Source organism: Paenibacillus jamilae, assembly GCF_050482105.1.
GTDB classification, from domain to species: Bacteria; Bacillota; Bacilli; order Paenibacillales; family Paenibacillaceae; genus Paenibacillus; species Paenibacillus jamilae_B.
On sequence record NZ_JBCNHI010000020.1, the window covers coordinates 288358 to 402922 of the forward strand.

Below are 114565 nucleotides of genomic sequence, written 5' to 3' on the forward strand. Positions count from 1 at the left end.
TTTATTTTTTCTAAATCAACGGTGCCAGCCACCTGGGATACAGCGATATTTCAGGCCACCTGCACCCGCCATGGCGCTTGTAAGTTGAAGCTGTCCCCTTATCGGGCGGAGTTGGGTCAACCGATCCCATTGAAAGATGTGGAGGCCAGCAAAATCTTGCAGAAAGTAGCAGCGCTGTCACCAAGTAATGTCTCGATAGGTGTGGATGGTACGGTAAGCGCTCAGTAGCAGTAAGCAAGAAATGGATAATATGAAAATAGACAAAACGATCGTATAAGATACTCCTTTGTGGATGGAGGTCATAGCGGGATGGATCATTTGTGCGTGGCTCACCGCGGTTTCTCGGGGATTGCTCCTGAGAACACGATGGCAGCCTTTAAGCTTGCGCTGGAGCAGTCTTTTGTACACTGGATTGAGCTGGATGTACAGCTGTCAAGGGACGGTGTTCCGGTGGTTATTCATGATTTTACCTTGGAGCGAACGACGAACGGCACAGGGCGAGTTAAGGATACAGACTGGAAAGACTTGCAACGACTCGATGCAGGCAGCTGGAAAAATGCACAATATCATGGGGAATCCATTCCTTCCCTCGCCCAAGTGCTTGATTTGTGCCAGGGACGTGTATCGCTCAATATTGAGCTCAAAACTGCTGGTGATATGTATCCGGGACTAGAGAAAGCCGTGCTTCGTGAAATTATGATGAGGGGGATGGAGGGTGAGGTGGTCTTGACCTCTTTTGAGCGTGCGGCGCTACGCCGAGCAAAAGAACTGGCACCTGAAATCCATACAGGACTGATTATCGATGCACGTCCAGATGATTTGGCGAAGCAATTAGAAAATCTGCAATGCTCTTTTTTATCCATGGGCTATCCACGGCTGGACCGAAAGCTCCTGAAAGATTTAACCTCACGTGGTATTACGGTCATGGCGTGGACGGTGGATGACCGTCGTATTATGCGGAGATTGTCCTCATTGCATCCTGAATTGATGATTTGTACCAACTGGCCGGATCGCTGGGAGCAGGTTTTTTTGCTTTCTAAGCCCCGGATGTGGCACTATATACGTAAACTTATTCGTTAATGAATTGGACTACATATGCGGAAGGGTGACGGATCGTAATGAACGTAGAAATTCGTAATGTTTATTGTGTCGGACGCAATTATAAGTTACATGCGGAGGAACTGGGTAATGATGTTCCCACAGAACCGATGATTTTCTTGAAGCCATCTCATGCGGTTGTGCCGCTGGATGGTGCTACGCTGGAGCTTCCTCAAGGTAAGGGAGATATTCATTTTGAAACTGAACTGGTTGTCGCTGTCGGACGTAATTACGAACCAGGCATGACTGCAGATGCGTGTCTGAACGCTTTTGCATTGGGTATTGATTTTACACTGCGTGATGTGCAAAGCACGCTTAAGAAAAAAGGGCATCCCTGGACTGCTGCCAAAGGATTTAAATCGTCAGCACCTGTGACGCCGTTTTTGCCTTTGGAGAGCTTGGACATGCTGGAGCAGCAGGATTTTTCCTTGTTCAAAAATGGACAAGAGGTGCAGCGTGGGCATGTCAAAGATATGATCTTCTCCATCCAGCACATCGTTGAGTATATAGCGACTCAATATGGACTGGGTGAGGGAGATATTATTTTTACAGGCACTCCGGCAGGGGTAGGCCCTACAACAAGCGGGGACCGCTTTGAGCTTTACTGGGGGAGTGAACGTCAGGGAAGCTTTACCATCGGCTAAATTTACAGACGGCATTAACGAAGAGGTTAAAAAAAGCATATTCTTGGTGGCTGGGGGGATATGAGCAAAGCCCGCAGGCAAGCTGTGTGAAGGCCGTGTCTTGTGCGAAAGCATGGGACACGGCTTTTATATAAGCGTACAGCATTGTACAATGTTATACAGAACGATAAGTGAAAAATAGAGATTTATCTCAAAAGCGGGGGTTTATCATGGACTGGATCATCGGCTTGCTTTCCGCTACTGTGGTGGCGGGGGCTGCATTTTATAAAAAATCCTTAACCTTATCCGGCTTTGCTGCGGCTGTACTGATGGGAACTGTGTATTATGGGGCAGGCAACCTGTTTTGGTTCGGCACATTGCTCTTATTCTTTATCACGTCCACTCTATTATCGAAGTTCAAAAAGGAACGCAAGGCTGAGCTCGAGAAGTCGTATGCCAAAACAGGCAATCGGGATGCAGGGCAAGTGTGGGCCAATGGGGGGCTAGGCATGCTGCTATGCCTGGGTTATGCGATATGGCCTCATGTTGCCTGGCAACTGGCATTTGTTGGTGTCATGGCTACGGTCACATCCGATACGTGGGCAACGGAATTCGGAAGCCTGAGTCGCAAGCCGCCCCGTTCGGTGCTTACCGGGAAGGTGCTGGCACCCGGAACCTCAGGAGGAGTATCTGTATTGGGAACGGCTGCGGCCTTGGCCGGAGGCATACTGATCGGAATAGGCGCATGGGGTTTTGGACACGCCGCAGGAATGCTGGAATTGCCGTTATGGCTGTGGGCACTGATTGGCGGGATATCGGGCAGTGCGGGAGCCTTTGCTGATTCCTATCTTGGTGCAACGGTGCAATTGATGCGTTATTGCTCAGTTTGCAAACGGGAAGTAGAAGTAGACTCGCATTGTGGACAAGCGACAGTTTATTTACGAGGCTGGCATTGGATGAGCAATGATCGAGTGAACAGCATTAGCTCTATTTTTGGAGGATTGGTCGCACTTGCAGGGATTTTCTTTATACTCTGAACATGGGGCAGGAGATCGTTCTAGAGAATAACTGCGTGCTTCGATCATGGTTTCAGGAGGTGCAAAGATGGGGGATATGCACGGAGATAAATATGAAGCTATTTTAGACGCCGCTTACACTGTCTTCGGCACCAAAGGCTTTTATGAAAGCAAAATTTCCGAAATCGCAGAACAAGCGGGTGTTGCTAAAGGCACGGTATACTTGTACTTTAAAAGTAAAGAGCAGCTTTTTACAGCAGTCACACGTAGAGATTGTGAACAATACTTGGCCGAAATGCAAGGTGCATTGGTCAATCATGCTTTGGGAGAAGGGCTGCTGCGGATGGCCAGTTTGCATCTCCACTATTATTACAAACGCAAGCAGCATACTAAATTATTTTTTATGACACCGAATAGTGACCCCAACCTCATGGAGTTTATGCGGGGATTTATTCAGGACTATACCGATCTGGTCAAAAATAAACTGGCGTCAGAGGGTGTGCGTCAGCCCGAATTTCATGCGAAGGCATTCATTGGTATGATGGAACGCTTAAAAATGGATATTTTGTTGAATCAAGATTTCCGTGATTGTGACGTGGATCAGACGGCTGCGTTGGCAGCTAACTTATTTATGCATGGCTGTAAAGCCGGAGTACAAAAATCCTGACATGTTGTTCCTGCAAACCGTACTGGCTTTGTTCAAGCTAACGGTTTTTTTAATCATTGGCTGTCTCTGTGTTAAAATAAACAGGATGCATCACAAAATTGGGGAAGAGTAGGGAATCTGTATGAATATTATGACCGTTGAACATATAACAAAAAGCTATGGCGAGAAAATGTTGTTCGAGGATGTTTCCTTTGGTATGGATGAGCGAGACAAAATAGGGGTCGTGGGTGTAAATGGCACTGGGAAATCAACGTTTTTACGTGTTATTTCTGGCTTGGAGCCGCCAGATGATGGTAACATTGCAGTGAACAACGATGTGCGGATTCAGTATCTGGCACAAAACCCGGAATTTGATCCTGAAATGAAGGTACTCCAGCATATTTTTCATGGCAATCAGCCTGAAATGAAAGCAGTGCGTGAATATACAGAAACCATGGAATTACTGGAATTGAATTCGGGTAGCGAGGAGATCCAAAACCGCCTGCTGCGGGCAAGTCAGCAAATGGATACGTTCCAAGCATGGCAGCTGGAGAGTGAAGCCAAAAATATACTTACCCGACTGGGGATCACCCAGTTTGAATCTCGTATGGGCGTTCTCTCCGGTGGTCAGCGTAAACGGGTTGCTTTGGCTGCGGCTTTGATCCAACCCTGTGAGCTGCTCATTCTTGACGAGCCTACCAACCATATTGATAATGAGTCCGTTGCATGGCTGGAGCAATATTTGCAAAAAAGACGCGGTGCGTTGTTAATGATCACGCATGATCGCTATTTTCTGGATCGAGTGGCTAATGTCATGTTAGAGCTGGATCATGGTCGCCTTTTCCGTTATGAGGCTAACTATACTCGGTTTTTGGAGCTGAAGGCAGAACGCGAGGAACGGGAAGCGTCTTCGGAACAAAAAAGAAAGAACCTGCTGCGTAATGAGCTGGCCTGGATTCGCCGAGGAGCAAAGGCTCGATCAACCAAGCAGAAAGCGCGTATTGACCGATATGAGCAGCTTAGGGATCAGCAACCGGAAGCTCGTTCTGGATCTGTAGATATGTCCGTCGCCTCTACACGTCTGGGTAAAAAGATTTTGGAGATTGAGCATTTGTCAAAAGCGGTAGACTCCCGTAAGCTGATTCAGGATTTGAGTTACATTGCGGTTCCTGGTGATCGTGTAGGCATCCTGGGACCTAACGGTAGTGGAAAATCCACTCTGCTCCAAATGATTGCCCAGCGTGTAGAACCAGATTCCGGCAGTGTTGTACTGGGACCGACTGTGAAGCTGGGTTATTTTACTCAGGAGCATCAGGAAATGGACGACTCTCTGCGTGTCATTGAATATATTAAGGAAGAAGCCGAAGTAATTCGTACGGCAGACGGTTCGACGATTACAGCTGCGCAGATGCTGGAGCGGTTTCTATTTGCACCAAGCGCGCAATGGACGGTTATTTCTCGGCTGTCCGGGGGGGAAAAACGTCGCTTGTACCTGCTACGTGTCCTTATGTCCGCACCGAATGTACTATTGCTGGATGAACCGACAAATGATCTCGATATTCAGACCCTTTCTGTTCTGGAAGACTATCTGGATGAATTCCCGGGCGTAGTTTTTATCGTTTCTCATGATCGTTATTTCCTGGATCGGACCATGGACAAAATACTGGCATTTGAAGGGGATGGACAGGTACGTGTGCATGTAGGCGACTATAGCGAGTATGCAGAATGGATCAGTAAAAATGCTCAATCCTCGGCCAATACGTCGGACTCGACGGGGACGGCTTCCTCGAATCGGTCTTCTGTACCTAAGTCTGTGGGTTCCTCCGAACCCGTCAAGGGGACAAGTAAACCCAAGCTTAAATTTACCTTTAAGGAACAGCGAGAATATGAGCAGATTGATGAGCTGATTGAACAAGCTGAACAGAAATTGGCCGACATTCAGCGGCAGATGGAGGAATCTTTCAGCGATTCGGCACGGTTACAGGAGCTTATGGCTGAGCAAGCAAAGGCAGAACAGCATCTGGAGCATCAAATGGAACGTTGGACCTACCTGAATGAGCTGGCTGAGCAGATTGAACAAAGTAAATCTTAAAATACAAAAGCAAGTCTCCATTTAGAATGGGGGCTTGCTTTTTTTGTAGAAGATGTATCCTGTTTTCCATGCAGATATAGTGGCTAGGCCGTTACATAAGCCGTGAGCAGGAGGGCAGTGTTCACTACGGCCTGCTTATGCGTGCGCTCCATCGCGTGAGAGGCATGTACGCCAGGTCCGATCAGTGCAGCACGAATGTTATTGCCTGCTTTAAGCGCAGCCGAAGCGTCTGAGCCATAGTGCGGATAAATATCTACCGCATGCGGAATATTTAGCTCCTTCGCCAGTTCAATCAGACGGGTCGTCATGTTGTAGTCGTAAGGACCTGAGGAGTCTTTGGCACAAATGGAAACGTCCGTTTCCTTGCAGCTCAGATCCTCACCTATGCAGCCCATGTCGACAGCAATCATTTCGCTGATACCTTCGGGTATGTAAGCCGCTCCATGTCCCACTTCCTCATAGTTGGAAATGAGTAATTTAACAGTATGTCGAGGCTTCCAGCCCCCGTGTACAGCCGATTCCAATAAACCAAACAGTGCTGCTACGCTAGCTTTATCATCCAAGTGCCGTGACTTGATAAATCCACTGGGTGTTACGACCGGGCGCGCATCGAATGAAATGAAATCGCCCACCCCAATACCGAGCCGAAGCACGTCTTCTTTCGATTTGACAAGCTCGTCAATTCGTACCTCCATATGGCTCTCCTTGCGTTCAAAGCCTCGTGCATCATCATAGACGTGCACGGATGGATGACTGGACAGAATCGTGCCTGTATACGTTTGTCCGCCTCGGGTATGAATAAGACAGTATTCGTTCTCAATGCTGTTCATCATGAAGCCGCCTACAGATGTCAGGCGTAGGGTACCTTGCGTTGTTATCGAACGTACCATCGCGCCCAAAGTATCCACATGCGCACTGAGCGCCACTGCACGGTCCGTATCTTGACCTTCCAGTGTCAAGATAGCACCGCCTTTTGCATTCCATTCAATGGATATTCCTAGATTTTCGGCTTCCTTACGAATCAGCTCCATCACATGATGTGTATACCCGCTGGGACTAGGCGTGCTCAGTAGCTGATTTAAAAAGCTCATGATATAGTTTTCATTTAATTGAATTGTCATTTGTTGCTCCTCCTCATTTGGACAACCGATCAGGGTTAGAGGACGGTTGCTCTATACCTGAGTCGGATGTAGACACAGTGCTGAAAGAACCAGTCGTGTCATTGGACACATTCGCATATGCTTCCACTGCGGTTGTGTGCTCTTCTTGTAGTGTATGAAGCTGATTAGTCAGACGTTTGATCTCTCTCTGAAGCCTATATTGACGGAAGATCCCGAAAGAACCGACAATAAGTCCACCTAAAAGAGTGCAACCAAGAATAAGCAGAATCAAAGGAATGCTGACTCTACTAAACAGAAGGTTCACTTGAACCGAATTGACATTAATAACAGCAAAAACAGCTGTTAACAAAGCTATAACAAGTGCTGCGATTAAAGACCATTGTGTTTTCAAATTGCCACCTCCCTCTGTTACATTATAAAATCCCTTGTCCGCCATGGACAAGGGATTTATCCGTGCATCTTCAATGCGGGATTCTAAGTGTGCACGGTGTTACTTTCCTTCAGTTAGCTTTTCCATTTCTGTAATGACTTCCTCAAATACGCTCATCGCTTCGCGAATCGGTTGTGGAGAGGACATGTCAACGCCAGCTTTCTTCAAAATATTAATTGAATAATCACTGCCACCGCTCTTTAGGAAGCCTAAGTAACGGTCAACGGCTGGCTGGCCTTCTTCCAGAATCTGTTTCGAGAAACTGGTTGCTGCCGAGAAGCCAGTAGCATATTTGTAGACATAGAAGCTGTTATAAAAATGAGGGATTCGTGCCCATTCCATTTCTATGTCTTTGTCTACCTTCATGCCAGGCCCGTGATATTTCACATTCAAATCATAATAAATCTCCGATAAAAGCTGCGGTGTAAGGGATTCACCTTGTTCAGCACGCTCATGTACAATCTTCTCGAATTCCGCAAACATCGTTTGACGGAATACCGTTGTGCGGAATTGGTCCGCATAGTAGGTGAGGAGGTACATTTTCTCTTTTGGATCGGTAGATTTGTTCAGCAAATAATCCATCAGCAAGGCTTCATTAGTAGTGGAGGCCACTTCAGCCAGGAAAATGGTGTATTGTGCATCCCGGTACTTTAATGCGTTGTCTGAATAATAGGAATGTAGCGCATGCCCCATTTCATGGGCAAGTGTGAACATGCTGTTCAGGTTATCTTTATGGTTCAGAAGCACATAAGGGTGGGTGCCATAAGCTCCCCAGCTATAGGCGCCTGTGCGCTTATTTTCATTTTCATATACGTCAATCCAGCGCTCATCATAGCCTTTTTGCAATGAAGCCAGGTAGTCCTCGCCCAGAGGCTTAAGGCCTTCCTTGGTTTGCTTTTTGGCATCCTCATACGTAATGTCCATCTTGTATTCGTCCACAAGTGGAGCGAACAAATCATACATATGAAGCTCATCCACACCTAGCAACTTTTTACGCAGCTTGATATACCGGTGAAGCAAGGGCAGGCTTTCATGGATGGTATCAATAAGATTCGTGTACACTTCCTTCGGAATGTTATCACCGTATAGTGACATCTCCAGCACGGAAGGGTATTTGCGAACACGAGAATAAAAAATATTTTTGTTCACATTGGCACTCAATGTAGAAGCAATCGTATTTTTATTTTTGGCATATGTGTCATACACCGCTTTAAAAGCACGTTCACGTACTTCGCGGTGTGGACTTTCGAGAAATTGAATGTAGCTACCATGGGTCAGCTCGACCTCTTTGCCATGCTCATCTTTGATTTTCGGAAACTTCAAATCCGCATTGTTGAGCATTCCGAAAATCGTTTGCGGGGCTTGAGCCAGATTGCCAACCTGAGCGAGTAACGCTTCTTCTGTTTTGCCCAGCACATGTGCTTTTTCCCGCTTCATTTCTTGAAGTGTAAACTTGTAATCCGAAAGTTTCGGATCTGCAATGAAGGCATCAAGCTGATGATCTGGCAGTGCCAAAATTTCGGGAGTCACGAATGAAAGAGACTCACTAACTTCAACGCCTAGCTTTTTCGCTTTTTGCGAAAGCCCCTGATATGTAGGTTCAGCTGTATCTTCATCATGATGAAGATGTGCATACACATATACACGCTCGGTTTTGAGCGACAACTCATCTTCGAGCTTGAAGCAGTTGCCAATCGCTTCGGCTGAATTGAGCTTGCCTTGAAATTGAGCAGCCTTTTTGGCCAATTGTTTGACTTCTTCGTATTCTTGATCCCATGCCTTGCGGTTAGGGAACAGGTCTTCCAGTTTCCATGTATTTTCCACTGGCGCATCAGCGCGTTTTACAATTTCACTCATGGAGAGCCTCCTCTGATCGAACGTAATGTGGGATGGGGCTGCGTTGGTAAGGGACGGATGCCAAAACGAAGAAACCGCCACGCTTACCGTAAGCAGCAGGGCAAGAGGTTTTACAGGATGCATGTAACGGCATATCCTCCTTATACCATGGCTTGTTATGCCATAGTATGACCTTTTGCCCCTGAAAGTATAATTTTCCTTACTGTGGGTTGGAACCTATATTTAATAAGCTGTATACAATAAGATAAAAGGCAAGGCAAATCATGATTACCGCAGTGAGGGCCATCCACTTTTTGAGAGGAGCCGGTATCGTTTCACGCTTCATGATCAGCACTCCGCCCAGCGTGAAGGCCAGAATAATGAAGATGAGATAGCTGTTGGACACCATGAATAGGCTACACCTGTTTGAAAGCGTTCATGATCCGCTGCCATTCTTCCTCATTATCTTGAAAGGATTGCTTGGGAAAACGATTTTCAGCCCAATGCATTAGCGCCGGACGGCTCAAAAATGTATGGGCTTCCTCGCCCCAGTCATCGGATATTTCCCGTAGAACGATGTAACGGCCCTGCACCTCGACAGTCATCATATTCCACTTGTCTTTTTTGTATATTTCGTGTTTTTTCATCATATGCATGTCTCCGATTTTATAGATGTTTTGGTTCATGATACCGCAGTTTCTGCCGCAAAAGCAAATCATTCCAGACCCTAAAACCCGGAAAAACACCAATTGCAATGTGAAAAAGCATGAAGTATAATATGGATATTCGCCATAGATGGCGGTATTTTTAGGAGGTTGTTCACTTGAAAGGTATAGTTAAATGGTTTAACGCAGAAAAAGGTTATGGCTTCATTCAAGTTGAGGGTGGCGAGGATGTATTTGTACACTTCTCCGCAATCCAAGGCGACGGTTTCAAAACTTTGGAAGAAGGTCAAGAGGTTGAATTCGAAATTACTGAAGGTAACCGTGGACCACAAGCAGCTAACGTAATTAAACTGTAAGTGTAACTGAATTGTAAGAAATGTTCCGTTATTACGGATGTCTTATATATTACGGTTAAACGATGAATTGAGAGCGCAGTTCCTTAGCATTTAAGGAACTGCGCTTTTTTGCGTAAAAACGTTTATGATATGAGAAGCTTGAACTGGAGAAAGGGACAAAATATCAGGGCCGGACGCTGGGATCGAGTCAGGACAACCCGGATTGGGATTGTGAATAATTTTGTAATGACTGGTGGAGCTGTGATATTTAATTACGTGTTTAACCACCAAGCCCTGCTGATGGTTCTTCCCTCAACGGGCTCTGTAATGACACCGCTTTTGATTACCATTATTTCATTATGGGGCATTCGTATACCTTTGACCTATGCATTTGTCGATAAGTATGATCTAGACGCTGTATGGGGAGCTTTCCTGTAGTTTTTCGATCTCCGCCGTATCCGCCGTAGCAGTGATTATCTATCACGCTTTTGGGAATTGGAAGCAGGCCAACATGGGAGAGGGCAACCAAGGGATGAAGCTGGCAGAGGACAAGGGCTAGGTAGGACATTTCTACTATTTGCAATTAAAGTCTTATAAGGGTGCAAGCTGGTCTGGCTCCTATTTTTGACTGATTTTATAGCAAAGGCCAAAGCGTTTTTGTAAGAAGAGCTCATTTTTCTTGAATATTAAAGAAAAAAGTGAGGTTGTTCATTTGTGCTAAAAGGTGGATCATATTATAATGAATATGGTTTGGATAGGTATAATTACGTAGACAACAATGTGGAGGCACCGTCATTTGAGTTATGTTGAGCAAGGACGTTATCAAGTACCGAGAGGCCCCATAGGTCTAATGAGCCGAATGTACAAGCACATTCTCCCTGAAACGAAACAAGAATTGAGTAACTGGAAGAGCAAGGCCGAACAAATTCCGGACCCTGAGCTGAGAAGCCAGGCACTTGCGAGCATAGCAGAGAAGACGTTTCACTGTGTGGGGGGAGCGGTTTATGCCGCAGCCAATATGTCTGACCGGCAGACGCTAATTCCGCTGATTGTGGCGTACCAGACCATTAGCGATTATCTGGACAACCTGTGTGATCGCAGTACGTCTATGGACCCGGATGATTTTAGGTTGTTGCATCAGTCTATGCTGGATGCGGTTAATCCGACGGCTAGGCCAGTGAATTATTATGAGTTGCGTCGTGAGCAGGAGGATGGCGGTTATTTGACCGGGCTGGTGACAACCTGTCAGTCTTGTGTAAGCAGGCTTCCGGGCTATGAGGCGGCAATGCCTTACGTTCAGGATTTGGCGCGATTATACACGGATTTGCAAGTATACAAGCATATTAAACCCGAGCTGCGGGAACAAGCGCTTTTGGACTGGTGGTCGATTCATAAGGACCGTACACCCGAGTTGCGCTGGAACGAGTTTGCTGCGGCTACTGGCTCAACCCTGGGGGTCTTTATGCTGTTTCTTGCTGCCAGCGACCAGCATCTCACAGATGCGGGGGCTGCCTCAATACATGCATCGTATTTTCCACATGTGTGCAGTCTTCATATTTTGCTGGATTATCTAATCGATCAAGACGAAGACCGGAAGGGCGGAGATCTTAACTTTTGCAATTATTATGAAGATACCGACATGATGCTGGACCGGATCGCCTACGTTGTGAATCGGGCGCGGGCTGATATTGCAGATGTCCCTGCCAGCTCCTTTCACCGGATGATTATCGAGGGATTGCTGGCTTTATATTTATCCGACCCCAAAGTTAGTGAGCAGCAGGATGTTCGCGCTGTTTCGAGACGTTTAATGAAAAATAGTCCGCTTATGCGTTTGTTTTTCTTATTAAACAGTCGATGGATAAGAAGGCTTATATGATTATTTTGAGGAGGTCATAAATCATGACAGCAGTTAAGAAAATTGCAGTATTAACAAGTGGTGGAGATTCACAAGGGATGAACGCAGCAGTTCGCGCCGTCGTACGTAGCGGATTGTATTTTGGACTGGAAGTATTCGGGATTCAACGCGGATATCAAGGCCTTTTGAACGATGATATTTTCCCAATGGATCTGAGAAGCGTCGGCGATATTATCCAACGTGGGGGTACTGTACTTCAATCTGCAAGATGCCTCGAATTTACAACTGAAGAAGGTCAGAAGCGTGGCGCTGAAATTTTGCGTAATCGTGGAATTGACGGCGTAGTCGTAATCGGTGGCGACGGTTCTTACCAAGGAGCTAACAAACTGACTAAGCAAGGCATCAAAACGATGTGTCTTCCAGGAACGATTGACAATGATATTTCCTTCACAGACTACACTATCGGTTTTGATACAGCAGTTAGTATTGTAGTGGACGCCATCAATAAGCTGCGTGATACGATGTCTTCCCATGAACGTTCTTCCATCGTGGAAGTTATGGGACGTCATTGTGGCGATATTGCTCTCCATGCGGGTCTGGCTTCGGGTGCAGAAACGATCTTGGTACCTGAGGTGGAATTTGACCTGAATGAAGTATCCGATCGGATGAAACAAAACTTCAAACATGGCAAACGCCACAGTATCATTATCGTTGCTGAGGGTGTAGGCAAAGGCGAAACCGTAGCAAAAGTAATCCAAGAAAACTGTCCAGATTATGAACCTCGTGTTACAGTGCTTGGACACATTCAACGTGGAGGTACACCAACTGCATTTGACCGCAACCTGGCAAGCCGTTTGGGTGACTTTGCAGTTCGTCAATTGATTGAGGGTGTATCTGACAAAGCTTGCGGAACGATCGATGGTAAGCTGGTAGCTACAGATATTGGCAAGGTTGTAAGTACCAAAAAAGATTTCAACATGGAGCTCTATGAGCTGGCCTTGCGTTTGTCCCAATAAGAAGAACTTATTACGTTTATATGTTTAATGATCGGTTCTGAAATGGGGAAAGATTGAAAATGATGCGGATGACCTGAGTCATCCGCTATTTTTTTAGCTTTGAATAGGATCAGGAGGTAACCATCATGTATTTATTCAAAATAGAAGTGGATAGCTCGGAAGGAGCTCTGACCGTCATTCTTGCTGCTGAAAATGAAGAACAGGCATTTGAGGAAGTTGAACAACATGTGGAGAGACACTTTTTATATCCCCCCGAGCTAAAAGAAGTGGCTATCGTAGAAAAAAAACGAATAACTACGGGTGCAGCATATGTAATCGAGACACGCAAAGACTAATGAGTCTTTGCGTGTTGTTTTTGTTCGGCAAAACGACGTTGTACTCTTACCAAACGCCAGAGAAGCAAAATAGCACCTACGGCCAGACCTGTAATCAAGCCAATCCAATAGCCATAAGGTCCCCATGTGGTCCAGCGTGCGAGTATATATCCTATAGGAAGCCCGATAACCCAATAGGACAGGAAGGTGAGCAGAAAAGCCGAATTGACATCTTTATACCCACGTAGCACTCCCTGCGTTGGTGTAGCGACAGCATCAGAGATCTGAAAGAAAATCGCATAGATTAAAAAATGTTGAGCTAATTGAATGACCTGCGAGTCGGTAGAATAAAGTCGAGCAACCTGTTCACCCCAGATGAGCAGTACAATAGCTGTAATCAAGGATAGGAAAACTGCGCTGCTAATGCCCATTACACCATAAATTTTGGCATCTCGTGGACGAGCAGCTCCTGTTTCATAGCCGACCAGAATCGTAAGTGCCATACAAATACTGAGTGGAATCATATACAGGGTAGAAGCAAAATTCATGGCAGCCTGATGAGCGGCTATGGTAGCCGTGTTATAGTTGCTCATCAAGAGAGTGACGGCTGAAAAAACGGCAGTCTCAAAAAATATAGCAAATCCAATGGGTACCCCGATCTTAATAAGCTCTTTCAAAGCACTGACCGCGAGCCCGTATATTTTGCTAAAGATTTGATATTCGGCAAATATCTTTCCCCGATGCGCAGTAATACCGGCAACCAGCATAATAATCCAGTAGGTAGTAGCTGTTGCTACCCCGGAGCCTACACCTCCCAAACGGGGAAAACCCCAGTTACCATAAATAAGCAGATAGTTTAATAAAACATTGATAGGCAACGATATGAGCGTGATTAACATCGTAAACCGGGTTTGTCCCAATGCATCCATAAAGCTGCGAAGCACGGTATAGGCAAATAGAGGAACGACACCAAAGGCCATCGCACAAAGATAGTACAGAGCCACATTATGAACTCTCAATTCCAGATTCATCCCGTTCAATATAGGCTTTACTAAAAAGGCTCCGGCAATCAAGACCACGATGGATAGAATAAGAGACAGCCAAAGTGCCTGAATGACATAGTAGGAGACCTTATCTTTGCGCTGCGCTCCTACCAATTGGGATACAATGGGGGTAATTGCTATAAGTATCCCGTTAAGGCCTGTTTGTACAGGGACCCACAGGCTTACTCCGATAGCTACTCCAGCCAGATCAGCAGGGGAAAAGTGCCCCGACATATTCGTATCAAAAAAAGTCATCGCGGATAGAGCAAGCTGGGTAATCAGAATAGGGAGCAAAATGTAAAAAAGCTGCTTCCATTTCTGTCCCATGGTTAGAGTTAATTGCATTTTTGTTTTCCTCATTTACTTGGGGTTATTATTTGTATATATCATAGCATGTAAATTTTATTGTAAGGGATACTGTAACAATTGAACAGCAATAAAAAAGACTGCATCCGTTCGTCAAACAACGGGGCAGTCTTCGATATAATGATATAAGTTCCAAAATTCTTATAAAATAAAGAGAAGTCCAGTGAGATAATTATTATTTGTAGGTTACTCCGCTTGTATAGCGGTTAGTGGCATTCCAGAGTAAATATTCGTTCACCTTCATGTCCTTGAGTGCACGAATTTGATCCTCGACCTGCGTTTTCCCATACTTGGCATAATGTCCGCTCCCCAACCAACTTGCGGTAAAATCCTGAATCCACGGACGAATAATTGGCTTGAGCTTGCCTGTAGGATCAAGTTTTTTGTGTGTATCGGCCATGGAGCCTTTGATCGTCTGGTATGGATTTTTATCGGGGTCCTTTACACCGAACCAGCCTGTCGTGTAGTGACTTGGATAAACCATCGGTGAAATGACATCTACATTTTCGGAGATTTTAGTAAAATCCTGTCCAATCCCTTCTGCAGCAGGAACAGAGGCGGCATAACCGAAAATATCTACTGATACTCTCACCCCTAAGGGAGCAAGCTCTTTGCGGGCATACTGTACGAATTCAGCGACCGCATCCGAACGGGATTGATCTGATTTGGTATATTTCAGCTTATCTGCTCTTTTTTCAAAGCCTTCAGGGAAACGTACATAGTCAAATTGAATTTCCTTAAAACCAAGTTTGGCGGCTTCCTTGGCAATGGCGATATTATAATCCCATACTTCTTTATTATAGGGATTGACAAACCCATCTCCTTTGCTGTTTTTCCAGACAGAGCCGTCAGCATTGCGGAAGGACATCTCAGGATTTTTATTAGCCAACACCGTATCTTTAAAAACAACAATACGAGCAATCGGATAAACATTATGCTTTTTCAGTCGGTCCATCAAACCGGAAATGTCGTTAATAAATTTTTGCGGCTTGCCCAATTTCAGAAGCTCGGGATTGGTCGTTGGGTAAGTGATGTAACCTGCGTCGTCCTTAATATCGATAACCATAGAATTAAGCTCTGTCTTGTCTAGCAGTTCAAGCAGCTGAGTCATACGTGAACCGCCTGCGCTGTAGGCTGTGACATAGATGCCTTTAATAGCTGGCGTGGTCGGCTGTGGGTCAATTTTATTCGGTGGATTGGAGGCATCCACCTTTATATTGCTGTGCTGTGCCTGGACCAAGGCGCTGCTGATTGTCGTTGCCACTCTATCTTTTACATTTGGAGCGTTGACTGACGGATCTCCATTTCCGCCTATTCCCATTGCCAATAGCATAATTGCCCAAATCATATTCATTTCCTAACTCTCTCCCTTATGTATGGCGCTTACCTGATTATACGTAAAGTTATGTAATGAAAAACAACATGCTTGTAACTAATACTGGCATCATCAGGCATAGTCTTACATGATTAACCTAACTATCGCTCGATGAATCCGTAAATAGGCATAAATAATGCCGCTCTCTTCACGGTTGTGGATGCAACCAGAAGAAGCGGCATTTGGCAAGAAAATTTATTGAAGATAGTTGTTGTCTTGGTGCTCACAAATACTGTACTGAATAATTTCTAGCGCATCCGTTGGCTTGAGTATGGACAACCCGTCTCGAAGCACAATCATCGAGTTTAGCTCATTCTTTTTGAGAGAAGGGAGCATTTCCGGGTACCATCTTAAGACAATGTCGGACAGTTTTACCGTTTCCATTTCCACAAAAATCACCCTTTCCTGCTCGGAATCATTCCAAAAGAATCATTCAATACGATTCGGAAAAGCAAAGTGCCTGTGAAATAGCAGGTAAAGCTGGTCTTTATATACTATGGGAACAGCGCACATATAGTGTACCACAAAAACTGCATTTTGACACTTGGGTTTGTGCTTATCTTCGTCGGAATGAACCCATTACTCCAACTGTTTCCACAATATTCACAAAAGCAGCAGGGTCCACTTCCTTGATGATGCGTTTTAATTCAACAAGCTCATAGCGTGTCGTCACAGTCATCAGCATGTCCTTTTCGGTATGTGAAAATGCACCTTCAATTTTTATTTTGCTGACCCCCCGTGGCGTGGCCAACATTCGGTTGAGCAGCTTGTCAGTATGCTCTGTAATGATGTAGACGGTGATCTTCGTATGACTTACATAGATTTGGTCCAACACCTTACCAGTTACAAAAATGGATAACATGGAGGCCAGTGCAATGTTCCAATCATTGTTCAAATACCCTGCTGCGACAATGACCAGTCCATTCAAGCCCACAAGCACAGTCCCGACAGGGAAGTCACGATAAGTGGTAACAATGGAGCCGATAATGTCAAAGCCGCCCGTAGAGCCTCCTACCCGAAAGGAAATTCCAGCGCCAACGCCGACCAATACCCCACCAAAGACCGAGGCCAGCAGGGGATCAGAGACGACAGATTGCACAGGTACCCAGGCCAAAATCCATGTTGTCACAATAACCGATAAAATGCTCAGGCTGATAAAACGCTTGCCTAAAATAAACCAGCCTGCAATAAGCATCGGGATATTGATGATAAAATACATGGTGCTGATATCAAATTTTGTGAAATAGCCAATGAGCATGGAAAGTCCGGCTACTCCCCCGCTCAGCAAGTGATGTGGGACGAGAAACAGATTAAAACCGCATGCGATGGCAGCGGCTCCAAGGATGACTGTTAAGCAGTTTAACACTATTTTTAACAACTTTTTTTCACCTCATTTAAATTATACAGAAAGCAACTTACTGGTATTCATGAATTGTTCTGTGCTATAATGCGATGTGGATATTCTTGAGTAGGGACCTATGTCCAGAGAAACACTTAAAATTTAAACTGTTTTAAAAAGGATAAATTCGTTTAAGATGTATCGGATAGGTTCCCCAAATTCATTACAGAAAGATGCAGTATAGATCTAAATAAACTGTCGCTGTATTGGGGAAAACTTATACAATAATATCGCTACTTAAGAATACAGACAACATTGTGGATTGTCCACCACATCCACCATTATGAAGGAGTTTGAATAAATTTGACGACATTTGCAGAATTTGATCTTGAACCGAAAGTAATTCAGGCGATTACGGAACTAGGGTTCGAAGAAGCAACACCTATTCAATCCAAATCCATTCCAATTGCATTGCAAGGAAAAGACATGATTGGTCAAGCCCAAACAGGTACAGGTAAAACTGCTGCGTTTGGTATTCCGATGATCAATAAAATTTCTAAAAACGATGAAAAAATCAGAGCCCTGATTATGGCTCCAACACGTGAGCTTGCTATTCAGGTGGCTGAAGAAATCGAAAAACTCTCCCGCTTCAAAGGTCTTCGCACTTTGCCAATCTACGGTGGACAAGATATCGTACGCCAGATTCGCGCTTTGAAAAAGAAACCACAAATTATTATCGGTACACCAGGACGTTTGCTGGATCATATTAATCGTAAAACCATTAAGCTAGAAGATGTAAATACCGTTGTTTTGGATGAAGCAGATGAAATGCTGGATATGGGCTTCATGGAAGATATTCAGTCCATTCTGAAGCAGGTTCCGGACGAGCGCCAAACAATGCTTTTCTCGGCTACAATGCCTCCTAATATTAAAAGATTGGCCGAGCAATTCCTTAAAGATCCTGAGCATGTATCCGTTATTCCTAAACAAGTTAGTGCTCCGCTGATTGATCAGGCTTATATTGAAGTTCCTGAGCGTCAAAAATTCGAAGCATTAAGCCGTTTGATCGACATGGAATCCCCAGAACTTGCGATTGTATTCGGTCGTACTAAGCGCCGGGTAGACGAGCTGGCTGAGGCTCTGCAAAAACGCGGTTATTCCGCAGACGGTTTGCATGGTGACTTGTCTCAGAACCAGCGTGATGCTGTTATGCGTAAATTCCGTGACGGAAGTATTGATGTGCTCGTAGCGACTGACGTTGCAGCCCGTGGTTTGGACGTTTCCGGCGTAACTCACGTTGTGAACTTTGACCTTCCACAAGATCCGGAAAGCTATGTTCACCGTATCGGACGTACTGGACGTGCAGGTAAAGAAGGGGAAGCTTGGTCATTCGTAACGCCTCGTGAAATTGACCATTTGCATTTCATTGAACGTGTAACCCGTCACCGCATTCCACGCAAGCCTCTTCCAACGTTGGCAGAAGCTCTGGAAGGCAAACAACGTATCATTGCAGAACGCCTTCTAGAAGTTGTAGAAAATGGTGAACTGAACGAGTACAAAGGTTTGGCTATTCAAATGCTGGAGCAATATGATTCTGTGCAACTTCTCTCCGCAGCTCTGAAGCTGATGACTGGTGAGAAGAGAGAGGCATCTATTGAACTGACTCCGGAAGATCCGATCCGTGCAAAACGTCGTAAACCAGACGTGCGCTCTGGCGGACGCAAGCCTTCCAACTATGGTGGACGCAGCAACGGTGGTTACAATTCCAACCGTGGCGGTAGCGGCAGTAAAGGTGGATATGGCGGTTACAACCGTGGTAAAGAAGGCGGTGGCTACAACCGTGATTCCGGAAGCCGCTATAGTGGAGATCGCAAACCACGTCCAAGCAGCAATGGAGAAACTCGCCGTCCTGCAAGACGTGAAGATTCATCTTCCGAATAATAACAAAAAAGATTAATGAAAAGCCGAAGCTGGTACAAGCTTCGGCTTTTTTTAACTGGTATGTATGAAATGTAAGAGATCTGCTTCTATGGACCACGTATGGATTTCGCTGGCGCTTTAGGGCTGAAATACGGTATGATATAGTCAAGAGCCGGAACTAACAGGCGTAGCAGCATAAGTCTTGGAATTGCCAAGGCTTGCGGAGGGAGAGACTGACATTGGAATTTAAAGGAGCTATGGGGGGGATTTACCGCCTAACCGAATGGATTACCCGGCTGGCGGCTAGCAATTTGTTGTGGGTGTTATGTTCATCGCCTTTTGTATTCTGCCTCATACTGAAATTACTGGTTATGAATCAGAATCTGGCGAATGAATCGTTACAAATGAACTGGGCGATGGCTGTTTTGGCACCGCTTACTTTATTTCCTGCCACATCGGCTTTGTTCACGGTGGTTCGCAAATGGGTAATGGGCGATACCGATACAGGCGTGTTTCGTACCTTTTTTAAAGGATATAAAGAGAACTATAAGCAGAGTCTAATTGGAGGTATCTTTTACACGCTACTGTTTGTCGTCATGTATGTGGATTACACTGTATATATGACACAGCTCAGCAATTTGCAAATCGTGGGCGTTATCATGCTGATCCTCATCATTATTTTGCTTGTGTCTATGTTTAACTTTTTTTCGATGGTGGCTCATTATCATATGTCTACCGGACAAATTATTAAAAATGCGGTTTTATTGACGCTGATTCGACCATTCCGTGTATTTTCCACCATGCTCGGCAGCGCTGTTGTTATATTCATTGGGGTTAAATATCCCGTGCTTTTCTTATTCTTCATCGGCAGTGTAGTTGCCTGGTTCGCTTTTTTTAACTTCTATGGAACCTTCCTTAAAATGCAGGACCAAATGGAAAAGATGAAACAGAAGGACGAAGAAAAGGAAAGCATTGAAGACAAGAAAAGTGATAACGTCTAAAAATAAAACATAATTCTCCTAGCATTTACTTTCTGAGTGAGAAGCGCTATAATAAGGTCACATCCTGCGATGCACGTTACGGTCATTTGTTGTTTTGAACCAATGACAATGTCTAGGGAGATCTATACGGATGAATAGCTGAAAAGCCCTGTCAATTGCTGACAAGGGGACTTCAAAAGTTTATTCTGCGGTCACCCACCTGCTAAAGCAGGTTCAGAAGACGCTATGGTCGGACGGCATCGGCGGGTACACCATAATGTAATGAACACACTCTGGTACTGCTCATGCAGAAACAGGGTGTTTTTTGTATGCAACAATGTTAAACTAAGATATGAGGTACTAAGGTCGCATACCACAGGCACAAACGGACTTATTTTTGGTTGCTTATCGCATTTTATAAAGCGCTTGCAGCAAAAGAAACCGATGTGTTGTATGAATAGGTAGCGATTATCGTGAAGGAGGAAATGTCTTGTCGTTGAAGAGGACTCTGGTAGGGATTGTGCGCAGCCAAGAAGGTACAAGCGACCGGGTCAAGGACCCCCAAATGAAGACACGCTATTATAACTTATCGAGAGACAAGGCTTGGGAAGAAGTATCATCAATCATGAAAAAAATTCCTGGCTACAAGGTACTCCATGAGGTAGCATCCGTAGGTGAGATCACGTTGGAAAAGCGAACGGCGTTCGGCAGAACTGTCGATATTACCGTTTCGATTTTATCTGTCTCTCCAGTTCGAAGTGCAGTGGATATTTATTCCGCTTCACGCGGATCGTTAGGGGACTTGGGTGCGAATTACCGCATTATTTTGCAACTGTTCGCTATGATCGACAAGAAGCTGTCCGCTCACAAGGTCGTACAGTAATAGCAGGTTGTTGGAGCAGTGATGTGGTGGGCAAACATCAAAAAAAGCGAGGAAGGCAATCCTTCACTCGCTTTTTTAATATTTGGCTGGATTTAGACGAGTTTTTTTACGGCTGCAATCGCTTGTTCATAGTCAGGATGCTCGGACATTTCGCTCAAGTATTCTACGTATGCGATTTTGTCATTTTGGTCAATGACAAAAATAGCTCTATGATCCAAATGGAATTCCTTAATGAATACACCATAAGCTTCACCAAAGGAATGATCTTTGTAGTCGGACAGTGTCAATACGCGATCAATACCAGCCGCACCGCACCAACGAGCTTGAGCGAAAGGCAAATCCACGCTGACTGTCAGTACCACAACTTGATCCCCCAGAGAGTCTGCTTCCTGGTTGAAACGTCGAGTCTGCGCGTCACACACGCCTGTATCTAGAGAAGGGACAACGCTGATCAGTTTGACTTTGCCTGCAAAGTCCTGAAGCGTAGCTGCTTCCAGCAGGTCTTTCTGTAATTTGAAATCAGGCGCCTGATCTCCAACTTTCAGCTCAGGACCTATGAGAGTCAAAGGATTGCCTTTAAAAGTAGCAGCTCCTGTACGTTCTTGTGCCATATGTAATAGCCTCCTTGGTTTTTAGCATTGGTTATCGTTGCCGAAATCTATTATAATCTTTTATAAAAGACATTGTCCAATTTGAATAAGGTGGAGACACCCCATGAAGGAAGGATTGCCTTGATTTTTTTACGTTATGAGAACTGGAAAAGTTATTTGCGATTTTACCCGGTAACCTGTCTGATTTTGCTTATCAATATTGTGATGTTTATTGTATTGACCGTGCAGGGTGGATCGGAAAATAGCTTGACGTTAATCCGGTATGGAGCTTTGATTAATGAGGCGCCATTCACTGACCAGCTGTGGCGATATGTGTCAGCTATGTTTTTACATGCAGGGTTTGACCATCTTCTGTTTAATTCCTTTGCGATACTTGTATTCGCTCCTCCACTGGAGCGTTTGCTCGGTTCCTTACGCTATGTGTTATTGTATCTGGTCACGGGCATTGTTGGAAACATTCTGTCCATTGCGCATTATAACATGTTGGCGGAAACGACAGTGTCTGTAGGAGCTTCAGGAGCGATTTATGGCATCTATGGGGCATTTCTGTACGTTGCCTTGTTCCAGCGTTCCTTGATGGATGATGCTTCGCGCAAAACGCTGTACACGCTGCTAGGGTTTGGTATCTTGTTTTCTTTTGCTGTAGCGAATATTAACTGGACTGCTCACTTTGGTGGATTGCTCAGCGGGTTTTTCTTTTATGGATTATTGATTAGGTTGACTGGTCAACGCAAACGTCACTAAAGACAGCTTTATCGTAAGTTATCAGGGTAAGAAAGAAGATGATGTTCGATGGACATCTTCTTTCGTATGTTGAAAAACAGATTGGAGCGAATATCGGAGTGGAATTACGACAGTTGCAATACTTCATGAAAGTAGCGCAAAAAGAACATGTCACTCAGGCAGCCGAGGAGCTGCATGTGGCGCAATCTGCGGTAAGTCGGCAAATTCATCAGCTTGAAGAGGAGCTGGGAGTCAACCTTTTTATGCAAAAGGGTCGCAATTTGCAGCTTACGCCAGTAGGACAGCTATTTTGTAAACGGGTGGAAACGATCATAAAAGATCTGGAACGGGCAGTTTTGGAAGTGCATGAGTTTTTGGACCCTGAGGGGGGTGAAATCCGCATCGGTTTTCCACACAGTTTGGGGATTCATCTTATTCCTACGGTGGTGGCTGAATTTCGTAAGCGGTACCCCAATGTTAAATTCAGATTTAAACAAGGGATGTACCCGAGTTTGATTCGTGATGTGCTAGCGGGTGAGGTGGATTTGGCGTTTGTATCTCCTTTTCCAGATCGACATGATCATGTCGAGGGGGACGTGGTGCTAACCGAGGAGTTATTTGCGGTGCTCCCGCCTAATCATCCTTTGGCTTCAGCCGAACATATCACATTGAGCCAGCTTAAGGGGGAAAAATTCATCTTGTTCAGAGATGGATATTCATTGCGTCCGATAGTCTGGCAGGCCTGTCTGGAGGCTGGATTTACGCCTGATATTGCTTTTGAAGGCGAAGAGACGGATACGATTCGTGGATTAGTAGCTGCGGGGATGGGGGTTAGTCTTCTACCTGAAATGGCGCTGTTTCAGACTAACCCGCTTCAACCGGCAAGGGTGTCAATCGTTGATCCAGAGGTGACACGAACGATTGGTTTGATTCATCGCAGAGATGACAAACTTCCATTAGTTGCCAAATCATTCCGAACTTTTTTATTGCAATATTTTGGACTTCAAGGTAAAGCTACTACTTCAAACAAAACGGCAACAGCAGATTAAGGGCATTAAGCGTAATGTATTGGCTTGAGATTACAAAAAAAGGTTGTTCCTCTACCGCCATTGACGGAGGAACAACCTTTTTTGTAATACAAGTACCTTAATCTCGGCTGTTGAAGATGCCGATAAGGCGGATCAATTCCAGCAAGGATACGAGAGCTGCGGCCACATACGTCAATGCAGCAGCGTTCAATACTTTGGCTACACCGCGTTCTTCATCACTACGGATAAACCCTTCAGAAACCATAATATCCCGAGCGCGATTAGAAGCATTAAACTCAACTGGCAAGGTGATTAATTGAAAAGCAACAGTAGCCGAGAAAAAGATAATACCCAAGCCGATCAGGTTCGTAAAGCTAAATAAGAAACCAGCTATCAGCAGAAACGGTGCAATCCCGGAAGCGAAGTTAACGATCGGGAAAATCCGATGGCGAAGTGCCAGCATAGGATAATGCTCTTTATGTTGGATGGCATGACCGACTTCATGGCAAGCAACCGCAACCGCAGAAATGGATTTTTCATAATAAACGGGCTCGGACAGGCGCACTACCCGTTGTATCGGATCATAATGGTCAGATAGCGCTCCAGGTACTGGCTCAATAGGCACATCATGCAAGCCATTGCGATCCAACATGTGCCGAGCTGCATCATAACCAGTCAACCCATTTTCATTTGGAACATCAGACCATTTGTTAAACGTACCTTTTACACGAAATTGCGCCCATAGGGATAACCCGAACGCAAGAATTATCAAAATATACATACCCATCATAAAGCAACCCTCCATTATTGTTCATCCTACTAGCTCGGGCATCTACATCATAGAACTATGCTCCAACAGATACTTCAAAGCCTCAATACAAGCGGCGCTTTGTGGCAATAGACTGGTAAGCAGCTTGCGAGCTTGAACGGGCTTGAGCTGTCCGAGAAGAGGCTGTAGCTCATTGACTTCACGCTCTAGACGCTGCATATGCATTTCTAGACTCGTTAGCTTGTCGGTGACGTGCTCTTCTCCTGCAACCGAGTTCCATTTAATCAGTGTCTGTCGGATTTCCTCGAGGCTATACTTCTCTTGTTTCATTTGGTTAATACGTTCAAGCCTGTTTAAGGTTTCATCATTATAAAGCCGATAATTTTTCAATGATCGTTCTTCAGGTGCGATCAAACCAAGTTTTGTGTAATAATCAATCGTTCGTTCGCTGACACCAGCCGCTTTGGCTAGCTCACCAATTCGATATAGCTTCATATCCCCATCTGTCTTCACCTCGCGCTCTTCGTTCAACCTTCATTATTAGCATCTTAAACCGAGTGTTATAAAGGATATTTTACATGATCCTCAACCATACAGTCAAACGTCATGCTTTTATCGAACTCAAACAAGCTACTTTTTTGGTTAGTAAATATGACATGTTAGGTTTGTAAGCTCATTTTTTTAACAAAATAAAAAAAATCTTGTCAACTTTCATGTATTCTGATTATAATGACAATAAGAATTTCACGAAATGTAAAGAAACTTAACATTCGAGGAGTGGTCTTCATGAGAAAAAAGTGGTTAGTTGTATTATTGGCCATGCTGGCGGTTCTAGCTTTCCCGGTAGGTGCGTTTGCTGCTGACGGGCCGACAAATATCCAACTTCAAGCTGGACTAAACACGGCATTTACGTTCTTGGCATTTATACTTGTATTTTTCATGCAAGCGGGATTTGCGCTGCTGGAGGCAGGCTCGACACGAATGAAGAATGCGGGTCACGTCGCTGGTAAAACGATTCTCACGACAGGTGTTGCGGCTTTGTCCTTTTGGGCCCTCGGATTTGGATTCGGCTTTGGCAATGACGGCGGCAATGGATTTATGGGGTTGACGGGCTTCTTTATGAGTGGGACAGATGCCGCTGCATCGTTTGACACTCTTTCAGGCTTAGATGTTCCGATTACGATTATGTTTTTGTTTCACTTTGCTTTTGCTGCGGTTTCGCTTTCGATCGCATGCGGGGGGATGGCAGAGCGTGCAAAATTAAGTGTATATATTATTTTCGGTATTTTGTTCTCCATCGTGATTTATCCGGTTGTAGCTCACTGGGTATGGGGCGGCGGCTGGCTTGGCAAGTTGGGAATGCAGGATTACGCGGGTTCAACAGTGGTCCATTTGACGGGTGCTACGGCGGCACTTGTCGCTACGCTCCTACTCAAACCGCGTCTGGGCAAGTTTAATAAAGATGGCAAGCCGAACATTATCCCTGGTCATAATCAGGTGTACTCTATCCTGGGCGTTATTATTCTCTGGTTTGGCTGGTTTGGATTTAACCCAGGTAGTGCTGTTTCTGCTATGAATGACGGATTCTTTGGGTATGTAGCCCTGACTACAAATATTGCTGCTGCGGCGGGCGGAGTTTTCGCTTTACTCGTATCTTGGATGGTTTACGGAAAAGCAGATATTCCGGCTATGCTAAACGGTGTGCTGGCAGCCTTGGTTGCCATTACGGGTTCTTGTGCCTTTGTAGCGCCTTGGGCGGCATTGGTCATCGGCGCAGTCGCAGGGATCGTCACTTTCTTCACAGCGCAATGGTTTGAGCGTGCGAGAGTAGATGACCCGGTATATGCTTTCTCCGTACATGGTGTTGCAGGGATGTGGGGCGCGGTGTCCACAGGGTTGTTCGCTACTCCTGAGCTTGTAAAAATAACAGGTGTAGGTCAAGCGGGTCTGTTCTATGGTGGTGGTTTCACGCAATTAGGAGTACAACTGCTTGGACTGATTGGTACTTTGGCATTCGTATTCGTCATTTCCTTCATTATTCTAGGTGCAATGAAAGCCATTATGGGTATTCGTGTTACAGAAGAGGAAGAAACGATGGGACTTGATATCAGTGAACATGGTACGTATGGCTATCCAGAACAAATGAAGTTAGTTGCTGAAGCTGAAAAGCGTTCTGGAATTGTTAGCTAATATGTAAAATATAAAGAGCCAGTATGGATGAGCGGAGGAGATGGAAGTATGGAACTGCAAAATATGGCCCCTTGGGTGAGTTCCGCCGAAGCGATAGATCATGCAGACACACCTGAGTCGTTAAGGCAGGCCAGGGTCGATTCTCAGAAATGGCTGCTGGCTTCCCAAGCCTCCGCTCCGTTATCGGACTGGTTACGAACGGCGAATGAAATGCATGACCGCATTGCGGCCCGAGCTGTACAAATGTGTGAAAAAGGGATGGTTGAGGATGGCTTCGGCTCTCCTCCCGTCCCTTACGCATTTATAGCCTTCGGAAGTATGGGGCGTTCGGAATCGACGCTGTGGAGTGACCAAGATAACGGTATGATTATCAGTGACCTTGTGTCTGCTGATCAAGAATTGTATTTTAGCGAGTTTGGTCGCCGAGTGTCTGCGATGCTAGAGTATTTGGGATATCCCAAATGCGAGGGAAAAGTGATGTGTTCGGAGCCGTTGTGGCGCCATACATTGTCTGGATGGCAAGAACAGCTATCAAAATGGTCAGAGGATTTTGCCTGGGAACCGATTCGTTATCTCATTATTTCGTCTGACATGAGACATATCGCAGGCGACGAGCAATTGTCTGTAGAATGGAAGCAAAGCTTTTATAAGTTGTTCCGAAAGCATCCTGATTTGCCTTCAGCGGTGCTTAGGAACACAGTAAGGCATAAAGCGACACTTAATATTTTAGGTCAGATTGTTACTGAGCGATTCGGTGAGCATGCAGGCGATTTTGATGTGAAATACGGGTTATACATTCCGTTGGTGAATGCCGTCCGTTTTTTGGCATTGCAACATGGTGTGGAGGAAACTTCTACCCTGAAAAGGCTTAGGCGTCTCGCATCACTTGAAGCGGCACCGTTGCCTTTACTCGATGCTTGCGAGCGGGCCTTTCGGATCGCGCTTCAGCTGCGAATGGCTACTCCAGCGAGGGAGAAGAATGGATTGCTTCTCAGTAATGGCTATCTGGCTGTCAAGCCGCTGAAGCAAGGTAAAGGCTGGCATGAGCTGCGCGAGGCTCTTTCGACAGTACGACGGCTGCATCGTGCGTTGCAAAGGCAGCTGCGATTTATGGAAGGGAGAAAGTTATGAAGGAACCAGCGCAGGGAGGTGGCTTCTGGAGTGCCCTCCGCAGAGGAGGAGTGCCCTCGGCAATCGCATCTGTAATGGGGGCTCCTACGGCTCAGCAGATGGCGTTTATTCGGTCCCTAACGCGGGAACAACGGCGTTCTGAAGTATTGCGTACCCCACTGGAGCGTTTGGAGACGGTAGTTTTTGACCTGGAAACGACTGGATTTTCGGCCCAACATGGAGATGAAATTTTATCGTTCGGAGCGATTCGGGTTGTTGGGGATATGATTATGGAAAAAGAGCAGTTTTATACGCTTGTCAATCCGCGGACGGCGATTCCTGAACACATTACTGAGCTAACTGGGATTACCCGGGAAATGACGGATGAAGCTCCGCCGCTTATGAATGGGCTGCATGATTTTATGTCCTTTGTAGGTGGGCGGGTGCTTGTAGCGCATGCCAGTGCTCATGATAAGGCCTTTTTAAATGCTGCGTTATGGAAAACATCCAAGGTTCAGTTAACCCACCGTGTACTAGATACAATGATGCTCGCCAAATGGTTGGAGCCACAGCAGCACCAAACCTATAGTTTGGATGAATTGCTGGCCTTTCAATCCATTCCGATTGAAGGGCGGCATCATGCGTTAGAGGATGCGAAGATGACCGCTAAGCTATGGGCGGTATATGTTCAGGAAATGCTGAAGCGTAATGTGACTAATTTGGCAGATGTCTACGCACATTTGAGTCATGCCTGATTTAGTACAAGGTATAGTCTCTGACACCACATAATAACAGCAAGTTCGCGATTTTCGTGGGTTGCTGTTTTTTGCGTCCTGTTTCAATTTAGAAGGTTAGAGGTGGGAACAGTATGGGCATCCTATGGGAAGGATGAACGCCATTTAGGAGAAAGGCAGGTGATGAGACGGTGAAGAGGTTTCTTTTCATCAGAGCGATAATTGTACTGATTGTGGTTGGATCATCATGGGGAAATATTGCAAACACAGTCTATGCAGCAAGCCTGCCCGAGAAAAATGTACCATTGAAAGAAAAATACAAAGGTGAGCAAGATCATGAAGCTAAGAACAATGTAGGGACTGAATCAGATGCGGTAGAGGTAATGAACAGAATCAAACCTGGGCAACAGCTTCCCTCTATGTTTTTAAAGGGGTTAAACGGGAAGTCCTACGATGTAGGGGCTCCGCGGAATAGAGCGATGATCATTAGCTTTTGGGCTTCATGGTGTGATCCGTGCCGATTAGAAGCGCCCATGCTGAATGAATTGTATAGTAAATACAAACATGATGTAGATGTGTATGGCATCAATGTAACTCGCTATGATCGATTAGAGGATGTGCAGAAGTTTTCCCGTTCATTGGCCCTTCGATTTCCAATTTTACTGGACGAACAAGGAACATTTTTTGAACAATTTGGAGGAGCGGCTTTTCCAACTCATGTAACGATTGACCCTCATGGACGGGTACGAGAAATCATAATCGGTATGCTCAGTGAACAGGAATTGGAGGGAAAAATAGAAGCTCTTCAAAAAATAAAGTGACTTTGGGGCCGAGTAGACCGCCAAAGTCACCTTATTAGCTCGTGCTTGTACTTGGTTAGTGGTTAACTAATCCGTGATGAGTAAGCTCTGGTTGTTCATTTTTTGGAGTTGGTGCTTCCAGCAATGCGTAACGGAAGCTGTCCAAGAGAGCTTCCCAACTGGCTTCAATCACATTTTCAGATACGCCTACGTTACTCCAGACATCCTCGTAATTTTTGGACTCAATGAGCACGCGTACCTTAGCAGCAGTGGCGTCTTTTTCGTCGAGCACACGCACCTTGTAGTCAGCCAAATGCATGTCCCGCAGGGCAGGGAAATACTGAGAAAGGGCCTTGCGGAGTGCGTTATCAAGGGCGTTAACAGGACCATTTCCTTCAGCTGCGGTATAGACACTTGTCCCTGCAACATTCAGCTTTAAGAATGCCTCGGAGACAACCGATCGGCCTGCTGTTTTTTCCACCAACACCTTAAAGGATTCAAACGAGAACATTTCCTTTACTTCACCGCCGGCTTCACGGATAAGCAATTCCAGCGAAGCATCCGCGCCTTCAAACTGATAGCCTTGATGCTCCAGGTCTTTGATACGACTAATGACGCCACGCGCTTCATCGCTGGACGGATCAAGGGTGATGCCCAGCTCTTGGGCTTTGGATACGACGTTGCTTTGTCCGGCCAGTTCGGAGACCAAGACCCGCTGCTTGTTCCCCACCAGTTCGGGAGCAATGTGCTCGTAAGTTCGCGAGTCGCGCAGAATAGCTGACACGTGAATGCCCCCCTTATGGGCAAAAGCAGCATTGCCTACATAAGGCTGGTTCACAGGCAGATTGACGTTGGCGACTTCGCTAACAAAACGGGCTGTATTGTGGAGTTGGTTGAGCTTGTCGGGATCTAGACAGTCGTAGCCTAGTTTGAGCTGCAAGTTCGGAATGACCGAGCACAGGTTGGCGTTGCCGCATCGTTCACCGTAGCCGTTGATGGTACCTTGGACCTGCCTTGCACCTGCTTGAACAGCACTTAGAGAGTTGGCTACTGCCAATTCGCAGTCATTGTGTGTATGAATGCCTAACTGTGACTTCGTTAGCTGACTTTGCAGTGTAGTAACAATCTCCTGTATTTCATGCGGTAGGGTACCGCCATTGGTATCACACATCACGAGCCAATCCGCGCCAGCTTCCTCAGCTTTTTTCATAACGGCGAGTGCATACTCAGGGTTGTTTTTATATCCGTCAAAAAAATGCTCGGCATCGAAAATAACCTCCATGCCCCCTTGCTTTAAAAAGGCGATGGAGTCGTAAATCATAGACAGATTTTCCTCCAGTGTCGTCTGTAGGGCGGTGTGTACATGAAAATCCCATGATTTACCGACCAGAGTAGCGGCCTGAGCGCCGGATTCCAGAATCCGTTGCAAATTGACATCCTGTGCTGCAATGCTATCTTTGCGGCGTGTGCTGCCAAAGGCGACAATCTTTGCCTGAAGACCTAGTTCCTGTACCCGTTTGAAAAATTCGATATCCTTGCTGTTGCTCCCGGGAATCCCGCCTTCAATATAGTGAACACCGAGATCATCGAGTTTTTTGGCGATTTTCAATTTGTCATCAGCAGACAAGCTAATTCCTTCTCCTTGAGTGCCGTCTCGCAGCGTTGTATCAAAGATAGAAATAGCGGTGGACATGAGGGACTCCTCCTTTGCGGATTGCTCAGATTGGTGATGCTCTGCTTTTTTAAGCAATATAATTTTAGTTGTTTAACGCTTAAAAACATGAAAGCGTTAGTTTGTCATGTTGGTATGATAGTCGATTATAACAACTAATGACTTCAAATGTAATATGTATTTATCATTTTTGAACACAAAACCTATATTTTTTATGTAAAATAGGAATAGCATTCAAGGGTAAACCAAATATAAAATCAAAGAAGACATTTTAAACATGACGGGTGAATTTACAGTTAAAAAGAAGGGTTGAGCATGAAAGATGTCAGTGCTTATTATCCGGTCGGTGGACGAGTTATTCTGCATGTGGATATGAACGCATTCTATTGCTCCGTTCATGCAGCAGAGGAGCCGGAAAAATACAAAGGATTGCCTACCGCTGTGGCAGGCAGCAGTGAATTGCGCAAAGGTGTAATTGTGACCTGCTCTTATGAGGCACGACGATTGGGCATATCAACAGGGATGGTTGTCCAGCAGGCTCGCCGGATCTGCCCGCAGCTCATCGTAATACAGCCAGATTTTCATTTGTACCGCCGTTATTCCAAAGCATTTATGAGCATTGCTTACTCGTATACACCTATGCTGGAGGCAACCTCAATTGATGAGTGTTATCTGGATATTTCTGGTTCTAAACAATTTGGAACACCTTTGGATATTGCTGAGGAAATCCAGCGTAGAGTAGAAGAAGAGCTAGGCTTGCCTTGCTCAATTGGAGTAGCGCCCAACAAACTGCTGGCCAAAATGGCCTCTGATCTAAAAAAGCCACGCGGGATATCTGTGCTACGTTTGCGTGATGTACCCAACATTTTGTGGAATCTTCCATGTGGTCAATTGTTTGGTGTGGGCCGCAAAACGGCAGACAAGCTTCTACAAATGAACATCCGCACTATTGGGCAACTGGCTAAAGCAGATGAACATATGCTGATCAGTACATTTGGTGTAACGGGTTCATGGTTAAAATTGGCGGCAAACGGCATTAATCATTCTCCAGTCAGCACTGAACGGGAGCCGAATAAATCCATCGGTCATACAACTACCCTGCCTATGGATGTAGTAAAGCTGGAAGAAGCCCAAAGGGTACTGCTCAACATTAGTGATCAGGTAGCCCGGCGGCTTCGACGGCACGGTATGCTGGCAGGTGGCATACAACTGACGATTCGGACCCCGGATATGAAGACCTTTACGCGTTCTCAGGTTAGGAGTACGCCTACGGAAAGTGCAGAAGATATATATAAGGAAGCTTGTGCATTGTATCGTCGTCATTGGGGAGAGGATAAGCCCGTGCGTTTGTTGGGAATTACGCTGCAACAGCTCATTCCAAAGGAGGAAGCGGCTGTTCAATTAGATCTATTTGAATACCAGGATCAGCCTAAAAAAGAAAATTTACTGAAAACGATGGATGCATTGCGCGATAAGTTTGGTGAAAATGCCATTTTGACTGCGGGGATGCTGGGAGATGATCCTTCGGTGCTTCTTCGTAATTCCAAGCTGCGCGGAACTTCACTGCAAAAGGACAATCTACCTACGCCAGAATGAACGTTTGGATGGTTTATGGTTAGCGTCAGCAACGTACGTTATAAGCGTATTTTGCATGAAGGATAAAGGAAAATAATTTGTAATAATATTGGGTTTGTATTAATATGTGAATAGAATGCAAAGCTGGTTTGTTTGATTGTATAGGAGGAAGAGAAAAGTTATGGCTAAATACACTTGGGTAGAAAAAGATACATGCATTGCTTGCGGAGCCTGCGGCGCTACAGCACCAGACATCTATGATTATGATGATGAGGGTTTGGCTGAAGTGATCTTTGATGGGGATGCAAACCAAGGCATCAAGGCGATTTCAGAAGACCTGTTTGATGATATGCAGGATGCTTGTGATGGTTGCCCGACAGATTCCATTAAGGTTGCAGACGAACCGTTCAATAAAGAAGGCTAAGCGTTATAGACTTCTTGGACAGGCATAGCACCGACAGTACCCTTCGCCGTATAACGGTGAAAGCATGCTGACGGTGCTATTTTTTTATGTGCTGTCCATCAGGTCCATTGCGACCGATATACATAATAGTAAGTATGTAAGATTACACGATCAGGAGGACCCGATGGACCATTCGCCTCATCTTAAATCGTATGTAAAAAAGCACCCTGATAATAAAATGGCCTGGTATTTACTCGGTAAAGAGTATGAAAGCAACGGTCAGGAGGGCAAAGCAAATTATTGCTTCAATCGTGCAGGGGAAGTGTTCGAAGCCTTTGAGCATAAACAGATTCCAGCAGACGTATGGATGGAATATCAGGATAAACTGGTTCAGATGTCTAAGGAGAAGGAGCGGAGAACCGCTCGAACACGCCACCTTCTAACTGCGTTGATGGTACTTCTGCTCATCTGGGTACCTTCGGCCAATTCACCGAGCATCTCACCTGACAGCGCATCCGTTCCATTTGGAGCAGAGCATTCAGCGGTTGAGCATGTCGAAATAGCGAAAGTGGCTAACGCAGATCCAAAGCAGAGGGCACAGACCGGTGTGACTTATGCTGGTGGTGTGTTTACGGCTCAGGCTCGACAAGGGAGTGGAGCTGGAACAGCGCTTACGGATATGTTGGCGAAGACGAGCCAAACACCGTCCAAAACGACGGTGCTGGGCATGGAACAGAAGGGTACGTGGCTGATCTGGAGAGAAGGGATGAAGCCGTTACTTAATGTACAGAACAAGGGAAACGGTGGATTAGCTGTTCAGTCTTACGACGCCGCTGCATGTGCTTGTAAGCCGTCAGATAGTGAAACTCTCCGCAAATCAGGTCTAAAATGGGCTGCTGGACAGGAAGAACTGGCTGTGCTGAATAGTGCCATGCGTGCATTTCGCTCGCAGCATCAACGTCTTCCCCGCAGTCTTGAGGAACTGACCCGAGACTTTCCCGATAACACGATGTACGGTACGACCGACGAGATGAAGAAGGCTTTTATACCTATGCGCAATTTACTTGCTACTCCAGGACAGGGAACAGAGAAAGATCAGAACACTGGCTCAGCGGCTGAACATAGTTTATTGCTGGCATCGTCATTACACGGACGGCCTTTTCTGGGGCAACCGCTGCGAATTGTGATAGACAAATCCAAGCACAGGCTAGCATTGGTGAGCGGTAATATACTTATTCGCAATTATCCGATCGGTTTGGGAGGAGAAAGAACACCAGAAGGGAAATTTGTGATTTCCGACAAAGTCGTAAATCCGAACGGCAAATCCAACGGGGAGTTTGGTAGTCGTGGTATGCAGCTGTCTGCAACCAATTATGCTATCCATGGTACAAACGAGCCAGGCAGTATCGGCAAAAATGAGTCGCTGGGTTGTGTCCGCATGGGGAAGGAAGACGTGGAGGAATTGTTTGCACTTGTGCCTTCAGGTACGGAGGTGGTCATTGGTAACGGGGGATTGCCCGATCAAGTGCTTGTACCTGGTTCCCGATTTACGAGTGAGCCGCAGCACGACCAGACGAATCCCCGCAAAACCTATCACTGGCTAAATTAACGTTGTGATGCCACTGCTACTTGTTGATTAACGATTTCCTGCTTGTGCTAAAACAATGACCAGAACAATCACAATGATGAGTAGAACAAAGCTGACGGCGGTCCATACGATCGCTTTCTTGTTCACCTCATCCTTTTTCTTTTGCAGGCTGGGCGGCTTGCGCTTGGTCTTCATATCAGCAATCCCTCTTTTCTTACGGGCTAAGATCCTGTCTTACTATGTCCATTGTAAATGGTTTGATTATACATTTTCAATGACATCTCCATGACAACTGAATTGTTCTGATACTGGACCTCGTAAATTACTTTCTTTTTGGTATGGAAAAAGCTAAACTATTTTGTAGAGATGTTTTTTTAGGATTGTGCAAGGGCATAGAACGGAGTGGATGAATCGTGTTGTATCGAAGGATTGCGAAACCTGTTTTTTTTAAAATGAGTCCAGAGAAGGCCCATCATGTAGTCATTGACGGCCTAAAACATGCGGGCTCACTTCCCGGGGGAGCAGCAGCGTTGCGGGGGATGTACGGAGTCAAGGAAACGGAGGATCTTGCCGTTGATCTGTTTGGCATTCATTTTCCTAACCCGATTGGACTGGCTGCGGGACTGGATAAAAATGCTGAAGCGGTTGCCGGTTTTTCTTCTATCGGGTTTGGGTTTATGGAAGTAGGCACGGTGACGCCTGTGGGACAGCCTGGCAATGATCAGCCCCGTTTGTTTCGACTGCCCCCCGATGAGGCATTAGTCAATCGGATGGGCTTTAATAATCTGGGTGCTGAGAGCATGGCCAAACGTTTGGCGGCCCTCAAGCATCGACCTGTACCGGTTGCTGTTAATATCGGCAAAAATAAAGTCACGCCAAATGAGGATGCCCATAAGGACTACGAAAAGTGTATTTCCGCCCTGTATCCGTATGCGGACTTCTTTGTAGTGAACATTAGTTCACCCAATACGCCGGATTTGCGAAAACTCCAGCATGGCAGTGAACTGAAGTCTTTACTGGAAGCGGTTCGGGCGGAGATGGGAGTTCAGGCGACAAAGTATGGTAAAACCAAGTCTGTACTGGTTAAAATTGCGCCGGATGTATCGGACGAGGAATTGGAATATATGACGGATGCGATTGCAGCCAGCGGAGTGGATGGCATTATTGCGACGAACACGACGATATCCAGAACTGGTCTGACGCATCAAAATGCTAGTGAAACCGGAGGGTTGAGCGGCAAGCCGCTGCGTGACCGTTCTACAGAGGTCATAGGGCGGGTGTACCGCCAGACGGAAGGGAAGCTGCCTATTATTGGATCAGGTGGTATTTTCACTAGTCGTGATGCCTATGACAAAATTAAAGCAGGCGCTAGCCTGATTGAAATTTATACAGCGTTGATCTACGAAGGACCGGAAGTAAACCGGGCTATACATGCCGGTCTGCGTGAGCTGCTTCGAAAGGACGGCTTTAGACACATTACCGAGGCTGTTGGTGCAGCTCACAGATAAAAAAGTGTTGTCGGAAGAGACAGGAGGTACGGGGATGGACGGAAGAGACTGGGGAACATTTTTGCTGCCATACGATCAGGCGGTGGAAGAGCTTAAGGTCAAGTTCAAAACAATGCGTGCGGAGCTGAAAAAGCGCGAGGAATACGCTCCTATCGAATTCGTAACCGGACGGGTTAAAAAAATATCCAGCATCCTCGATAAGGCGAAAAGATTACAGGTTTCACTTGATCAGCTGGAAACGGGAATCGAGGATATTGCCGGCATTCGCATTATGTGTCAATTTGTAGAGGATATTCGGCGGGTAGCCGAATATATTCGAAGACGTAAGGATTTGACGGTACTATATGAAAAGGACTATATCACCAATTATAAAGACAGCGGCTATCGCAGTTTTCATATGATTGTAGAATACCCGGTTCAGACAGCAGTGGGATTAAAAATCGTGCTGGCCGAAATTCAAATCCGTACGCTAGCTATGAATTTTTGGGCAACCATAGAGCATTCTCTTAGCTATAAGTATCGTGAAAGCTTGCCGGGTGATATGCGAGCCCGGCTGAAAAAGGCCGCTGAGGCAGCCTTTGTTTTGGATAATGAAATGTCTTCCATCCGTCTTGAAATATTGGAAGCGCAGAAAAAGTTTGAGGATGAAGCCAATATCGTATCCAAAGTCCTAACAGGTATGCACCGTCTATATTTCTACCATAAGATTAGTGAAACGATTGAGGCACAGCGCAGATTCAATGAACTGTGGGAGCGGCACGATATGGAAGGAATCAAGCAGTTGCATGATGAGGTCAAAGAGATGCTAGAAGCTTCTACCAAGGAAGAAGACAGGGATGAGTATTAAATGGTGAATCCTTCCTATGAACCGTTGTATGTGGCTTATTTAGTATACTTCAATCGGGATCGGGATTACTTTGAATGTCATGAGGTGCTGGAAGAGCTGTGGCTTAAGCTGGACCGAGACCCTGTATATAAAGGTTTGCTGCAGATTGCTGTAGGACTGTACCATTTTCGTAATGATAACTATCGTGGTGGATATATGATGCTGGACAGTGCAGTACACAGGTTGGAGCATGCTTCTTCACAGGCGCTGGGCATTAATTTGCCAAAGCTGATAGACGAGGCGCGCGCTTGCGCCCGGCAGCTTGCTGAAGCCGTTATGGATGGTTCGAAAGAGCTTCTACGTCAACCACCGATTTATCGGGATTTGACGATTGAAATCATCGAGCCTGGGCTGCGTCATGCTGTGGAGAAGGCAGCATTGTCTGTTCCGGTCAACATCCCTCAGCAGAGAGGTCCTCGGCGTGGCGAAAAGCATGAGCAGCGTCAGCAGGCACTGGAAGCTTCGATTAGGCGAAGACAGGCCGCTGGCAGCTTGTGCTCAGCTACGGTGGAAACGAAGGATGTACCTTAATGTTGTAGTGCATAATAAACGAGCAGCCCGATCCGTTTCATAGGTATCGGGCTGCTTTATCATTTCAGAACAAGCGGACATTTGTCTAGGAGGTTACGTTCTTTTTATATTTCTCAAAGAAGGCTTTGAAATCGTCGAGTGTGTAGCCGTTGTCCGAAGGACTTTCCTTCAACCCACCCACCATGCGATCCTTTTCGACGCCTTTTTCGTAATAAACAAGCGTAGGAGTGTACTCAATCTTGTACTTGTCCCAGCCAGCCTCATACTCGCGCAGGTTAAATTCATGCATCGTAATGTTCTCCTGCTTGCTCAAAGGCATGAGCTTGGGAGTAGTGGCCCGGCAGTGAACACAGTCAGATGCGAAATGATAGACGAAAAAGCTTTCCTTTTTGTCGATTTTACTTTGTAAATCCTCTGGCTTGATAATTTGCTGATAGTTTGGATCGTTCAGCAGCTCCTGAGTAGCAGGATTTAACGAGGCTGTGGAAACGCCGTACAGCTTGTTTTTAGTGCCTGAGTTTAAAGCGAGCAGCACTCCGAGCAAAATGACAAGCACAACAAAAAAGCCAATGACAGGTATAAGCTTTTTTTTGTTGGATTTTTGTGCGTTCAATGCAATCTCTCCTATCAAAATCTAAAATATGTAGCTATGAATCTAATAATTATACAACATTACAGCTTGTAGTGAAAGTTTGTAAATCACACAGATATTGCCGGCTAACAGGTTGATTATGGTACAATAAAATTTATTTTAACAGGACAGGATGATTACAATTATGGGTGTACAGCTCCCCACAGCATTTGTAAAGCGCATGGAGCAATTGCTCGGTGATGAATTTGAGGCTTTTATGGCTGCCTATGACCATACGCCTCATGCCGGGATTCGCATCAATACATTAAAAATTCCGGTAGAGGATTTTAAGGAACGTTCCCCGTTCGACCTGCGGCCGATTCCGTGGTGCCCCGCAGGCTTTTACATTCCACACGGCACTAAGCCTGGACTACACCCCTACTATCATGCTGGGTTGTACTATGTACAGGAACCGAGTGCGATGTCACCAGTTGAACTGCTCAATGTAGCTCAGAATGAGGCAGTTTTGGACTTGTGCGCTGCACCAGGAGGGAAATCAACCCAAATCGCAGCCAAGCTACAAGGAAGCGGCGTATTGGTGACCAATGATATTAGCGCCGACCGAACCAAGGCGTTGGCTAAAAATGTGGAATTGTACGGTGTGCGCAATGCCGTGGTATTAAATGAAAGTCCGGATCGCATCGCAGATGCCTTTCCTCATTTTTTTGACAAAATTCTAATTGACGCGCCTTGTTCGGGAGAAGGTATGTTCCGTAAGGATGAGGATATGGCAAAACAATGGGAAACACATTCGGTGGAAAAATGTGTGGTCATGCAACGGGACATTTTGCGTGTAGCGGCCTCCATGCTGAGCGATGGGGGGAGAATTGTCTATTCGACCTGCACCTTTGCCCCGGAAGAAAATGAAGGCATGATTGCGGAATTTCTGCAAGCTCATCCTGATTTTAACATAGTCCCTGTTCCTCCGGAAGCAGGTTTTGCACCAGGGCACCCGGAATGGGTGAGTGAAGGGATTGCTTCGGCACATCCCGAACTGCGGGGGACAGCACGTCTCTGGCCGCATCTTGTAGAGGGAGAGGGCCATTTTATCGCCGTATTGCAGCATCAGGGTGGTGGTCGTGTCGCTTCAGCAGCAGATTACACTGTGTCAGGGGATCAGGCTCCGTTTTCGAGCAAGAATGACAGAATATTAAACATAGAAGCAGCGTATCCACAAAAGAAAAAACATTTGCCCGTCAAGGAAGCGTTGCTCCCAAGTGACCAAGGGAGGCGTACGACGGGTGGGTCGATGCGAGCTGGAAAAGGAATGGGCGGAAAGTCAGGCAAAGGAAAGGCTATGCGCGGCTTTGATGGCAACAAGTCCCGTACAGGCAAAGAAAATGTGAAATCTGCGGCACGCTCCCCGCAAGATGTGCTGGAGTCCTACAACCAATTTGTTCATGAGCAACTGGAGGTTTCATTTGCAGGCTTTACGGTAGTCTACGGAGATCGCATTTATCAGTCTCCGCTGGCATCACATCGTTTGGACGGGCTTAAGGTGGTACGTCCGGGCTGGTTTATGGGAACCGATAAGAATGGTCGGTTTGTACCTTCACATCCACTGGCGGTGGCTTTGCGCCCTTCTGAGGCGGTTAGAAGCATCAACCTTTCCAGTTCGGATGCTGAAGCTATCCGGTATTTAAAAGGGGAGACCTTGTCTATTCCTGTTGAGAGAATGGAACTTCGAAATGAAGTCCAACCCAAAGGCTATACGCTTGTGTGTATTGATGGCTATTCGGCCGGGTGGGGCAAATGGCAGGACGGCATGCTTAAAAATGAATATCCTACAGGCTGGAGGTGGACATCGGTATGAGTGGAAAAGGAAGGCAAACACAGCGTCTAGACAAAATTTTAACCCACATGGGATATGGTTCCCGCAGTGATATCAAGAGACAGGTAAAGCAAGGAATGATCACGGTAAACGGACGGGCCATCAAAGATAGCGGCTTACAAGTTCATCCATATCAAGACCAAATCGAAGTGAACGGCGAACTTGTTGTATTTCGTGAGTTTATTTACATCATGCTGCACAAGCCCCCAGGTGTCATATCTGCAACCGAAGATACGAGGGAGCGGACGGTGTTGGATTTGCTGAGTGCGGAGGAACGACATTTTGAGCCTTTTCCAGTAGGGCGGCTTGATAAAGATACCGAAGGCTTATTGTTGTTAACCAACGATGGCAAGCTGGCGCACGAACTACTTTCCCCACGCCGGCATGTTCCCAAAACGTACGAGGCTACGGTGTCGGGGCATGTCACGGAAGAGGATATTCATCAATTTGCAGCAGGAGTGGAACTGGACGATGGGTATGTCACTCTTCCCGCGCAGCTGACTATTCTCCGCCATGAACAGCCGCATCAGGCAGATGGAGAAGTCATTTCTTATATTTCGCTTGTGATTCATGAGGGTAAGTTTCATCAGGTGAAGCGCATGTTCGAGTCGGTTGGTAAAAAGGTGACCTATTTGAAAAGAACAGCCATGGGGCCACTGAAGCTGGATGAACAGCTTCCACTCGGCAGCTATCGAGAGCTGACCGGCGAAGAACTAGCAGCGATCGGCCGTGATATAGCATCCGCCACTTCAGAAGTGTGATGGTGGGATTAAATATAAATGACGCACAGACTCGTACGAGATCCTGTGCGTCATTTTATGCTATAGACAACCAGGCAGAGAAATATGCATAGGGCAATCTTAGCCAACAAATCGTAGCCTGTGGATTATTGTGCGCGTGCTGCCCGACTTTTTTTGACTTCCGCTGCCTTATAGGCTGTGACCTTGTTTTTGCCTGTCGTTTTGGATATGTACATGGCTTGATCAGCCTGCTTAACGAGTTCATCAGGACTTATTTCCTTCTTCACAGTGCTGTGTCCGACACTGATGGTGACGATGCTTTCCTCGGCCACGCGTTCGCGGATTCTCTCAGCTACGTGTGCGACCTTGGCCCGCCGATCCACAACCATCGCGACCAGTTCCTCGCCACCGTACCGTCCGGTTAGCCCGATTTCGTCCAGTTCATCCTCCATAATCTGTGCGACCTGCTTGAGAACTTCATCTGCGCGAGCATGGCCCTGCGTATCATTCAGCTTTTTGAAATTGTCAATATCGCAAAAAATGACCGACACGCGGATTCCCTGGTCGATATAGCGCCGAAGTCTTCCCGAAAAATATTTACGGTTATACAGCCCTGTCAGGCCATCGGTGATGGAAGAACGATAAATCCTTTGGAGTAGCTCTACAATCCGTTCAAATAGGATGATGAATAACGTAGTGTAGTATAGCAATGGTAAAAATGACATCCACAGAACTGTGCTTGATCCGTCTGCTTCTTCAGGAAGGTCATTTCGCAGCCATAGAAAACCAAGCCACAGCAAATATATGAATAAGCCTGCTATAAATTTCTTGGGCTGTCCGATTCGCGGAGTGATAAATAGAAGGCTTAATATAAGCACAAACACTCGATAAAACAGGGTGAATCCAACCAACTTCACTGCGCTGATCCAAGCGGGCAACAAACCTAAAGTCCAGGTCATTAACGGCAGTATTAGTAACGCAGCCAGCAACAGCAAGGCCCATTTCTCCACCAGTTTTAGCTTTCGGTAAAGCTGAAATACAGCGGCATTGATGAGCACAAAGGCAAACGCCTCCAGAGCATTTTTCCACACGATTCCCTGCAGCTGCATCTGGCCGCCGCCTGCCGAATAGAGATTCATCGCTTCATATGTCATAATAAAAATAGCGGCAACCGAAAAAAGGATATAGGCTTTTTTTCGTTGTCTGCTATATATGATCACGCACATTAGCGCCATCATGAGTATAATATACAAACCGCAGGCTGCACTTATGGCCCCGGCCAGAGATGGGGAGCCCAAGCTTCCCGATAAGGACAACAACGTCAACATCACCGACTCCATCTGTAAAATTAATCAATCTATTGAATGGACGATATCGTTCCGATACAATAGACAGGATTTATTCCAGCTAAAATGTTATAATTTTCTTTTGTGCCTAACATTTATTCTCAATATATCATCTTTCAGAAAATCCGGAAACCTATACATATATCCTGTGTTCCGGGCAGTTAATGCTTGAAAGGGGAAGCACTCATGAAATTGCTACAGGCTCTCTTTTTCCCACCCGAGCAACCGGGAGGCGTTTCATCCATGATTCCATATTTGCAAGAGCGATTTACGTCCCCCCGTTGGGAAATGGAGCTATTTTCTATCCCTAAACGGATTCGTAACAAGGGTAGGGACGAAGTAATCTTTGATACCTTTGACTGGACGAGATATGAGCAATATCCCATCGTTCAAAAATATATTCAGACGTATCGTGATTATTTGTGGTGGACCCGGCTTCGTATTCAGAAACCTTTTGATCTTATTCACGCTCATCATCCGATAGCCGGGCTCGCTATGAAAAACGTATTTCCTGATATTCCGCTCGTACAGACGATCCACTCTTCCTATGAGAAGGAGTTAATCTTAAACGGGAAAATAGAGGAAAACGGGCCTGAACACCACTTCTTAGTGTCACTGTACCGAGAAATGGAGCAGAAGGCAGATCGCTTGATAGCCGTATCGCAATCTTTTCAGCATTATTTAACACCTTATGTACAGCATCCGCAAGATATTGTGGTTATTCCAAATGGTTATGATGAGAAGCGCTTCAAGCCCATTCCTCACGAAAATGAAGTGACGCAGCTCATAACCGTGTGCCGACTTGTTCCCGCAAAAGGACTGGATATTTTATTACAGGCTTGCGCTGAGCTGAAAAAAAAGAATCAGGAATTCGTGCTGCATATTATTGGAGATGGTCCGATTCGCCCTGAATTGGAAGAGATGGCGCGACAGCTTGATATATACCATGAGACGATTTTTTATGGATATACTCTCCATCCAGAAGAGTTTATGCCTTTTTTTGATGTATTCGTGTTGCCTTCGCGGGCGGAGGCCTTTGGCTCCGTTTTTGCAGAAGCGGCGTTGAGCTGTCTGGCATTGGTAGGTACAGAAGTAGGGGGAATACCGGAGCAGATTGAGAACGGGGTAAATGGTCTGCTCGTGCCACCCGATAATCCGAAGGCACTGGCAGACGCATTAGAAAAGGTCATCGCTGATCCTGCCTATCGTTATGAGCTGGCTAGATCTGCCTGTGACAAGGCTAAATCAAGCTATTCTCTAAGTCGTGCCGTTAACGAGCTGAAGAAAATGTATTTGAAATTTCCGCACTAACCATGACGGGTACCGTCTGGTTTGGAATCAGAACGCCGAAAGCTGGAGCGGGGACGTGAGGAGCGGAAAGGTCTCCCGCGCCCTGCCATAATCAGTTTGCTAACCCACATCAGACTGAGCATTCCGAAAATAGGATAAAGAACGGATAACAGTGAACTGAAGCCGAACTGACTGATTAAAAAACAAGTGAGCATAATGAATAATGTAATGAGCTTGGGCGAAATTTGGATATGCTGACGGATTTGTAGACTGACTCCATAAATGTCGGCCACAAAGGTACTGAAGATCTCCATAAAAATGAGTAGAATGTATATGATTTCAACCAGCGCGCCTAGACGGTAAGCAATGCTACCCATAGGGATTTCAAATTGCTGAATGCCTGGCATTTGCGCTGACATGACAAAATGTGCAGCCATCAGCATAAAACCAACACCAATCCCGCCCAAAACACCGCCCCAACGGATCGTTTTACGGGAGAAAGTTTGGCTGCCTAGAGGGACAAGCACGGCCTGAGCCATAGCCAGATTGAAGGACGTATACAGGAGTGGAGAGATCCATGCTCGTAGCGCACTGTGGTCTGTCGTATTTGTAATAAAGCTTTGCGGATTGGGCATGGAAAGGGTGCTATGAACGAGCAAAAGAGATATTGTGATCATCAACGGGACAACGATGGTATTCATATGCAGGATTGCTTTAATACCCTTATTCAGCAGCAAATAAGTTCCGATCAGTGTAATGAGTAGCCCAGTTTGGTAGTGCAGGTGAAGGTGCTCCACAAAAACAGAGCCGGCTCCTGCCAGCATGACGCTATTCACACCAATCAGCACAATAAGCGTGAATATGCTGATCCATTTTCCGGCATTAGCACCAAAGAGGTGCTTGTTCAGATCCTCGTAGGAGCGGGCTGAAATATCATGAGCGATCAGCATCATTTTCGTACCCAACCATACAAATATGAGTGTGGACAGCATAATAGTGATTGTAGCCCAGCGTCCATATTGCGTAAAAAATTGCAATATTTCCTGTCCGGTAGCGAAGCCGGCGCCGACGATTGTACCTATGTATGTAAAAGCAATCTGAAAAACATGAATATTACGTTTCATTCTCAGTCCCCCCTTGCCTGCTTGAATAACGCTGTAGCGAGCATATAATACAAACTATGTTCAACTGAAATAGGACATGACTGGATGAGACTGAAAATAATTATACTGCATTTAATGAATAGCTTGACGGGAGCGTAATTTATGGGTCAAATCCTTGCATGGATACTGGAATACGGATATTTGGCAATGTTCGGCTTGCTTGCCCTTGGAGTAGCTGGTATGCCGATACCCGACGAAGTGCTAATGATCGCCTTTGGCGGGCTCGTGTCTCAAGGACACTACAACTTTATTGCCGCGCTGGCAGTCACATTTTTCGGTAGTATGACAGGCATGATGCTTAGCTACACACTGGGGCGTCTGCTGGGCAAGCCGCTATTGCACCGATATGGTAAATGGGTGAGGCTTACGCCCTCTCGGATTGCTTCTTCCGAAAATTGGTTTGGGCGTTATGGGACCTGGGGAATTTTATTCGGTTATTTTGTTCCCGGTCTGAGACATGTATCATCCTATCTGGCAGGTACAACTCGTTTAGGTGTTTTTCGCTATATCAGTTATGCTTCAGCAGGAGCGTTGCTATGGTGTGGTACATTTTTGGGGATCGGACATGCGGTGGGCATGCACTGGGAGCAGGTGGCGAGGCTGATGGAGAAGGTGACTCACCGGGTAGGTTTGATCGTTATTCTTTTAATCGTTTTGGGAGGAATCATCGCATGGTTCTGGAACAAACGTAAAAAAAATGTCATATGACTGCACGGATCGCAGGCAATAGCTTGAAAGCGGTGGGTGAAATATGGTACTTTTACCGCATAGGAATGCCGTGGGAGGTCATGGAATGGAAGTATTAAAGAAACGAATTTTAGATGAAGGCGTGATTGCGTCAGATCAGGTGCTAAAGCTGGATGGATTGCTTAATCACCAGGTTGACCCAGAGCTGACTATGGAAATGGGACGAGAGTTCGCAGCCCGTTTCCGGGAAGAAAAAATTACCAGAGTAGTGACCGTGGAATCCTCAGGCATTGCCATCGGGTTTGCGACAGCGTTGGAATTGGGTGTGCCGTTGGTATTTGCTCGTCGCAAAAAAACTTTATTAGCTGATCCGGATGCGCTTTGTGAGCGCGTACCTTCGTTTACAAAAGGGATTGTCACGGATATTATGCTGTCCCGTCAATTTATTCATGAACACGATCGTGTTTTGTTCATTGATGATATTATTGCTAATGGTGATGCAGCTCGGGGCATGGTTAAAATTATTCAACGCTCCGGAGCGGAGTTGGTGGGATTCGGAGTTGCGGTTGAAAAAATGTTTCAGGCTGGAGCGAGAACCATCCGTGAGCAGGGCATTCGTGTAGAATCATTGGTTAAAATTTCATCATTGGCTGATGGTAAGATAGAGTTTGCTGAATAGTAACAATTCGAAACTCCGAATCCTTATTTCTAATAATAACCTTTGCATGAGCATTGATTTCGCTTATAATATAGATAAGGTTTGGGAGAGGAGGCAGCAACATGGGGAATGAACAATTGACCGAACAGTTTTTTCTGGAAAAACTGGCAGCGGCTAAAGTACATTTTGAACGCGCCTTGGATTGTAAGCATACGGAATTCGACGATTTGTATCCCTATATGATTGAACATCCTCAGTTTTTTTGGTATAAACGCTATGTGGCCTGGTCTGAGTTGTTGACGTTGGTTAACCTATGCGAAGAATTATCCTTCTCTTGGAAAGAAGAATTTACTCCTCACCAAGTGGAGTATGTAAATCAGCGAGTGTTGTCTGCACAAGTGCTGGACTTCTGGTACGAGAAGAATGATACAAAAGAACATGATCACAGTGTAAATCAGTCGGGATAATTTGTTGCTCTGTTGGCAATCCATATAAGTAGTAAGAGGAAAGAGACCTAAATGATCCGTTTAGGTCTCTTTTTAAACTTTTTATGTGAATAAAATTACGGCCGTGTGTTGAAAAAATGGATAAGGAGGGAAAAAGAATGATTATGGACGAAGAATTGGATGCTTACCGACTTTCTGGTGAAAAGGTACGCGTCGTACGCGATGGATTGGAGTCCAACGATGTTGTTGGCATTGTACTGGCCTGGGATGAGGAACAGGTGCTTATTCGCCGCCAGAATCGACGTGTCGTCAAGTTGGATCGTAGCTATACATACCAGCCGTTCAGCGAGCCGCGTCACAATCCGATAGATCTGGATTAAGCAACAAATTCCAAATGCAGATTGGATATAAAACGGGGTATTTCATTAGGCATACAGAAACTCTAAACCGGACACAGTAAGGAAGGAAAACTCAACAGAGAGGGCGTGCTGTGTTAATGACGGTTATGGACGAAAAAGTACATGCTTATAAGGATCAAATCAGCCATTTGGAAGACAAGTTGCCCGAGGTAGTTCATGCCTATCATCGCTTTACTGGAGAATGCTTTCAAGCCGGCAGTTTAGATGAAAAAACCAAGCAACTGATCGCGTTAGGTATTGGCCTATTTGCGAACAACGAGGTGTGTACGTTTTATCATGTAAATGAGGCGCGTTCTAAAGGAGCCAATGATCAGGAGATTATGGAGACTGTTGCTGTAGCCGCTGCAGTTGGTGGAGGACATGCTCTAAGTCAAGGGGTTACACGTGTACAGAAGGCGCTACATTAAAGCGAATCATCATAATTCTATACTAGATAGTAGCGGACATAAATTAATTCGAACGTGATGGTTATGGAAAGAAGCTTCCGAGCACAGTTGGTGCCTGCGGAAGCTTCTTTTTACGTGTAATGGGAGAATTACGCTCTTCTGCTTGTAGCAAAAGCAGTAGGGCGAGGGGTTTTATGATTATAGGCAGAAGAGGATGCCGCCCAACTGCGCCCAACAACACGTAGAGGTTTGGGGGTTGAGTTATTTGGTGATTCGGGGCGATATTTCTCTGGTAAAGGAAGAGCAGCCGTATGAGGCATAGAGGTAGAGAGCCCCAGATAAGCTCGCATTCGTTCATACATTTCTTTGCGGAATGCGGGCATAGGTATACTGAACTGCTCTTTAGCTCCTTTATATATATAGGTGGCGTGAACGCCGGAGTGGTTTTGTTGTATGTCTAAAACACGAATGTGATGCTTCTTAAATTCATGTTTAATTTCAGAAAGCAGGATTCCTGTACGATCTATACCTGCGTTAACCATTTCGACATAAAGATCAGGGGTTTTCAGCACGCCGCTTTCTTCAAGAATTAGACTGTCCCGTTCAAATACTTTTTGAATAAAGGTCAGGAGCAGATAACTTTTCACAAGTGAGCATTGATGCTGAGTCGTATCTAAAGAAATCATTACCATTCACCGCCTTTGGGGAAATGTGATGATAATTCATAGTCATTGAAGTAAAGGAACCTATGTTCCTAAGAACCTGTGTTCTTATTATAATATATTATTCCTTTTTTATCAAGAAGAAATAAAAGGTTTGACAACTTTATATAGGCATGGTATGATCTATCTTGTCACTAAGAAAGATTGCTTCTTTCAATGTAGACGACAAGTATATGCGGTCGTGGCGGAATTGGCAGACGCGCACGGTTCAGGTCCGTGTGGGCTAACCCCCCGTGGAGGTTCGAGTCCTCTCGACCGCACCAACCTAACAATGAACGAGCTCTTGAGTTTCCTCTCGCGGAGATTCTGGAGCTTTTTGCATACTCGGAATTTGCAATGCATTGCTCATCACTTGCGCTGAAGAAAGCTTTGAACTGTATTCAAGATGAACATAAATGTTGGCGGTCGTGGAATAATGGCTATGCCCCAACCATGCCTGAATTTCCTTTAAACTGATGCCGTTAGCAAGAAGTAAACTAGCACAACTGTGCCGAAGATCATGAAACCGAATTCGCCGTAAACTATGCTTTTTCAGGACGAGTGGAAAATGTTGAGTAATATAACCCGGCTTAATTCGCTCTCCCAGCTTATTGACGTAAATGTAGTCTTGATATACGTTGCTATAAGAGTCCTTGTACAAAGCCCGATTCACTTGCTGCTCTTCCAGCAGCCGTAAAAGCAGTTCAAGGAAGACGGGAACGAGCGGTAAAGTGCGATAACTCGCTTTGTTTTTGGCCCGGTCTTTCGCCACAATGATTTGTTTGCCCTGATATGATACAGGGATAACCGTGTGCTTAATGGTAATCGTCTGATGCTGAAAGTTGATGGCGTCCCATTTGAGTCCGACGATTTCGCTTCGCCGCAGCCCGTAAAAAGCAGCCAGAATGACAGCCAACTCAACCGGATCGCTTTTCACGACTTCGAACAAATCGTTTAGTTCATCACTCGTATAGTAACTCCCGATAAATTGGTTCTTCTTGAGTCGCTTGACCTTGTCTGCTGGATTTGAAGGAATCCTGTCCATTTCAAAAGCATGTTGCAGCGCCTGTCGGATATTGGCATGATAATGCAGCACGGTGTTCGTGGTCAGACCGAATTCTTTCAAGACATACTGATAAAAATCGTGTAGGTGTCTGGGTTGTAGTTCCTTCAGATAAATTCCTTTTTCCCGGAAGTACGGCACAATTCTGGTGTTAACAGCAAAACTATAAGCCGCGTGGGTGGTGATCTCAACTTGGTATTTCACCATTTCAAGCCATTCCACCATGAAATCGGCGAATAAAATGTCGTCCTCTTCCGTTTCTTCGCTTTTATCGGGCTCCTCAGTGTGCTCAATGTTTTCTTCAGCAATCACCTCTTCAGCATTCTCCAGAACGGCTTCTAAGGGAGGTTCGAAATTCTTGCGTGCTTCCAGCAACATAGTCTCCGCTTTTTTCTTGTTGCCTTTTACCGGAAGCTTGGTGGGAATCCACTTGCTTTTTCGTTTTCCGCCATATTTGTAGTTCAGAACAATATAAAAAAGACCTTTCTTTTCCTGAAGGTGGCCTGCTACCATAAAGAAAATATCCCTCCTTGGTTAGCAGCCCAATCTCTTACCATTGACACTGCAATTATAACATAGTAAAAACATTGATTCAATGCGTTAAAGTGTTGAAGTTAATTGTTATATCTGTTTGTTGAGTATGCATCAATGATTGAAGGTAAGAAATAATTTGAATCTTGGGTATTTTATAAGTTCTGCCAATTTTAAAATGAGAAATTCGATTTGCTTTCAAAAGTTTATAAGCACTCTTAGTACTAATTCCGCCGAGCATTTCACATAATTGCGGTATGTTTACGACGTCGGGATAATGTTCGAACATTGGTACAAGGAGACACTTCGTCTCTTCAAGGAATGGAGCTGATTGTTCTGACATGTAAAGAACCCCTTTCAAATGGATATGTATTAGTCCGCGGCGGGCCACGAGCATAATTAATAGGGATCATTATGCTTTTCATCTCCATTGAACTAAAGGTAAGAGTTGTTTCAAGCTGCTGATGGTAAGTCAGCATCATAGCTTCGACTTTAACGTCGGAACTCCCCCTCATCCGAGCGAGCTGCCCCCAATGCTGTGATGCTGGCCGGGCAGAAGTATCATAATCCCTTTCTCTGGTTATGGCGATTCATCCTACCACAGGATGATTTAAGCCGGAGAGATGATCGCTCAAGCCTTAGAAAGGAGGCTATCGTGGCGCTCCCGCTTCGTCGCTTCTGTTTTTCACAGTAGGGAAAGGAACGTGCCTGAAACAAATAATATGCAGTTCTCAAGGAACAAGGAGCAATCAAGAATAGTTTTAAATCAAATGATTGCTTCCTGTTATATAAATGGGAATTGGGTTAGAAAAAGGCAACGGATTCCCTAAAATTTCTCAATAATCTGATTTAGTTTCTGCTTGACCTCCATATCTACGAAGCCGCGCTTGACCCGTTCGACAAAACCGCTCGTCGTAGTCATACATCTAGGTAAACAATTTTCTTTAAAGGGTGCTTCTGTTACTTGTAGATGTCGTCGGGTACGGTGGCGGTATATTACTGACGATTGTGAGGGAGTAGTGGCTGCTAAACATGTTTTCAATAAAACGGGCCACCTCCTTGTGCCCATGCCCGTTTTGTACATCTGGACTACCGTTTCCTCTAGCCAGCCATCGCTCAGCGGTAGAGCTTACCCTATCGGCAATTAGTAATAGACGAGCCATGCAAGAAGCTTTTCTTGCATGGCTCGTCTGTGTCTTATTTGTACCGGGTAATATCAAAGCGACGGGCGGCCAGAATAAATGTAATTGTCAACTGTTGTTTACAATCTTCATCAATAATCCCGTTATGCTTAGAATACTTATTGATAATTGGTTCATAGCGAGAAATCAGTTGAGCCTCAGCTTCTTTGTTACCATTTTGAACCTGATGAAGTAATGAACAAACACTGTGCATGCGTAATCCTCCTTTATCATCAAATCAAGTTCCCATGACAGATGAGTAGGGAGGAGCACGAATGTTAAAATGTCCATTAATTTTCGATGAGTTTTTTAAGTTTAACCAGAAGCTTTGATTTGCTTTTAGAAACAGCCTGTCTGCTTATGCCTAGAAGTTGGGCTATTTCTCTGTCTGTTTTATCTTCGTAGTATTTATGATATATAATTTTTTGTTCCTGTTCGCTAAATTGCCTATTATCTAAAATTTGAGAAAGAATGTTAGCGTTTTCAAACTGCAATACTTCTTGGGAGTGAATAAGAAAGCTAATGCTGACTTCAAAAGTGACTGCATCTAAAGGGATGACATGACTTGAATCGCGATGCAGTTTTCTAAAATAATCTTTTTGTGCGTGTCGAAGACATGTAATGGCGTAACTACTGAATGCTTTCTCGATTGATCTTTTTGTTCCATTTTCCGTCATAAGCTTCCATCTCCTCTCTCTATTAAGTGGGGAATAGAGCTGAAAAAAGGCAACTATGGATCAAAAATAATAGAATCTTACATCCACTTTTCGATTTTTTGACGAATTTAATTCGAACTCATAAAAATCTAAGTTTTCACTATTTTTTTAGATTACATTTCTACTGATGGTACAATCCCGAAGCAAAATATGTAGTGATATAGACATTACTCCTACAACAGAAAGCTCAGGATTATAACCGGCAGTTCGGTGTCCGGCGTCGAATTTAAAGCACCAAAGGTTTAAGATTGGATAACTGATGGGAAGATGAGCAAACATTACGACGGCAGCCGACAAAATGATCGGCTGCCGTCTTTGTGTTAAATAACTCTCTGGAGAAGAGTCAAGTATTTGTCCCACGAAAAATGTTAGAAGACAAGAACACAATCTTGTTGCCGATTTGACTTCAAAATGCTAGCGGACAACATTACTCATCATGCATCATCCATATAAGCGCAAAAAGAATAAGCTTGCATAACGCAACTCGTGATTTTCCCCACCGCTTAACCTAGAAATTTTCTTATAAACACGTTAAAAATGCCGGACTCCCAGGGAATCCGGCATTACTGGAGAACGGATGTAAGACGTAGCCTTATCGATTCCGGAGAGCTTCCAGAGCCTGACGCATATCCTGAGGTATTGGAGCTGACACATGAATTTTTTTGCCCGTCCATGGATGATTGTAGATGAGCCTCTCACCGTGCAACGCTTGCCGGGAAATGTAGATACGCTTGCCGCCATACATTCCGTCCCCAGCAATGGGGTGGCCGATATGTGAGAGATGGACGCGAATCTGGTGGGTCCTTCCTGTAGTAAGGCGAAGCCGCACCAAAGTATGTTCACCCAACTGTTCAGCCACTTCGTAATGGGTAACAGCAGGCAGGCCTGTCTCACTGACCCGCCGACGGGTGGAATGGAGCCGATCCTGGCCGATTGGGGCGTCAATCGTGCCTTTCATCTTGCTGAACGATCCTTCGGCAATGGCTACATACAAGCGGTCGATATTCTTGTCCTTCAGGGATTTTTCTAGAATAATACTTGCAACTTCATTTTTGGCGAAAACCACGGGACCGGTGGTATCCTTGTCCAGGCGGTGTATGGGCCGGACCTTACATGCCTTGCCGGTCATTTCAAAGTAGGCTGCCACAGCATTGGCCAGGGTGCCTTTCTGGCCGTGAGTGCTGGGATGAACCTCCATGCCAGCAGGCTTATTAACAATCAGCATAAAGTCATCCTCGAAGAGAACATTCAGATTATACCAATCCGCTTCTATACCCGTCCGTTCCTTAGAAAAGAGACGAAGCTTCAATAGATTGACGCTTATCTGGACGCCATTTTCCTGAAGAAGCTTGCTTGCCAATTTAGGCGGAATGGGTAAAAGCCGTAGTATGTTCGATGCCGAAATGGTACTGTATTGCTCGGGTAGACGGATTTCGTACCAATCCCCCTTTCGGCGTCCGGCCAGCGGTATTGTGCTTGTACCCCTACCACCTTGCGGATGCTGCCGCAGAGCACCTTTGCAGGCCGCTTTTGGAAATGGGCCACGCCTTCCGTTATGTCCGCTATCGGCCCGTCCATGGGCTGGTCTCGCAGAGCCACGGCTGCTGCGGCGCTCCATATGGGTACCACGGTTCGCTATTTTTGGGAGGAAGCTACACCTTTCAGACTGGTACCTTTCTGCGCCCCGGCGGGCGTTGCTCGGCTTGTCCGCCTGCTGTTTATGGGAATGGGAGATGGATTTGCGCCAGTTCTCCATGTTCCGTTTGTTTGCCATATGAACCACCTGTTCTTGTTGTTTTGTTCTATGAAAGCTACCTGTAACATGACATAAACCCGAGGCTTTAGTTACTTGCGAAAGTATTGAAGCCGGCAAAAGGAACAACTTAACTATCTTGCTTGAAGACATTGTCCTAAAATAAATGGAATTAAATATGAAAGTATATATGATTGCCCTGAGATCGAAATGAGGCAAATCCGATCGTGCTCATTTCGGCCTTGGGATTCAGTAGCCATAAGGCCAAAGAAAACCAAACGTCTCAAGGAAGTGATTTTTCACGTCTCCAACATCAGATTTCTTCTCGAGATGCTTTATTCTTGTTTATAAAATTTCAAATATTATTTAGTGTAGTTCAGATCAATGAAGTGAACTAGGATAAAACGGAACTAGCTGCTCTGATTGTATTTTTATGTAAGATAAAGTGATGCAAATGTGTACTCCTACAAATTATGTATATCAAAACATCAAACAAAAACGGCCCTAATCAGGGCAGTTGTAACTGTGAACGTACGGCAGATCCCACAATTTTAAAAAGACTGAACGTCTTTACGAATCCTGTAGTTGATATAAGTAATTAACCATGACCTAGCTAACACCTGAAGTCCTGCTCTCTAGTTCCTTTTTTTACTATTTTTAGCGTACTACTTACACTATAATTATTCATCGAGATATAGCTGAGTTCAATTTTTTACTATATGCAGCTTAGTTCCTTTTGTATAAATCCCCTCATGCGATATGTACCGTTTTGATATCCATATAATTACTTAGGAGGTCTTTGGAAATGAAAATTGGTGTACCAAAAGAGATTAAGAATAATGAGAATCGAGTTGCTATGACGCCTGCAGGAGTAATGGCATTGAAAAAAGCAGGCCATGAAATTTACGTGGAAACAGCGGCAGGATTGGGAAGTGGCTTTTTAGACGATGACTTCAAAGATGCCGGTGCAATTATCCAACCTACAGCAAAAGAGGTTTGGGATAATGTAGAACTTATTATAAAAATTAAAGAGCCGTTGACATCTGAGTTTCAATATTTCCGCGATGATTTGTTGCTGTTTACTTATTTGCATTTAGCTGCGGAACCCGACCTAGCGAAGGCTTTAATCGATAGCAAGATGACGGCAATTGCTTATGAGACAATTGAAAACAATGGAACACTCCCTTTATTGCATCCGATGAGTGAGGTTGCTGGTCGCATGGCAGCTCAAATTGGTGCACAATATCTTGAAAAAAACAATGGTGGGCAAGGAATCCTGCTTGGTGGTGTACCTGGTGTTAAACGAGGCAAAGTCACAATTGTTGGAGCAGGAGTGGTTGGAACCAACGCTGCAAAAATTGCAATTGGTCTTGGTGCAGAAGTAACTATTATAGATCTAAGATTGGATCGTTTAAGACAACTGGATGATATTTTCGGAACACAAATTAACACACTAGTTTCTAATCCTTTCAATATCGATTCAGCTGTTACAGAGGCAGATCTTGTCATTGGTGCGGTCCTTATTCCTGGTGCTAAAGCTCCGCGTCTTGTTACTGAAGATATGGTGAAAAGAATGAAGCCAGGGTCGGTTATTATTGATGTGGCCGTTGATCAAGGCGGGATTGTTGAAACAGCGGACAAAGTGACAACTCATGAAGAACCAACCTATGTGAAGCACGGTATTCTTCATTATGCTGTAGCAAATATGCCAGGAGCTGTCCCGCGCACTTCAACAATTGCGTTAACGAATGCAACACTTCCTTATTTACTCGAAATCTCTCACAAAGGAATGCCAAACGCTGCATTAGAAAATGCATCGCTTCTTAAAGGGGTCAACACTGCAGGTGGTTTTATTACTTACGAAGTGATTGCCAAAGATTTGGGGTATTCATATGTTTCGTATGTAGATTCTACGAAGGTGCATGCCGAGAACATGAGATAACTATCCAAAGGGGCATTTTCGATGCAAAAAGAAAAAGCAGAGTAATTAAAAAAGGAGCAGTGGACCATGGACAAGAAAACAATCGGAGAATTAAGAGAAGCTGACAGAAGATATGTCTTACATCCGATGTCTAGCATTAGTGAGCATTTACAAAAAGGACCAGGTTTAATTGTAAAAGAAGGATATGGTATTTATCTTAAAGATTTTGAGGGTAAGCAGTACATTGATGCAATGTCTGGTGCGTGGAATGTTAATATTGGCCACGGACGTAAAGAACTTGCTGAAGCAGCTGTGAAACAGATGAATCTGCTACCATTTGCTTCAACCTTTGTGGACCATTCCCATGAACCGGTGATTCGATTGGTCGAAAAACTCGCATCCATAACACCTGGGGACTTAAATGTGAGTTTCTTTACGTCAGGAGGCTCAGAGTCCGCAGATTCTGCCATTAAGATTGTTCGTAATTATTGGAAGCTAAAAGGTAAAGAACAGAAAACAAAAATAATTGGATTGCGAAGGGCTTATCATGGACTTACTGTGGGTGCAACAAGTCTAACGGATGCATTTCCTGCTCGTGATTTTTCCACTTCCAATGCACCAGGCTTTTTGCATGCTGAACCGCACTTGACTGAATGTGAACTTGGGGACAAGTCCCAACTAGGCTATGAATCAAGTATTCGTGGGATTATTGAACAAGAAGGCGCTGATACCATTGCAGCAGTTATTCTTGAGCCTGTCCAAGGGGCTGGTGGAGTTAATATTTCACCAGACGGATACTTGCAAGCAATTCGTTCTCTTTGTGATGAACTCGATATTCTCATGATCACGGATGAAATTGTATGTGGCTTTGGACGAACGGGAGCAATGTTTGGGGTTAACCATTGGGATGTCGTTCCGGATCTAATGTTGGTGGCTAAAGGGATCACCAGCGGTTATTTTCCACTAGGAGCAGTTCTCATTAGAGAAAAAATTGTCGATGAAATGGGATCTTCCCCCGTAAGCTATTTCATTCATGGATACACATACAGCGGGCATCCAGTAGGTGCTGCTGTGGCACTAAAGAATATCGAAATTATCGAGCAAGAAGGTTTGGTTGATAATGCTAAGTATATGGGTGCGGAATTTTTAAAAGGATTCTACCAACTGCAAAAGGAACATCCAGAAATAACAAATATCCGATTTAAAGGTCTGGTAGGGGCTTTTGAAATTATGGATTACAAAAATGAAGGTGTTCCTTTTGAGAAATCCACAATAGAGTTGTTTAATGACGAACTTGATAAGCGTGGAATGCTTACTCGTAGTTACGGCAATAGTTGCTTGTTTGCACCTCCACTCATTATTAACAAGCAAGAAGTTGAAGACATAATTAACATTTTCTCCGACTCTTTTGATGCTTGGAAAAAGAAATTTTAATAACGATTAATATATCAGAAAGATCTGACGTATCGAAAAGCTCACACAGTTGATGATAAACATCGTAATGAATGGGTGAGGGGATCGCCTGATGATGCGAACTGCCTTGTTGCTATCCCATTTTCGAAAGCTCTTTCGGGATAACGTTACGACCAAGTGACTATAATTCCGATTTGTCCTATTTTAAGAAAGTTTGGTTTCTTATAATAAAGGAAGCACGGGACAATTTCGAGTAACCAGTAACTTGAAACGAGTTAGTGTTATATGGGTTGGGACGTGCAGCCTTTTAAAAAGGCAAAAAAATGGACAGCTGGGGGTTAGTTTATGAGCAAAGTAGTTATTCTTGGTTGTGGTAATGTTGGAAGTGATGTAGCTCGTTATGTAGCTGAAGAAGTGCCTGCAGCCAAAATTTTGGTTGCTGATTATAACATCGAGGCTGCAGAAAAATTGGCAAATGAAATTGGTGCGCAAGCTGTTCAGTTCAATGCAACGATTCCGGATGACGTCAAACGAGTATTGAATGGTGCCGATATTGTGTTTAATGGTGTAGGACCTTTCCATCGTTTTGCGTTACCAATTATCCAACAAGCAATTGCCAGCGGAGTCAACTATGTTGATATTAATGATGATTATGATGTTGCTTTTGAATTAATTAACACGGACAAATTCGATAAAGCAGCTAAAGAAGCAGGTGTCACGGTGATATTTGGAGCTGGCTCTACACCTGGATTGACTAATGTTTTAGCTAGATGGGGAGTTAATCAGCTTGATAAAGCAGAGTCAATCAATATCACTTGGGGTTGTTCATTTGCACCTAATTTATCTGTTGCTGTAGTTGATCACATGTTTCATTGCTTAGTAGGTGATGTGCCTCAGTTTATCGACGGCAAACACCAGAACGTCCCTGCATGGAGCGGAGAAAAGAGTATAGAGCTTCAAGGTCCGTTTGGGACAAAAACATTTTGTTTCTCCGGTCATGCAGAACCAGTTACTCTGCCTAAGTATATTCCTGGATTAAAAAACGTAACGGTTAGATCAACTTTCTTCCAGGAGGAAGGCAATAAAATTTACAAACAAATTATTGATCTGGGTCTTGCCGGAAATGGGAAGTTATCTAAATCAGGTGTTTCCCCTCGTGCTTTTATTGCTGAATTTTTGAATTCTGAAGCAGGAATTGAAACATTAAGTGTCGATCTTGGCTCTGATCCTGGAGGCGCTATTTTCCGGGTGGAAATAGAGGGCGATCTTGATGGCAGTCAGACACAAATCATGTACGAAGTTCAGCTCATGACAGATGACGGAAAAGATCCAACTTCGCTTTGCGGCGCTAACGTTGTGCTTGATGTACTGGCGGGCAAAGTAACACAATCAGGCGTATTTTCCCCTGAAGCTGTCATTGAACCTGAATCATTCGTTACCAGAATAATGAGCAAGTTGGGCGGGAAGCTTTACCGTAAAGTCACTAAGCTGGATGAGCTCTATTAATAACTCTAAATCTTAAATCTCATGCGTGTCCCAGTTGGGGCACGTTTTTTTGTTTTGTTTTGAAAATCAATGAAAGGTGTAGTGGTGTTTTTTATGTAAGAATACATAACATAAAGGTGAGTTTTTACATATAAAGTTCCGTTTTATCCTATTTGAATGTACTAAATGGAGCTAAAATAATAGCAATAATGTAATATTACATTACACAAATAATGAAGAAGGCATTTGGGGAGGAATCTGATGGTGGATACTTTAAAAAAATCGCTTCAATTTAGACATTTAGTTTTCTTTGGCCTTATGGCTATGAATCCAATGGCTGGAATGAGTATGTTCGGATTTTCCTCGTTTCGATCTCAGGGTAATCCTATGCTATCGTATTTAATCGCTTTTATTGCTATTTCATTCACTGCACTGTCTTATAGCAAGATGGTTAAACTGTTCCCATCTGCTGGATCTAGTTATACCTTTGCAGGCAAAGGAATTCATCCATTGGCAGGATTTTTTGCAGGTTGGGTCATGTTGCTCGATTATGTGTTAATTCCTGCTAGTTGTTTATTGCAAGTGGGGCTGTACCTAAACGTCTTGGTACCAGCTATTCCTTTTTGGATTTGGGTGGTTTTAGTCAGTACCTTAGTTGTCTTGGCAAATTGTTTTGGTGTTGAGGTAGCGGCGAGATTTAATATGATTATGCTTGGGTATTTATTGTTCTCTATTGTGGCATTCCTTGCAGCTGTAATTTATTATATTGCTACGCAGGATACACTGACCTTTTTTAACACTCAAGCAATTTTTGATAAGAGCACTTTTGGATTATCTCCTGTCATAAGTGGTGCAGCACTTGCCATCATGTGTTATTTTGGATTTGAATCTATGACAACCCTCTCTGAAGAAACCCAAGGAACCTCCAAACAATTTAGTAAAGCTGTATTCCTCTCTCTCGGTATACTTACAATCATCTTTTTAATTACCACTTATGCTGCAAAGTTGATTATGCCGGATTATAAATCAATTCAAAATATGGATACAGCCATCACTGAAGTTATTGTTTTAGTAGGTGGGCCAACTTTAAACATGATTATATTGGTTGGTATGATTTGCTCTTTTATCGGCATTTCACTCGCAGCCCAATCATCTGCAAGCCGAATACTGTATGCTCAAGGCAGGGACGGTGTTCTCCCACGTAAATTTTTTGGTTATCTGAATCCAACAAGAAAAACACCTACCAAAGCAATTATTTTCATGGGCGTGGTTTCATTGATTATTCCTTTACTTGTCCCCTTGCTTCTCTTGACTGAACTTTCCTCCTTCGGTGGTTTGTGTGGATTTATATTGGTCAATTTGGCACTCATTGTTTACTCCTTAAGAACAGGTGTAAGATCCAAGTGGTTCATTCATTATATTTTCCCGGCTGCCGGCCTTCTAGTTACAACATACATTTTGCTGGGCTTAGGTGCCGATGCAAAAATTGTAGGGCTCAGTTGGATTCTAATAGGTACTGTCGTGCTAACCTTAACTACTAGAACAAAAATTGCAAAAACTACTGTTTCTAATGGATTGACGGAGACCCAGTCTCCTTAATAATTCTAACCTTTGTCTACGCACAGGATGTTATGCTATAGTTTTAAAAAAGAGTTATTTTACTGAACATAGTCTAATTAAGCGGTATGGTGAGGTGATAAAAAATGAATAGACTACTTCTCAGGAGTTCATACAAGCCTTGTCAGCCTGATTTAGAACAAAAGTGTTTTGTGAATAGCTATAAGGTGCAAGAAAATGATGTTTTGCACGGAAAGGTTTGGGAAATTTATCAATATGAAATTGGAACGTCTTTTCCAAATGCCATTACAATATTGCCAGACGGTCTCATCGAGCTTGTATTCAATTTTTGTGAAGGTCAAGCAAGTTCTTATTTAATGCTGGCCTCTACTGAGACTAACTCTCTGGATGTGCATCGCCCTGAAACGGGTTTTGGCATTAGATTTGTACCAGGATGGTTGGGGCAAATACAATATGCACCTTTATCAAGATCGCGGAATACGCAAGATAGTATCACTTATATTAATAGTGCTGAAATAATCACAAACTTCGATCTCTTATTCCAACAAATTATATCTACTGATTCATTCGACCAGAGAGTGAATTATTGTAAAGAATTTTTTGGCGGTGTTGAGAATGTGGGGGATAACCAGTCAGAGCTTGCTAGGCAAGCCTGTCTCTATTTGATTAATCATAACGGAAATAAAACAATTGGCGATTTGGAGAATTTTATGGGGTACAGTTCTCGCTACATCCGGAAATTATTTGATAAGTATATCGGATATTCCCCCAAAACAATGAACGAAATTATAAAATTCCAACATTCCTTTCATCACTATTCGACAAATCCAACCCGTTCTTTAAGTGATCTTGCCTGTGAGTTTGGATATTACGATATATCCCATATGAACCGGGCGTATATAAAGTTGGCCAAACAATTACCTAAATCTTTGTACCAAAATTTATATGCGGGGAAGCAAGCGACTTAGAGCAGTAAATGTGATGCACTAATGATTGAATCTTCCACTTCAATGTTTCTCCATCAATTTAAATGTCAGTTCATTGGGTTTAATTTATTTGAACAAGTTCTTGTCCTCAAACCTGGTCAAGAGCTTGTTCTCTTTGTCTTTAGGAATGATGCCACCGTCTACACATTCGCACGCCGCGGGTTGCTTTAATAATTAACATTTTTAATCACGTGAGGCGGTTTCTTTCATTTTTTAGCTATTTTTTTGACATAATAGAGGGATAAAGATAAAATTTCTGAGTATCATGTTTAATATAAGGGGTGGCTTCATGAGAGAATTGAAAAATATAGAGGAAAAAATACTTGATCGAGCGCTTTATTTGATGGGGAAGAAGAAAAGCTGCAACATTTCTATACGTGCCATCGCCAAAGAAGCCAATGTGAATGTAAGTGCCATAAACTATTATTTCCGCTCAAAAGATGAGATGCTTCAATTGGTAAAGGAATTTTATATCCAAAATTCGCAAAGTGTTCTTTCTATTTTGAAGAATGAAGAATACGACCTTGAGGAAAGACTTCTTCTTGCAGCAAACGAAATCATAGAATATGCACTACAATATCCCGGGAATATGGTCATTCACTCCCATTCACTGGAATTAATCGATTCCGATGTGAAATCAAAGAATGTCGTTGATATAGTATTTGAAATTGGAGAGTTAATTCAGCAAACTTTGAACAGTTTAATACCTGGAGAAAAAGTAGCTTGCCAATACAGATATTTAATTTTTACTTCTGCAGTCAATTATCCGACTGAATCTGAGGTCATAGCCTTGTCTGAAAAGTTCATACTAAAAGAACAAAAGTCAAGAATAGACTATTTAAAAGCGCTTATTACCTCTTTAAAATCTCTATAAGAAATATGTTCGCTTAAAATTCAAACATATTGTTTTAAACATGTTGTATATCCGGCTAATCTCTTCTATACTTGATGTACAGAGTAAGTTTTGTGATGTTCATTGTGAATTTTATCACATGTTTATTCTTGTATAAAACGAAGGGGAGCATATTATATGGCATATCAGACACTTTTCAGCCCGATTACAATTAGAGGATTAGAACTTAAAAATCGGATTATTTTTCCGGCTATGGGTACTAAAATGTCTACTGAAGATCGCTATGTCACAAAGCAGCTTATTGATTATCATGTTGCTAGAGCAGAGGGCGGCTGTGGATTAAATATTGTTGAGGTTTGTTCAGTATATGGTCCTGCCTCCCCCAAAAAGTTTTTATCTATTGCTGATGACAAATACATTCCTGAAATGAAACGATTAACCGATGCGGTCCATGCAGCTGGAGGTAAAGCTGCAGTCCAATTATGGCTGGGAGGAATGGCTGTAGCCAGTGATCCGGAGGCTATGATAATTATTCCGAGTCCAGTACCTGTACCTGAAACAGAGGACACTATTCCTGGAGCAAGTATAGATACTTTACATGAAGCTACGACGGCTTTTGGAGAAGCTGCCCGCAGGGCGGTAGAAGCAGGTTTTGACACAATTGAGTTCCATGCGGGCCATAATTATACACCTCATTCGTTCTTAAGTCCGTTTTTTAACCGTAGATCCGATGAATACGGAGGGGATTTAAGAAATCGGGCTCGTTTTCTACTTGAATGTATCGAATCCATTCGGCGTAGTATTCCAGAAAGTATGCCGTTATTTATGCGTATAGATGCACATGATGATTACCTGGATGGTGGTCTCACTATTGAAGAAGTAATCGATTTTTGTAAAATGGCGAAAACTGCTGGTGTTGACGTACTCGATGTTTCACGCGGCAACTTCTCCTCAGCAGCCATCAAATACGAGGTCCCACCGATTGACCTTCCCAGAGGGTTTAATGTAGACAATGCCGCGCGTATCCGGAAGGAAACCGGAATGCTGACTGTAGCCGTTGGGCGAATTAATGCTCCAGAACAAGCTGAAGATATTCTGGTAAAGGACAAAGCGGATATGGTGGTCATGGGACGTGCTCAACTTGCAGATCCAGAGTTTTGCAATAAGGCGCAGGCTGGAAAAAGCGAAGATATTGTTGAGTGCGTAGCTTGCAATCAAGGATGCTATGATGGATTCGTCTCAAATGATGTGCCTTTTATTACTTGTTTACGAAATCCAGCATTGGGTAGAGAAGCTGAGTATAGATTGAAACTTACCAATAACCCTAAAAAAGTACTAATAGCTGGGGGCGGGATTGCAGGATTGGAAGCAGCGATGGTGCTGAAGCGTAGAGGGCACCAACCAATTGTCTGCGAAGCTTCTACCACATTAGGTGGGCAGTTCGCTTTAGCTGGCGAAGCGCCAAGAAAAGAGGAAATGAAGGCGGCGGCATTATCGCGTGGGGAACAGGTTAGGAGGGAAGGAATTGAAATCCGCTTGGATACTCTTGTTACTCCTGAGCTGATGGAGCAGATCAAACCCGATGAGGTCATTGCAGCAATAGGCGCTGCTCCGATGGAATTAAAAGTTCCCGGCGGTCAGCGGTCAATAGTGACGAATTCTCATGACGTTTTGTCTGGACAAGTAAAGGTTGCGGGAAGAGTAGTAATCGTTGGCGGTGGCCTGGTAGGTTTGGAAGTAGCCGAATATTTACATGATACAGCTACTGAAATCACTGTCTTGGAAATGCAGGATAAAGTGGCAAAAGACCTGGGGGAGCTGCGGTCGATTTGTGTCATGGAAAGCCTGAACGATTCTGGAGTTCATATTCTGACGAACACCAAATGTCTTGAAATCAAGGAAAATGGAGTGGTCATTGAGACTAAGGAAGGCCAAATAAAAACATCTACGTGCGATTCGGTAGTAGTCGCAATTGGAGCAAGATCGAGAAGTTATGTAAATCTCCAAAATCATTGTGAAAAGAATCATATTCCTTTTCATGTGATTGGAGACGCAGTACGTGCCCGTAGAGCTTTGAATGCCGTTAGTGAAGCCCATGAAGTAGCCAGATCGATTTAGGCATATCATTATTTTAAGTATATTCAACTTGAATTAATGGAAGTTTAAATAAAATTATTTTCCTTAGAACCTTCGCCAAGGCGTAGGTTCTCTGTTTTGGGGGAATAATCAATTAATGGAAATTATCTCGAATTAAAACTAAACTGAATAGTACGAGGCGGAGGAAGAAATGTTATTACGATTAAAACGATTTTTAATCGGTAAACCAATGAAATCTCAAGAATTAGGGGAAGAGAAGCTAAGCAAACTAAAGGCTTTGGCGATTTTGTCTTCTGATGCCCTTTCCTCAGTAGCTTATGGGACAGAGCAAATGTTGATTGTTCTTTTTACTGTAGGATTTGCAGCCATGTGGTATTCCATTCCCATTTCAATTGCCGTTTTGGCTTTACTCGCCATATTGGTGCTCTCATATCGCCAGACTATTTTTTCTTATCCCTCTGGGGGAGGTGCCTATATTGTAGCCAAGGACAATTTGGGCATTCGAACGGGGTTAGTCGCGGGAGGCTCTCTTCTTATTGACTATATTCTAACAGTTGCTGTAAGTACTTCTTCCGCTACCGATGCGGTGACCTCCGCTTTTCCAGAACTTCAACGTTATCGTATCGTAATAGCATTAGTGATGATTTTTTTTCTGACAATCATGAATCTGAGAGGCATAACGGAATCAGCCTCGGTTTTGGCTTATCCAGTCTATTTGTTCGTAGTAGTCATTGTTTTGATGATCGTTATTGGCCTCTTCCGGGTAGCGACAGGTGATATACAGCCAATCCGTGCAGATTTCGGGGGTCAGGTATCAGGAGTTTCCTTGTTCCTGTTATTGAAGGCGTTCAGTTCGGGATGCTCTGCATTGACAGGTGTAGAGGCGGTGTCTAATGCCATACCAAGCTTTAAAGCACCGGCAGAGAAGAATGCAGCTTCTACGCTGGCGCTGATGGGCATTATTCTTGGCTTTATGTTCCTTGGCGTTAGTATGCTAGCATACTTCTATGGAATTTCACCAATCAAGGATGTTACCATTATGTCCCAAACTGCCGAAGCTATTTTTGGCCGCGGTATAGCATACTTCGTCATACAAGGTGCAACAGCTCTAATCTTGTTTCTGGCAGCCAATACTGCTTATGCAGCATTTCCATTACTAGCCTTTATGCTGACCAAGGATAAATTTATGCCCCATGCTTTTATGATTCGTGGGGACCGGCTGGGCTTTTCAAACGGTATTATTATTCTGGCTGTGTTGGCGGGGGGGCTTGCCGTCGTCTCCAATGGCTATACAGAGAATTTAATTCCTTTATATGCTCTTGGAGTGTTCATTCCGTTTACCATTTCTCAGCTGGGTATGATACGCAGATGGTACCGATTAAAACCTCAAGGATGGCTGATACGGCTTATAATTAACTGTATTGGCATGCTGACCACTCTTTCGATTACTTTGATATTTCTTATCACCAAGTTCAATCAAGTATGGATGGTCTTTATATTTCTTCCGCTGGTTTATATGCTATTTCAGAAGATTCATCGTCATTATATGGTGGTTGCTGACCAACTGCGAATTGATGTGGAATCAGAAAAACCAGAAGTTAAGGGGAATACCATCATTATTCCGGTAGCAGGTATTACACGAGTCGTCATGAATACCATTAGCTATGCTAAATCTATGAGTAGCGACATTGTAGCAGTGTATATTGGATTTGACGACGAGGATATTGAAAAAATGGAGAAGAAGTGGGCTGAATGGGATTGCGGTGTTCGTCTTATCGTGTTGCGCTCTCGTTATAGAAGCATTACTAGACCGCTTGCAAAGTTTATCGAAACGGTGGAATGGAAAAAATCAGGTGCCGGTCATATTACGATTTTGATTCCACAGTTCATTACTAAGCATTGGTGGCAAAATATTCTTCACAATCAAACCAGTCTCCTGATTCGCGCCTATCTGTTTAAAAACAAGAATGTGACTATTTCTACTCTCCCTTATCATTTGAATAAGTAAAGTATAAAAGAAGTTATAATCAAAAGGCGGCGATGGATCAGATCAGTCGTAAAAAAGAATGAACAGATCTCAATGGACCCAATAAGCTGACAGAAAAATGAAGAAAAAGAAGTCCTCTCTGCCGACATGAACGGCCTAGAGGACTTCTTTACTATGATGAATGTGTGAATTTTATTGTTTAGTGAGTAGGTAGGAAGAGAAGTGCTTGTTTGAATTCTAATTAAACACTTCTGTTTCTCCTTAGTTTTTGAAGAGCTCCTACCCGATGTAATCAATCTTGAGATAAGGCTGCTCCCATGGAATTCTGGGGCAAAGGAAATAATTGAAAATTAGCTCCAGCCTATGTATTTACCTTCTTTGAAATACCGTTAAGGAAAATATCAATTGAGGTTTTATAGAGCAGCAGTGTTTGATCAATGCTTAAGTTCTTGCACATCAAGCCAATGCCATTAAACAAGCTATCCAGTACCTTGGCTGCCAATAATGTATCTGAAATTTCAAACTCACCCGAATGGATACCATCGATTAACAGCTGCTGGATGAGTTCCAGACGTTGTTCAAGCATTTGATCCAAAAGCTTGGTCACTTCGCTGTTCGTTTTTTCAGCTGTGAAAAATTCATCGGCGACTGTTATAAATGGATGGTTGATCTCGTTGATGACCATATGCTCAACAAATTCGTATAGCTGATCTGCCGATGATGTGAATTGTCCTTTTTTTAAATTCCACTGCTCATCCCATTCTTTATCCCAATCTTCGAGCATTTTTAGAAACAAGCCTTCTTTGCTTTTGAAGTGATAAAAAATATTCCCTTTACTATGTCCAGTAGCGGCTGAAATTTCTTCAACGGAAGTGGCTGCATAACCCTTCTGAATAAATAGTTCTTTTGCTTTTTCTAGAATAAGCTTTTGAGTTATATTACTCTGGATCTTTTTTTTATTCATTTTTTCCTCCTGTGTTTCCTGGATATATTAATGAGCTTCAATGCACTGTTTTCTTAGCATTAAAAGCAAAAGTAAACAAGCAGAATGGTAAGATCGTTTACGACGGTTGAATAAAATGAATTAGAACATCGAATATGATTATAGCGGAACAATCGTACTCCTGCTATACAGTGTTATTTCACGCGTAGCTTGTAACCATCTGTTCATCCAATATTTGCTCGAATAGCTTTGATTCAATCTTATCAAGTATGATGGTATGTTTTTTTCCATCCTCTGTATAATAATGAAGTTGACAGTTGCTGTTTGTACAGAAGAACGTTATGATTTCATCGCCATCAATGGTTACCATTTGAATGGAATAGCCCATCTTTGGATTTTGAACATAAATAATATTAATTGGCAACATTAATTATCACCTAACTTATTTCTGTTTTTAGAATCGGTTTAAGTTACCTTGGTTAATTCTGTCTCTTGGCTTTAATCGTACCTACGATTTCTCCATTAATCACTTTAAAGTAAATAACGCGTTCTTTTCGCACCAATGCAACCAGGCCATCTACAAAATTTGATTTTTTATCTTTAAAAAAAAGAACTTGATAGGCTTTTTGATGAATAGGTTTGAAATTGAGAGTATATTTTGACTTGACACCATTAAGCCGACTAATATAGGCTGATTTACCATTCTCATAATCCCCACTTTCAAAAGGATTTAATCGGTTACTACTAATTACAGTAATCGCAACTTTGGGAAAGCGCCTTAAAATGTAATTGAATTTATCAAACCAGACTGTTTTCCTCAAACGGTTTCTGTAATTATTTCCCACAACAATTTCTGTGATTTGATGACGTTTAGCATAAGAGGTTAATCTTTTTATTGTAACGCGTTCATTTTTGCTTTCTTGAATCGAAAGATTTGTTGTTCCTAATCGTTTACTTAACTTCTTGATTTCATAAATGTTCAATATCATAAACATCGCATGTTGATATAGAGTTGAATAGAAAACGTAAACCTCAAAAGTATAACCTAAGCTTTTGGCCAACAGAGCTCCTTTTAAAAGAACTCTTCGACTATAGCTGTTAGCCTCCAATCCAATTAAGAGATGGTTTTTGCGTCTAATAATCATTCTTCAGTACTCTCCTCTTGTAAGGACTTCTTTTAATTCCCTATACTACGTTTGCATGAAACAATAGCCTAAATCAAAACACTGACCATTTGTTCTAGATGATAACACTTTTTTTTGATTGTTTCAATTTTTTTATGTAGTTCTTTAATGGTAAAATTTGTTTTGTATGGAATTTCGAGATACCTTGAATTATTATCCAGAGACAAGTTGAACATAAAAAAGCTTGAAAAAGAAAAAATTAAATGATAATATCACTTACTGAACGGTCAGTATTATTGCAGAGATAAAAAGGAGAGAATCATGAAGAACCAAATTATCAGGGATACTTCGTTAGAAACTCAGTCAGTTGGCAGGGCGTTTCTTCGTTATTTAGTACCATCAATCCTAGGAATGCTATTGGTGGCACTTAATGTTGTAGTAGATGGGGTGATGGTTGGTAATAAGTTGGGTTCCGTAGCACTTGCTGGAGTCGGAATTGCCAGTCCAGTATACACATTGTTTCTTGCCATATCCATTTGGATTAGTATTGGAGGGGCTACGATCTATTCCCAGGCTATGGGGGCAAAGAAAGTTACAAAAGCAAAGCAGGTGTTTTCCCAATCTGTAACCCTTATTGTTCTGATTACATTAGTTATTGGGGTTATAGCCTTTATTTTCCGTGAACAGTTGATCTACGCACTTGGTGCAAATGCAGAAACGTATCCTTATGTGTCAGCTTATTTAAAGGTTAAATTGTTGTTCGGTTTTGTATTCACCCTGGAGAACACACTTAGCGTTTTTGTTCGTAATGATGGTAGCCCTAATCGCTCCATGGCTGCGCAGATCACCTTTGCTTTAGCGAATATTGTAATCAATTTTATTGTTCTGTATGTTTTAGAATTAGGTGTTGCGGCTGTGGCGTTCGGAACGATTATCGCAGCATTTTTAGGTATGTTAGTCTTGTTGCCACACTTCCTAAAGAAATCAAGCAATTTGAAACTTAGAAAGTTCAAATGGAACAAAAAATTGGTTATAACTACATTAGTAATTGGCTTCTCAAGCTTTATTGCCGAAGTGGGGGTATCCGTTTTTACAGTTGCTCACAATATCACTTTAGAGAGATTTGGCGGTACAGCCAGCGTGTCAGCATTCTCAATTCTAAACTACATTCACAGTGTTGTACTGTTAGCATTCCTTGGACTAGGATCTGCTATACAACCACTGATTAGTTATTATCACGGTGGAAAACTTGAAGATCAGAAACGACAAACGCTAAAAATAGCGGTTTGGACTGCCATAGGAGTAGGAGCATTGCTGCTGGTGGTAGCTCAAGTCTTTACTGCGCCGATCGTCAGCATCTTCGGAACCTTTTCAAATGAAGTGACAAATATAGCTGTTAACGGAATAAAAATTTTCGTCTTTGCTTATGTTTTTATGGGAATTAACTTTGTTATGATGACATACTTCCAATCAATCACTCATATCAAAATGGCAATTTGGGTCACCGCGGCAAGAGAAATGATTCTGATGTCACTCTTTATAATGACTCTGCCTCATTTTCTCGGAATAAACGGTGTATGGATGTCGGTGCCACTGGCTGAATTTATTGTACTGATTACAATATACTTTTACTATAAGAAATTTATTATCGGTCGGGTGCCTTTGTTAAGAAAAGTTGTATAGCAGAGCAGTCATAATTGTCATGCAAAGGGGTGAAGAACAAAGAATAGCCTTTCGAACTAGCAAAGGCCCTTTTCCACAAGAAATTAGTGGGTTGTGCTATTGTAACCATATCTAATCAGTACTTGGCCTTATAGGAATAACTATTAAAGGGGGCTCAATATGCAGTACGTAGAAGAACGTTTTGAAAATATTAATTTTAGTGGGCAAGACTTGGGCTATGGGGAATATATAAAGTGTGTCTTTGAAAGATGCCTTTTTGCTCATTCTTCATTAAAAGAAATCATCACTAGTGATTGCCGATTTATCGAATGTAATTTTAATGGAGCCGAATTAAATGGATCAATTCATGAAGAAACTGCTTTCATTAACTGCAATTTTAGTAAAGCTAATCTTTTTGTTTCAAAATATGAACATTGCATTATGAAAGGTTCCAATTTTTCAGGTGCTCAGCTAGATGGAATTACAATAGTAAGGGGTGACTGGTCATATACTAACTTAAGGCACGTTAAGTTAGAAAAACAAGACCTGAGTGGAGTCAGGTTTCTTGAGGCGGATCTTTCCGATGCAACTTTATCCAAATCTAATCTAAAAGAAAGTGATCTTACTGGAGCTGTATTATTAAGAGCGAATTTACAGGGCGCAGACCTGCGTGGTGCTGATATGAACGGGGTAGATTTTAATTTGTTCAATATCAAAGGTTCCCGATTAGATATTGAACAAGCGATACTTTTTGCTCGTTCGCATGGAGCGAAGATAGGATAATTTTAAATATCTGGTATCAATTGACTCCATAAATTGATTGAAAAAGGTCACCTGAATCGAATATTTAAAATCACCGTTAAAACAATTTTATAGGGAGTGAGTATCATGCCATCACAATCACATATCAAAGAAATTATGCAAAGATATATTGACGGGTTTAACAAAAAGGATGCAAAAGCCGTAAGCTTTCTATTCTCTGATGAAGCTAGAATTGAAGACCCCGTTGGTGGAGCAAGAATAATAGAAGGTAGAGAGGCCATTGATTCATTCTATAATGCTGCTGTTAGCAACGTTAGAGAACTTGAATTAGTGGCTCCGATTCGAGGCTCACATAGTGATGCAGGGGCGATGGCCTTCATAATTCATACGCTTATAGATGGTCGAGAAGTAGAAATTCATTGCATTGATGTCATGACGTTTAATGATGTGGGGAAAATTGTTGATATGAAGGCTTATTGGGGGCAAGAGGATATTAAATAGTTATAAACTTCGGTAAACATCGCCTTGCAGAATACTGAACGGATTGGTGTATGGATTAGGCAAAGATCCAAAAATAAATTTGCAGGTGAATATAAATGGAAGCAAAAAAGAAGGAATGGTATATTTTCTCCTCGTATTGGCTTGGTGAAGACATAAAAGTATTTCACTTTAGCAAGCGAGACCTAAATTCCGAACATCAGTTAGTGTCCATTAAAATCGCTGTAAGTACGCACTATCAGGAGCAGGAAGAACAGGCTTGGGCCATTCTCTTTGATTGTCTCCAGTAGTATGCGGAGCTGAAGTTGTGCTTAGGGCAAGTTATTAATCATTTTGTAATAACCTGATCTATGTAGATAGCTAAGTTTGTGGCACAGAATGCTTTATGGATCAAGATTGGAGAAATGAAATCAATAAAATAGAAAGGGGAATTATTGTTTTTACGTTTCAAAATTCAACTGAGGTTTTTCAGAAATGTATAATTTGAAGAAATGGCTAGTATTAGCTATTGTCTCAAGTGCTCTATTCCTTATAGTTATAGACATGACAGTGCTGTATACTGCTCTGCCGAGGTTAACGCATGACCTTGCAGCTTCGGCTTCGGAAAAGCTTTGGATTGTCAATGCATACCCTTTGGTTATGGCAGGATTATTGCCGGCTTTCGGTACATTGGGAGATCGTTTTGGTCACAAACGGTTCTTTACTCTGGGTCTCATTGCCTTTGGAGCAGCCTCACTTATGGCCGCTTTTGCGCCCGCTCCGAATGTCTTGATTGCTGCGCGTGCAATGCTGGCAATTGGTGCGGCGATGATGATGCCTGCGACACTTTCAATCATACGGATAACCTTACCGATGATCGGGAACGCTCGTTAGCTATTGGCATTTGGGCATCTGTTTCCTCAGGTGGTGCTGGTTTAGGTCCGATCATAGGAGGATTTTTATTAGAGCATTACTGGTGGGGATCTGTTTTCCTGATTAATTTTCCGGTCGTGATTATCGCTTTGATTGCCTCCATTTTTCTTATACCACACATTAAAGGGAACAAGTCTACGAAGTGGGATTCCCTTGGCTCCGTTCAAATTTTAATTGGGCTTGTTGGTCTTGTTTATGCAGTTAAAGAGATAAGCAGGCGTGGAGGAGAAATAGAAGTAGGAGTGATCGCTGGTCTTATTGGAGCCATAGCAATGTTCTTTTTTATTAAGCGGCAGCGGAAAAGTTCTTCTCCTTTAATTGATCTACAGCTGTTCAGGAACACCAAATTTGCTTCAGGAGTTTTAACGGCATTGTTAGCCACTTTCTCTCTTGTTGGGATGGAATTTGTGTTCACACAAAGGTTCCAGCTTGTCCTGGGCATGTCACCTTTAAAAGCCGGGTTGTTCACGGTAGCTATCTCAATTGCTTCATTTTTATCTGGTGCTTTACTGGGATTGATTATGCATCGGGTGAGTATATTAAAGATCCAATACATTTCACTTTTTATAGCCGGATTGGGTGTAGGATCTTATCTTTTGTTTTATGAAGCACAACCATTTGTACAGATCATTTGCTTATTGATCTTTGGTACCGGGGTCGGCGGGGCGACAACTTCTGCTTCTGCTTCAATTATTAATAATGTTCCTGAAGAAAAAGCAGGTATGGCCGCCTCCATTGAGGAGGTTTCATTTGAAATTGGCGGAGCATTCGGGGTGGCTACACTTGGAAGCATGGCATCGTTCATGTATACTGCATCATTGACTACCCCGGCAGGATTAGTTATTCCTCCTGAAGCCCACGACAGTCTAGATGAAGCGCTTTTGGCTGCAGAAACTCTACCTGCACAAGCGGGGTTAAAGCTTATTGAGATAGCGAAGGCAGCTTACGACGATTCGTTTATTGCAGTCCTTCTAACAAGCTCACTGCTTCTTATTCTAACTGCTGTTGCAGTCACTGTAATATCTCGCCGATCCAGAGTTAGTTAGAGTGAAGAGGGGACTTGAGGCCTTTGTCCATAGATGAATCATTGAAAATAGCCCTTGATGCATCGGAAATACCGATATATCAGGGGCTTGTTTTTATAGATAATTAAATGCAATCTAATCTCGAGTCGCAAATTTAGATTACGTTGCAAATTTAAAAATTCAACTCCTCATCTATCCTAATTAAGGAAATGTATAGTTTAGAAAGTTCATCATTAGATGAGTTTTCTAAATAATCTTTTTCGAAGATTTTCTGAAGTGTATACTGATTAATTAAAGATATGGCCATTTTTTTGGTGACAACCCTTCCGCGTTTTTTAGAGTAACGAATAATTGATTCCTTAAGGGAGTTTCTGATCTTTTTATCGCGCTGTTCAAATATCTGCCGCATCATATACATTGCACCATCATTTATCAGTTCATCCGCACTTTTTACAAGTACTATTACTAATACAGACATTGTATTTGGAGATGGAGTAAAGGCGTCGGGAGTAATTTCACAAAGGATTTCCGTATTGAAATAGCAATGAGCTAAGAGAGATAATTTAGTAATATTGCCTAAGTCAATATTGACCATTGAATGTGCAAATCTCTGGCCAATAATCAGCACCATACGCTCAAACTGGTGTTTTGACATCAATTCCAGAAATGGTTCCGAGATATGAAAGGGCAAATTGGAGATCAATTTTGAGTACCCACGAAAATCGTACTCAAGGGCATTTTGATATATAAAACGAACATTTGGGGTATTTGCCACAATTGGATCGTGGTATACTTTTAGTCTTTTACCAATTTCTACGCAATCAAGTTGTTTTACGAGAGCTGACATTCAAGAACAATATTCTGCTTTTCCTGGTCCAATTTCTACAACATAATCATCTGTCTTGAAATCTGCTGCAAGTAACCATTTTTTAATAACAGTTTTATCTATTAGAAAATGCTGCCCATAATCAACGATATTTTGTTTAAACATGATATCCTACCTTCAATTTTTATTTTCAAGCAAAGTCAGGTTGTCGTTAGTTGGTTGTGAACTGTTTATCTAAATGATCAGCATTCAATCGTTTTTTTATTTCTAAAGTAATTTCTTTAAAGGCAATATCGTAAGATATATTCTTTATATACATAAGTTCATCAGCTAACATACTGCAAGCGTTCTTGAGAATATCCTTGTCACCAATAGGTAATTTAAAATTTAACTTATCCGTTATTGATACATCTCTTATGATTTCAATTTGTTGAGATAGAATTCCGGAGCTGAGTTTCTTTTGGAGCAGAAGTCTACGTTCTTTAGCATCTACTGGCAAACAAATATAGTTTTTAAAAAACTGTTTATGTGCTTTTAACCATTGGCTTTTGGTACTGAGAGGACGTAAGCCTTTATCAGCAGCATCCTCAACTGGAATGAAAATATCTAACTTTTTCTTAATAATATTTATTTTGTAATATTTTTTTGTTTGGTTATCGAATGAGTGAATTTCATTTATATCCAGAATACCTACACCATATAAGGGATAAAATATATAATTCTTATAATTTGTCATGTCAGTTAATCTCCTTAACAATACTGAACATTTGTTCTAAATCATTGCAGACCAATCCCTCGTATAAAGAAAATACGCTTAACAATTGAAAAAGACAGCAGAGATAGACCGATTTTCGTATACTGAACGTTCGGTTAGTAATAATATAGCGCATAGTTTTTTTTATTTCAATAATGTATTACTTTAAGTACTTTTTGTAGCTGTCTCTAGAATGGAAGGGGATATAACCGAAAGAATAAGTTTGAAAAGTAAGAACCTATCATGTTATTATATAGAACAAATGGTCAGTAACATTAATATCTATGGCGTTTAACGGAGGCCGAAGTGAGATTAAATAGTAAAAATCACGTATTGATATGTTTAGAAGAGACTAATTATAGTCGTAGGATTCTTGTGGAGGGGTCTTGGTTAGCCAAAAAAATGGATTGTACTTTTGAAGTTATATTTTTTTACTCCTCAATGAGCCAGAATACCACTTTTACTTTGCTTAATATCTTCGAGAGTAAACATTTAAGTAAGAAATTAGGCGCACTGAAATATACACTTGAAAAAAGTATAAGTAATCGAAGCTTAGCAAAAAGATTAGTCTCTCTTGCCAAAGATAATGATGTTGGACATATTATTATGGCGAGTGTCCGAAAGAATGCTATTGTAAGCAATTTTTGCAGTAGGCTCTTATGTTTCAATATAATTAATCACATTCTCAACAAGATCCCCAATATTGTGGTCACTCTGATAAATAGCAGCACCTGTAACCCTTTTGAAAAAGGGCTTCACGAAAAGGGAGTACAAGGTTATTTGTTAAAGATTGATGCTCTAAGGCCTAAGTATATCTTCAGTTATGCACCTTCGAATGAAAGGCAATATGGTGGAATATTCTTTAAAGAAAAGTATTCTGATCAATTAAACGGTATTTTTGCATCTGTTCGTTATGGAAGATTAACGTATCTTGATGTGATTGACGGTGAGGTGACGAGAATAATCAAACCCAAAAGAAGTAATTAATAATTTAGGCTGGAAGCGATCAAAGTTACGAATTCTAAATATTTATTACTCCAAATTATTGTTTTGGTAAGGGGTTATGCTAATTCAAATTAATTACGTATGTGTTCCAGGGATAGGGCACGAATTTCAGATTGAAACATATGAAGGCGACGAAATCATAATTATCCAATTTTCTGACGGTAGATATGAGCTTTTCTTTTACGGGGATGACGGTAACCGGGTATCTATACTGCTTAGCCCAAATGAGGCAAGTCTTTTCGCAAATGCTTTAGAGGGAAAATGATATGAAACAGATGAATACACGATTAGGTCTTGGCAATTAGGTGCGGAAATTATATTTACGTCCAGAAGAGAGGATTAAAACAAAGAATATGAAGATAATGAGTTCTTTTATTAGCATTATTGTTATGTACCATTAACTAATTAAGAAGGGGAGGGGAAAATGAATATTAATGATAATCAAGTCCCTATCAATCACAGAGTAATTGTTCTCCTTCAAGAAGATGCTGAAAAAATTAGAACACTTATGAAAGCTCATTTGAAAAATACAAATAACAGATCTTGTCCACTTTATGAAGAAGTATTTAACACTCAAATGTATGGATTTAAACAAAGAGTGGATTTTGCAGCTAGGCTTGGGATAATTGAAAAAGCAACAGGTAAACTTATATTGTTGAGTTTAGAGCGGGATTTGTCTATAGCTATCTGGTGACACTATTTTTTTCGAAGGGAGTGGTTAAAGATGAAAGCTAAAGAAAAAGCACTCTCAGTGAACGGAAAAAATATAGAGATAATTACCGAAAACAATAACAAAATCACTGTTGTTAGAAGCATTAATCAAGTTAAAGAAATACATTATTATACTGATAAGGATAGTGTGGATTCTGATGGTACAATTATATTGAATGATGAGGAATCAAAAATTGTAGCTGCTATATTAAATGGAATTATAACCTTTTCTGTATAATAAATCAGTTCTGATCTAATCGAGCTATTACCTCTCTGGATTTGTATTTCTTCAAATTTAGTACGGAGGGTATAGAGTTATGCTAGGTATACCATCATTTTACTGAATGGGAAAATGGCTGGATTAATAAACCAACGATGGATTTATTTAAATTACAAGTACATTCATTTTATTGACTGAATGGTTAGTATGTGTTATTGTTAATATTAAAGACATACTGCGATAAGAAATTAATGAACTCTTATAGTATTAAGAAAGGAGGCAAAAAGCCATGGAAACTATGTTTATTAGAGTAGTCTTTATAAAACTCATAAGTTCACGCTGGCTGACTGTAACAGTGGATTTTCTCACAGAGGGTTTAGTCTATCCATTTTCAGTCAATCTTTATACAGGGAATAAGAACAAATATGGGAATAGTTCCGGAAACTTTTTGCCTTTATATTGAACTTTTCAACATGAAAAGTGTTGTAAATATTCATAATAATAAGCCAAAAAGACGTCGAGGCTATCCGACGTCTTTTTGTGCTTTTCAAAACTTACAATTTTTAAAAGAGAAAACTTAACTGGAAAGTGTGATATATATGTTAATCCAACTGAATGGTATCAGTAAAAGTTATTCAGGTGATTCGATTCTCACAAATATCTCGATGAGGATTAAGACAGGAGAACGAATTGGTCTCATCGGAGTTAACGGTGCGGGTAAGTCCACCTTGTTGAAAATAATAGCAGGTGAAATTCCTTATGATAATGGAGAAATATTCGTAAAAAAAGAAACCAAAATCGGATATTTACGGCAAGACAGTGGATTACGTTTGGATAAGACAATATGGGAGGAAATGCTAAATGTCTTTTCTGAGCTTCTAGACATTGAAAAAGAGCTTAGAAAGTTGGAAAAAGCAATGGGAGATCCTGATTTAATGATTAATGAGGAGAAATACGAAAAAACATTGAATCGTTACGCTGTACAATCTGACTTGTTTATGCAGAATGGTGGCTATGAAATTGAAGCAAAAATCCAAAATATTTTAAATGGCATGGGTTTTGGAGATCTCCCTCAGGAAACACTCATCAGTACATTAAGTGGTGGCGAGAAGACCCGACTTGCTATGACAAAAATACTTCTTGAGCAGCCGGATCTTCTTATGCTCGATGAACCGACTAATCATTTAGATATTACAACTCTGGCTTGGTTGGAAGGTTACCTGCATTCGTATCCCGGGGCTATTTTAGTTGTATCACATGATCGTTACTTTCTTGACTCACTCGTAACTGTTATCTACGAAATTGAGCGAACAGAGGCCCGAAGGTATACCGGAAACTACTCAAAGTACATTGAGACTAAAGAGAAGGACAGAGAGATTGCAAACAAAAATTATGTAACGCAGAAAGAGCAAATCGCAAAAATGGAAGATTATATAAACCGTCACATAGTTAGGGCAACATCAGCTAAAAGTGCAAAGAACAAAAGAAAACAATTAGAGAGAATTGAGCGGTTAGATAAACCACAAAAGGATCTAAGACGGACCAAGATGGAATTCTCAGTTGAGAAGAAATCCCATAAAGAAGTGCTGACGGTTCGTGATGCCACTATTTACTTTGAAGTGAATTGTGAACGTGATCCTTTGCTTAAAAATATCAACTTTCAATTGCTCAGAGGAGAGAAAGTTGGTTTGATCGGTCGAAACGGTATCGGCAAATCAACTCTCCTTAAAATGCTGATTAATAGTGAAAAAAATCAAAATGGTGCAGTTACATGGGGGGAAGGGGTTAGCGTCGGCTATTACGATCAAGAACAAGCCAATCTTGATCCAAGAAACACAATCCTTCAAGAGATCTGGAACCAGTTTCCTAATATTGAAGAGGCTAGAATTCGTACTGTACTTGGCAACTTTTTATTTTCTGGCGAGGATGTGTTTAAGAAAATCTCTTCTCTTAGCGGAGGTGAGAAGGCTCGTGTTGCCATATCGAAGCTGTTGTTGCAGAATGCAAATGTACTCATCATTGATGAACCTACAAACCATCTGGATTTATACAGTAAGGAAGTACTGGAGACGGCACTTATGCGGTATGAAGGTACATTATTCTTTATATCCCATGACCGTTATTTTCTGAATAAGTTAGCCGACAGAATTCTGGAACTCACTCCCACTGGTATCGTTGAACATGAAGGGAATTACGATGACTATGCAGCTAGTCACTGACGTTTTAAATTCTTCAATTTATTGCGATTAGATAAATGAAGTATAACGTAGCGGGCATATTGTTGAATCGATCTTGTAAATATTGTACTCCATAAGGTGAATTATAAACTTTAATTATCCCGAAAAAGGTGCTTGGTGATAACACTGAGTTTGGTTGGCTGCTAACATTATTGAGGAAGGTGGCCCTGCATGTGTCAGCCTTCCTTTACATATATGTGCTGGATGTGGGAAAAGAAGGGTGTCCCGTATTATTGTTCGCCGCGGAGACCAAACGTTGGTAGCGACTAAATAAGAGAAGAAATCATGTTGCCATTTAGAACAATCGGTCAGTGTTTTTTATATCAAAATATTTTTAGCTGAGTACTGGGTTTTATCAACATGAATACAACCAATAGGTATGTAGATCATTGGAGGTCAGGAGTAAAATCAAACAGAATAAATCACATACTCATATATCTAGAAGAAAAAATATAAGTCGTACGGTTCCTTATAAGGGGGCTTTGTTGGCTAAAAATAATGATGGTACTTTTGAAGTGGTATTTTTGCAGCCGGCAATGTGGGGCATGGGGAATTATTAGGCGCTCCACGTAGGGTAGCTCTCCATCAAGATTCATCACCACGGCTTTCAGATTTAGGACGGGAAATTGGGGGTGCTGGCGGGCATACGCATGCAGCTCCTCCAGTTTACGTTATTATGCGGGTTGAACTAAAAAACAGAATAAACCAAGGAGAGGATTAGGTGAAATCTTTTATCGAACAAGCTAAGAAGCATATTGAGTTACAAGAAGGAACGCCTATTATTGAGCAATTATTGATTGAATGTTACATGAACCCGGGAATCTCCACGAAAGAATTAGCGCGCAGAACGCTGTTGCCAACACCAGTTGCTGCAGCCATCAAGCGAGAACTTATTAAAGCAGGAGCACTGTTGCAGGATCGAGGTGTACGCTGTACGCCTGAAGGAGTGGCAGAAATCGAGCGGGAATGGGGTTACCATGGTTTGAATAGCTCCCTGTACCAAAAGCTACTTCAAGATACAGTTTGGACGGAAGGTCTGGAAGAAGTATTGGCCGTATTGGAGAAACTATTCTTGCTCAGACCTGCGGCGAATGTACGGATCGACCAGTCAAAATGTACGCCCGAAACCAGCCTACGACGCGCTGTTCTGAGTTTGAAACAATCAGCATTGATCGGGAAAAAAATTGTCTGCATCGGCGATGATGATTTAGTGAGCGTGTCGATTGGCTTGCTCTTGAATCGCTTGTTCCCAGCAGGAGACCATTCAGTCACGAAAGTGGATGTACTGGACATTGATGAAAGATTTTTGCAATACATTGATGCGATATCGACAAAATATGATCTTCCGATCCGTTGTCATCAAGTGGATTTGCGAGAGCCGTTGCCGCAGGAGCTACGTGAACAATATGATTGCTTTTTCACTGACCCTCCTTACACGCTGCAAGGAATGGTTTTATTTCTCTCTCGAGGTATTCAGGCATTGAAATGTGAAAGAGGGTTACCTGTATTCCTGTCGTTTGCCCATAAGTCTCCAGCGTTTACACTGGCTATGCAGAGGGAATTGGTGCGAATGGGGCTGATAGTCAGTGCAAGTTTCCCGCGATTCAATTCGTATGAGGCAGCGGAGATGATTGCAAATCGCAGCCAGATGTTTGTTTTACGTACGACGGATTACTCACAGCCAGTGTATGCTGATAGATTCACTGATGCATTATACACAGGAGAAGTGAACCTAACGATTAGGACCTATTGCTGCAAGCAGTGCGCAGGAGCGCAACAGGTAGGAGCAACAGAAGATTTTTCCACTATTGAACAACTTAAAAAAGACGGATGCCCGCATTGCGGCCATGATACGTTTGAGCTGATAGAGAAAACGATGCTCATGCACAAGGAGAAGTATAATGACCATACGATTGATTGAAATGAAAGATGTTCAACAAGTTGCAGAATGGGAGCGAGAAATCGCGATTCTATCGTTTGGCGATGAAGCGATAACGGATCTTGCTTTTCATATGCGTAAGTTGGAAAAGGCAGCACAGTATGAACCAGCAGGAATGCTTGTGTGGGAAACGGCTGAATACCTTGCGGGATGGATGTGGATGAGCAAGAGGGTGAACTCGGTTACTCAGGAAGCATACATTCATCTTAAAAGCTTCTTTATTCGTGAAGTTTATCGAGGTACGCCCGGGGGGCGAGACTTGTTTGGGACTGGAATGCAATGGGCGATAAATGAGGGCTGTCGACACATACTGGGGCATGTAAATGTTCACAATATGCCGATGCGTGCCTTATATGAGAAATATGGTTTTGCCCCTACTCACCTTACGATGGAATTTCGCGTAAGCCCTACAGAAAAGGATGAGCAGATTGATTAAATTGTTTGACATAGAGCTTGGATAATAACTTATGACAAGAAACATTAAAAGAGAAAGGTGAACTGAATAGATGGGGTATTCCACATATGGGCGCCATATTGTGATGGATGTTTGGGGAGTAGATTATGATTTTCTAAACCATGTTGAATGGCTTGAGAAACAGTTGGTAGAAGCAGCGACTAATTGTGGGGCAACCGTTTTGTCAGTTCTGTCGAAACAATTTGAACCACAAGGAATTACAGTGTTGCTATTGCTTTCAGAGAGCCATCTCTCCATCCATACGTATCCGGAGAAAGGGTTTGCCACGCTGGATTGCTTTACATGTGGAGAAACTGTAGATCCTGAACGAGTGTTGAAATACTTGGTTGCGGCTTTAATGCCCACGACTATCTATGGAAAAAAGTTAATTAGAGGCCTCGGAAAACTTGAGGTGTATCCTATTTAATTTTCAGAGGAATTCAAGGTGCGTCACTGAGTTGCCCAGATGGGCACTCATGGCTGTTGGAGATAACGGTATCGGTACTATACCATTAAGCAAATCTAGTTATTTAAGTTATTTGAAGTAGTAACTTTAAATCTTTGGTTATAACTACGTACAATCACTCCTTGGCATATCCGCTCTGTTTCCTGTCAAATGCAGGGGGCAGCATCTTATAGGATCAAACCATTATTGAAAAGGCTGCGGCATCTCATAGTCGAACGTTAGAGCATTACGGCTACTTTGCTACTATTATGATTTATTCTCCGTTCTCTTCTTCATCAGACTCTTGGTTTAGCAGCTAAGTATATTCTTCATCAGAAAAGCCATAGTCCTTTAAACAATTCCAGTCAGGATGAGGAGCTTTATATTTATTCAACATATTGTTAGGCTCAATGACTACAAATTCTGCCGGCCTCAATCATCCAAAGTCTCAATACTAATCAGTGGGGTTTCTTGATGGCTCGCAAAAAAAGATGCGATATTAATTGTATCCGCCTTTATGCAAATTGTTTTGTTTCGAGCGGGTTCCATAATTGCAGCCAATAAATAGTTCGGGTTCATCTACTTTTCTCATTTCAAAATATAACTGTCAAGGACTTTGAGATATGCGGCGTAATTGTGGTCTGTATCAAATAAATCATGGGATGGCTCCATGAACAGCATGTCGCTGTTAATTTGCTCAACTAAATAAGGTTTCAATGACTCCGGAACAAACATACCTAAAGCTTGAACATCCAAGCCTTTACACCGTTCTAAAACCTTGTAGTAAGTTACAAGTTCATAGGGCAAGGCGGAGCCGCAGAGCAGCCGAATGTCAGCTGCTTTAAATGGCTCCTGAATGGTCGAAGCGTGCAGCACTCCGCAATCCAGTACGACAAAGTTGTACTCTCCGTTCAATTCCGAAGTGAGATAGAAGTCGCTGCCTTCCAATACATAAGCATTGCCTGACTTTTGGGGCTGAAATAATTGAATGATGTGGGGCAAATGATAATGGGTGTTCGATTCCACATAACAAGCCTTTCCGCCGTGACGATTAATCCAGCTTACTAAATTCATGGCCGTCGTTGTCGTACCGACACGTCTATCGCTTCCGGCTACAGCAATACGAAGGTTAGTGCAATTAAACTGATATTGATCCTTCTTTTCAAATAAAGCCCCAGGTGTATCCTGAGCCGGCTCAGAGGATACGGGGGGCATAAAGCGCTGCATCCCTTCATTAGAAAGGCATTCTGTTAGTTGGTTTTGGATCTCGTCTATTTCAATAGCCGTGACAATATTCACTATACCCAATTGGATCAATTGCTGAACAAATGGGCTGTTTTGTGGCATCCCTTCAGCAATGATTACTACGCGCATGTCATACATCGTTTGATACGATAAGAGGGCTTGAATCAAATCTTCGTCGGATTCCATTATCGCGCTTCGATTCAACACAAGATAGCGAACGTGGGAAAAGTGCCGCATGTCTTTGACCACGAATGACAGTAAACTAAAACTCCCCGTTAGCTTCTTAACGGGGAGTTCTTGTTCCGGGAAGTCCAGCAAGTTAATCTGAGATTCCTTGGTAAGATATAAAATCATTCGTCATCCTTCTTTCGTTAGCAAGAAAATGAGTCCGATGATGACCAGGCCGATGTAGAAAAATAACTCAATGAACTGCTTGCGTTTATCCATCTTATCTGCCTCCAGCTGAACCCATATAAGCAAATTTGTAATCTGGAATTTCAAAATGTGCGTGAATCCGTTTGGAGCCAATCATGAGTAAGGCATGCTCACGTTTTTTACTAGCCAGCAGCTCCTCTTCGGCGTCAGTCAAATTATACAGTTCTCGTGTCTCTTGAAGATTCTTGCCGTCGGTCCCCATCAGTATTTTGATGCAGGGAATATCCAGCAAGGCTTGCCCATACATCTTGACTTCGGGCGCCAGAAAATCCACCACACTGTGTGAAACGATAGCCAGCGCTGCTTCGTATTTACGTGAGCGTTTTTCAACATTGCGCAGAAATACCAAGCTCTGAGGAACCCGTGGGTCGATCATTAGATAGGTTTCGTCACAGATTAATAAAACCCGCTCGGTTCGGTCTTGCGACATTTGTTCCCAGCACCAGGAAAGTAAGTTGAAATATTGAGTGCGCTTGATATTGTCGCTGGTATTCTGGAGAGCGTGGGTGTCCAAGCAGATGCAGCGGCTGTGGGTTTGAATGGTGCTATGGCCGTTCCAAAGAAAAGAGTCACCGCCATGGGCAATATCGTATAGGAGTAGCGACAAATCTTTGTATACCTCACCGCCTAAAGTCTGTTCCTTCTGTTTGATGAGGGTGTATAGATCCGTAAATGTGGGGAAATCGGTACTGTGCAGCTTAGAGATGTCTATCGTCCAAGTTATGCGGAATTGGTTATATAAATCGATCAGGCACTGCTTGAGGACAGCGATCTGCATCATAGTCAGGTCGGGAAGGTACAAGTTGAAGAAAATCTCTAGATTTTTGAGGTGCAAAGCCATATCAGACATGCCGTTTCCTTCATCCTTATAGAGAGGATGTTCCTCTCCATCCTCATCACGGGGAGCCGGACGGATCTGTAACGGATTAATTTTGCCGAGTGAACCGCCTCCAGCGTTGATCCAGTCCCCATTAAGTTGTTGGCACAACTCTTTGTATTCCGATTCCGGATCAATGAAAATGACTTTGGTGCCTTTCATATATTCACTGAGTGCCACGTGTTTGACCGCGGTGGATTTGCCCACACCTGCCACTCCCATCACGACAATGTTGGAATTCGTGCGATCTCCGCCGCGTCTCCAAGGGTCTATAATGATGAGGCCGCCGCTGGCATCTCTGGCCAGATAATAGCCGGTGCCATCGTTAAAGCCGCTGCTGGCAAATGGGAATCCGCCGACAAAGGTACTCATCGGCATGATTTTATTTAGAATGTTTTCAATGGAGTCCTGTGCCGGATACATAGGGGATAAGTGCCGGAGGCTGTCCTTCTGCAAATGAGCCAGGGTACGGATTTTGCATCTCATCAAGCTGAACGTATTTTCGACGCGTCGACAGGTTCGGGCAAACAGCTTTTCATCATCGGCAAAAGGCATGACCAGAATGTTCATGAGGCCAACCGTTTCCCCGTTCTGATCAATCTGAAGCATGATGGTTTCGCCGTCGGCAGCAGCCTTTTCCGCTCGTTGCCGAGTGAGCGGGTCTTTGGCGCTCTCAGCCGTGCTGCGGTTTTGGATGATGGATTTAGAGATGGACGAGATAAGCGCACTATTATCAATGGGCTGAAAGCCGATGGATACCATCGTGGAGGGTAGATTGGTGAGGGTAGAAAGCCACCCTATATTAGCTTTGGGCGGATACTGAATCACGCCATATAGCTTTGCAGCCTGCTCACCGATGATGAGACTGTTTCGGGAAAACTCCAATCCCATGGGAGTAATAACATTCAACAAGGAAGTATTAACGTTCATTTCGGTTTTTTCGGATTTCACCATGCCTGTGCCTCCTCTAACTGATAATCCAAAAGGGACCGCCAGCTGCGGCATTCTTGCGGACTTCATTCAAAATAATGGAGAAGTCCCATGTTCGCCCGCTGCGTTTACGGCTAGCTGAATCTGCAACTAAAATTTCCCCTTCCGCTGTTATGCCGCGCAGCACCAGAAAGTGTCCAGATGATGTAAAATGACCTTTGCCCATAATGGCAATGACCAGTTTTTTATCGGAGAGGGCATCCAAGACCTTTTGCGGCTCTTTGATCGAAGCCCCTTCGACTTGCAATCCATAATGCTTGGCTCCATCAGGAATCAGACTGTGGTAGCTACCTGTGCCTTCTGCCAGATAACCGTTGTCATAGGCCCATTTGGACGTGGCAACTGGGTCGACGGTTGCTCCGGTAAATGTCGAGACGACCATAGCTAGTGAAGTAGGGCCACATCCGGAAACGCCGATCGTGTCGCTGGGACCGTAAGGCTTATCGGCCCAACGCTGATCCAACTGGTTGAAATACACAACTTCCCGACTACCATCTTTCAGAATAACCCCTTCGTATTGCTGCCCTAAGCTTTCCGCGTAGCCCTCATCTGCCTCCTGGAGCAATTGTGTGTAGCCGTAATCCATGCGCAACTCATTGACCACCGGTTCCTCACCGGCTCCGAGCATCAGCTTGAGGGACTCAATTGGGGAAGTAAGGAGTTGCAGCACCAGCGATACGAGTAGCAGAAAACCAATGATGAGCGTCAGCATGAGCATCCATACCCGTTTGCGTGCCTTTTCGTCCGTTGCCAATTTTACAGCGAGTTTGGCAAGCAGTTTTCCAGTAGCAGGTTCGATGACTCACACCTCCCTTAAAAACGGAATTGTTGCTTTTGCTTCAGCATCTTCCAAATGGGTATAAGCAGGGTTGTTAACCAAATTGCATAATTGGACAATTTCGTGCTGCTTCAGAACATGAGCCTCAACTTGTCCATCTTCAAAGTGCTGCACAAGCCTTTTTGCTTTCTCCAGCAGGTCGCGTTCACCACTTTCCTGCCGTTGCCACAGAATCAAGTAAAACTGCCGTTCGACCACTTCGCCAGATAAAGCCAGGTTGTTCATTTCAGCGATCTCTTGTCGTAGCAACTCCTTTTGTTTCGGATCAGCAGCAGGGAGGGAGGAAGCCAGTTCGGAAATAAGTGGAGAAATATCTACCGGACGGCTGACGGCGAGAAACTTGAAGGGAAAGCGGATAGAAGACAATTCGACTGTCAGTTTTTGAATGAGCAGTTTTTTCTCTGAAGCGCTGAGCAGGTCGAGGCTGATTGGGAAAATACGCAAATAGCAGAGTAACCAGCCATCCCGAGTAAAGAGGAAGTTCCCACGAATATCTTGCACGTTAACGAATTGTTGAGCAGTTTGACCGCTCAGATTCGTTTGTTCTTTTGATTTGGGCTTGTTCGTTTTCAAGTAAAATAAAACAGCTCCCCCGCCGACAAGGCAGAGGAGCAGAATAAGAATAGGTAGCAGCATAGAAGCAGAACCTTCTTTCTACTTGGTATTCTGGGGAGCAATGTGCCAGTCCGAGAAAAGATTACCGGAAATCGTGATGGTACTTTGCAGTTGAAGCGACAGCATTCCAGCAGGGGTCCATGCATCCAGAATGCGGGTAATGGGAGTGTAGGGGCCGTCCGGGAACCAGATAGGCGTAAAATGAACGCGGCTTTCATAGGTGGAATACTCGTTGGGTTTCAGCCAAAAGCTGGCGCTGTATCCAGGTGTCTTAACATCGTGCAGCCACCAGTATTTCTGATACGCGAACTCAGGAAAGTAGGAGATGGCATGTTGAGCTCCTGTGATATGACTGCTTGGAGCATTGGAGGAGAGAGAGGTGGTACTGTTGATTTCAATGCCATACCCGGATTTCAGTTGACTGGTTGAACGGGTGGGGGATTTGGAATCTGGAGCAATGGTTTGGTTTGCAGATAAAGAGGCGGTATAGCTTGTGCGGTGGTAATCCCACCAGCCTTGATCTTCCCAATAGCCGCGATCTCTCCAGCGGCCTTTGCCTTTGGAATTTTCAACCCATTCCCAATCTGGAATCCAAACTAAATATTCATGCCAAGTAGCAGACCATACGCCCCAGGAAGCAGAGGTTTTGCCTGAGTAAGCCGGGACAGTGGGGAGCCTATAAGCGGAATTTCGATCAGTCGCTTTTGGGTCAGGAGGAGGATTTTGATCTAAATCGACGATAGCGGCCTGGATTAGATTCTCGCTTAAACTGCCGTCTGAGGAGCTGACCTGAATAGAAACCGTTTGTGGTGTGCTTGGGGTTCGCCAATTTACCCATACCAGTTGACTATCTCCTTCAGGAATAACGATATTCGTCACGGTGAGGCTGCTTCTCATAATCGAGAAGGTCACGCTGGCTGGTGCTTTGGGATTAATCTGTTTGGAAGTGGAAAGAAGAACGGATGTTATGACATCTGTATTTGTTCGATATTCTACTTGGGTTTGGATCGGTGGTGGAGTTGTCGGAGCATCCTTGAAACGGACAATCCCAAGACCCAGGGCAGATAGAATTTGGTCGTTACTGACACGACTACTGGTTGAACCGTTCCAGGCAGGGAAACCAAGATCAGGGGTTTCGAGGAACATCGATAGTGGTAAGTTTTGATGGGTGAGGCTAACCATTTTGGAGCGCAGACCACCGCTAAGAACTTGATCGTACAGAGCTGCTTCATGCGCGGTCATGGCCATTTTTGTGCCTTGGAAGGTGATGTATGCGATAGGTTCAAGGAGGAGTTTGTAGTTTCCATTAATGAGGGTATCGTAGTCTACGCGGCTAGCTTGAGCAATATAACGAATCACCAGCTCATCGGTGAAGTAGCTCTTAATTTCTTCAATACTGGTTTGCCCTCGATTTGATTTGATGATATAAGGGAGTTCTTTTTGGGGATGAACATAATTGTAAACTCCAGTATTGGGGGAAAGTCGTGTCCCATTGGCATACTGTGACTTGCTGATTTTTCCAAAATGCAGAATGTTGCTAGGAGGCGTTCGATTGGTAAAATCAACTGGAGTCGCAATCGGCGTTTTATCGCTGTCTCGAACAATCGTGACACGAACACCCTCATCATGAGTGTTCCAGAAGTTTTGATTGCTACCGTTGCCCATTCCTCCACCGCCATGGTCAATGTTTCCGTCACCTTCACCACTTGCTAGACTGAAAGGAGGAAGAACGAGCAAGAATGAAATGAGGAAAATGATCGACATAACACATCTTTTCATAAGCAAGGCCTCCCTAAGAATGAAAAAAAGCGCAGCAAGTCGCTACGCTCTCAGATTTGAATGACAGTTAGTATTTAGTCCATTGTACCAACTTTATTTCCGGTCAGCTCGTCTCCCTCTTTGCCTACGACAGTTTCCTGAGTTCCGCCTCCCTGATCGTCCACCCAGCCAAAGCCTGGTACATAAACCTGGCCTTTGCTATTTTTATCTCCGGCTTTTGGTGTCGTGGTGGTTTCCTTGTTTGGTTGAGTTTCTTTTTCTTCGTAATCTGGTGGAGCAGCAGGAGATTGCTCTTTTTCGGGTTCTTTTACTTTGGGTTTGGGCGGCTCTGTAGGTTGTGTGGTCTTTTCCGGTTTTGTAAGCGGCACTTCTACATGCTTTTTCTCTTTTTCCGGCTGAAGCACAGGAGTTTCGGATGGCGTTGGCTCAGGCTTGGTTTCGGAAACAACAGCAGGAGAAGATGTGGGGTTTGGGTGTTCTGAATCCACGCCAGGATGGTCGGAAGGTGCGGCGGGACTTGGTGAAATTTCCGGTGCTTTCACGGCAGGAGTGGTTGAAGTTGTTGGCGTCACAACAGGATCGGGCTGGATTTCATCTCCTGTTTGCTGAGATGTTCCATTCCATATCGTCCATCCCCCGAGGGCTACTACAATCACAATTCCACCAACAAGCAGCCAGGATTTTTTCTTCATGGTTATGCAACTCCCTTATGGTTAAAGTTCGTGTATGAGATAGAGTTCTATCTCTATCATACTGTATAATTCTGTAAATACCAATAGAAATGTGGATGTCGATTGATGAACAATTGTGTCATTCTATTTACTGAATCGAGGTCTGTATACAGCCTGAATGGGGAGGTCTGCTTCCATCGGAGGCAAGTGGCCCCAACCAAAGGATAAAGGCACTTTTAGATGAATCACAGCCTGGGCAGTAAATTGTCGGATGCTGTTCGGATCACTAGGGGCAAAAGGAGCATTGAAAATCGTAAGAGATAGTCCAGACAGTGTATATTCCGTTTGATTGCCTGCTTGTTTTACATACTGGTCGTTTTCCGGGATCAGACCGAGTGTTTCGGTGAGCCGCGAATAGATATCGCCTGCGGAAACCTGTTCCGCCCACCCGCTTGATGATCGGCTGAAGCCGCCAGAATAACTTTGGCGAAGGCCAGGATAAACATTGCTGTAGTTTTCTGTTGCTACAGAAATAATGGCGCTTTGGACGGCATCGCGTACACCAGCGGCAATGATGGTAAGACGCAAGTATTCGTATACGGCACAGGAAATAATCAACACCACCAGTACAATCGCTATCGTTAAGGGGAAGCCGCTACCAGAACGATTTTGCCAGATTCGTTTCACTTCCAGTACACCTCGCTCTTTCCGCTGGCTTTGGCGGTAAGCTCGATGGGGAACGATGCAAAACTGCCAAATAAGCCAATATTAACGGTAGTTTGCAGTGTAACGGTTACTTCTTCATTAATCTGGATTTGCCCCGTTCTGCTCCATATAATAGTGGGATGGAGTCCTGTCTGCGTTTGTAATGCTGCTGTGCGCTGTGTAGTTTCCGGCCCGACTCTGCCGGAAATTTCAGCTTCCCTTGCCAGCTCTGCCGCATAGGTATCCAACTGGTATTTTGCAATAAACACAGGCAGTACCTTTACCACTAGTGCAATGCAAAGCATGACAGCCAATACCAGGACAACCACATCAATATAGCTCTCGCCTCGTTTGTTGGTAAGGAACTTCATAAGGAAAATCCTTTCTTCATGGGATGGGGTTGTGGGCTAAAATAGCTTGCCCATCGCCTTCATAATTTCCATGCCCAGGATGACCATGTACATCAACATGAAGCAGACGAGCATATAGAAGGAATATTTGCGGATTTTGCCTGGACGCTTCATGGCGATGAGCTTCAGACGCTGAATTTCCATGAGCTTAAAATCATGGGCCAGCATCTCGAAGTACACCACTCCTTGATCGCCGCGCATCACTGCCAGCAGCCCCCGCACCACATCGGAAAGCATGGTGCTGCCAATACGCGATTCCAGCCGCAATAGCGCTGTTTCTTGATTACCGCTTTTCATATCGGCTATCGTCATCCATAATTCACTTTGCAGGCTGCCTCCTGCATGTCTGGCGTAAACCTCCAATATGCGCAGGACATCCCGCGTCGCTTTTAATTCCTGTGCAACGGTAGCGACAAAGCGGGGCAATTCCACCTCGATTTGCTCACGCTTTTTCCGCACGATCTCGTCTGCACTACGAGATTCCTTAAAAAAGATAGCGATAGCAAGAAAAACAAACACGGGGAACAATAGTGGCAAGAGCGGGAGCAGGAGCAGCCCGCACCCGAAAATAAGCGCAGCTTTGACAATTGCTCCCGCTATATACGCCTCCGGCGTCGTTTGGATACCCGCCGAACGCAAGGCTGCTGCCGTCTTTCGTTTATAGTAGTCTCCAAGACTTACCTTTCCTGCCAACCATGAGGACAAACGAAAGATAAGTACCTGAACTGGCGAATCTTTCTGCTTGCCGATCTTTGCCACCTTGAGGATGGCGCGTGTAGATGCAAGCGTAGGCAGCTTGAGCCAAGCGGCCAAAATCAAATAAGCCCCGATTGTTACAAAAAAGTCGAAGCTAACCAACCATCCAATCATATATTTTCACATCTCCTTTAGCGCTCCCATTCATCATCTAAGGATTCATCTCCGATGCCTTGATCCAACTCGTCTACAGCATACAGAGCTGATGGTTCACGGGCTTTGGTTTCAATCACTTCATAACAAGGCGCTTTTTCCGCTACGCGGGGCATTCGTCCTAATTGAGCCAATGAAGCAAAATTGGTGCCACCAATGATGATATGATCCAACACGCTGATGTGCAGTGGGTCAAAGATGGCGACCATTCGTTCTGTTAGCATAATATCTTCTGGAGAAGGAGTTGGAACACCGCTCGGATGGTTGTGAGCCAGGATAATGGAAGAGCAGTCGCAGTTCAAAGCGGCCTTAAGTACTTTGCGCGGATGCACGAGTGCTTCCGAAATCCCTCCTTCCGAGATGATACGTGTTTCAATGACTTGATTTTTGACATCAAGAAAAGCTGCCATAAATTGCTCTCGATCCTTGACGCCACCTAGAAACGCGGAAAAATATCGGCTTGCCGTTTCGGGGGTTGAGATTTTTTGCTTGGCGTTTTCTTCCTCCCATTGAAGTACACGATAAGAGCGGAGAAAGGCATTTAGCTGCTCTACCTTGAGAAGTTGTTTCATTGTCAGTTCTAACGCATAGGGATGCTCAACTGCATTGAGTAGACTGTTGTGAACGCCATACTGTTGTAACTTGCGGAGCGGAATGCCTGTCAGTTTGTGAAGGGATTTCACATAGTCAGCAATCATTTGTTCATCCAATGGTGGTGTAGCCATCAGGTATCCCTTCCTCCTTCTATTGCCTGTAACACCTGTTTTACAGCCTGCAAGTTTTCCAGCAGTTCAGTGGGAAGGTTCCACTCTTCAAGATGGTCCCAAAAGTGGGCGGTGCCGTATTGAGACAATAGCTTTGCGACTTGTTCCCGCTCTTGAGGGGTAGCCTCTAACAACTCTCCCAACAAATAAGCTGTTTCGGAAGCGGACATCGTATCACTCCTTTATCGCTTGTATTCCATTGGTCGGGTTAAGCGGATAACCGCCGCAAAAGAGATAAACAGCGTCACGCCGCATAACGCCAGAATGATCTGGCCGGGAGTGCTGGCAGTCAGGGTTGTAAACCATTCCCGATTCAAGAAATAGAGCAGCGGGATATTGCCCAGCATGAGCAGCGCCATGGTGATAAATTCTTTCAACGGCTCGTACAGAAGATAATCCAGTTCGGCTGAAACGACACGCATGTCAGATAGCTTGGCAACGATAGGCATCAGCGTTGTTTTCAGGGTGCGATCTTCCTGGCAAGTTATCAAGGCGTCACACCATTCCTGAAATACGCTATCATGGATTCTTCCTTTGAGTTGTTCAAGGGCGAGCCGCAAGTTCGCATGAATGAGCTTGGACTCCGCAAGAAACGCTTGAAACACATCGGCTACAGGCGGATTCAGATACGGTACATTTTCTTCTACTGCGGCTAATATATTTTCGCTCCGCAAATAGGAGGTCGTAATAATCGAGAGGGCTGTTTCCAGTTCGCTGTGGAGTCGCTTTTTATAGAAAGTTGAAGTAAACAGCACCATCCAGAAAGGGATGAGGGCAAAGCCCGCTGCAAGCACAGGTATCAGCCAGGTGTTTTTCAACAATATGGCGAGTATCGCTCCGGCTATAGCCAGCACAAGAGAACTTACGCTGAGAAGTCCCAGCTTGTTCGATTGTCCGGTTTGGTTGAGAATGGCTTTGGCTTCCTGTATGATGGCACGCCAGCCCTTGAGTTTTTTTGGGCGTTGAACAGCCTGGATACGTTTGCCGATAGGGAGCTTGCGGGGCTGAACTTGAGTAAGCAGACGAGAAAGCTCATGGAAAAGAGTTCGTGGAGACAGATTGAGCAGAAAGAGGAAGCCACCGGAAAGACCGAAAAAAGACAAGAGCAGCAGCATTGTCATTCGTTTTCACCTCTGAGCAATGTGGTGAGCCGGGACAGGGGAAGCCCGTTTTCGAGCAGCCGCTTTTGCAGACCAGACGAAATGTCGTTCACTTTCTCGTAGCCACCTTCGATGATGGTTTTTCCGGCGATTTCTCTTGTGGAGTGAACAGCGTAGCGATAGAGCGGAATGACTTCACGTTGTCCGTCCGGCAAAATACGGCACTCCGTTACTTCCATGATTCGCCGCGAGTTGTCCTCCAGCTTTTTGACAAACAACACCAAGGGAAATGCTTCTGTAACGAGGTTGTATAAGGTGGCATCGTTCATTTCGTATTTTTGCGTACAAAGCGTCACCATCCGGTAATAAGTGGAGAAGCAAGAATTGGCGTGGGTGTTCGTAATGACGGTATGCCCGGTACGGGCAGCTTCTTGGGCGGCGAAGGCTTCGGCAGATTTCATTTCACCCACGCAGATCACGTCAGGGTTGGCGGTCAGTGCAAATTCAAGCAGCTTTTCTTGGTCAATATGCTGGCGTGGGTCTTCGCTGGAGCGGGTTACTGTATGCACGACATTGTTCAGTACTTGGCCTGACTCATCGGTGACGACAAGATCAAATTCCCGCGCTCCCTGCTCAATGGTAAATATCCGTTTGTCATAGGGGATGGTGGACAGCAGCCAGCTCATCAGCGTGGTCTTTCCGCTGCCAGTTGCTCCGGTAACGCACATGGACAAGCCATAACGCAGGCAGAGACTTAAAAAATCGAGCATGTCAGCGGTTGCCGTCCCACTTCGGATAAAGTCTTCTCGCCCCAACTTTTGTGGATTGATGATCCGAATGGAAGCAGCGATGCCTTTCTCCCTATCCGTGACAGGTGGGCCAAACACCGTAATGCGAATATTATTCGCCAAGTGGCCGCGCACTATAGGTTGCGAGTAATCGAGAATCATCCCCGACTGGTGCAGAAGCCGGCGAATGACATCTACCGCATGATCTGGCGATGTGAATTGTTCATCGGCTGGAAGGATGCGTCCGTCGGTATAGCTGATTTTCACATCGTTGTAGCCATTAATATTAATTTCCTCGACCTCTCTGGAAAATAAGTAACGAGTCAGAAAGGAATACTCCACCATTTCGGCATAGAGCCGATCAACCAGTTCTTCAAAGGAAAGTCCCGGCACATGGAGTCGATTGTCCGTCAAATATTGACTCATATACGAAATCAACTGTTGCTTTTGTTCCTCCGGCTTGCGGCTCATGAGTGTGGCATATTTGCCGGACAGGTAGCTTTGTACATCTTGCAGCACATCAGTGAATGCCTTGGATTCGGTTGCAGAGAAGAAGAGAGCTGAGTTATTCATTGCTTGTCACCTCGTCGTTTTGGCCATAGCTGTTGCAATAGGAGACTCATTCGGGATAAGGAATTGGAAAGATTCTTTTTTTCGCTTGATGCAGAGGATGGCTGCTCCTCAGGGTGAAGCTGCGCTATGATAAGCCCTAGGGCTTTGGAGTATGCGGCGGCCTCTTTGCCAGAACAGTCATCCAGCAATCGGGCCGCTGCTGCTTGTTGCTCAAGCTCCGGCACATGAGGGAGCGTCACTTGAATACCACCGAATACCTGACTATACTCCCGGCTGTCCTGCTCTCGCTTCACATTTGACAATACAGGAATAACAGAAGAGCGGCGGAAGCGGGCATCGGATACAAGCGGTAAATAGGAAGCATAGAACATCAAACTTTTCAGATCGCAACTATGCAAGCGCACAACATGATCTGCCAGTTCCAAAGCCACGGTAGAAAGTGGGTCAGCAGAGAGGAAGCTGCTGCAATCCACCAACACGACATCTGCCAAATGACGAGCCAACGTTAATAGGTCTACAGCGCGTTCCCGATTATAGGTGGCATAGGTAAAGGCGTTATCGCCTTTCTTGTAGCCAAGCAGGGCGATTCGTGGCGACACATCCAGCGGCAGCGCGTAACGTAGTAAGTCTTCTTGCGTTAAGGCTGGTTGACTCAGCAATTCTCCAAGCGAATGATGGTTAGAAGCTCCTTGCGGAGCAATCGTAGATACGGATGGGCAGAGAGCGTCACAGCAGAGGACAAGCACATTTTGCTTCCGCGCAGCAAAGGCTTGAGCCAGCTTGACGATCGTGACGGTTTTGCCGCTGTTGGGGCTGCCCCAAACGGCAATCAAGGATTTATTGCTCATGGACACTCTCCTCTTTCTGCGCTGCCTTAGAAGCAAAGTAGGCATCCTGTTGATCGGTAAATGCCTTTGCGGTGATGGCCTCTCCACGATAGACCAGCGCTGCATGGAGCTTGCTCTTGTTCTCCAGATCAGCTAAAAGTTTGGCCTGCTCCGGCAGAACCAGCAAGGTTAATGTCGAAGGCAGCGCCTGTTCGTCCTGTTCTTTGTCCGATTGGCTACTTTGTTGGGCATCCTGGCCACCACTCGTCGTTGCCGCCAATACCTCCACATATTGCAGTTCTGGCATGATCGTAGTGGTGCGCAGTTCACCATAATCCGAAGCGATAAGTGTCACAATGTCGCCAGGCTGAAGCTTGCCGGACAGCCCAGCAGCAAGGCTTTTGATTGTAACGGAAATGGCCTGCTTGCTGCCGTTCAGGCGGCTCAGGTAAGCGTCTAGCGGAGTGCTGGATAATTTGGTGGGCAGTAAGTAATCATTTTTTTTCAAATCCACTGCTGCGTACTGACCAATGACAGCTTCGGCTGAGGTCGATACTTCTTGGGGCAAATGGTAGGCTCCTACCTGAACGGTTTCAATCTGATCGGCGGTAATGACTGCACCTTTTGCTACATCTTTGGTGAGACGGACGATCGTTATTTGTTCACTGCTTGTCCGGTTCAAGAGAGGGGCAATACCCAAGGTAAGAATGAGAGAGAACACAATGCAAGTGACTCCCACAACCGTGCGATTTCGGAACCATGATTTCAAAAGAAAACCTCCTTGATTCTAGGGGTGAAAATACTGATTTAATGCGAAAGAATAAAGGCTACGATTCCACCGACAGCCAGAAAAGGTGCCAGTGGCAATGTCGTTTGTTTTGCAGCTTGAAAGCCAAAGCGGAAACTGATGGCTACAGCAAACAGCAGCACCAGTACCAAGCCGAGAATGCTTTGTAACGTGCCATAGATGGGACCGAGTACAAAGCCGCAAGCAGCCATTAGTTTAATGTCACCGCCGCCGATTTTGCCTCTGGTGAAGATTGCCGCCAGTAAGTAGGGCAAGCCAGTAATGAGTAGGCCAGAAAGGGCAGTGAATGGAGAGAAATTCAATAGCCCCACGATAACAATCACGAGTGACAGGCTGTTCGGGATCTGTCTTGTTCGTAGATCACAGATGCTTGCTAATAACAGTAAGAGGATGAAACATATGGCCTCCACGCTCAGGATGCTCATAAAGGAAACTCATCCCATTCTGGCAATGCACGATAGGGATAATGCTTCTGGCTCTTCTTGAACTTCACCATAAAGCGCAGTTGATCCAGTACTGACAGGTTATATCGATCTTTTGTTGTCATCATGACGGATGCCGCTACACCGCTTAAAAAGGTGACCACAGCAAAGGGAACGCTGCCTTTGAATAGCCAGATCAGTAAGGCAAGAGCAACTGCCAGTATGGAGCCGATGGCGCTCTGCCCCAATTGTTGTTTGCCAAAGCCGGGGAACCACTCCGCTTCCGGCTTGACTCCCATAGGAATATATAAGGTTTGCGGCTCTTGATTCATACAAGGGTGCCTCCTCTTAGATGAAGGAAATGGAATTTTGTGCTCACTATTTTGTTATCTGTAGTAAAACAGGATTAGCTCCTTCACTTGCCAAATGCTTTCGGCAAGAACATAAAAGATGATCACATTTCGAGCGCGCTTTTTGTATTTACTGGATTCCTCATCAGCACCGGATAGTCGAATCATGTTGTAGATAAAACGGAAAGCGCAGCCTACTCGAATGAGGAGAACAACAGCTTGGGCTAATTCCTCCAGGGTAACCATCCTTTTAGCCCGCCTTGCTTAGCTTACGAGCCATACCAATCAGCTTGAAGCTATGATAGACATTATTGACCACGCCGCCCCCACCGCCAGTTGTAATAAGGAAGTCGGACAGGAATCGTGGCGTGCGAATGGCTAACATCATGCAAGCCATGCCCCAAAAAACATGGTTTTGTAGCATCAGTCCAACGCCGAGCTTGGCCAAAGCAATTTGGATGACGACAGCCAGCATGGACTGCGTAAATTTCTGAGCATAGGCGCGGAACACGCCTTTATCATTGTCGAGCAGTCCCGCGCAGGCCAGCGGAATGCCTACCCGCAAGATAAACATCTCCAGCCCCCGCATCAAAAACTGGAAGTAGAGAATGAAAAAGCAGACGATAAAGATCAGGCCAAATACGGCGGTAACGAGTCCAGCCGATTCAAGCGCATTCACCCACAACTCCCAGTCATATTGTGTGGACTGTCCAATCACACCCAGCAAGCGGTTTGTTAAGTCTTCCACCATGCTACCCAGCCAGGTATAGATCGTGGGAAAACAGACGGCAACTGCCATCGCCCGAAAGAAATTGGTGAGCAGGAACAACGGTTCCTCGTCCGGATCGCCGTCCGTCCACAATACGTAGATTTCAAACCCCTTTTTCAGAAATTTGAGAATCATCAGAGCTACACCAAAGGAAAATACAATATCGTACAGGTCTTCGAGCAAATTCGCTCCAGTGGTTAAAGTCATGTACCTTTCTGCATAGAGTGAAATCGGAACAATATCCTTCAAGAGCGTATCCATGTACATCAGGGAACCGTTCAGAAGGGCAATGATAAGTAAAAGCAGAATTTTCTCCAAGCGATAAGCCTCCTTAAATGCAAAGAGCGGCTGAACTGCCGCTCCTTGCCGAAGGTAGTCGGGTCTTAGCCCTTATAGTTGAACATATCCTTGATCCGCTGAGTCAGGGTAGGGAGAATCGTACCGTTAAAAAGCAGGTACAAACCAGCCAGCAACAAAGCACCGATCACGACAGCAATCAAGATTTTCACCGCAGAATCAACGAAGCCTTCGCCGCGGCGATTGCGGAGCGCTGATTTTGCCATGATTACGGTATACATTCCTTTTTCCCTTACTGCGCTGAGCCATTTTTTCATTGTCCATAACCTCCAAATGTGATTTGAAATGAAAAAGAGCCTGCCGCATGAGGCAAGCCCGATTTATTTGTAGTACCCGATGATAATGTTCAGTGTAGCGGAGCCAAGAACAGCACCAATACAGGAAACCACCGCTACAATGATCCGATTGTTCCACTTCTTGGTATCCATTTCATCGGCAGCAGAGCGGCGGATACTGAAATAAATAATGAGTAGACCCGATACGATGGGAGCCAGAATCATCAGCCAGGTGGTGACGTCACCGATCAGCTTTTCGGTTCCGGTGACGAGCTTGCTTCCTTTGATGTCTCCCGATGCAAAAGCAGAGGGAGCAACCAGCAGCAACCAGTAGGCAGCACAGGTATTTACAACGATCTGACGAATATGCCCCTTGCCGTCCATCAATCGTCGGAGGGTGGGGCCATAAAACCGCCGGAAGCGGCTGCTTGCTGGCGTTGTTCGGCTAGTTGTCTTGTGATGTCCTTTTGGTAATAAATCCAGATGTTCCACAGTTTCACCTCCTCTCTCGTATCCGTCAGGATCGGCCGCCGCTGTTCCCGTTCTTCACGAACCTTGCGGTTATGCTCTTTGTCTCCAAGGCCCATCATGCGGTTGAATGCCCATTGACTCAGATCGGGGGAAAACATCATGGCTGGATGGGAGCGGGAGAGAACAATCTGATAAGGGCGAGATACGCGGCGCACCTCATCTACCGTTAGCAGCTTACGCTCCAATAAATTCAGCGAATGCGAGGTGCTTGGCGTGGAGTATTTACCGTGAGAAGCAGAAAGCTGATAACTGGAGGTCGTATACGTCCCCAGCTTTTCGCTGATTTCCCGTAGCGTCTCCAGATCGTCAGCCTGCAGGTAAATCCATGTCTGACAGTTGCTCTTGATTGTGCTGGCGGCGTGGTCGTCGTATTTTTCCTTGAGCTGTTCAAAGCTCTGCAGAAACAGGTCAAAACGCATCCCGCGCCCGCCGCCAACGGTGAGCTTGTTCGTGAAGTCGGCAATCGGGGTAAAGTTTCCGAATTCGTCCAGGATAAAGTTGACCCGCTGCTCCAACCGCCCGCCGCGTACATCGGCTTGTGCGGTCAGCAGTTCATAAAGCTGCGATACCATCAGGGAGGCAACCGGATAAAAGGTTGTTTTTTCATCCGGCAAAATAATAAAAAGCGCCTGTTTCTCACGGCCAAGGTCAGCTAAGGAAAAGTCGCTTTTGTGGGTAATGGCATAAATAGATTTGGAAGTGAACAGCCGAAGTGTGGTAAGCGCCGAGGTGTAAAAGCTGCCTTTGGTGCGAGAGGGCGCAATGTCTGAAATACTAAGCAAGGCGCGGGCTGGATGCTGTTGCGGGAGTCGTTTGATATATTCTTGCATCGGTGTTTTGTTGCCGATTTGCCGATTCATCTCGGCAAGGAACCAATAGACATTGGTCAGGTTCTGGTATTCGGGGCGTTTGATATTGTCCCACACCACACTGAGAATGGAAGCAGCAATGACCGACATTTCGCCGTTTGTCCATATCTTCTCGCCTTGCGCTTTACCGACCAGCACCTGTGTCATATCCCAGGCCAGCATTTCAGCTTGTTCCTGATCGCCGGCAAGCGTGGCGTCAATGACGGGTTGCAAAAGGTTATAATGGTGGCTTTTTTCGGGATGGCGGAAGTCCAGCGTCAGTACGGTATAGCCCAGCTTTTCCAGGAGAACATGGCTATAGTGGAACAATTCTGCCTTCGGATCGCTGATAACCATTGACTCTCCAGCCAACCCAAGCAGGCCAATGGATTGCAGCACGACGGTTCGGGATTTACCGCTGCGCGTCGCACCGATACAAAGGGTATGGACATCATCGCCGATATAGTAGAGGCGCTCCTGGTTACGTTCTTGCCGCAGGCCAAGGACGATTCCACCGGAAGAAACAGCAGGCGGGGAAATGGATAACAAAACCGGATTACTCGGCTGATTCCATCTCGGAATCCCTTTCGGATGATTCAACTGCATCGGTAGGTTCCTCCTTAACCCTTGTATTTAAAAAGGCCAGGTCATCATAGCCGGTGTCGATCAAGTTCCGGATAAATGGATGTCCGAGGTCGAGGGTTTGACTTTCAAATAAGCGGGGCATTTCCTCATCCCGCATCCAGCGTGCCGAACCGTGCTGATGTTGTCCGACTGGAACAGGCGTTTCAATTCCCGGCGCAACTTGTTTCAGTTTGCTTTGGTAAGGCTGACTGTTCGCAAGGAAAAACAGGACAGACAATACAATCACGATGCCCTGAAAGCAGAGAAACAGCAGCAGATGAACCTTGGTGTGAAGCAGACTGTTGAGACTATAGTTAAATGAAGGGAATGCTAGTGTTCTTGCGGTTCCAGATAAAAGGTTATGCAAGGCTGTAGTAAAAAACAGATTGAAGATAGCACCACAATTAAAGAACAAGAGCGAAAGCCAAAGCTTGGGTTTGAGTGTCACCACTCCATCCCCTCACTTGGTTCAAAAAAATCTTCGGTAAATTCACTGGCCTTTAGGGCGGGGGAATCTACTGACTGAACATAGGTGGACGCAAGATGGGCATCTGTTTCCAACTGAAACGGCTCGTGCTGAGCGGCATGATCGAGTTGTGCTTGCAAAAAGAGCGATTTAGGAGCAGGGCAATCATGAATATGCCCCCATTCCTCCGTGTGCAGGTTGTGCATTCCGACATATTGCGGGTAATCGTCGCAGAGCGTATGCAGCAGACTGTCTTCATTGATAATCTGAGCCAATACGCCAGGATGAGAAGCAGACAATTCATAAACCGGGATGGCACAGTCATCCAGCGGGTAATAGTAGTAGTCGCCCTGACCAGCAGCGTGGTGGAGCGCCATGTCCGACAATACTTGATTTCCGACAGTCTGATGTACCGCAAGTTGCTGAACGCCTTGCCGTACTACATGGTAAATACCATTGTCTAAGCGCTGACATGGGCTTAACTCCTGTCCTGTTGCATCTCGTGGCGCTTCAAATTCACCAAAGTATTCAGGGGCAAAATAGCGCCCTTCCTGTGCCAGTTTTTCCGGGTTGGCTGTGACTTCGCTAAGCTCCGGGTGTTTGATTGCTCCTTGTTGAGCCAACTCATATGTGGGAACAATGCTTTTGACATCATCAAAATAGATATGATCGCCGTGTTGTTGCCCCAGTTTCAGCGCTTCATCACTGAGCTTTTCTTTGGCGAAATCGGCATCCAGCACCAGTCCCTGGTTGTGTTCGGCTTGCAGGGCGTAAATATGAAGTCCAATTTCAACACATGTCAAGATGGTTCCCCAAATGGAGATTTGTGGTTGCGGCATCGGATTCCCTTCCTTCTAAAATGGATAACGTACAAGACTTAGCGGGGCAGTTCGGCGGCATCTAGTACGTCAGGATTGCCGTCAAGGTCATGGGCAAATTCAGCATCATAATCTAGGTGAATGTCCCGCTCTTTCAGCACAGGTAACAGGTCTTCCAAACGCTCGATCAGGATTTGCACCTGTTCAAATTGCTCTATGGTTTTGTCATTGGGTGTAATAAGGAACTTGACCATTTCATCGTGGATGAGTATCAGTTCCGATTCGCTGAACAGTTTTCGGGCATCAACCAAGCCGCTACGGACGGCGAAGTTTTCCATGGCCTCATCCTTGTTGTAAAAATATTGCCGCTGCACAGGCGCTTGATTATCCGGGGCCAGACGGTAGGTGGAGAATACGTATTCAAATAGCGGGTGGTGCTTGCAAGCCAATATGACGTTCCCATGTTCGCAGAGCTTATACACACCATTGGCGATTTTTTCAGTCTTGTCGTGATAGGGTTTCTCCGTACAGATGCCCAATTGAAATGCCGTTTTTTTGGCCAAGTCATGGATACTGCTCATTAGCCGATCCGGGACAGTAACAAATGGGTTCTTCTCGATGCTGTCCATGCGAGTGAAAAAGGCAATGAGTTGGTCGTTTTGATAAAGATCGGCTAAGTAGTCGGCAGAAGTTGAGCGGCGGACGTCAATGCCTTGTGCGGTAAGAGTAGCAAAGAAGGCTTTATAAAATTCATGTTTGCTTTTCATGGGAGTTCCACTCCTGTAAATCAGTAGGAGAAGTCGCTTTCTCTCTAAGCTCTTCACTATTTTTTGTCTTTACATCTAATGAGTTTTGGGAATCGGTAGCCTTTGATTGAGACCGTTTCTTCGGGCTGCGATGATGGTGGTGTGGAGGTTGCTTCATCATCTGCTCAAAGGATTGCAGTCGACCATTAGTAAATAACATGGTATCTGTCCTTTCTGATTGTGGGTGTTTGTCCACAGGGGAGTGGGTATTATGCACAAGTTATCCACGATATTATCCACAAAAAAACACGCCTTTCACAGCGTGTACTGTTGTTTATCGTTCCAAGCCTTGATCTTTATGTCGTAACAGCCAATCCTTTTTGGCTTGCTTGGATAAATCGCCTCCTATCACTTTCATTTTCTCGTCATAATCCAATTGTGCGGTCATGGCCAAACCTTCCATCACATGAAGTAGTTCCAATAGAAGCTGCTCTGCTATCGCCGTCTGCCGCTCCGTTTGGTGAAGATGGAAATCAGCGTCTTTTTCCAGCTTAATAATCATCCGAATGGTGGAGAGAATGCGATTGGCAATGCGCTTTTCTGCTTCTGTCTGATACCGGATTCGCTGTTTTTCCAATTGCTCTGGATCGGAAGTATAGAGCCGGGCTAATTCCAGCTTGGCTTGCACGTACTCTTGTGTCATTTGATATAAATAGGGGTTGTCCTTTAGTAAATCTTGAACCAACTCGTCCACTAGTTTTTTTGCATCCGGTGGCAGCAACTTGTAAGCGAGTCGGCCTGTTTTGGGCAGTTGGTTACGCAACGCCATGAGTCGTGAAGCAAGCTGTTCTATGGTCTGCTTATCCATCAAATGATGCTTGGGAAGACGAAGTAAAGAATCCTCATCCTCGTGTTCAAAGCGCTTCTGGAATGCCTGAAATGCTCGGGGATTCAGCGACTTCATCGCGGCTTCAAATTGTTCGAGAACTTGATCTGTGACTTCGGTTATACCTGATTTAGCAAGATCACGTTGTTCACAAAATGCTTTGATTTTATAGGCAAACGTTTCTTTGATAAGTTGCTTGCGGATTCGGTTGGGTACTTCGGGATGGGTAAAGTTTTTCATGACCGCCTGAGCTTTGTCCCAAAAGACGATATGCAGATGGGGATGGTCTTTCTCATTGTGGAAGGCAGCAGCCCAGCACAGGTTTTCTGTTCGGATTCTATTGTGAGTGGCTAGGGTAGCCATATGCTGTTCGATGTACTGCTGCCAGGCAGAAAAATTATTGAAGCCTAATTCCATTGCTGTATCTGTGCGAAAGGAAATGACGCTACGATACATATTTTTTCCTTCCCGTGAAATATCTCTAGCGATTCGAGCGACTTCTTGCCAGGATTGAAAGGTTTGTACATTGCCTGGTTGCATCTTACCAAAAAGTCCGTGGGGCAAGTTCTCATGCCGGACTGCACCGGGGCGTGTAGCAATGTAGCCGATATGAACGTAGTTGCTAACGGGAGTTTTATGGTGATTGGGGTGGAAGAAACGCTGCTTATAGATCAGGACTGACAGTGGCATCACCTCCACGCAATCGTTCAATGTTCTGTTCGAAGGCATCGCCGGAGAGAAACAGCTTTTCGGCATCGGTCAGTTTCATCTTGGTGTATTCCACAGCAAGCTGCCTGGCCTTCTTTTCGATTTCCCGAAAGGTGGTGTAGCGGTTGGTGTCGATGAGATCCGTAATGATAGCAATGGTGGAGTAATACGCAGCGGCGGACATGATAAGGTCTTTGCTGGCAAGTCCAGCTAGCCGATTGCTCAATCCGCCAATAGCGATATTGATCTCCTGACGGATGATGGAGGTTAGGAAGTCAATCTCCTCTGTGTAGGACTCGATAGACATTCCTTTCTGTACAAAGGCTCTTACAACATCCGCCATAGTGAGGTGTTTAGAGGCAGCATACTTCTTCAGCGTTTCGTATTGTTTTTTGGGGAGTTTAACGGTAATTTGTACGGTCTTTTCAGGTTGGGCCAAGGGCTTCACCTCGCTTTAAGCAGTCTATGGGCGACATTCGTTTGTCGGGAAGAAACCTCAAAAAATGTCGGTGGAAGTTCTGCTTCCACGCGGTTTCTTGCGCCAAATGACATTTGGCTATTCCTGCCTTTACACCACTCCCAAGAGTCCCAAAGGCGGGCCTCTTGGTGAGTGGGAAGTCCGAATTTCTATCTCATGAGAAAAAAGAAAACAAGTCATGAACTCACTTCCTCATCATAGTGATGTTTCTATTGATCTTAAGTAACATCTACAAAAACCAATTTGTAGGAAAAAAATGAAATTCAGAAAAAGAGGTATTTAGGAAAAATTATCGAATGGGATAAAGGAACCACTTTGTGGTCGGAAGGGATTAGTGGTGGTAGGTCATAATGTCTATTGAAGCGGGGGATACTTATGGGAATTGAGTCTGCTAAAACAGGAATGCTTCTGTATCATTTAACAAAGTTGGAGAATCTGGAATCTATTATTGTAAACGGATTAGTTCCGAGAAGGGCATTATTGGATAGTGGAGCATTGTTTAATGATGTTGCAGATCCTGGTATAATAGACAAAAGGACTCAGCTTGGTCTTGATATCTATACACCATTTCATTTCCATCCATATTCTTCATTTGATGTTGCCGTTAAAAGTAAATACTCTGATGAAGAGTTTATTTATATTTGTATCACTCGTGAAAATGCAAGATTTAATCAATTCAAAGTACTACCTAAGCATCCATTATCAATTGAAGAGTGTACGTTGCTTGATTATGATGATGGATTTAATCAAATTGATTGGGAAGTAATGGTTCAAAGGGGCTTAACGGATGATTATGCCAAACAAGTCAAAATGGCTGAGTGCTTGACGGAGAAGAGGGTTCCAGCTAATTTGTTTAAGTCTATAGCGGTTAAAAATGCAGAAACCAAACAGAAGGTTGAGGATATGCTCAGAGCGAATAACATAAATGGAAATCCTCCATATGTGAATATACAAAGATGGTTTTAATTTTCGTTGTAACAAGTTAAGGAGGGAGGTTAATGATAAAGTACACCTCGGGTGATCTTTTAAATTCCTCAACAGATGCTTTAGTAAATACGGTTAACTGTGAAGGTTATATGGGAAAAGGGATCGCTTATCAATTTAAAACAAGATTTCCGGAAAATAACATGGACTATATCAGAGCTTGTAAGAGCGGTGAGCTTGTGATCGGAAAACTACATTCCTCTTATGAGCAAGATAAGTTAATCATAAATTTTCCGACTAAAGATAAATGGCGTGCGAAGTCTAAAATGGAATATGTTGAAAAAGGATTGGATGCCCTTGTTGATTTAATTCATAAATTAAATATAAGGAGCATCTCAATCCCTCCCTTGGGCAGCGGAAATGGCGGGCTACTCTGGAGCGATGTGAAAAAGCTGATTGAAGTTAAGCTTAATGAAGTTTCTCGTCAAACAGAGATATTAATTTATGAGCCTTCTCAAAATGCATCTATTCGAACCGATCTTGAGCCTAAATTAAATGTTGCAGCCCTTATCCTGATGGAAATTAAAAGTCATCTGAATAAGTTTAATAAAAGTCGTTTGCAGCACACGACTTATTTAGTTAATTTAATTTCACCTGATAAGCACTTTAGGTTTCAAAAGCATGCATCAGGTCCATTTGATAGCACTATTTTGAGCTTAAGTAGCAAAATTAAAGAGTATCAACAGTATCATAATGTAACCAATACGAATGAAGCTAAGGATATCCTAATCAACAAAATTATCAGTGAGAACGTTACAGGTAAAATGGCCGATTTGATGCCAATCGTTACCAAGGCTTGTCATTTTGTAAATTCATTTAGTTCTGACTTGGAAATAAAATGTATGTCGATTATACTTTTTATAATTGACGAAAATCAAACGATTTCAAATGATGAAATAGCGAATAAGTTCATGGCATGGTCGGAAGAGAATCGCAAAAATTTCTCAGCAGCTGAAGTCATGGAGAGTATACGTAAATTAAACGAGGCAAATTTTATCGAAGAAACCTTGATCGGGTATTCGGTTTGTAGAGATCAATAAAACAGAAAAAAGAAAAGTAGCAGGCTTCGGCTGCTACTTTTCTTTTTGAGTTACTGTAGAAGAATTAATTATTCCCTTCAATATTAATGTTTTGATCGATTTGTATGTTACGATGAACAAAATTATTAGTATCTAATAGTCTTGTAACGTCAGTATAAACAGGGTATCTCTTAAGCGGATCACGAATTGTAATAACGACACAGTACTCTTGCGATAAGTCTTCTTTATTATATTCGGCTGTTCTTTCACTAAAATCTCTATATAATCCCTCAATCTTTAAGTACCAACTTTTTGAGGAATGAGCGTGTTTCTTATTTCCAGGTGTCAGCTCAGATAGATCGATAGCATATTTTTTGTTTGGATAAAATTTATCTCCATATTGAACAAGCATTCTTTCGGTATTAGCAAATGTAAGATTTGCTCCGCGTGGTTTTTTTCTGCTGAATCTACCTGCACGCAATAGATTTTCTCCTCCATCACGTCCAAGCTCATTTCTAATTGTTCGTTTGCTTAAATCACGTTTTTTCTTTTGATCATAGGTGCCTAATTTCACCTCAATATTTGATTGGCAATATTCTGGCCCTTGACCTTCCAAAAGAACGGGGTGGCTTACCAAGGTAACAATAATTTGACCATAATAATGGTCCTGGTCTACTAAAGACTGAGGGAACGGGAAATCCAAAATCTCTGTAAACTCACCTTTATTTAAGGTATCACGGATGATTAAAGTTATCTCATTAGGATCATTAAATAAAATATCTGTTGCGGATGCCGGTAATCCAAACCCCAGATAGTTTAATTTATCGCCAATGGCGAGATCGGTTTCTCCAGGGTATTTACTGGAATGCAGCAATAATGCCTTTAATAGCAATGGGTCGAAATCTTCCTTTAATTTGTGATCTAGATCTGCAGCAATGGAAGTGACTCGAGGCGTAGAAAAGCTTGTTCCGATTTTTGTGATTTTAAGACCGTTTTGAGATAATGATGACACGCCAGAAGGTACTACTTTTCCATTTCGGATGCCTGCATTTCCACCATAGTGAACTAAATCGGGTTTAATGATATTAGCAGGGCCAGGACCGATTCTGCTAAACGGTGACAAGAAATCTTTCTCCGCAATATCATGGGGAGCTTTTGAAAGAGCAATAGAGCCTACAGTTAGCGCTCGAACAGAATCAGCTCCTCCGGCAATTCTTGAATTGGGTTTTCCTTCGATGAAATTTCGACAGTTTCCAGCAGATTTTATAATAAGAACATCGTTTTCGTCCTGAATACTATCAAGAGCAATACCTAGTTTGGAGAATTCAGAATGTTTAGCTTCGTATCCCATACCGAGAGACATATTCCAAATCTTGATATGTTCACTGTGTTTTTCAATTGCTTCACGAGTGTTGCTGATCAGATCGTCTTCATAAATCGTTTCTTTTGTCCGATCAGGATAAATAGCACAGTCGATGAACTTACATCCTTGAAAATTAGTCAATTCCTGTTCTTCAATTAAATCTCCAAAGGCAACGATTCCTGCAACAAAAGTGCCATGATCTAAGTTTAAATAGCTTGGTGGATAATTGGTATGTCTTTTACCGACAACCCAGGGTTTTAACACATCTGCAATACCTGAATCGAGGATACCGACGATAGGATAAGTGGTATTCTCATCAGGTAGGGGAATCTGAATTGCCTCCTCGCTAAAAAAATCATCATCAACAACTTCCAGCCGCGGCATAGGTTCTATTGAAAATAAGGCATTAAAGTCTTCAATTTCCTCTAAAGCTTTCAAATCATCTGCATGCACCCGATGGATTTGCAAAGATTCTGTATATTTCACAGCTTTTACATAGGATAAGGATGGATATTGAATGATGATTTTTTTAAATTCTTCTAATGCAATTGCATTGATTTGAGGATTTTTGTAATCAAACAGTTGAACACGCAGCACAATCTTAGTGCCTTCTTCCATTTGTTGTAACTGTTCAGTTTCGATTGTTGCGTCAAATGCTTCAATAGATTCCAGGCCCGATATGATTTTTGCATTCTTTTCGGCATGATTTAGCTTTGCTGTAATTTCATTCAGTTGGGCAATCGTGTCTATGCGGATCAGCAGTTCTTGATTTTCAGAAAATCCAATCAATCTATCCTGTTTATTAGAGAAAAAGAAATTTGCAAACTCGGACCTGTGAGACTTTGCAAGTGCGAGGTCGGCGACCTTTGCTTTCAAAACAGCCGGAATATGATTGTGCTTTTTCAGCTTTTGTTCGATTTTTGATTTTGATGAATGAACATTGAAAATTAAAGAAGTTGATTTTTGTCTTAATTCGTCTCCCTCTAAAACCCATTTTGGGGGCTGGTCGTTCCCGCCTCCTTCTGTCAATCGTTCATCTGCTCCTGATCGCTTTTCAAAAAACTTAATAGGCAGGTTTCTTCCTCCATTTGTTGGATCACTCATTCAGCTCATCCTCCTGATTGCTTAGTATCTTTCTAACTTGGCGCATTGAAATACTTAAGGTTTCTGCAATATCTGCTTGAGACACACCATTCTCATTTAAAAAATGAATGATGGAGCTGTTATCATCATGATTTTTCTTATACATAGCTATCTGATAAAGCATAGAAGAATAGGTTATACTCTGGTTCCCATTCATTATTTGTTTTCTTATAGTGTTGAAACAAATATTTTTTATATCTGAGGGAGAGTGTCCGATTAGAATATTTGCAATGGTATTCATCTTTTTTTGTTCGGAGCAAAAGTCGCAAGACACTTTATTTGTGAAATTTTGAACCATTTTCAATATTTCATTTTTCCCTGGTTTAGAAATCTCAATTGTGGTACTAAATCGTCTCCATACTGCGGGATCAAGCAGTTTCTCATGGTTTGTAGCAGCAATCAATATGTTGCTTCCGTTATTAAAGTCATCAATATTCTGTAAAAGACTGTTTACTACACGTTTTAGCTCCCCAACCTCATGCTCATCATTTCTCGCTTTCGCAATCGCATCAAACTCATCCAAAAATAAAATACAAGGTCGCTCCTTGGCGTAATCAAAAATCTTCCGAATATTTTTGGCTGTACTTCCAAGCAGTGAAGAAACCAATCCGTCCAATTTTGCCGTGATCAAAGGCAATTTAGTTTTGTAAGAGATGTAATGTGCCAAAGTCGTTTTTCCGCAACCAGGAGGACCGTACAGAAGAAGTGACTCTGGAAGATCGATACCCAGTTTCAAAAATTCACTTCTATGATCCAAAGACTCAATGTAGGTCTCAATCTTTGTTTTCGTCACCTCTGACAAAACAATCTCCTCAAATGAGCTATCAGGCATAGAGACATCGACCATGTCTAACCGACTATCGGAATCTATAGGTTTTGTTAAAAACTCATCAAGGTAAACAGGGTGTACAGTGTTTTTTGATAAAAGTGTAGAAACACGATCAGCAAATTGGATCTCTCCGTTTTCACGTAACTTATCCGCAAGTAGCTGTGCGTAACTCAGGACTTTATCTTTGTTTTTATTTAGTCCGCCTTCAATAATTTTTATAATTTCTGTCTGCATCTGCATGTGGTGTCACTCCTTTATGGTTCAGTAAATGAACTCCTTGATATCATAACACTTTTTATATATTATTGCACGTTTTTTGTTGTATTATTTACGTTTTAATGAAAAAATTGTACGTAAAGTTTGACAATTAGCACGGTGATCGTTTAACATGGGTTGCAGAAACCTTAGAAAGCGAGGAAGCAGACATGCTTTTTACAAATAATGACCTTAAAACGTTCTCGGAAGAGCACATTAACTTAAAGAGTGCCAAAGTAACAAAGTACCGCGAACAAGTGAATCGGCTTCGCAATAATCTAACTGATTACATCCGTGACAATCCTGAATATGGTCTTGTTAAGATGCTGCATTCCGGATCGGTTGCCAAGGGGACGGCATTAAGTTCGATTAATGATATGGATGTGGGCGTGTATGTAAAGTCAAATCATGTGGCAGGTGTTGATGACCAGGCGATTATTACCTACATTAGGGACGCGCTTGTAAAAGTGTACAAGCGTTATGGTATGACCGAAGACCAGTTCTCTTTAGGTACCCATTGTGTCAAAGTCAACTTTAAAGGGACAGGACTGGATGTCGATGTTGTACCTGTTATATACAGCGGTCAAGACAATGATTTAGGTTATCTGATTAACAAGGATACTGGTGAAAGAGTTTTGACTTCGATTTCGCTTCATAAGCAATTTGTTCGAAAACGCAAAGAGTCTCACCCTAACTATGCCCAGATGGTCAGAATTATTAAGTGGTGGAGGAAAGAGCGCGACTTTAAAATGAAGTCCTTTCTAATTGAACTTATATGGGCACATATAGCGGATACAGAGGGGATTCATAATGACATCCACGAAGCTCTGAAGCACTTTTTCAGATACGTGGTACAAACCGAATTACTTGATCCTATTATTTTTACGGATAACTATGAACAATCTGCCGTGAAGCTAGAGGCAAGTGGTTGTAATATATTTGATCCCGTGAATCCTGAAAACAATGTAGCTCGAACATTAGATTTTTCAAAGAGAAATCGAATAGTTGAAGAGTCGGAAGAAGCATTGGCCTATTTAGTTCACGGTATACAATCCTCTACCAAAGGAATTTCAATTCAATCATTAAAAAATATTTTTGGTTCGTCATTTTCTTTTTAGGAGGTTTACAGATGACATTCAATAGTAGCTTAACCAGAACTACTACAGCTTCCTGGTCAAGCATTAAGTATCTTAACGATAAAATTGCAAGCGATCTGGATTATATACGTGTTTTTTATCCCGATATTTATTCTGAAGCTACCGTGGAAAAATGGAAAAAAGATTTTTACAACTGGGTATATGAAGGCTATGCAAAAACAATTAAGCTCTTGTTTATCAAGAGTGACCAATGCATTTGTGAAATAGCCTGGGATATCAAGGATGATGGATCAATATCTAACGATGATAATGTTGGAAAATTGAAATTAAAGGGGTTAACTGAGGCTAAGCCTTATGCCCGAGTAGAAACAACTCCAAAATGGGATGCTTTGACAAACGATCAAAGAGAAAATTTCTATAAAACTGTTCCGGGTTGGGGACCCTCTAAATCTGTTCCGTATGCAGAGGGTTTAATTCGGACTTACGATAAGCAATACTCTAAAGGTAATGTTGGAATTCAACGCTCAATTCTGGGTGGGGGGTGAAAGCGTGAAAATTCTTGTGAAGGATGAGAAGTTAACTTTACAGAAGAGCCTGGCCATCGATTTGGAGCAGATTTTGGAAGCAGCAGATTTAATGACCGGTGAGGTTTTTGATTCTGCTGTAACCCTGATTGAAGAACATATACAGTTACAATATCCATGGTCTTCCGTAAAGGAAGCGTGTCGTGATGAGATACGAAACTGGCTCAAAGAATATGCTGCACTAGGACAAGTCAAGAAAGACCTCACTGTAGTTATCGTGCCCAATAAAGGGGGAAATCCCAAGATGAATGTAGACACTAGCGTTTTTGAAGAAGTCGTTTCAGTGCCCAAATCGGATATCCAGAAGAGATATCAACGTTTGGTTGGATTAGACGAGTTGAAAAATAAAATTCGGAAAGAAGCGTCTGTTTGGCTTGCCCCGCAAGTACTTGAGCAATGGAGTAAGCAATATCATAAAAAAACAATAGATGCTTTAAAAATATTTGGTGATCGTTACCCGTTCTTTATTTTCGAAGGGGATGTAGGTACAGGAAAAACTGAATTCGCAGAAACATTTGGGGACGATATCGCGAGAGCGATAAAAAAAGAGGTGTTACTCGCCCGCGTAAGTATGAAAAGTCGTGGAAATGGTGTAGTTGGTGAGATGAGTAAATTGATCAGTAAGGTCTTTAGCGAAGCAACGAACCTTGCAGTTCAGAATCAGGGGCCGGTTATTTTACTGCTAGATGAAGCGGATTCTTTAGCCCAAAGTAGAGAAGAAAGCCAAATGCATCATGAGGATCGAGCTGGGGTCAACGCACTGATACAGGGGATTGATAAGATTCGCAACTCGGAGTTTCCCGTTATGGTCATTTTTTGTACGAATCGTTTGAATGCACTTGACCCGGCCATTCGAAGAAGAGCTGCAATGGTGCATACCTTTAACCGTCCAAATAAGGAACAGAGACTGAACGTTTTTCAAAAGCATTTTCACGATCTTGCCCTTAATCAGCGTGAGTACGAAGAATTGGTAAACTTAACAGGCGAAAATTCTGAGCGTAAATATGGATTCACCTATTCCGATTTAACAACTAGATTGATTCCTTCGGCAATACTCGAAGCATATCCGGATCAGCCGCTGGACTTTAATGTAATTCGAAAAGCCGCATTGAAAATAACCCCCACCTCTCCTTTTAATGGCTCATTAATATAAGTTTCAGGAGGAAACATGAAAAAGACAAACTTGAAAAATATATTTTATCGTCTCCAGAATCAAATGATCGCTACTTTGAATGCAAGTAGATCTATTATTGAACATCCTGGTGCAAAGGGAGACGCTTCTGAATTAAAGTGGATAGAATGGATTGAAACGTATCTTCCAAAAAGATATAAAGTCGGGAAAGCTTTCGTTGTTGATTCCCAAAGCAACATTAGTGATCAGATTGACCTGGTTATTTATGATCAACAATATACGCCTTTCGTATATTTTGATAAGGGTACGGCCTACATTCCTGCGGAAAGTGTTTATGCTGTTTTTGAGGTGAAGCAAAATCTTAGTACCGAGAATATCAAATATGCAGGGGAGAAATTTGAGAGTGTACGAAGTTTAGTCAGAACATCGGCTGAAATTTACCATTTGGGAGGGAGAGGCAAGAAAGAACATTTTAGAATTTTATCTGGATTTGTCAGTTTGACCAGCGATTTTAGTCCTGCTTTTAGTGAAACATGCAAGAAGCATATATTTGATTTGGGAGAAGAATCCCAATTGGATTTTGGATGTGTACTTCAAGAAGGTTCATTTAAGGTTAGCTACGGAGAAGAGAAAAAAATAGACTTTAGCAGCTCAGAAGAAGCATTGATTTTCTTTTTCTTTAGCTTAGTTATGGAGCTTCAAAAGCTGGGTACAGCTCCCGCTATGGATATTGTCGAGTATGCAAAAGCGCTTGATTCAATTTAAAACTTAAGGTGGCTTAAAATGGACGATACAGAATATAAACTAAAAGGATTAAATGCTGGAGAGTTTCAACGTCTAGCATTTGAATTACTTCCTCGTGTTAATGATGAATGGAACTCTTTAATACATAGTGGAGCGGTGGAGGGAACCAATATCACCCGCAAAGGTACTCCTGATATGTGGATGAGAGCTAGAAATGGAAGATTGGTATACGTTCAAGTTACAACGGATGCAAAGACAGGGAAGATGTACGAAGATGTGAATAAAAGTATCGAATCTCTTTTGGATTTGGGAATGGGACATGGTGCAACATGTATTGCTTTTGTTAATTCTGAGCCGCAATCCAAAGAGGTGCTTCGTTGTCAGGAGTTATGTGAGCAGCATGGATGCGATCTTGTATTGTTTCATAATTCTAAAATCGCTAAAGCTCTAAACCAAGTTGCTAATCACGATTTGAGGAAAAAGTTCTTAAATATTCCTCTTGATGTGCTTGAAAAAGAAAAAACCGCTTTAACTGCTCCCGAAAAGACAAAGGAGAAAACTTCGGATCCACAAATATTTGTTATATTGGGTGTCATTCTAAGTGTGGTAACTATGGTGTTTTACCTCTCGTATGAATCGATGATAATTTGGATTGCCTCTTCAGTGTTTATTACGATGACACTCGTTTCGGTATTACGGATATATAGGTTGTCGAGAAAAGGACTTTTTAGATCTCTGGATAAAAAATATAAACTAGCCCTCTATACACCTATATTCAGTTGGTTAGGAGCTCTGGCTGTTATTTTCTTCATTAAATATCCTTTTTACAGCTCTGAGGGAATTGAGATGGTAAGATCAAAAATTATTGATCATGGAATGAGTGGTATTGTTCCTCGAATTATCGAGCTGTTTTTAAACAATACTTCAGATCTAACGTTTCTTTTACTTCAATCCGTTTCTTTATGGTTTCTCGTATTTTTAGTTTTAATTTTGTTAGCTTTTGAAGTGTTTCATTCAAGTCATATTATTTTATCCGTTCGCAGAAACCGTAATAATAAAGAATTGAAGGTACTAAGTTACATCAATAAAAGAACTTCTTTTTCACAATCTATGGTGTTTCTGAATGCCTATTTAATTGTTGTTGCAGTTTTATTCGCAAGCGGTTTATTTGTTAATTTGATGGACCATTTCAATAATTCGACTATGGCTATTTTGAAGTGACAAAGGCGTTTCTGAAAGTGATTAAATCAATAATAAATTTGTGAAATTATTTACTCTGGCATGTGCTCTATAGGGTCAAATTTCTGTTCTGATTGCCACAGATGTCGCAGTTCAAGTAAATCTTGATTTACATCTTTATATTTAGGTTTTTCTATACTTGTCCTATACCCTAAATCTCCATACATTACGTAATATTTAACGGCAGCCTCTTGTCCCCAATTGGGAGCGGGGCTGCCGTTGCTATAAGTAGCATTTGCATCGTTATCCAGACAAAACACAATCTCGTTAATTTGGTTATATTGAAGAAAACTTTCAAGTGCTTGATCGGATAAGCATCCGAGCGAAATGTAGTGAGCGGCTTTCCAGTCTTGAGCACGTAGTTTCGCAATTGTAGCACGACTCATAGCATCAATGGGGCTTTCACATACATATACTCGTTTGCTGTCAGAATTCCCGGTAAAATGAAACGGATAACTTTTGTCCGAATGCTCCCGATCCTGCTTGAAAGGTTTGTTTTGAGTGGTGCCGCGCATTGAACAATACCGTGCAGTTCCTTCTTGATCATATCCAACAAACACGCAATTCCCTGTGTTGTCCTGCTGATACAACTTCTTTTCATGTATGAGTAATGAGACGATTTCAGGTGCTATTCCGCGCACTTGAATTAAATACCACGCAACCCGTTTGTAATTTGGTGCTTTATCGGGAAGTATGAGCTGCCCACGTTCTCTAATTCCAGAAGAAACAACCTTTTGAGGCAACTCCAATTCAAGCAAATAAGCGACAGCCTCTTTAAATGTCATCCTGCAAAAATGCATGGCAAAATCAATCGTTCCGCCATGTGTGTTACTGGAAAAGTGAAAGTACCGATTGCTGTTCTTAAAGAAATAAAGCCCCCCACTTTGTTTGGCATGATACGCGCGGCGGCCGCCGTTCTCAAGTAAATAACCCTGTGATTTTGCAAAATCAATTAGATTCACCTGATTGGCTGATCTAATTTGCTCTTTGGTAAACAATGTATGTTGTGTCATGGACGCATCCCTCCATGCGTTGTTTAGGAAGGTGGAAAATCGTATATATAAATAAGAATTTGGAAGTGGGGCGATGGGATGTCTTCAGATG

General features: G+C 43.6%; 120 protein-coding genes, 1 tRNA gene, 1 other RNA gene and 3 pseudogenes (2 of these 125 running past the window's edge). 66 read left to right on the top strand and 59 right to left on the bottom strand.

Annotated elements, in window-relative coordinates:
* From ABEW32_RS20195 to ABEW32_RS20220, 6 genes are all read left to right on the top strand, one after another.
* Positions 1 to 228 carry the 3' end of a CapA family protein gene (locus tag ABEW32_RS20195; RefSeq protein WP_430191153.1) on the top strand. Its footprint begins 1197 nt before the window's first position, so 228 of the gene's 1425 nt are visible here — the last part of the coding sequence; the start codon falls outside the window, past its left edge; its stop codon occupies positions 226 to 228.
* 81 nt (positions 229 to 309) lie between these two features.
* Positions 310 to 1080 carry a glycerophosphodiester phosphodiesterase gene (locus ABEW32_RS20200; RefSeq protein ID WP_430191155.1) on the top strand — a complete coding sequence of 257 codons (771 nt, stop codon included), beginning with the start codon at positions 310 to 312 and terminating at the stop codon, positions 1078 to 1080.
* Between the two features lie 38 nt (positions 1081 to 1118).
* Positions 1119 to 1742 (top strand): fumarylacetoacetate hydrolase family protein, encoded by a 624-nt coding sequence (locus ABEW32_RS20205; protein ID WP_430191157.1) that lies wholly within the window; start codon positions 1119 to 1121, stop codon positions 1740 to 1742.
* Between the two features lie 209 nt (positions 1743 to 1951).
* Positions 1952 to 2758, top strand: a complete 807-nt coding sequence (locus ABEW32_RS20210; RefSeq protein ID WP_430191159.1) for a DUF92 domain-containing protein — start codon at positions 1952 to 1954, stop codon at positions 2756 to 2758.
* Between the two features lie 67 nt (positions 2759 to 2825).
* A complete protein-coding gene (locus tag ABEW32_RS20215) occupies positions 2826 to 3404 on the top strand; it encodes a TetR/AcrR family transcriptional regulator (RefSeq protein WP_430191161.1) in 579 nt (192 codons plus the stop codon).
* Positions 3405 to 3525: 121 nt separating this feature from the next.
* Entirely contained in the window at positions 3526 to 5475 is a 1950-nt protein-coding gene (locus tag ABEW32_RS20220; protein ID WP_430191163.1) for an ABC-F family ATP-binding cassette domain-containing protein, read from the top strand.
* A gap of 83 nt (positions 5476 to 5558) precedes the next feature.
* Here ABEW32_RS20220 and ABEW32_RS20225 read toward each other — a convergent pair whose 3' ends face one another.
* From ABEW32_RS20225 to ABEW32_RS20245, 5 genes are all read right to left on the bottom strand, one after another.
* A complete protein-coding gene (locus tag ABEW32_RS20225) occupies positions 5559 to 6596 on the bottom strand; it encodes a M42 family metallopeptidase (RefSeq protein ID WP_430191165.1) in 1038 nt (345 codons plus the stop codon).
* Between the two features lie 13 nt (positions 6597 to 6609).
* Entirely contained in the window at positions 6610 to 7032 is a 423-nt protein-coding gene (locus tag ABEW32_RS20230) for a LapA family protein (protein WP_430191167.1), read from the bottom strand.
* A gap of 54 nt (positions 7033 to 7086) precedes the next feature.
* Positions 7087 to 8883, bottom strand: a complete 1797-nt coding sequence (pepF, locus tag ABEW32_RS20235; protein WP_430192000.1) for an oligoendopeptidase F — start codon at positions 8881 to 8883, stop codon at positions 7087 to 7089.
* A 199-nt stretch (positions 8884 to 9082) separates the two neighbouring features.
* On the bottom strand, positions 9083 to 9271 hold the full coding sequence (locus ABEW32_RS20240; RefSeq protein WP_013370481.1) for a hypothetical protein: 189 nt from the start codon (positions 9269 to 9271) through the stop codon (positions 9083 to 9085).
* A gap of 7 nt (positions 9272 to 9278) precedes the next feature.
* Positions 9279 to 9512: a hypothetical protein gene (locus tag ABEW32_RS20245; RefSeq protein WP_014599632.1), complete on the bottom strand. Its 234-nt coding sequence runs from the start codon at positions 9510 to 9512 to the stop codon at positions 9279 to 9281.
* A gap of 173 nt (positions 9513 to 9685) precedes the next feature.
* Between ABEW32_RS20245 and ABEW32_RS20250 the strand changes: the two genes are divergently transcribed.
* From ABEW32_RS20250 to ABEW32_RS20270, 5 genes and pseudogenes are all read left to right on the top strand, one after another.
* Positions 9686 to 9883 carry a cold shock domain-containing protein gene (locus tag ABEW32_RS20250; RefSeq protein ID WP_430191169.1) on the top strand — a complete coding sequence of 66 codons (198 nt, stop codon included), beginning with the start codon at positions 9686 to 9688 and terminating at the stop codon, positions 9881 to 9883.
* 156 nt (positions 9884 to 10039) lie between these two features.
* Positions 10040 to 10421 (top strand): annotated as a pseudogene (locus tag ABEW32_RS20255) (MATE family efflux transporter); the annotation flags it as partial.
* Between the two features lie 237 nt (positions 10422 to 10658).
* A complete protein-coding gene (locus ABEW32_RS20260; RefSeq protein ID WP_430191171.1) occupies positions 10659 to 11738 on the top strand; it encodes a tetraprenyl-beta-curcumene synthase family protein in 1080 nt (359 codons plus the stop codon).
* 23 nt (positions 11739 to 11761) lie between these two features.
* The gene (gene pfkA / locus ABEW32_RS20265; protein ID WP_016819724.1) at positions 11762 to 12733 is read left to right on the top strand and encodes a 6-phosphofructokinase; all 972 of its coding nucleotides are present in this window, start codon (positions 11762 to 11764) and stop codon (positions 12731 to 12733) included.
* 125 nt (positions 12734 to 12858) lie between these two features.
* Positions 12859 to 13068: a DUF3906 family protein gene (locus tag ABEW32_RS20270; protein WP_430191174.1), complete on the top strand. Its 210-nt coding sequence runs from the start codon at positions 12859 to 12861 to the stop codon at positions 13066 to 13068.
* Here the strand turns inward: ABEW32_RS20270 and ABEW32_RS20275 are convergent.
* The 4 genes from ABEW32_RS20275 to ABEW32_RS20290 all read right to left on the bottom strand — a co-directional run bounded on the left by ABEW32_RS20275 (position 13065) and on the right by ABEW32_RS20290 (position 17209).
* On the bottom strand, positions 13065 to 14435 hold the full coding sequence (locus ABEW32_RS20275; protein WP_430191176.1) for an MATE family efflux transporter: 1371 nt from the start codon (positions 14433 to 14435) through the stop codon (positions 13065 to 13067). The genes ABEW32_RS20270 and ABEW32_RS20275 overlap by 4 nt on opposite strands.
* A 196-nt stretch (positions 14436 to 14631) precedes the next feature.
* Entirely contained in the window at positions 14632 to 15810 is a 1179-nt protein-coding gene (locus ABEW32_RS20280; protein ID WP_430191178.1) for a putative glycoside hydrolase, read from the bottom strand.
* Between the two features lie 216 nt (positions 15811 to 16026).
* A complete protein-coding gene (locus ABEW32_RS20285) occupies positions 16027 to 16215 on the bottom strand; it encodes a hypothetical protein (protein ID WP_014599634.1) in 189 nt (62 codons plus the stop codon).
* A 172-nt stretch (positions 16216 to 16387) separates the two neighbouring features.
* The gene (locus ABEW32_RS20290; RefSeq protein ID WP_430191180.1) at positions 16388 to 17209 is read right to left on the bottom strand and encodes a YitT family protein; all 822 of its coding nucleotides are present in this window, start codon (positions 17207 to 17209) and stop codon (positions 16388 to 16390) included.
* 324 nt (positions 17210 to 17533) lie between these two features.
* Between ABEW32_RS20290 and cshA the strand changes: the two genes are divergently transcribed.
* The 4 genes from cshA (at position 17534) to ABEW32_RS20310 (ending at position 20953) form a co-directional block, all read left to right on the top strand.
* Positions 17534 to 19111, top strand: a complete 1578-nt coding sequence (gene cshA, locus ABEW32_RS20295) for a degradosome RNA helicase CshA (RefSeq protein WP_430191182.1) — start codon at positions 17534 to 17536, stop codon at positions 19109 to 19111.
* Between the two features lie 218 nt (positions 19112 to 19329).
* Positions 19330 to 20091, top strand: a complete 762-nt coding sequence (locus ABEW32_RS20300; RefSeq protein ID WP_430191184.1) for a YesL family protein — start codon at positions 19330 to 19332, stop codon at positions 20089 to 20091.
* A gap of 58 nt (positions 20092 to 20149) precedes the next feature.
* A non-coding RNA gene (gene ssrS / locus ABEW32_RS20305) (6S RNA) lies at positions 20150 to 20344 on the top strand.
* Between the two features lie 216 nt (positions 20345 to 20560).
* Positions 20561 to 20953 (top strand): DUF1499 domain-containing protein, encoded by a 393-nt coding sequence (locus tag ABEW32_RS20310; RefSeq protein ID WP_430191186.1) that lies wholly within the window; start codon positions 20561 to 20563, stop codon positions 20951 to 20953.
* Between the two features lie 92 nt (positions 20954 to 21045).
* Here the strand turns inward: ABEW32_RS20310 and tpx are convergent, their stop codons facing one another.
* Complete coding sequence (tpx, locus tag ABEW32_RS20315) at positions 21046 to 21564, bottom strand: thiol peroxidase (RefSeq protein ID WP_430191188.1); 519 nt, start codon at positions 21562 to 21564, stop codon at positions 21046 to 21048.
* A gap of 120 nt (positions 21565 to 21684) precedes the next feature.
* On the opposite strand from tpx, the gene ABEW32_RS20320 reads away from it, so the two are divergent.
* Positions 21685 to 22308, top strand: coding sequence for a rhomboid family intramembrane serine protease (locus ABEW32_RS20320; protein WP_016819731.1), 624 nt, complete (start codon positions 21685 to 21687; stop codon positions 22306 to 22308).
* Positions 22309 to 22406: 98 nt separating this feature from the next.
* Positions 22407 to 23336 (top strand): glutamate biosynthesis transcriptional regulator GltC, encoded by a 930-nt coding sequence (gene gltC / locus ABEW32_RS20325; RefSeq protein ID WP_430192002.1) that lies wholly within the window; start codon positions 22407 to 22409, stop codon positions 23334 to 23336.
* A gap of 97 nt (positions 23337 to 23433) precedes the next feature.
* Here gltC and ABEW32_RS20330 read toward each other — a convergent pair whose 3' ends face one another.
* On the bottom strand, positions 23434 to 24105 hold the full coding sequence (locus ABEW32_RS20330; RefSeq protein ID WP_430191191.1) for a zinc metallopeptidase: 672 nt from the start codon (positions 24103 to 24105) through the stop codon (positions 23434 to 23436).
* Positions 24106 to 24147: 42 nt separating this feature from the next.
* Positions 24148 to 24579 (bottom strand): MerR family transcriptional regulator, encoded by a 432-nt coding sequence (locus ABEW32_RS20335; protein ID WP_430192004.1) that lies wholly within the window; start codon positions 24577 to 24579, stop codon positions 24148 to 24150.
* A 291-nt stretch (positions 24580 to 24870) separates the two neighbouring features.
* Here ABEW32_RS20335 and ABEW32_RS20340 point away from each other — a divergent pair, with 291 nt between their 5' ends.
* The 4 genes from ABEW32_RS20340 to ABEW32_RS20355 all read left to right on the top strand — a co-directional run bounded on the left by ABEW32_RS20340 (position 24871) and on the right by ABEW32_RS20355 (position 28939).
* Positions 24871 to 26274 carry an ammonium transporter gene (locus ABEW32_RS20340; protein ID WP_430191193.1) on the top strand — a complete coding sequence of 468 codons (1404 nt, stop codon included), beginning with the start codon at positions 24871 to 24873 and terminating at the stop codon, positions 26272 to 26274.
* A 48-nt stretch (positions 26275 to 26322) separates the two neighbouring features.
* Positions 26323 to 27405, top strand: coding sequence for a DUF294 nucleotidyltransferase-like domain-containing protein (locus ABEW32_RS20345; protein WP_430191195.1), 1083 nt, complete (start codon positions 26323 to 26325; stop codon positions 27403 to 27405).
* Positions 27402 to 28139, top strand: a complete 738-nt coding sequence (locus ABEW32_RS20350) for an exonuclease domain-containing protein (protein WP_430191197.1) — start codon at positions 27402 to 27404, stop codon at positions 28137 to 28139. Before ABEW32_RS20345 ends, ABEW32_RS20350 begins: the two co-directional genes overlap by 4 nt.
* Before the next feature lie 170 nt (positions 28140 to 28309).
* A complete protein-coding gene (locus tag ABEW32_RS20355; RefSeq protein WP_430191199.1) occupies positions 28310 to 28939 on the top strand; it encodes a TlpA family protein disulfide reductase in 630 nt (209 codons plus the stop codon).
* A gap of 55 nt (positions 28940 to 28994) precedes the next feature.
* Here ABEW32_RS20355 and cimA read toward each other — a convergent pair whose 3' ends face one another.
* Complete coding sequence (gene cimA, locus ABEW32_RS20360; protein ID WP_430191201.1) at positions 28995 to 30611, bottom strand: citramalate synthase; 1617 nt, start codon at positions 30609 to 30611, stop codon at positions 28995 to 28997.
* 294 nt (positions 30612 to 30905) lie between these two features.
* On the opposite strand from cimA, the gene ABEW32_RS20365 reads away from it, so the two are divergent.
* From ABEW32_RS20365 to ABEW32_RS20375, 3 genes are all read left to right on the top strand, one after another.
* Complete coding sequence (locus ABEW32_RS20365; RefSeq protein WP_430191203.1) at positions 30906 to 32186, top strand: DNA polymerase IV; 1281 nt, start codon at positions 30906 to 30908, stop codon at positions 32184 to 32186.
* A gap of 160 nt (positions 32187 to 32346) precedes the next feature.
* The gene (locus tag ABEW32_RS20370; protein ID WP_430191205.1) at positions 32347 to 32589 is read left to right on the top strand and encodes a ferredoxin; all 243 of its coding nucleotides are present in this window, start codon (positions 32347 to 32349) and stop codon (positions 32587 to 32589) included.
* Positions 32590 to 32752: 163 nt separating this feature from the next.
* Positions 32753 to 34177 (top strand): L,D-transpeptidase, encoded by a 1425-nt coding sequence (locus tag ABEW32_RS20375; protein ID WP_430191207.1) that lies wholly within the window; start codon positions 32753 to 32755, stop codon positions 34175 to 34177.
* Between the two features lie 27 nt (positions 34178 to 34204).
* Here the strand turns inward: ABEW32_RS20375 and ABEW32_RS20380 are convergent, their stop codons facing one another.
* Positions 34205 to 34351, bottom strand: a complete 147-nt coding sequence (locus ABEW32_RS20380; RefSeq protein ID WP_167669723.1) for a hypothetical protein — start codon at positions 34349 to 34351, stop codon at positions 34205 to 34207.
* A 218-nt stretch (positions 34352 to 34569) separates the two neighbouring features.
* On the opposite strand from ABEW32_RS20380, the gene ABEW32_RS20385 reads away from it, so the two are divergent.
* The 3 genes from ABEW32_RS20385 to ABEW32_RS20395 are packed head-to-tail and all read left to right on the top strand — an operon-like array spanning position 34570 to position 37081.
* On the top strand, positions 34570 to 35664 hold the full coding sequence (locus ABEW32_RS20385) for a quinone-dependent dihydroorotate dehydrogenase (RefSeq protein ID WP_430191209.1): 1095 nt from the start codon (positions 34570 to 34572) through the stop codon (positions 35662 to 35664).
* A gap of 34 nt (positions 35665 to 35698) precedes the next feature.
* The gene (yjbM, locus tag ABEW32_RS20390) at positions 35699 to 36511 is read left to right on the top strand and encodes a GTP diphosphokinase (RefSeq protein ID WP_430191211.1); all 813 of its coding nucleotides are present in this window, start codon (positions 35699 to 35701) and stop codon (positions 36509 to 36511) included.
* Positions 36512 to 37081 (top strand): DUF309 domain-containing protein, encoded by a 570-nt coding sequence (locus ABEW32_RS20395; RefSeq protein ID WP_430191213.1) that lies wholly within the window; start codon positions 36512 to 36514, stop codon positions 37079 to 37081.
* An 85-nt stretch (positions 37082 to 37166) separates the two neighbouring features.
* On the opposite strand, the gene ABEW32_RS20400 is transcribed toward ABEW32_RS20395, so the two are convergent.
* Entirely contained in the window at positions 37167 to 37694 is a 528-nt protein-coding gene (locus ABEW32_RS20400; RefSeq protein ID WP_430191215.1) for a thioredoxin family protein, read from the bottom strand.
* A gap of 163 nt (positions 37695 to 37857) precedes the next feature.
* On the opposite strand from ABEW32_RS20400, the gene ABEW32_RS20405 reads away from it, so the two are divergent.
* Together ABEW32_RS20405 and ABEW32_RS20410 are read left to right on the top strand one after the other, a co-directional pair.
* Positions 37858 to 39525 (top strand): RsmB/NOP family class I SAM-dependent RNA methyltransferase, encoded by a 1668-nt coding sequence (locus ABEW32_RS20405; protein ID WP_430191217.1) that lies wholly within the window; start codon positions 37858 to 37860, stop codon positions 39523 to 39525.
* The gene (locus ABEW32_RS20410; RefSeq protein ID WP_430191219.1) at positions 39522 to 40304 is read left to right on the top strand and encodes a pseudouridine synthase; all 783 of its coding nucleotides are present in this window, start codon (positions 39522 to 39524) and stop codon (positions 40302 to 40304) included. Before ABEW32_RS20405 ends, ABEW32_RS20410 begins: the two co-directional genes overlap by 4 nt.
* A gap of 125 nt (positions 40305 to 40429) precedes the next feature.
* Here the strand turns inward: ABEW32_RS20410 and ABEW32_RS20415 are convergent, their stop codons facing one another.
* On the bottom strand, positions 40430 to 41611 hold the full coding sequence (locus ABEW32_RS20415; protein WP_430191221.1) for a GGDEF domain-containing protein: 1182 nt from the start codon (positions 41609 to 41611) through the stop codon (positions 40430 to 40432).
* 204 nt (positions 41612 to 41815) lie between these two features.
* Between ABEW32_RS20415 and ABEW32_RS20420 the strand changes: the two genes are divergently transcribed.
* Positions 41816 to 42940: a glycosyltransferase family 4 protein gene (locus ABEW32_RS20420; protein WP_430191223.1), complete on the top strand. Its 1125-nt coding sequence runs from the start codon at positions 41816 to 41818 to the stop codon at positions 42938 to 42940.
* Here the strand turns inward: ABEW32_RS20420 and ABEW32_RS20425 are convergent.
* Entirely contained in the window at positions 42937 to 44043 is a 1107-nt protein-coding gene (locus ABEW32_RS20425) for a YkvI family membrane protein (RefSeq protein ID WP_430191225.1), read from the bottom strand. The two genes, ABEW32_RS20420 and ABEW32_RS20425, sit on opposite strands and share 4 nt — an antisense overlap.
* 141 nt (positions 44044 to 44184) lie before the next feature.
* Here ABEW32_RS20425 and ABEW32_RS20430 point away from each other — a divergent pair, with 141 nt between their 5' ends.
* The 5 genes from ABEW32_RS20430 (at position 44185) to ABEW32_RS20450 (ending at position 46699) form a co-directional block, all read left to right on the top strand.
* Positions 44185 to 44790, top strand: coding sequence for a DedA family protein (locus ABEW32_RS20430; protein WP_430191227.1), 606 nt, complete (start codon positions 44185 to 44187; stop codon positions 44788 to 44790).
* 85 nt (positions 44791 to 44875) lie between these two features.
* The gene (locus ABEW32_RS20435) at positions 44876 to 45448 is read left to right on the top strand and encodes a xanthine phosphoribosyltransferase (protein ID WP_063209201.1); all 573 of its coding nucleotides are present in this window, start codon (positions 44876 to 44878) and stop codon (positions 45446 to 45448) included.
* A gap of 101 nt (positions 45449 to 45549) precedes the next feature.
* On the top strand, positions 45550 to 45894 hold the full coding sequence (locus ABEW32_RS20440; RefSeq protein WP_430191229.1) for a hypothetical protein: 345 nt from the start codon (positions 45550 to 45552) through the stop codon (positions 45892 to 45894).
* A 137-nt stretch (positions 45895 to 46031) separates the two neighbouring features.
* The gene (locus ABEW32_RS20445) at positions 46032 to 46253 is read left to right on the top strand and encodes a hypothetical protein (protein ID WP_430191231.1); all 222 of its coding nucleotides are present in this window, start codon (positions 46032 to 46034) and stop codon (positions 46251 to 46253) included.
* A 116-nt stretch (positions 46254 to 46369) separates the two neighbouring features.
* Positions 46370 to 46699: a carboxymuconolactone decarboxylase family protein gene (locus ABEW32_RS20450; RefSeq protein WP_430192006.1), complete on the top strand. Its 330-nt coding sequence runs from the start codon at positions 46370 to 46372 to the stop codon at positions 46697 to 46699.
* 128 nt (positions 46700 to 46827) lie between these two features.
* Here the strand turns inward: ABEW32_RS20450 and ABEW32_RS20455 are convergent, their stop codons facing one another.
* Positions 46828 to 47364 carry a YhjD family protein gene (locus ABEW32_RS20455; protein WP_430191233.1) on the bottom strand — a complete coding sequence of 179 codons (537 nt, stop codon included), beginning with the start codon at positions 47362 to 47364 and terminating at the stop codon, positions 46828 to 46830.
* 211 nt (positions 47365 to 47575) lie between these two features.
* Between ABEW32_RS20455 and ABEW32_RS20460 the strand changes: the two genes are divergently transcribed.
* A tRNA-Leu gene (locus tag ABEW32_RS20460) sits at positions 47576 to 47663 on the top strand.
* A 2-nt stretch (positions 47664 to 47665) separates the two neighbouring features.
* Here the strand turns inward: ABEW32_RS20460 and ABEW32_RS20465 are convergent.
* The 6 genes and pseudogenes from ABEW32_RS20465 to ABEW32_RS20490 all read right to left on the bottom strand — a co-directional run bounded on the left by ABEW32_RS20465 (position 47666) and on the right by ABEW32_RS20490 (position 52644).
* The gene (locus ABEW32_RS20465) at positions 47666 to 48955 is read right to left on the bottom strand and encodes a tyrosine-type recombinase/integrase (protein ID WP_430191235.1); all 1290 of its coding nucleotides are present in this window, start codon (positions 48953 to 48955) and stop codon (positions 47666 to 47668) included.
* Positions 48956 to 49034: 79 nt separating this feature from the next.
* A complete protein-coding gene (locus ABEW32_RS20470; RefSeq protein WP_430191237.1) occupies positions 49035 to 49370 on the bottom strand; it encodes a helix-turn-helix domain-containing protein in 336 nt (111 codons plus the stop codon).
* 566 nt (positions 49371 to 49936) lie between these two features.
* A pseudogene (locus tag ABEW32_RS20475) lies at positions 49937 to 50087 on the bottom strand (transposase); the annotation flags it as partial.
* An 83-nt stretch (positions 50088 to 50170) separates the two neighbouring features.
* Positions 50171 to 50368 (bottom strand): helix-turn-helix domain-containing protein, encoded by a 198-nt coding sequence (locus ABEW32_RS20480; protein WP_430191239.1) that lies wholly within the window; start codon positions 50366 to 50368, stop codon positions 50171 to 50173.
* A 76-nt stretch (positions 50369 to 50444) separates the two neighbouring features.
* Positions 50445 to 50831, bottom strand: coding sequence for a sigma-70 family RNA polymerase sigma factor (locus ABEW32_RS20485; protein WP_430191241.1), 387 nt, complete (start codon positions 50829 to 50831; stop codon positions 50445 to 50447).
* Positions 50832 to 51462: 631 nt separating this feature from the next.
* Complete coding sequence (locus tag ABEW32_RS20490; RefSeq protein WP_430191243.1) at positions 51463 to 52644, bottom strand: RluA family pseudouridine synthase; 1182 nt, start codon at positions 52642 to 52644, stop codon at positions 51463 to 51465.
* Between the two features lie 784 nt (positions 52645 to 53428).
* Here ABEW32_RS20490 and ald point away from each other — a divergent pair.
* From ald to ABEW32_RS20530, 8 genes are all read left to right on the top strand, one after another.
* Positions 53429 to 54565, top strand: a complete 1137-nt coding sequence (ald, locus tag ABEW32_RS20495) for an alanine dehydrogenase (RefSeq protein ID WP_430191245.1) — start codon at positions 53429 to 53431, stop codon at positions 54563 to 54565.
* 66 nt (positions 54566 to 54631) lie between these two features.
* Positions 54632 to 55978, top strand: a complete 1347-nt coding sequence (locus tag ABEW32_RS20500; RefSeq protein WP_430191247.1) for an aminotransferase family protein — start codon at positions 54632 to 54634, stop codon at positions 55976 to 55978.
* Between the two features lie 324 nt (positions 55979 to 56302).
* Positions 56303 to 57463 (top strand): saccharopine dehydrogenase family protein, encoded by a 1161-nt coding sequence (locus ABEW32_RS20505; protein ID WP_430191249.1) that lies wholly within the window; start codon positions 56303 to 56305, stop codon positions 57461 to 57463.
* A gap of 240 nt (positions 57464 to 57703) precedes the next feature.
* Positions 57704 to 59041: an APC family permease gene (locus ABEW32_RS20510; protein ID WP_430191251.1), complete on the top strand. Its 1338-nt coding sequence runs from the start codon at positions 57704 to 57706 to the stop codon at positions 59039 to 59041.
* 104 nt (positions 59042 to 59145) lie between these two features.
* The gene (locus tag ABEW32_RS20515) at positions 59146 to 59988 is read left to right on the top strand and encodes a helix-turn-helix domain-containing protein (protein WP_430191253.1); all 843 of its coding nucleotides are present in this window, start codon (positions 59146 to 59148) and stop codon (positions 59986 to 59988) included.
* Between the two features lie 307 nt (positions 59989 to 60295).
* Positions 60296 to 60880 (top strand): TetR/AcrR family transcriptional regulator, encoded by a 585-nt coding sequence (locus tag ABEW32_RS20520; protein ID WP_430191255.1) that lies wholly within the window; start codon positions 60296 to 60298, stop codon positions 60878 to 60880.
* A 156-nt stretch (positions 60881 to 61036) separates the two neighbouring features.
* A complete protein-coding gene (gene baiCD / locus ABEW32_RS20525) occupies positions 61037 to 62977 on the top strand; it encodes a bile acid Fe-S flavoenzyme BaiCD (protein WP_430191257.1) in 1941 nt (646 codons plus the stop codon).
* Between the two features lie 169 nt (positions 62978 to 63146).
* Entirely contained in the window at positions 63147 to 64964 is a 1818-nt protein-coding gene (locus ABEW32_RS20530) for an APC family permease (RefSeq protein WP_430191259.1), read from the top strand.
* Between the two features lie 340 nt (positions 64965 to 65304).
* Here the strand turns inward: ABEW32_RS20530 and ABEW32_RS20535 are convergent, their stop codons facing one another.
* From ABEW32_RS20535 to ABEW32_RS20545, 3 genes are all read right to left on the bottom strand, one after another.
* A complete protein-coding gene (locus ABEW32_RS20535; RefSeq protein WP_430191261.1) occupies positions 65305 to 65907 on the bottom strand; it encodes a TetR/AcrR family transcriptional regulator in 603 nt (200 codons plus the stop codon).
* 178 nt (positions 65908 to 66085) lie between these two features.
* Positions 66086 to 66313, bottom strand: coding sequence for a hypothetical protein (locus ABEW32_RS20540; RefSeq protein ID WP_430191263.1), 228 nt, complete (start codon positions 66311 to 66313; stop codon positions 66086 to 66088).
* Between the two features lie 52 nt (positions 66314 to 66365).
* Positions 66366 to 67031 (bottom strand): adenine nucleotide alpha hydrolase family protein, encoded by a 666-nt coding sequence (locus ABEW32_RS20545; protein WP_430191265.1) that lies wholly within the window; start codon positions 67029 to 67031, stop codon positions 66366 to 66368.
* A gap of 300 nt (positions 67032 to 67331) precedes the next feature.
* On the opposite strand from ABEW32_RS20545, the gene ABEW32_RS20550 reads away from it, so the two are divergent.
* The 6 genes from ABEW32_RS20550 (at position 67332) to ABEW32_RS20575 (ending at position 71890) form a co-directional block, all read left to right on the top strand.
* Complete coding sequence (locus tag ABEW32_RS20550; RefSeq protein ID WP_430191267.1) at positions 67332 to 68693, top strand: MATE family efflux transporter; 1362 nt, start codon at positions 67332 to 67334, stop codon at positions 68691 to 68693.
* A gap of 159 nt (positions 68694 to 68852) precedes the next feature.
* Positions 68853 to 69455 (top strand): pentapeptide repeat-containing protein, encoded by a 603-nt coding sequence (locus ABEW32_RS20555; protein ID WP_430191269.1) that lies wholly within the window; start codon positions 68853 to 68855, stop codon positions 69453 to 69455.
* A 105-nt stretch (positions 69456 to 69560) separates the two neighbouring features.
* Positions 69561 to 69935: a nuclear transport factor 2 family protein gene (locus ABEW32_RS20560; protein WP_430191271.1), complete on the top strand. Its 375-nt coding sequence runs from the start codon at positions 69561 to 69563 to the stop codon at positions 69933 to 69935.
* Between the two features lie 95 nt (positions 69936 to 70030).
* Entirely contained in the window at positions 70031 to 70222 is a 192-nt protein-coding gene (locus ABEW32_RS20565; RefSeq protein WP_430191273.1) for a hypothetical protein, read from the top strand.
* Between the two features lie 253 nt (positions 70223 to 70475).
* Positions 70476 to 70805: an MFS transporter gene (locus ABEW32_RS20570; protein WP_430191275.1), complete on the top strand. Its 330-nt coding sequence runs from the start codon at positions 70476 to 70478 to the stop codon at positions 70803 to 70805.
* An 8-nt stretch (positions 70806 to 70813) separates the two neighbouring features.
* Positions 70814 to 71890, top strand: coding sequence for an MFS transporter (locus ABEW32_RS20575; RefSeq protein ID WP_430192008.1), 1077 nt, complete (start codon positions 70814 to 70816; stop codon positions 71888 to 71890).
* A gap of 151 nt (positions 71891 to 72041) precedes the next feature.
* Here ABEW32_RS20575 and ABEW32_RS20580 read toward each other — a convergent pair.
* Together ABEW32_RS20580 and ABEW32_RS20585 are read right to left on the bottom strand one after the other, a co-directional pair.
* Positions 72042 to 72860 (bottom strand): annotated as a pseudogene (locus ABEW32_RS20580) (rRNA adenine N-6-methyltransferase family protein).
* Between the two features lie 46 nt (positions 72861 to 72906).
* Positions 72907 to 73431, bottom strand: coding sequence for a CarD family transcriptional regulator (locus ABEW32_RS20585; RefSeq protein WP_430191277.1), 525 nt, complete (start codon positions 73429 to 73431; stop codon positions 72907 to 72909).
* Between the two features lie 459 nt (positions 73432 to 73890).
* Between ABEW32_RS20585 and ABEW32_RS20590 the strand changes: the two genes are divergently transcribed.
* The 8 genes from ABEW32_RS20590 to speD all read left to right on the top strand — a co-directional run bounded on the left by ABEW32_RS20590 (position 73891) and on the right by speD (position 80442).
* Entirely contained in the window at positions 73891 to 74436 is a 546-nt protein-coding gene (locus tag ABEW32_RS20590) for a hypothetical protein (RefSeq protein WP_430191279.1), read from the top strand.
* Positions 74437 to 74512: 76 nt separating this feature from the next.
* A complete protein-coding gene (locus tag ABEW32_RS26480; RefSeq protein ID WP_488168822.1) occupies positions 74513 to 74719 on the top strand; it encodes a cation:proton antiporter regulatory subunit in 207 nt (68 codons plus the stop codon).
* Between the two features lie 159 nt (positions 74720 to 74878).
* Entirely contained in the window at positions 74879 to 75148 is a 270-nt protein-coding gene (locus ABEW32_RS20595) for a DUF1507 family protein (RefSeq protein ID WP_430191281.1), read from the top strand.
* 30 nt (positions 75149 to 75178) lie between these two features.
* Positions 75179 to 75403, top strand: a complete 225-nt coding sequence (locus ABEW32_RS20600) for a cation:proton antiporter regulatory subunit (RefSeq protein ID WP_430191283.1) — start codon at positions 75179 to 75181, stop codon at positions 75401 to 75403.
* A 581-nt stretch (positions 75404 to 75984) separates the two neighbouring features.
* Positions 75985 to 77604 (top strand): ABC-F family ATP-binding cassette domain-containing protein, encoded by a 1620-nt coding sequence (locus tag ABEW32_RS20605; protein WP_430191285.1) that lies wholly within the window; start codon positions 75985 to 75987, stop codon positions 77602 to 77604.
* Between the two features lie 739 nt (positions 77605 to 78343).
* Positions 78344 to 79543 (top strand): bis-aminopropyl spermidine synthase family protein, encoded by a 1200-nt coding sequence (locus ABEW32_RS20610; protein WP_430191287.1) that lies wholly within the window; start codon positions 78344 to 78346, stop codon positions 79541 to 79543.
* On the top strand, positions 79524 to 79997 hold the full coding sequence (locus tag ABEW32_RS20615; RefSeq protein WP_430191289.1) for a GNAT family N-acetyltransferase: 474 nt from the start codon (positions 79524 to 79526) through the stop codon (positions 79995 to 79997). The genes ABEW32_RS20610 and ABEW32_RS20615 overlap by 20 nt, the downstream gene beginning before the upstream one ends.
* 70 nt (positions 79998 to 80067) lie before the next feature.
* Positions 80068 to 80442: an adenosylmethionine decarboxylase gene (gene speD / locus ABEW32_RS20620; protein ID WP_430191291.1), complete on the top strand. Its 375-nt coding sequence runs from the start codon at positions 80068 to 80070 to the stop codon at positions 80440 to 80442.
* A gap of 606 nt (positions 80443 to 81048) precedes the next feature.
* Here speD and ABEW32_RS20625 read toward each other — a convergent pair.
* The 27 genes from ABEW32_RS20625 to ABEW32_RS20755 form a co-directional block, all read right to left on the bottom strand.
* Positions 81049 to 82059: a hypothetical protein gene (locus ABEW32_RS20625; protein WP_430191293.1), complete on the bottom strand. Its 1011-nt coding sequence runs from the start codon at positions 82057 to 82059 to the stop codon at positions 81049 to 81051.
* A 94-nt stretch (positions 82060 to 82153) separates the two neighbouring features.
* Positions 82154 to 83971 carry a VirB4 family type IV secretion system protein gene (locus ABEW32_RS20630; protein WP_430191295.1) on the bottom strand — a complete coding sequence of 606 codons (1818 nt, stop codon included), beginning with the start codon at positions 83969 to 83971 and terminating at the stop codon, positions 82154 to 82156.
* 13 nt (positions 83972 to 83984) lie between these two features.
* Positions 83985 to 84761 (bottom strand): C39 family peptidase, encoded by a 777-nt coding sequence (locus ABEW32_RS20635; protein ID WP_430191297.1) that lies wholly within the window; start codon positions 84759 to 84761, stop codon positions 83985 to 83987.
* Positions 84762 to 84809: 48 nt separating this feature from the next.
* A complete protein-coding gene (locus tag ABEW32_RS20640) occupies positions 84810 to 85481 on the bottom strand; it encodes a TraC-like domain-containing protein (protein ID WP_430191299.1) in 672 nt (223 codons plus the stop codon).
* Between the two features lie 18 nt (positions 85482 to 85499).
* A complete protein-coding gene (locus ABEW32_RS20645) occupies positions 85500 to 87239 on the bottom strand; it encodes a DUF8193 domain-containing protein (protein WP_430191301.1) in 1740 nt (579 codons plus the stop codon).
* Positions 87240 to 87313: 74 nt separating this feature from the next.
* Positions 87314 to 87931 carry a DUF6550 family protein gene (locus ABEW32_RS20650; RefSeq protein WP_430191303.1) on the bottom strand — a complete coding sequence of 206 codons (618 nt, stop codon included), beginning with the start codon at positions 87929 to 87931 and terminating at the stop codon, positions 87314 to 87316.
* Positions 87932 to 88054: 123 nt separating this feature from the next.
* The gene (locus ABEW32_RS20655; protein WP_430191305.1) at positions 88055 to 88597 is read right to left on the bottom strand and encodes a hypothetical protein; all 543 of its coding nucleotides are present in this window, start codon (positions 88595 to 88597) and stop codon (positions 88055 to 88057) included.
* Entirely contained in the window at positions 88594 to 88986 is a 393-nt protein-coding gene (locus ABEW32_RS20660; RefSeq protein ID WP_430191307.1) for a DUF4320 family protein, read from the bottom strand. Before ABEW32_RS20660 ends, ABEW32_RS20655 begins: the two co-directional genes overlap by 4 nt.
* Before the next feature lie 36 nt (positions 88987 to 89022).
* Positions 89023 to 89895, bottom strand: a complete 873-nt coding sequence (locus ABEW32_RS20665; RefSeq protein ID WP_430191309.1) for a secretion protein F — start codon at positions 89893 to 89895, stop codon at positions 89023 to 89025.
* A gap of 17 nt (positions 89896 to 89912) precedes the next feature.
* Positions 89913 to 90659, bottom strand: coding sequence for a JAB domain-containing protein (locus tag ABEW32_RS20670; RefSeq protein WP_430191311.1), 747 nt, complete (start codon positions 90657 to 90659; stop codon positions 89913 to 89915).
* The gene (locus ABEW32_RS20675; protein ID WP_430191313.1) at positions 90659 to 90868 is read right to left on the bottom strand and encodes a hypothetical protein; all 210 of its coding nucleotides are present in this window, start codon (positions 90866 to 90868) and stop codon (positions 90659 to 90661) included. Before ABEW32_RS20675 ends, ABEW32_RS20670 begins: the two co-directional genes overlap by 1 nt.
* 12 nt (positions 90869 to 90880) lie before the next feature.
* Positions 90881 to 91819, bottom strand: a complete 939-nt coding sequence (locus tag ABEW32_RS20680; protein WP_430191315.1) for a hypothetical protein — start codon at positions 91817 to 91819, stop codon at positions 90881 to 90883.
* The gene (locus ABEW32_RS20685; protein WP_430191316.1) at positions 91816 to 93159 is read right to left on the bottom strand and encodes an ATPase, T2SS/T4P/T4SS family; all 1344 of its coding nucleotides are present in this window, start codon (positions 93157 to 93159) and stop codon (positions 91816 to 91818) included. The genes ABEW32_RS20680 and ABEW32_RS20685 overlap by 4 nt, the downstream gene beginning before the upstream one ends.
* Positions 93156 to 94007, bottom strand: a complete 852-nt coding sequence (locus tag ABEW32_RS20690) for a MinD/ParA family ATP-binding protein (protein ID WP_430191318.1) — start codon at positions 94005 to 94007, stop codon at positions 93156 to 93158. Before ABEW32_RS20690 ends, ABEW32_RS20685 begins: the two co-directional genes overlap by 4 nt.
* Complete coding sequence (gene cpaB / locus ABEW32_RS20695; protein ID WP_430191320.1) at positions 93997 to 94755, bottom strand: Flp pilus assembly protein CpaB; 759 nt, start codon at positions 94753 to 94755, stop codon at positions 93997 to 93999. The genes ABEW32_RS20690 and cpaB overlap by 11 nt, the downstream gene beginning before the upstream one ends.
* A gap of 38 nt (positions 94756 to 94793) precedes the next feature.
* The gene (locus tag ABEW32_RS20700) at positions 94794 to 95219 is read right to left on the bottom strand and encodes a prepilin peptidase (protein WP_430191322.1); all 426 of its coding nucleotides are present in this window, start codon (positions 95217 to 95219) and stop codon (positions 94794 to 94796) included.
* Positions 95216 to 95548 carry a hypothetical protein gene (locus tag ABEW32_RS20705; protein WP_430191324.1) on the bottom strand — a complete coding sequence of 111 codons (333 nt, stop codon included), beginning with the start codon at positions 95546 to 95548 and terminating at the stop codon, positions 95216 to 95218. The genes ABEW32_RS20700 and ABEW32_RS20705 overlap by 4 nt, the downstream gene beginning before the upstream one ends.
* 54 nt (positions 95549 to 95602) lie before the next feature.
* Positions 95603 to 95812 (bottom strand): mercury transporter, encoded by a 210-nt coding sequence (locus tag ABEW32_RS20710; RefSeq protein ID WP_430191326.1) that lies wholly within the window; start codon positions 95810 to 95812, stop codon positions 95603 to 95605.
* 4 nt (positions 95813 to 95816) lie between these two features.
* The gene (locus tag ABEW32_RS20715; protein WP_430191328.1) at positions 95817 to 96653 is read right to left on the bottom strand and encodes a conjugal transfer protein TrbL family protein; all 837 of its coding nucleotides are present in this window, start codon (positions 96651 to 96653) and stop codon (positions 95817 to 95819) included.
* Between the two features lie 65 nt (positions 96654 to 96718).
* Positions 96719 to 96949 carry a DUF6133 family protein gene (locus tag ABEW32_RS20720; RefSeq protein ID WP_430191330.1) on the bottom strand — a complete coding sequence of 77 codons (231 nt, stop codon included), beginning with the start codon at positions 96947 to 96949 and terminating at the stop codon, positions 96719 to 96721.
* Between the two features lie 63 nt (positions 96950 to 97012).
* Entirely contained in the window at positions 97013 to 97351 is a 339-nt protein-coding gene (locus ABEW32_RS20725) for an Mbov_0395 family pilin-like conjugal transfer protein (RefSeq protein WP_430191332.1), read from the bottom strand.
* On the bottom strand, positions 97351 to 98952 hold the full coding sequence (locus ABEW32_RS20730) for a VirD4-like conjugal transfer protein, CD1115 family (protein ID WP_430191334.1): 1602 nt from the start codon (positions 98950 to 98952) through the stop codon (positions 97351 to 97353). Before ABEW32_RS20730 ends, ABEW32_RS20725 begins: the two co-directional genes overlap by 1 nt.
* A complete protein-coding gene (locus tag ABEW32_RS20735) occupies positions 98903 to 99418 on the bottom strand; it encodes a hypothetical protein (RefSeq protein ID WP_430191336.1) in 516 nt (171 codons plus the stop codon). Before ABEW32_RS20735 ends, ABEW32_RS20730 begins: the two co-directional genes overlap by 50 nt.
* Positions 99415 to 100275: a hypothetical protein gene (locus ABEW32_RS20740; RefSeq protein ID WP_430191338.1), complete on the bottom strand. Its 861-nt coding sequence runs from the start codon at positions 100273 to 100275 to the stop codon at positions 99415 to 99417. The genes ABEW32_RS20735 and ABEW32_RS20740 overlap by 4 nt, the downstream gene beginning before the upstream one ends.
* A gap of 38 nt (positions 100276 to 100313) precedes the next feature.
* Positions 100314 to 101021, bottom strand: a complete 708-nt coding sequence (locus ABEW32_RS20745) for a hypothetical protein (RefSeq protein ID WP_430191340.1) — start codon at positions 101019 to 101021, stop codon at positions 100314 to 100316.
* 313 nt (positions 101022 to 101334) lie between these two features.
* Positions 101335 to 102576 (bottom strand): MobP3 family relaxase, encoded by a 1242-nt coding sequence (gene mobP3, locus ABEW32_RS20750; RefSeq protein ID WP_430191342.1) that lies wholly within the window; start codon positions 102574 to 102576, stop codon positions 101335 to 101337.
* Positions 102551 to 103033 carry a hypothetical protein gene (locus ABEW32_RS20755; protein ID WP_430191344.1) on the bottom strand — a complete coding sequence of 161 codons (483 nt, stop codon included), beginning with the start codon at positions 103031 to 103033 and terminating at the stop codon, positions 102551 to 102553. Before ABEW32_RS20755 ends, mobP3 begins: the two co-directional genes overlap by 26 nt.
* 414 nt (positions 103034 to 103447) lie before the next feature.
* On the opposite strand from ABEW32_RS20755, the gene ABEW32_RS20760 reads away from it, so the two are divergent.
* Both ABEW32_RS20760 and darG read left to right on the top strand, forming a co-directional pair.
* Positions 103448 to 104038 (top strand): DarT ssDNA thymidine ADP-ribosyltransferase family protein, encoded by a 591-nt coding sequence (locus tag ABEW32_RS20760; RefSeq protein ID WP_430191346.1) that lies wholly within the window; start codon positions 103448 to 103450, stop codon positions 104036 to 104038.
* 32 nt (positions 104039 to 104070) lie between these two features.
* Positions 104071 to 105096 carry a type II toxin-antitoxin system antitoxin DNA ADP-ribosyl glycohydrolase DarG gene (gene darG / locus ABEW32_RS20765; protein ID WP_430191348.1) on the top strand — a complete coding sequence of 342 codons (1026 nt, stop codon included), beginning with the start codon at positions 104071 to 104073 and terminating at the stop codon, positions 105094 to 105096.
* 64 nt (positions 105097 to 105160) lie between these two features.
* On the opposite strand, the gene ABEW32_RS20770 is transcribed toward darG, so the two are convergent.
* Positions 105161 to 107542, bottom strand: a complete 2382-nt coding sequence (locus tag ABEW32_RS20770) for a S8 family peptidase (protein ID WP_430191350.1) — start codon at positions 107540 to 107542, stop codon at positions 105161 to 105163.
* The gene (locus ABEW32_RS20775) at positions 107535 to 108650 is read right to left on the bottom strand and encodes an AAA family ATPase (RefSeq protein ID WP_430191352.1); all 1116 of its coding nucleotides are present in this window, start codon (positions 108648 to 108650) and stop codon (positions 107535 to 107537) included. The genes ABEW32_RS20770 and ABEW32_RS20775 overlap by 8 nt, the downstream gene beginning before the upstream one ends.
* A 185-nt stretch (positions 108651 to 108835) precedes the next feature.
* Between ABEW32_RS20775 and ABEW32_RS20780 the strand changes: the two genes are divergently transcribed.
* Genes ABEW32_RS20780 through ABEW32_RS20800 form a run of 5 tightly spaced genes read left to right on the top strand, consistent with a single transcriptional unit; the run spans position 108836 to position 113443 of the window.
* Complete coding sequence (locus tag ABEW32_RS20780; protein WP_430191354.1) at positions 108836 to 109783, top strand: CBASS oligonucleotide cyclase; 948 nt, start codon at positions 108836 to 108838, stop codon at positions 109781 to 109783.
* An 11-nt stretch (positions 109784 to 109794) separates the two neighbouring features.
* The gene (locus ABEW32_RS20785; RefSeq protein ID WP_430191356.1) at positions 109795 to 110307 is read left to right on the top strand and encodes an HORMA-1 domain-containing protein; all 513 of its coding nucleotides are present in this window, start codon (positions 109795 to 109797) and stop codon (positions 110305 to 110307) included.
* Positions 110308 to 110311: 4 nt separating this feature from the next.
* Positions 110312 to 111499 (top strand): ATP-binding protein, encoded by a 1188-nt coding sequence (locus ABEW32_RS20790; protein ID WP_430191358.1) that lies wholly within the window; start codon positions 110312 to 110314, stop codon positions 111497 to 111499.
* 15 nt (positions 111500 to 111514) lie between these two features.
* Positions 111515 to 112243, top strand: coding sequence for a DUF6602 domain-containing protein (locus tag ABEW32_RS20795; RefSeq protein ID WP_430191360.1), 729 nt, complete (start codon positions 111515 to 111517; stop codon positions 112241 to 112243).
* Between the two features lie 18 nt (positions 112244 to 112261).
* On the top strand, positions 112262 to 113443 hold the full coding sequence (locus tag ABEW32_RS20800) for a hypothetical protein (protein ID WP_430191362.1): 1182 nt from the start codon (positions 112262 to 112264) through the stop codon (positions 113441 to 113443).
* 50 nt (positions 113444 to 113493) lie between these two features.
* On the opposite strand, the gene ABEW32_RS20805 is transcribed toward ABEW32_RS20800, so the two are convergent.
* A complete protein-coding gene (locus tag ABEW32_RS20805) occupies positions 113494 to 114459 on the bottom strand; it encodes a DUF3991 domain-containing protein (RefSeq protein WP_430191364.1) in 966 nt (321 codons plus the stop codon).
* 105 nt (positions 114460 to 114564) lie between these two features.
* On the opposite strand from ABEW32_RS20805, the gene ABEW32_RS20810 reads away from it, so the two are divergent.
* On the top strand, position 114565 holds a 1-nt sliver of the coding sequence (locus ABEW32_RS20810) for a hypothetical protein (RefSeq protein ID WP_430191366.1). 209 nt of this gene lie beyond the right edge of the window; a 1-nt sliver of its 210-nt coding sequence is all that appears in the window; the start codon is cut by the window's right edge — 1 of its three bases falls inside, at position 114565; its stop codon lies off the right edge, out of view.

What these genes read in the sequence shown, in the direction of transcription:
- ABEW32_RS20200 (WP_430191155.1), top strand. Translation starts at nt 310, where the DNA reads ATGGATCATTTGTGCGTGGCTCACCGCGGTTTCTCGGGGATTGCTCCT.
- ABEW32_RS20205 (WP_430191157.1), top strand. Translation starts at nt 1,119, where the DNA reads ATGAACGTAGAAATTCGTAATGTTTATTGTGTCGGACGCAATTATAAG.
- ABEW32_RS20210 (WP_430191159.1), top strand. Translation starts at nt 1,952, where the DNA reads ATGGACTGGATCATCGGCTTGCTTTCCGCTACTGTGGTGGCGGGGGCT.
- ABEW32_RS20215 (WP_430191161.1), top strand. Translation starts at nt 2,826, where the DNA reads ATGGGGGATATGCACGGAGATAAATATGAAGCTATTTTAGACGCCGCT.
- ABEW32_RS20220 (WP_430191163.1), top strand. Translation starts at nt 3,526, where the DNA reads ATGAATATTATGACCGTTGAACATATAACAAAAAGCTATGGCGAGAAA.
- ABEW32_RS20225 (WP_430191165.1), bottom strand. Translation starts at nt 6,596, where the DNA reads ATGACAATTCAATTAAATGAAAACTATATCATGAGCTTTTTAAATCAG.
- ABEW32_RS20230 (WP_430191167.1), bottom strand. Translation starts at nt 7,032, where the DNA reads ATGGCGGACAAGGGATTTTATAATGTAACAGAGGGAGGTGGCAATTTG.
- pepF (WP_430192000.1), bottom strand. Translation starts at nt 8,883, where the DNA reads ATGAGTGAAATTGTAAAACGCGCTGATGCGCCAGTGGAAAATACATGG.
- ABEW32_RS20240 (WP_013370481.1), bottom strand. Translation starts at nt 9,271, where the DNA reads ATGGTGTCCAACAGCTATCTCATCTTCATTATTCTGGCCTTCACGCTG.
- ABEW32_RS20245 (WP_014599632.1), bottom strand. Translation starts at nt 9,512, where the DNA reads ATGATGAAAAAACACGAAATATACAAAAAAGACAAGTGGAATATGATG.
- pfkA (WP_016819724.1), top strand. Translation starts at nt 11,762, where the DNA reads ATGACAGCAGTTAAGAAAATTGCAGTATTAACAAGTGGTGGAGATTCA.
- ABEW32_RS20270 (WP_430191174.1), top strand. Translation starts at nt 12,859, where the DNA reads ATGTATTTATTCAAAATAGAAGTGGATAGCTCGGAAGGAGCTCTGACC.
- ABEW32_RS20275 (WP_430191176.1), bottom strand. Translation starts at nt 14,435, where the DNA reads ATGCAATTAACTCTAACCATGGGACAGAAATGGAAGCAGCTTTTTTAC.
- ABEW32_RS20280 (WP_430191178.1), bottom strand. Translation starts at nt 15,810, where the DNA reads ATGAATATGATTTGGGCAATTATGCTATTGGCAATGGGAATAGGCGGA.
- ABEW32_RS20285 (WP_014599634.1), bottom strand. Translation starts at nt 16,215, where the DNA reads ATGGAAACGGTAAAACTGTCCGACATTGTCTTAAGATGGTACCCGGAA.
- tpx (WP_430191188.1), bottom strand. Translation starts at nt 21,564, where the DNA reads ATGGCACAAGAACGTACAGGAGCTGCTACTTTTAAAGGCAATCCTTTG.
- ABEW32_RS20330 (WP_430191191.1), bottom strand. Translation starts at nt 24,105, where the DNA reads ATGATGGGTATGTATATTTTGATAATTCTTGCGTTCGGGTTATCCCTA.
- ABEW32_RS20335 (WP_430192004.1), bottom strand. Translation starts at nt 24,579, where the DNA reads ATGAAGCTATATCGAATTGGTGAGCTAGCCAAAGCGGCTGGTGTCAGC.
- ABEW32_RS20340 (WP_430191193.1), top strand. Translation starts at nt 24,871, where the DNA reads ATGAGAAAAAAGTGGTTAGTTGTATTATTGGCCATGCTGGCGGTTCTA.
- ABEW32_RS20345 (WP_430191195.1), top strand. Translation starts at nt 26,323, where the DNA reads ATGGAACTGCAAAATATGGCCCCTTGGGTGAGTTCCGCCGAAGCGATA.
- ABEW32_RS20350 (WP_430191197.1), top strand. Translation starts at nt 27,402, where the DNA reads ATGAAGGAACCAGCGCAGGGAGGTGGCTTCTGGAGTGCCCTCCGCAGA.
- cimA (WP_430191201.1), bottom strand. Translation starts at nt 30,611, where the DNA reads ATGTCCACCGCTATTTCTATCTTTGATACAACGCTGCGAGACGGCACT.
- ABEW32_RS20365 (WP_430191203.1), top strand. Translation starts at nt 30,906, where the DNA reads ATGAAAGATGTCAGTGCTTATTATCCGGTCGGTGGACGAGTTATTCTG.
- ABEW32_RS20370 (WP_430191205.1), top strand. Translation starts at nt 32,347, where the DNA reads ATGGCTAAATACACTTGGGTAGAAAAAGATACATGCATTGCTTGCGGA.
- ABEW32_RS20375 (WP_430191207.1), top strand. Translation starts at nt 32,753, where the DNA reads ATGGACCATTCGCCTCATCTTAAATCGTATGTAAAAAAGCACCCTGAT.
- ABEW32_RS20380 (WP_167669723.1), bottom strand. Translation starts at nt 34,351, where the DNA reads ATGAAGACCAAGCGCAAGCCGCCCAGCCTGCAAAAGAAAAAGGATGAG.
- yjbM (WP_430191211.1), top strand. Translation starts at nt 35,699, where the DNA reads ATGGACGGAAGAGACTGGGGAACATTTTTGCTGCCATACGATCAGGCG.
- ABEW32_RS20395 (WP_430191213.1), top strand. Translation starts at nt 36,512, where the DNA reads ATGGTGAATCCTTCCTATGAACCGTTGTATGTGGCTTATTTAGTATAC.
- ABEW32_RS20405 (WP_430191217.1), top strand. Translation starts at nt 37,858, where the DNA reads ATGGGTGTACAGCTCCCCACAGCATTTGTAAAGCGCATGGAGCAATTG.
- ABEW32_RS20410 (WP_430191219.1), top strand. Translation starts at nt 39,522, where the DNA reads ATGAGTGGAAAAGGAAGGCAAACACAGCGTCTAGACAAAATTTTAACC.
- ABEW32_RS20415 (WP_430191221.1), bottom strand. Translation starts at nt 41,611, where the DNA reads ATGTTGACGTTGTTGTCCTTATCGGGAAGCTTGGGCTCCCCATCTCTG.
- ABEW32_RS20420 (WP_430191223.1), top strand. Translation starts at nt 41,816, where the DNA reads ATGAAATTGCTACAGGCTCTCTTTTTCCCACCCGAGCAACCGGGAGGC.
- ABEW32_RS20425 (WP_430191225.1), bottom strand. Translation starts at nt 44,043, where the DNA reads ATGAAACGTAATATTCATGTTTTTCAGATTGCTTTTACATACATAGGT.
- ABEW32_RS20430 (WP_430191227.1), top strand. Translation starts at nt 44,185, where the DNA reads ATGGGTCAAATCCTTGCATGGATACTGGAATACGGATATTTGGCAATG.
- ABEW32_RS20435 (WP_063209201.1), top strand. Translation starts at nt 44,876, where the DNA reads ATGGAAGTATTAAAGAAACGAATTTTAGATGAAGGCGTGATTGCGTCA.
- ABEW32_RS20440 (WP_430191229.1), top strand. Translation starts at nt 45,550, where the DNA reads ATGGGGAATGAACAATTGACCGAACAGTTTTTTCTGGAAAAACTGGCA.
- ABEW32_RS20445 (WP_430191231.1), top strand. Translation starts at nt 46,032, where the DNA reads ATGATTATGGACGAAGAATTGGATGCTTACCGACTTTCTGGTGAAAAG.
- ABEW32_RS20450 (WP_430192006.1), top strand. Translation starts at nt 46,370, where the DNA reads ATGACGGTTATGGACGAAAAAGTACATGCTTATAAGGATCAAATCAGC.
- ABEW32_RS20455 (WP_430191233.1), bottom strand. Translation starts at nt 47,364, where the DNA reads ATGATTTCTTTAGATACGACTCAGCATCAATGCTCACTTGTGAAAAGT.
- ABEW32_RS20465 (WP_430191235.1), bottom strand. Translation starts at nt 48,955, where the DNA reads ATGGTAGCAGGCCACCTTCAGGAAAAGAAAGGTCTTTTTTATATTGTT.
- ABEW32_RS20470 (WP_430191237.1), bottom strand. Translation starts at nt 49,370, where the DNA reads ATGCTCGTGGCCCGCCGCGGACTAATACATATCCATTTGAAAGGGGTT.
- ABEW32_RS20480 (WP_430191239.1), bottom strand. Translation starts at nt 50,368, where the DNA reads ATGCACAGTGTTTGTTCATTACTTCATCAGGTTCAAAATGGTAACAAA.
- ABEW32_RS20485 (WP_430191241.1), bottom strand. Translation starts at nt 50,831, where the DNA reads ATGACGGAAAATGGAACAAAAAGATCAATCGAGAAAGCATTCAGTAGT.
- ABEW32_RS20490 (WP_430191243.1), bottom strand. Translation starts at nt 52,644, where the DNA reads ATGGCAAACAAACGGAACATGGAGAACTGGCGCAAATCCATCTCCCAT.
- ald (WP_430191245.1), top strand. Translation starts at nt 53,429, where the DNA reads ATGAAAATTGGTGTACCAAAAGAGATTAAGAATAATGAGAATCGAGTT.
- ABEW32_RS20500 (WP_430191247.1), top strand. Translation starts at nt 54,632, where the DNA reads ATGGACAAGAAAACAATCGGAGAATTAAGAGAAGCTGACAGAAGATAT.
- ABEW32_RS20505 (WP_430191249.1), top strand. Translation starts at nt 56,303, where the DNA reads ATGAGCAAAGTAGTTATTCTTGGTTGTGGTAATGTTGGAAGTGATGTA.
- ABEW32_RS20510 (WP_430191251.1), top strand. Translation starts at nt 57,704, where the DNA reads ATGGTGGATACTTTAAAAAAATCGCTTCAATTTAGACATTTAGTTTTC.
- ABEW32_RS20515 (WP_430191253.1), top strand. Translation starts at nt 59,146, where the DNA reads ATGAATAGACTACTTCTCAGGAGTTCATACAAGCCTTGTCAGCCTGAT.
- ABEW32_RS20520 (WP_430191255.1), top strand. Translation starts at nt 60,296, where the DNA reads ATGAGAGAATTGAAAAATATAGAGGAAAAAATACTTGATCGAGCGCTT.
- baiCD (WP_430191257.1), top strand. Translation starts at nt 61,037, where the DNA reads ATGGCATATCAGACACTTTTCAGCCCGATTACAATTAGAGGATTAGAA.
- ABEW32_RS20530 (WP_430191259.1), top strand. Translation starts at nt 63,147, where the DNA reads ATGTTATTACGATTAAAACGATTTTTAATCGGTAAACCAATGAAATCT.
- ABEW32_RS20535 (WP_430191261.1), bottom strand. Translation starts at nt 65,907, where the DNA reads ATGAATAAAAAAAAGATCCAGAGTAATATAACTCAAAAGCTTATTCTA.
- ABEW32_RS20540 (WP_430191263.1), bottom strand. Translation starts at nt 66,313, where the DNA reads ATGTTGCCAATTAATATTATTTATGTTCAAAATCCAAAGATGGGCTAT.
- ABEW32_RS20545 (WP_430191265.1), bottom strand. Translation starts at nt 67,031, where the DNA reads ATGATTATTAGACGCAAAAACCATCTCTTAATTGGATTGGAGGCTAAC.
- ABEW32_RS20550 (WP_430191267.1), top strand. Translation starts at nt 67,332, where the DNA reads ATGAAGAACCAAATTATCAGGGATACTTCGTTAGAAACTCAGTCAGTT.
- ABEW32_RS20555 (WP_430191269.1), top strand. Translation starts at nt 68,853, where the DNA reads ATGCAGTACGTAGAAGAACGTTTTGAAAATATTAATTTTAGTGGGCAA.
- ABEW32_RS20560 (WP_430191271.1), top strand. Translation starts at nt 69,561, where the DNA reads ATGCCATCACAATCACATATCAAAGAAATTATGCAAAGATATATTGAC.
- ABEW32_RS20565 (WP_430191273.1), top strand. Translation starts at nt 70,031, where the DNA reads ATGGAAGCAAAAAAGAAGGAATGGTATATTTTCTCCTCGTATTGGCTT.
- ABEW32_RS20570 (WP_430191275.1), top strand. Translation starts at nt 70,476, where the DNA reads ATGACAGTGCTGTATACTGCTCTGCCGAGGTTAACGCATGACCTTGCA.
- ABEW32_RS20585 (WP_430191277.1), bottom strand. Translation starts at nt 73,431, where the DNA reads ATGACAAATTATAAGAATTATATATTTTATCCCTTATATGGTGTAGGT.
- ABEW32_RS20590 (WP_430191279.1), top strand. Translation starts at nt 73,891, where the DNA reads ATGAGCCAGAATACCACTTTTACTTTGCTTAATATCTTCGAGAGTAAA.
- ABEW32_RS26480 (WP_488168822.1), top strand. Translation starts at nt 74,513, where the DNA reads ATGCTAATTCAAATTAATTACGTATGTGTTCCAGGGATAGGGCACGAA.
- ABEW32_RS20595 (WP_430191281.1), top strand. Translation starts at nt 74,879, where the DNA reads ATGAATATTAATGATAATCAAGTCCCTATCAATCACAGAGTAATTGTT.
- ABEW32_RS20600 (WP_430191283.1), top strand. Translation starts at nt 75,179, where the DNA reads ATGAAAGCTAAAGAAAAAGCACTCTCAGTGAACGGAAAAAATATAGAG.
- ABEW32_RS20605 (WP_430191285.1), top strand. Translation starts at nt 75,985, where the DNA reads ATGTTAATCCAACTGAATGGTATCAGTAAAAGTTATTCAGGTGATTCG.
- ABEW32_RS20615 (WP_430191289.1), top strand. Translation starts at nt 79,524, where the DNA reads ATGACCATACGATTGATTGAAATGAAAGATGTTCAACAAGTTGCAGAA.
- speD (WP_430191291.1), top strand. Translation starts at nt 80,068, where the DNA reads ATGGGGTATTCCACATATGGGCGCCATATTGTGATGGATGTTTGGGGA.
- ABEW32_RS20625 (WP_430191293.1), bottom strand. Translation starts at nt 82,059, where the DNA reads ATGATTTTATATCTTACCAAGGAATCTCAGATTAACTTGCTGGACTTC.
- ABEW32_RS20630 (WP_430191295.1), bottom strand. Translation starts at nt 83,971, where the DNA reads ATGGTGAAATCCGAAAAAACCGAAATGAACGTTAATACTTCCTTGTTG.
- ABEW32_RS20640 (WP_430191299.1), bottom strand. Translation starts at nt 85,481, where the DNA reads ATGCTGCTACCTATTCTTATTCTGCTCCTCTGCCTTGTCGGCGGGGGA.
- ABEW32_RS20645 (WP_430191301.1), bottom strand. Translation starts at nt 87,239, where the DNA reads ATGAAAAGATGTGTTATGTCGATCATTTTCCTCATTTCATTCTTGCTC.
- ABEW32_RS20650 (WP_430191303.1), bottom strand. Translation starts at nt 87,931, where the DNA reads ATGAAGAAAAAATCCTGGCTGCTTGTTGGTGGAATTGTGATTGTAGTA.
- ABEW32_RS20660 (WP_430191307.1), bottom strand. Translation starts at nt 88,986, where the DNA reads ATGAAGTTCCTTACCAACAAACGAGGCGAGAGCTATATTGATGTGGTT.
- ABEW32_RS20665 (WP_430191309.1), bottom strand. Translation starts at nt 89,895, where the DNA reads ATGATTGGATGGTTGGTTAGCTTCGACTTTTTTGTAACAATCGGGGCT.
- ABEW32_RS20670 (WP_430191311.1), bottom strand. Translation starts at nt 90,659, where the DNA reads ATGGCTACACCACCATTGGATGAACAAATGATTGCTGACTATGTGAAA.
- ABEW32_RS20675 (WP_430191313.1), bottom strand. Translation starts at nt 90,868, where the DNA reads ATGTCCGCTTCCGAAACAGCTTATTTGTTGGGAGAGTTGTTAGAGGCT.
- ABEW32_RS20680 (WP_430191315.1), bottom strand. Translation starts at nt 91,819, where the DNA reads ATGACAATGCTGCTGCTCTTGTCTTTTTTCGGTCTTTCCGGTGGCTTC.
- ABEW32_RS20685 (WP_430191316.1), bottom strand. Translation starts at nt 93,159, where the DNA reads ATGAATAACTCAGCTCTCTTCTTCTCTGCAACCGAATCCAAGGCATTC.
- ABEW32_RS20690 (WP_430191318.1), bottom strand. Translation starts at nt 94,007, where the DNA reads ATGAGCAATAAATCCTTGATTGCCGTTTGGGGCAGCCCCAACAGCGGC.
- ABEW32_RS20700 (WP_430191322.1), bottom strand. Translation starts at nt 95,219, where the DNA reads ATGAGCATCCTGAGCGTGGAGGCCATATGTTTCATCCTCTTACTGTTA.
- ABEW32_RS20705 (WP_430191324.1), bottom strand. Translation starts at nt 95,548, where the DNA reads ATGAATCAAGAGCCGCAAACCTTATATATTCCTATGGGAGTCAAGCCG.
- ABEW32_RS20710 (WP_430191326.1), bottom strand. Translation starts at nt 95,812, where the DNA reads ATGGTTACCCTGGAGGAATTAGCCCAAGCTGTTGTTCTCCTCATTCGA.
- ABEW32_RS20720 (WP_430191330.1), bottom strand. Translation starts at nt 96,949, where the DNA reads ATGAAAAAATGGCTCAGCGCAGTAAGGGAAAAAGGAATGTATACCGTA.
- ABEW32_RS20725 (WP_430191332.1), bottom strand. Translation starts at nt 97,351, where the DNA reads ATGGACGGCAAGGGGCATATTCGTCAGATCGTTGTAAATACCTGTGCT.
- ABEW32_RS20730 (WP_430191334.1), bottom strand. Translation starts at nt 98,952, where the DNA reads ATGCAGTTGAATCATCCGAAAGGGATTCCGAGATGGAATCAGCCGAGT.
- ABEW32_RS20740 (WP_430191338.1), bottom strand. Translation starts at nt 100,275, where the DNA reads ATGCCGCAACCACAAATCTCCATTTGGGGAACCATCTTGACATGTGTT.
- ABEW32_RS20745 (WP_430191340.1), bottom strand. Translation starts at nt 101,021, where the DNA reads ATGAAAAGCAAACATGAATTTTATAAAGCCTTCTTTGCTACTCTTACC.
- mobP3 (WP_430191342.1), bottom strand. Translation starts at nt 102,576, where the DNA reads ATGCCACTGTCAGTCCTGATCTATAAGCAGCGTTTCTTCCACCCCAAT.
- ABEW32_RS20760 (WP_430191346.1), top strand. Translation starts at nt 103,448, where the DNA reads ATGGGAATTGAGTCTGCTAAAACAGGAATGCTTCTGTATCATTTAACA.
- darG (WP_430191348.1), top strand. Translation starts at nt 104,071, where the DNA reads ATGATAAAGTACACCTCGGGTGATCTTTTAAATTCCTCAACAGATGCT.
- ABEW32_RS20770 (WP_430191350.1), bottom strand. Translation starts at nt 107,542, where the DNA reads ATGAGTGATCCAACAAATGGAGGAAGAAACCTGCCTATTAAGTTTTTT.
- ABEW32_RS20775 (WP_430191352.1), bottom strand. Translation starts at nt 108,650, where the DNA reads ATGCAGATGCAGACAGAAATTATAAAAATTATTGAAGGCGGACTAAAT.
- ABEW32_RS20780 (WP_430191354.1), top strand. Translation starts at nt 108,836, where the DNA reads ATGCTTTTTACAAATAATGACCTTAAAACGTTCTCGGAAGAGCACATT.
- ABEW32_RS20785 (WP_430191356.1), top strand. Translation starts at nt 109,795, where the DNA reads ATGACATTCAATAGTAGCTTAACCAGAACTACTACAGCTTCCTGGTCA.
- ABEW32_RS20795 (WP_430191360.1), top strand. Translation starts at nt 111,515, where the DNA reads ATGAAAAAGACAAACTTGAAAAATATATTTTATCGTCTCCAGAATCAA.
- ABEW32_RS20800 (WP_430191362.1), top strand. Translation starts at nt 112,262, where the DNA reads ATGGACGATACAGAATATAAACTAAAAGGATTAAATGCTGGAGAGTTT.